Below are 82,918 nucleotides of genomic sequence, written 5' to 3'. Positions count from 1 at the left end.
TGGTCACCTGCATCAATTATATGAAGAGATGCGGGCTTTTTTCCCGAATAAACAACCCAACCAGATCGATACGCAGGAGATCCGCAATGTGAAAGGTTTCATTCGTAAGACCGAGGCGATCTCGGGTGCCCGTTACGCGGGTTTACCGGATGATCATATCCATTTTATGGCTTTGCCTTTTTACGAAACCGGTAAGACCAAGAAAAATGCCGTGGGCGAGGAAGATATCCTGCTGACCATTGAACTGTTACAAAAAGTAAAACCACAGCAGATCTTTGCTGCCGGTGATTTTGCTGATCCGAATGGTACGCATTTGGTTTGTTTTAACATTATCCTGGCTGCTTTGGATCGTCTGAAGGCGACTGAAGCCTGGGTTAAGGATTGCTGGTTATGGATGTACCGCGGCGCCTGGCATGAGTTTGAAACTTATGAAATTGAAATGGCCGTGCCTTTGTCACCCCAGGAGGTGATCCGCAAGCGGAATGCTATCTTTAAACATCAGTCCCAAAAAGACCGCCCCGTTTTCCCGGGTGATGATGCCCGTGAGTTCTGGGTTCGCGCTGAGGATCGTACACGTGACACCGCTCAGCGTTATGACCGCCTCGGATTGGCTGAATATGAAGCCATGGAAGCGTTTAAACGGTACAAGTTCTAAAAAACAACATGTCATTGTGAGCGTAGCGCGGCAATCTCCTCGCTTACATATTGACCGCGAGGAGATTGCTTCGTCGTTCCTCCTCGCAATGACATAGTTCTTATACATCCCAAGGGCTGTGTTTTCACAGTCGATTTATTTATCGATTGAAATGGCTGCCTGTGTGGACACAGACAACGGGAATAAAAAGGAAGCCTGGGAATTAAGAATAAAGTATAGCATACAACTCAAATGACCTCCACGCAAATCAAAACCCAACGACTTCTCTCTCTCGACGTTTTCCGCGGAGCAACCATTGCTGCCATGATCCTGGTAAACGATCCGGGCGACTGGGGGCATATTTATGCGCCGTTGGAACATTCCAAATGGGATGGCTGTACACCTACCGACCTGGTGTTTCCCTTCTTCCTGTTTATGGTGGGCGTGTCTGTGGTGTATGCCATGGAAAGCAAAAAGACGACGGTACCGCATGGTAAACTATTGCTAAGTGCATTACGCCGTACGGCTATCCTGATCGCTATTCCCTGGATCACGCAATTGATATTTCATCCTGATGGCGGATTAGCACATCTGCGCCTGCCGGGAGTGTTGCCGCGCATTGCGCTGGTTTATTTTATCTGTACTATTCTGTACCTGAAAACATCGCAAAAAACCCGCGACTGGATCTTTGCCTTCACGCTCATTGGTTATTTTATCATCATGACCTGCATACCGGTGCCCGGCGTGGGCTATGCCAACCTAAAACCCGAAACCAATATGGGTGCCTGGATAGACCGGCTGGTATTTACCACTAACCACCTCTGGCGCGAATCGCATACCTGGGATCCGGAAGGCTTGCTGGGCACTTTGCCTGCCATCGCTACAAGCTTGTTTGGCATTCGTGTGGGCAGTTGGTTAAAACGAAAGGATCGCGACGATAATGTTAAAGTAAGCTGGATGTTTACTTATGGCGTAATTGCCGTTGTGCTGGGATTGATTTGGGACCTGTTCTTTCCCATCAACAAAGCATTGTGGACAAGCTCATTTGTACTGTACACCGGCGGTTTGGCCACTATTGCCTTGGCCCTATGCTATTGGCTTATTGACGTGCAGGGACGTAAGCGGTTCACCTACTTTTTTGTGGTTTTTGGGGCTAATGCCATTACCGCTTATGTGCTGTCGGGTTATATCCCGCATTATATGGGTATGATCAAAATTGGCGGGGCATCCATTTATCAAACCTTATTTGCACCTTACTTTTCGCCCATCAATGCTTCGCTGGTCAGTGCTATATTTACAGTAGCTATATTGTGGCTGGTGATGTGGATATTCTATATCAAAAAAATCTTTATCAAAATATAAGTATGAAAATCAAACTTAACCTTATCACACTTATCTGTTTGTTTATTTTATCGGCAGGCAGCATCAAGGCACAAACAACCCAGCCCACATATACACAAGGGCAGCTGAAAGCAGCCGAACAATGTTTAATAGCAACCGGTATTGATAAACAATTCGGAGATCTCATCGATAAAACGATAAATACCGGCAGCACACAAATACCTGAAGAACACCGGGCGTCTTTTGTTAAAGTCATGAAAACTTTTATGGGTAAATACTTTACCTGGGATGCGTTGAAGGGTCCTATTGCAAAATTATATGCTGCTGAGTTTACGGAAAGTGAGCTCAATCAGCTAACTGCCTTTTACAACACCCCGCTGGGTAAAAAAGTAGGCGAAAAGCTACCCGAGCTCATGCAAAAAGGTATGCTACTGGGCCAACAATCCGTTGAAGCTCATCGCCCCGAGCTAGAGCAAATGATGAAGGACGCGTTTCAGGCGGACACAGTTCCGGCCCAAAAGAATAATTAACTTCGAGTAATTTGTAACTAAGAATTTCGTTTTGCATCTTAGCATTTATATATCCCATTAATTATATGAATTTAAACCTGAAGCTTTCCGCAGTTGCCCTGGCATTAGTCATTACCTCCGGAAGCGCCATAGCACAAGTAAAAAAGAAACCAGCCGTAGCAGCAAAAAATAAACCGGCTGCTGCACAAGTGGCTACCAAAGGTAATCTGCTGCCGGTTGACGATCAGGTAATCATAGGTAAGCTGCCCAATGGTTTAACTTATTACATCCGCAAGAACGTGGAGCCCAAGAACAAGGCCGAACTATACCTCGTGAATAAAGCCGGGTCAGTTCTGGAAACTGACGATCAGCAGGGTCTGGCTCACTTTACCGAGCACATGGCCTTTAACGGTACCCGCGATTTCCCGAAGAATCAAATGGTTGATTACCTTCAAAAATCAGGTGTGAAATTTGGCGCCGACCTGAATGCCTATACTTCCTTTAACGAAACCGTGTACCAGCTACCTATTCCGTCTGATACCGTTAAGATATTCGAGAACGGCTTTAAAATACTGGCCAACTGGGCCGGCTATGTAAGCTTTGACCCCAGCGAGATTGATAAAGAACGTGGTGTGGTTTTAGAGGAAGAACGCCTTCGTGGTAAAAACGCGCAGGAGCGCTTACAGCTGCAAACCTTACCTGTGCTGCTGAATAATTCGCGCTATGCCTTGCGTTTGCCTATAGGTAAAGAGGATATACTGAAAAATTTTAAACCGGAAACCATTAAAAGTTTTTACCACGATTGGTATCGTCCCGATCTACAGGCGGTGATAGCTGTGGGCGATTTTGATCCTAAACGGGTAGAAGAACTCATCAAACAAGATTTTTCGCAGCTGCAAAACCCTGCCGGCGAAAAACCACGTACCAAATATACCGTACCACCAACACCAGGTACCGCGGTTAAAATAGCTACTGATAAGGAGTTTCCGTACACGCTTGCCCAGATCGTTGTAAAACATCCTGGAGCGCCTACCAAAACTACTACCGACTACATGCAGCAAATACGCGAGCAATTGTTTAACCAGATGCTAAACGCCCGTTTAGGTGAATTGCTGCAAAAACCAAATCCACCGTTTTTATATGGCCGATCCAGCTATGGTGATTTTATTGGTGAGCAGGACGCGTTTACGTCTATCGCCGTATCCAAACCCGGCGAGTTGGAAGCTGCGGTTAAAGCCGTAGTTGCCGAAACCGAACGCGCCCGCAAATTTGGCTTTACCCTTACCGAACTGGAACGCGCCAAGCAAGACGCGCTGGTAGGCATTGGCAATGCTTATAAAGAGCGTGATAAAACCCGTTCGGTAAATTTTGTACGGGAGTATCAGCAAAACTTTTTAACCGGCGAAGCCATACCCGGGATTGAATTTGAATACAATTTTTATGTAAATAATATTGGTAAAATAACCCTTGCCGAAATGAACGCCCTTGCCGGTAAATTCATCAGTGATCAAAACCGCGTGGTGATTGTGGAAGGACCTGATAAGGATAAAGACAAACTGCCCGATGAAAAAACCATTTTACAATGGATCGCTTCGGCAGGGCAAAATATAACTGCCTATGTTGATAATGTATCGTCGGACCCACTGATGAGCAAACTTCCCGATGGTAGTGCTGTAACCAACGAGGTGAAGGATGAAGCCATCGGTACTACCACCCTTACCTTGGGCAACGGGGTAAAGGTTGTTTTAAAACCTACCGAATTCCGTAACGACCAGATCCTGATCAACGGCTATTCTTTTGGTGGTACATCACTGGCCAGTGACGATGATTTTACTTCGGCCAATTTAGCTGCCCCTATCGTAAGCAGCAGCGGTATTGCCCAGTTTAACCAGGGCCAGTTAGATAAAAAGCTTGCGGGCAAAAACGTAAACATATCACCATATATTAGTGACTATGCACAGGGTATCAACGGCAATTCGTCGCCGGCAGATTTTGAAACAGCTATGCAGCTTGTTTACTTGTATTTTACTCAGCCACGTAAGGATAAGGATATCTGGCAATCACAAATTGACCAAACCCGGTCGCTGCTGGCCAATCGCGGTCTTGACCCTGTAAACGTTTTCCAGGATACCGTATCGGCTGTTTTGAGCAATCATAATTTCAGGTCGATGGTAACCACGATCGACAGGTTAAACAAAGCCACATTAGATAAAGCTTACAGCTTTTATAAAAGCCGTTTCGCCAATGCCAGCGGATTTACCTTTACCCTGGTTGGTAATTTCAATGTAGAAACTATTAAACCATTCCTAATCCATTACCTGGGTGCCCTGCCATCAACCAACAGCAACGAGAATTATAAAAATCTCGAGATCCATCCGCCTGCCGGCATTATCAACACCACCGTAAATAAAGGTGTAGGCGAAAAAAGCAGTGTACAACTGGTTTTCAGTGGCGATTATGATTATAACGATGCCAACAACCTGCAAATGGATGCACTGGAAGAGGTATTAAACATTAAACTCATAGAGCGCCTGCGCGAGCAGGAAAGTGGCGTGTATGCTCCGGGTGTACGTGCTTCTTACCATAAAATTCCGGGTGGTCGTTATACTATTACCATTTATTTTGGTTGCGCACCCGAAAATGTGGATAAGCTGATCAATGCTACAATTGAAGAAATTGGCAAAATCAAACAGAACGGTGCCCAACCAACAGACATCCAGAAGTTTGTGGCTAAAGAAGCCCGTTCAACACAGGAACAGCTAAAAGAAAACTTCTTCTGGACAAGTTACCTGGCATCTTCCTTACAAAACAAAGAGAACCCCGACCAGATCCTGAGCCACGTGAGTAGCCTGGAGCAGGTAACTGTTCAAAGCACCAAAGATGCCGCCAACAAATACCTGAGTGGTAAAAATTACATCAAACTGGTACTGATGCCAGAGAAAACCGAAAAGAAATAGTTTTTCTCCCGGGATATTAAAACCCAAAACGCCCCGCCGGATAAATCCGGTGGGGCGTTTTTATTTTAGGGTGTCACCCTGAGCCCGTTGAAGGGTAGAGCGCAGAAGCCCGCCACCATGCTTCGACGGTGCTCAGCATGACATCCGTTGTAGGTTCGGTTACCCTCAATGCATATTTAAATAAGCAACAGCCGTATCATGTAGCTGATGCACCACCACACCGATGCATTTACCACTAGCATCTATCTCAAAAGAGATTCCTTTATCCAGATCAGTATAAATCTGTACTTTAACATCCTTATTTATATAGTCGCTGGTTGGTTTCAGGTTGTAGCTTTTTTTGATCTCATCGGCAGTGCTTCCCACCCCAATGCCTTCTGCGGTTTTATATTCCGGCGAATTAACTAATATCTTCTGTATCCTGCTGATGATCTCATCCTTATCGCCCATTTTACGGTGAGCAAATACACTGGTTCGGTAACCATTAGTTTTATGCCCAGCATACCATACCATTAAGGAGCTTCCCATAGCCGCGTCCGAACTATCGGGCCTGCCCAATAACTGGCTCACATTGGTTACATCTTCACTTAATACAATGTCACCAATGCTTCTGCCCGGAGTGATCAGTTTATTAGTTACAGCGGTTTTGGCTTTAGCAGTATAAGCAGCATTCGCTGTGGTATCAGCACTGTTTTGTTTTTGTCCTGGCTGTTTACAGGCAAACAGGGCCGCACAGCATAATAATAGCGCACTATTCTTCATCATATTTATCATAACGGTATTATATTTATTTTGTTGGGTGAAGTATTTAAAAGAAGAAATTCTTTCATTTTCCCAATTATTTTATTTATTTTGTATAAAAAAAGGCTATTCCTCCTTGAGGATAGCCTTTTCCGGACTCTAAGGTTTTCGCTTAAATTTGAAAACTTTAGATTTTTTTGGATACACCCTTTTTCCCTTAACAGTTATATATGGTGTGTAAATCCAATCGTCCTGAGGTTGATTTTTTTTCCTCATTACAATGAACAATTAGCCCAGTTGTTACAGCAACTGGGTTTATTTTTATATTGAGAAGTCAAATTTCTTTTTAATCTTTTTGATCATTGCTTCTAATATTATAAAATCCTCTTCTTCTCTTATTGCTATTCTTGAATTAATACCAGGACCGGTAATATGAAAAGTAAACTCATCTAAATCTGATAAACTAATAATAGTTGGTTCTACAGAGGCCTCCGAAATGTCTTTTTGATTAGCAATATCGTCAGTATTTGACTCTTCTACTTTAAATCCATTACCATTATCAAACAAAACGAGTTGGTTTTGTGCATTTAGCAACTCGGTAGTTTTAGCTCCTTCAATAAAATATTTCTTAATTCTACCAGCAGCATTCTCGTCTACTTCATATTCTTTAATCAACATTTTATCAAGCATTCCGATGGGCAATTCTTTACCTTTGAATCGCTCGTATAATCTTAAGAATACTGGTGGCGATAAAAAAGACCGCGCCAAGAGCAGCTTTCTTTCCTCCTCTGTATAAGCGAGTTTTATATCTCGATATAAAGGGGTCAAAGTTAATTGCCCAGACTTTTGGCTTACCAGATTAAATTTCTGAGCAGAGCTAACAATATAAAAAAAGCCCCCTCCTAGTTTATTACCCATTTTTTCCGCACACAATTCAGCGGAACAAGTCCCCCCTAATGAATCAACTGCACTAGCCAATTCTTGAGCAGACTTGAATGAAGCATTAGGATATTCTACGCGCTTTCCCATAACCAATTATTTTACTCCAAATTAAGTTATAAAAATTTGTAATTCCAAATTAATAACCAAATAAAAAAATGGAATTTTAAAATAAACTTTTAACAGTATCTTAGGTTATCTTTATATGACATCAAAAGGCCAACAGGTTATACAGCAGTGGTACAGGCAGAAAAACTGGCAGCAGTTCCCTTTTCAGCAGGAAATGGAGGCTGCCTATCTTTCGGGATATTCCGGTTTGCTCAACGCGCCTACCGGCAGTGGTAAAACCTTCGCGCTGTTCCTGCCATTTCTGGCCGGCTTCATCAATCAACATCCCGATACCTATACCACACAAAAAAACAATGGTTTACTCATGCTGTGGATAACGCCCTTGCGCGCACTTACCAACGACATCCGCAAAGCCATGCAAGAAGCCTGCGACGAGATTGGCTTACCCTGGCACATCGCCACCCGTACCGGCGATACCTCCGCTGCCGAGAAACAGGCCCTCAAGAAAAAACTACCCGAAGTACTGCTCACCACCCCCGAAAGCCTGCACCTGATGCTGGCTCAAAAGGAGTACCCCAAAATGTTCGCCGGCCTACAGGTAGTCGTGATCGACGAATGGCACGAACTCCTGGGTACCAAACGCGGCGTACAGGTAGAGTTGGGATTGTCTAAGTTGAAAGTTTTGGGTGCGGGGAGCGAGTTGCGGGGTTCGGGAAACAAGATAGGTGGTGCGGGAAATGAAAATAAAACAACGTCGAAAAACTCCCACTCAAGCCCCGAACCCGACTCCCCGTGCCCCGAACCTCGAGCCCAATTGCGCATCTGGGGTATCAGCGCTACCATTGGCAATCTGGAGCAGGCGGCCGAAGTTTTGCTGGGTAACGATTTCCCGCCGGAGCGTGTCAAAATGGTTCGGGCCAACCTGGATAAAAAGTTGGATATCCGGTCCATCATCCCCCAAAATGTCGAGAACTATTCCTGGGCCGGGCATATCGGACTAAAGCTGTTGCCCGAGGTAATGGAAATAGTAGCCCGCAGCAAAACCACGCTCATATTTACCAATACCCGTTCACAGTCCGAGATCTGGTATCATGCCATCCTGGATAATTACCCCGAATACGCGGGCATCATGGCCATGCACCACGGCTCGCTGGATAACGAATTACGCAACTGGGTGGAGCAGGCCCTGCACGCCGAGGCCCTAAAACTGGTGGTATGTACATCCAGTCTGGATCTTGGCGTCGATTTCCGACCGGTGGATACCGTGGTACAGGTGGGCAGTCCAAAAGGCGTGGCCCGTTTTATGCAGCGTGCCGGTCGAAGTGGGCACCATCCCGGCGCGGTATCCCGTGCTTATTTTGTGCCTACCCACTCGCTGGAACTGTTGGAAGGCGCCGCCCTGAAAGAGGCCATCAAAAAGGGCATCTTTGAAAGTCGCGACCCCATTCTGCTTACGATGGATGTGCTGATTCAATACATGGTTACACTGGCCGTATCCGATGGTTTCAGGGCCGAGGAATTATTTGATGAGATAAAAACCACTTACGCCTTTGCCGATTTGACCCGCAATGAGTTTGGTCAGCTGTTAGACTTTATCACCACCGGCGGCAAAACGTTGGCGCAATATGATGAGTTTTTAAAGGTAGAAGTAGAGAACGGCCTGTATAAAGTAAATAACCGCCGTGTGGCCATGCGCCACCGCCTCAGCATCGGCACCATTACCAGCGAACTCAGCGTACGTGTAAAATGGCTCAGCGGCGGCAGCCTGGGCACCATCGAAGAATCGTTTATATCCAGGCTAAAACCGGGCAACACTTTCTGGTTCGCGGGGCGCAGCCTCGAGTTTATCCGCGTAAAGGAGATGACAGCCTATGTCAAAAAATCAAACTCCACCAAGGGTATTATCCCCAGCTGGAACGGGGGGCGCATGCCCCTGTCGTCGCAACTGGCAGCGGTGTTCCGGGACAAGCTGGATGAGGTAGCGCATGGGGTAGAAAAGGACGAGGAAGTGATCGCGCTTAAACCTTTGTTTGATCTGCAAAAGCAGCTTTCGCACCTGCCCCAAAGCCATGAGTTTTTGATCGAGTCATTCAAATCGCGCGAGGGGCACCACCTGTTATTTTATCCTTTTGAAGGGCGACTGGTACATGAAGGCATGGCATCGTTGCTGGCCTTCCGCATCAGCAAAATAAAACCGGCCAGCTTTTCTATCGCCATGAACGATTATGGTTTTGAACTACTGACAGACGAGGATGTGCCCATTGAACAGGTACTGGAAGATGCCAGCTTTTTTTCCATCGATAACCTGTTAGACGATATACAGCACAGCCTCAACGCCAACGAAATGGCTCGCCGGCGTTTCCGGGATATCGCCCACATCGGCGGACTGGTATTTACTGGCTATCCTGGTCAGCCCGTAAAAAACCGCCACCTGCAAGCCTCCACTTCGTTGCTGTTCGAAGTATTTACCGAGTACGAGCCCGACAACCTGCTGGTACGCCAGGCCTATAACGAGGCGCTGGCTTTTCAGTTAGAAGAGTTCCGGCTGAGGGCGGCATTGCAACGTATCGCCACACAAACTATCATCCTCAAAACCATCGAACGTCCTACCCCATTCGCCTTCCCTATTATGGTTGACAGCCTGGGTCGAGAAAAGCTGACCACAGAAACCCTCGAAGAACGCATTGCCAAAATGGCTCGCAGCTACGGTGCCGAAGGTTTTGCAGAACCTGCTGAACGTAAACCCCGCAAACCGGGTATTACCCGGAAGAAAGGTTTTTAACTAATCACCTTTAACAACCACGTCATTGCTTCTTACCTCGCAATGACGTGTGGATTACTATTTCTTATTTGCACATCTATCCTCAAAAATCTGCACATCTATTTTTACCTTTGCTGCTATGGATACGATCACCTGGCATGATTTTGAGCAAGTAGAGCTCCGGATCGGGACCATCCTCGAAGCAACAGAATTTCCCGAAGCCCGTAAACCGGCTTTTAAAGTGAGGGTTGATTTTGGCGAATTTGGCATTAAATGGTCAAGCGCGCAGATCACTAAACATTATACTTTAGACGAACTACCAGGGCGCCAGATCATCGGGGTAATTAATTTCCCGAAAAAACAGATCGGCAAATTTATGTCGGAATTTTTAGTAACCGGCTTTGCCGACGAAAACGGGGATATTGTTTTAGCCGCTGTAGATAAACCTGTGCCCAACGGCAGCAAATTGATTTAAGATGAATGTAGCCAGTTGGATAATAGGACCGCAAATGGTTGGAGTGATTTTACTATTGCTGGGATGTATCTTTCACTACTATCCTCCCAAACACATTAATAAATGGTATGGTTATAAAATGCCATCAGCACTAAAAAACCAGAAAACCTGGGATGAAGCTAATCGCTATTCGGCTATTTATATGGTAAAAATCGGAATATTTTTAGTGATAGCAGGCTTGCTGGTTACCTTTATATTAAATGAAGTAAGTATTCCGGCACGATTGAAAGAAGGGTTAACTGCACTTTTTCTTATCGCCTCCGGACCGATCACAGGGGTATATATCATTGTATCAACAGAAAATCATTTAGAAAAAATCTTTCACAAGGAACAAAAATGAGATACTTCAGTTTTGAGGACGAACCCACGATATCGCCGGATGATTTTTTTATGGGCGAAGCTTTAAAAGAAGCCCAATATGCCCTGGAAGAAGATGAGATACCTATCGGCGCCATTGTGGTATCGGGTGGCAAGATCATCGGCAGGGGTCATAACCTTACCGAACGATTGAACGATGTATCAGCTCACGCCGAAATGCAGGCCCTTACCGCTGCAGCCAACTCCATGGGCGGCAAGTATTTGCAAGGCTGCACCTTATATGTAACCATGGAACCCTGCGTGATGTGCGCCGGAGCATCATACTGGTTCCAGGTAAGCAGGATAGTATTTGGCGCGTATGATACTAAACTGGGTTTCGGCAGGCTCAACCAAAAAATAACTCATCCCAAAACCGTGATCACCGGCGGCATCCGCGAAAACGAATGCTCAGAGTTGGTGAAGAGTTTTTTTAAATCGAAAAGGAGATAAGTCCATAGATCATGGTTGATGGTTCATAGATCATGGTTGATAGTCTATTTGCAAAATACTGACAACCAATCATGAACTAGTAAGCACAATCCATGATCTATGAACCATCAACCATGAACTAAGCACCCTTACACAATCCTGACAATTTTTTTAGAACAAAAACTCAGTTCATCTCTTATATTTGTTACGTCACAACATTAAACTTTTAAACTTAATAAATAACTATTATGGCATTTACACTACCGGCGTTATCCTACGCTACCGATGCATTGGAACCGCATATTGATAAACTGACTATGGAAATTCACCATGGCAAACATCACCAGGCTTACGTAACCAACTTAAATAAAGCTTTAGAAGGCAAGCCAGAGGCCGACAGCAATATTGACGATATCATCAAAAACATTTCTAAATTCCCGCCTGCTGTACGTAACAATGGCGGCGGTCATTATAACCACTCTTTATTCTGGACATTGCTTTCTCCAAGCGGAGGCGGCGAGCCTACAGGCGCTTTAGCTGACGCTATCAAAAGCACTTTCGGTTCATTTGCCGATTTCAAAACCAAAGTATCTGAAGCCGGTGCAACCCGTTTCGGATCTGGCTGGGCATGGTTAATTGTTACTGCCGATAAAAAACTGGCTGTAACTTCAACCCCTAACCAGGACAATCCATTAATGGACATCGCCGAAGTAAAAGGCACCCCAATTTTAGGTATCGACGTTTGGGAGCACGCTTACTACCTCAAATACCAGAACCGTCGCCCGGATTACCTGGCGGCTATCTGGAACGTGATCAACTGGAAACACGTTGCCGAGCTTTACGCAAAAGCAACCGCTTAATTTTTTTAAGCTAAGCATAAATTTAAAGCGGCCGGATCTGATGATTCTGCCGCTTTTTTATTTAATTTTATTTATAGTATTAAACCCGCTTGTAATCCTGAGCGCAGCGAAGGATCTATTCGACAACTGGTATGGCGAAGATCAGATTCTTCGCTACACTCAGAATGACAAAGGGAATTATCTGTTACTTTATTATCATCCTATGAAAGCCATCGTTTTAGAAGCCGCCGATAAACCACTGGTATGTAAAGAAGTTGAAAAACCAACTCTTGCCCCTGGCGAGGTCTTGGTACACATCAAAGCAGCGGCCCTCAACCGTCGCGACTATTGGATAACCGTAGGCAAATACGCGGGCATTAAATATCCTACCATATTAGGTTCAGACGGTGCCGGTGTAGTGGCCGAAGTGTGCAGCGAGGCCGACAAACATTGGATTGGTAAAGAAGTGATCATCAACCCCAGCAACAATTACGGTAAAAGCGACGATTACCAGGGTGCCGATTTTAAAATACTGGGCCTGCCAGATGATGGCACCTTTGCCGAATATGTAAAAACCAGGGTAGAATACCTGCACTCCAAGCCCAATCACCTTACCTGGGAGCAGGCTGCGGCTATTCCACTGGCTGGCTTAACTGCCTACCGGGCGCTATTTACCAAGGCTAAAGCAAAAAAAGGCGATAAGGTTTTAATATCAGGCGTGGGCGCGGGTACGGGCGCTTTTGCCCTGCAATGGGCGGTTGCCGCGGGTTGCCAGGTGTTCGTAACCTCGGGCAGTGGCGAAAAAATTGAAAGGGCAAAAAAACTGGGGGCGGCAGCCGGTGTAAACTACAAAGCTCAGGACTGGGCCGAACAGTTGAAACTGATGGCCCACGGTTTTGACATTATTATCGATAGTGCCCTGGGTGCAGGTTTTGCCAAATTCCCGGATCTTTGCAATCCCGGCGGTCGTATCGTAATTTTCGGCGGAACAGCGGGTAACATTCCCCCGCTCGACGGACGCAAGATATTCTGGAAACAACTGCAACTGTTAGGCACCACCATGGGTACCCATGATGATTTTACAGCAATGATGGCCTTTGTAAGTAAACATGAATTAGTTCCGGTAGTTGATGAGGTATATGATTTTAAAAACGCCCAAAAGGCCATCGACAAAATGGAAAAATCCTCACAGTTTGGTAAAATTGTGTTACAGAATTTATGGTGTTAATGCATAAATATTTAATTATCAAATAATTAATTACAAAAACACACTTATTTCATGCTTGCCTGTCATTAAATAAAATGATTGTAAAATAATCTACTAATTTTGTGGACTTTATTTTAGGCATGATCAAAAAACCCATCGACCTGCTGCTGCAAGAATCAGCAGAAGAAGGCGAACACTCCTTAAAACGCACACTAGGCCCGGTTAACCTTATCCTTATTGGGATAGGCATTATCATAGGGGCGGGCTTATTTTCACTAACAGGCATCGCTGCCGGACAGCATTCGGGACCAGCGGTAACCATATCGTTTTTAATAGCCGCTGTAGGTTGTGCCTTCGCGGCGCTTTGTTATGCCGAATTTTCGGCTATGATACCGGTAGCAGGCAGCGCTTATACCTACTCCTATGCCACTATGGGCGAGCTTTTTGCCTGGATCATTGGCTGGGACCTGGTGTTGGAATACTCCGTAGGTGCTGCAACGGTGGCCATCAGCTGGTCGCAGTACCTAACCAAGTTTTTATCCTGGTTTGATCTTTACCTGCCTCCACAATTGATCTTATCGCCTTTTGAAACTTCTAAGGCGGCCAATGGTGATATTGTTCGGGGAATTATTAACCTGCCTGCAGCATTGATCGTTATTGTAGTTACCAGTATCATTATCAGGGGTACAAAAGGATCAGCATTGGTTAATGCCATTATTGTGAGCTTAAAGGTGGGTGTGGTATTGGTATTTATAGCCGTGGGCTGGTCGTTCATCAATCCACAGAATTATCACCCTTATATACCTCAAAATACGGGCGTATGGGGCGATTACGGATGGTCGGGGATACTAAGAGGCGCCGGACTGGTGTTCTTTGTATTCATCGGTTTCGACGCGGTATCAACCGCGGCACAAGAGGCTAAAAACCCGCAGCGTAACATGCCTATAGGTATCATCGGTTCGCTGGTAGTGTGTACTATCCTGTTTGTAATCTTCGCCCATGTCATGACGGGTATGGCCAACTATAAAGAGTTCATCGGTTCGGGAGCACCGGTTGCCATCGCTATCGAAAAAACGCATTATCAGTGGCTGAGCAAGGCTATTGTGCTGGCTATATTGATAGGATATACATCGGTGATCCTGGTTGATCTGTTGGGGCAGTCTAGGGTATTTTTCTCTATGTCGAAAGATGGCCTGTTGCCCAAAGTATTTTCCGATGTACACCCCAAATTCCGCACACCCTGGAAATCTAATATCGTACTTTGTGCCTTTATAGCGTTGTTCGCGGCCTTTGTACCTATCCGTGTAGTGGGCGAAATGACCAGCATAGGCACCCTGCTGGCCTTTGTGATGGTATGCGCGGGTGTGCTTATTTTACGTAAACAGCAGCCCAATATTCACCGGCCGTTTAAAACACCATGGGTTCCTGTAGTGCCTATATTAGGCATATTGGTTTGCTTTGCCATGATGACCTTTTTACCCGGCGATACCTGGCTGCGATTAATAATTTGGTTGGCAATTGGTTTAGTTATATATTTCACCTACGGTAAAAAGAACAGCGTGATACGCAAAAGGCTTGCAGCAAAACATGGATAGCTTTCATGAATGAGGATATACTAAAACTAAAAATTGAACGGATAAAGTGGGAAACAAAGGATACAGCCACCTTTTATTTAAGTAATGTTTCGGGCAGGCCTATTCCATATAAGGCAGGGCAGTTTGTTACCCTGATATTTAATCATCGCAACGAGGAGATCAGGCGGTCGTACTCACTGGGTTCATCACCCGATGAGGAGCTTTTATCCATCACCGTAAAACGTATCACCAATGGCGAAATATCCCGTTTTATGCTCGCCAAAGAACATCCCGGCGATATTTTAACGGCACTGGCACCGGCCGGGAGATTCACCATCAATAAATTTGAACAGGAAAAAGATATTTTGCTGTTTGCAGGTGGCACGGGCATTACGCCTATATTTTCGCAGATCAAATATGTACTCAAACGTCCCGGAAAAAGCAAGCTTACCCTTATTTACAGCAGCCAGGACGCTGATTCTATTGCATTTAAAGATGAGCTGAATAAATTGGCTATACAACATCCCTACAGGTTTAAGATCATTTACCTGCTCAGCAGTGAAGCTAACCGCTTGAATAATGATAAGGTGGAAGCCCTTACCCGCCAGATAGTACAACATGATAGGGATAAAGCAGAGTTTTATCTGTGCGGCCCTTTTCCTTACATGCGCATGATCAGGTTTGCGCTGGTTTATATGGGCATCGACCCTAAACAGATTCGCCGGGAGAATTTTGTGATAGAGACCGTATCGGTTACCAGCAGCATCCTGAATTTTCCACCCCGAACTATCCGGATCAGATTTAAAAATGAGTTACATGATTTGGCCGTAGGCGAAAATCAATCCATACTGCAGGCCGCCCTGCAAAACAACGTACAGCTACCCTATAGTTGTCGAAACGGGGTATGCTCCACCTGTACTGCCAGGTGTACCAGTGGTAAAATTGAAATGGTAAAAAACGATGTTCTTACCGATGCAGATATCGCCGAAGGCTGGGTACTTACCTGTACAGGTCACCCGGTAAGTGATGATGTGGTGATAGACTATTCACCATCTAACTGAAAATCAATTAGTTACCACCATGAACTTATTTCAGGATCTCACAGGATAGGCCAGTGGCATGTCATTTGTGAATCGACGTTTAGCCAATAATATTTATACAAAAAACATGGTTTACACTTTTTCCTGGAAATAAAATACAAATAATTGATTATCAATAATTTACATCCATGTTAACCATAAAAAGTGTAAACCATGTAAACCCAACTTTTTGTCAATTGAGTCAACCCAACCAAAGGCTATACGTTAATTTGTGGTTGATATGCCAGAACCATATTGTACACCGCGCTTATGGGGTGCCGAAACAAGTTCGGCATGACCATGAATGTTATGCCAAATGCTGTTTATGTACCCTGCGATGCACTACTTCTTTTACCTTTTTTGATTTGGATTTTTTGCGTTTCCCCAGCCAGATAATAAATCCGGTTATGGGTAATGAAGCGCAGATTAAACTGACCAAAAACGCGATGATCTTGGTAGTTAGGCCACCTATTTGCCCAACATGTAGATCATAATTCATGTTGTTCATCTTCATGCCCGGGCTTTTTTTATCATGCGGGGTTTGTTTTAGGAGTTTGCCTGTATATTTTTCAAAAATAAACTCATCACTTTTATAATAATGCAGGGTTTGGGCATAGGCATTGATACCAATAGTTCCGGCTGCAGAAGCATCTTCATTAATAGAAAACATCTCCGCTTTGGGCGAACGTGCCTGTGCCATTGCAAATACCTGGTCAATGACCGGTTTACCGTTTACTTTGCTCTTCAAGAGCGAGTCGGACTTAAGTACTTCTTTTTCTGAAGGATAGGAGCGGCCCAGGTTAGCGGTAGTATAAATACCCTCCCTAACCGATTCAAACACCATGGATAAACCGGTTATCGATAATATAAGCGCTATAGAAGTGGCGTAAAAACCCAATACATTATGCAGATCATAATTTACCCTGCGCCAGCGTCCATTCCATTTGATATTGAAACTGCGTTTACGGTCGCTTTTACGCTTGGGCCACCATAGTATTAACCCGGTGATCATAATCACCATAAATATTATAACGGATATACCCACCACCAGGCTACCTATTTTGGGAGGCAGCAACAGGTAAAGGTGTATAAACTCCACCACTATAAAAAAGTTCTTCGCAGGATTCTCTATATGGGTTACTTTACCGGTATAGGGATTGAGGTAAACATACAGCATCCCGTTTTTGGGTACGTTGACCAATATACCTGCAGGACGGTCAACCCCATAATAATACATATAGGTAGCTGTGCCGCCTTTATGGCCTTTTAGCGCTTCAGCTTTTAAAACTGATGGATCAAGAAAGGGTTTATGCTGTACTTCAACTTTGCGATAACCGCAAAAGGCATCCTGTATCTCATCCTGAAAACAGAACAAGCACCCGGTAACACTCACTATAAACACCACCAGCCCGGATATAAATCCGAGCCAGCGGTGGCAAAACAGTATGATCTTTTTAAAGGTCATATTAAAATTTATAGGCAAATGTTAATGCGTAACTTCTTAATTTTTGCGGATTAACCGTTGTATAGCCTATCCAGTATTTCTCGTTGGTGAGGTTATCCATTTTAAACCCTACCCTGTATTGGCTTACATCATAAAATGCTGATGCATTTAACACCGTATAAGCCGGCAACGAAAATACACCAAGGGTTCGGCTGTTTATAATTTTGTTATCGCTGGCATAGTTACCTCCAAAACCGAAGCCCAGTCCTTTTACAAGGCCTTTTGAAATACGGTAGCTAGCCCAAAAGTTAGCGCTATATGGTGATCCGGCCGTAGTTGGACGCAAACCATCTACGGTAGCATCACCAGTCTTCTCTAATTTTGAATTGTTGTAAGCAAATCCTGCAATAATATTTAAGCCTGTTATGGGGTTTGCTATTACCTCAGCTTCAATACCTCGGCTATATTGAGTTCCGTCCTGAATATATACATTAGGATTAGGACCTCCGTAAGGACGGGCTTTATCCTTTACTTTAATATCATAGTAACTTACCGTACTACTCAATTTACCGTCAAACAGATCAATTTTAACACCGCCTTCCAGTTGGTTAGCCTCTTCTGGCTTTAATGGTTTGTTATCCTCTGTTAAGCCGGTGACGTTTGTAAAACCGTTCTGATAGTTGGCAAACAAAGCCACATGATCCTTAACCGGCTGATAGATCAAACCAAATTTGGGTGAAAAAGCAGTTTGTTTATAAGCCCCGGATGTGGTATTAGTTGTTGGGTTGTAGCTGCCTTTATTATCAAAACGATCAACACGCAATGCTGCCGAAGCTATTAACTGATCGGTAATATTAAATACGTCGGAAACATAAGCACTATAGGTATTGGTTTTGAAGATAGAAAGATACGGAGACGTTGTTCCATTGGCATAAACCGCGTCCATACTCATTCCATTAAAGTTGGAGTAATCTTGATTTCCTAATACGGAAACCCTGTCAAATGCCTTACTGAAAAAATACTGGTTGGAGTTTTCCCTGAAAAAATCAAGCCCGCCAACAAACCTGTTTCTGAACTTACCGATCTTGAAATCGCCGTTAAAATTTTGCTGTATCTCGATCATGTTATCCTTACTGTTCTTGGTCGACTGATCCTCACGGGAAATGGAATCCTTTGGAAGTAAATAGAAGTAAGGGCCAAAGCCATTTGAAAAACTATTGGTAGAGCTGATATTAGTAGTTGTATTCCATTGATCGGATATTTTATATTTTACTTGTCCGAAAAAGTTGGTGCTTCTTGAGGTTTGTGTCAGGTCATCGCCATGATAGGATTGTTTATAATCCAACTTTAACTGATCGGCACTGGTATATCCTAAAGCTGCTACCGTTTGTCCATAAGGCATAAAGAAGATAGATTTACCAACATTTTTACCATAAGATAATTCCGCATCTGCAGATATCGTTAGCCTGTCGGTAACCTTATAAAGCAAACTTGGTGCTACAGCCCATGAACGGTTAAAGATATTGTTTTGAAAACTTCCTTCATTATTAAATGCGGTATTTAGGCGGAACAATACCTTTTTCTTTACATCCAAAGGAGTATTTATATCAAGCGCCACACGGTGAAAGTCATAATTACCGTCGGCAAATGAAACTTCGCCACCAAACGAGTCATAAGGAGATTTGGTTACCCGATTAATTAAGCCTCCGTAAGAAGTTAAGGTACTTCCGAATAAAGTTGCGGATGGGCCTTTGATCACTTCTATTCTTTCCAGATTAACAGCATCGATACCGGAGGTTATGTTACCTGCTATGCCATTTCGCAGCTTGGCTTGTACAATAAACCCACGTGAGTTATAATAACTGCCACCATCGCCACCGCGGCCGGTCGCTTCCCACATTTTTTGAATGCCTGGTGCATTGCGCAAAGCATCATCAACCGAGAAAAGTTGCTGCTCTTGTATTAACTGGTTAGATATGGTGGTATAAACCTGTGCGTTTTCAAGGTTGCTTAAGGGCATCTTAGCAACATCGACGCTTTTTTTGGTTTTAAACTTATTTACCTTGCTGCCACTTACGCTTACTTCTTGTAAGTTATTAGCAGCTTTGCTAACAGTAAATTGTGGTAAAGTAAGGGTTTGGCCTGCTGCCAGATCAACAGCTGTTTCCTGGCTTTTGCTGCCTACCTGTGATATAACCAGGGTATACTTGCCCTGTGGTGCCCTTACAGTAAAATCACCATCTTCATTGGTAACAGTGCCATACTTTGTACCTTTTAAAGTAACTGAAACATTTTCGGCCGGGCCGTCATTCTGAATAACAACATGACCTTTGATGGTTCCTTTTGATTGCTGAGCAATTGCAGCTGAGTTTAATAACAATATAATTGCTAAAATTGAGAGAGAGAATAGTTTGTGAAAATTAAGTCGGGGTTGGATCATTTTATTTAGACTAATTATAAATAATTCGCCAAAAATAAGACACGAAGCCTTACAATCCAAATTATTTAGAACAATTACAAATAATAAAACTCCAGATCCCGAAAATAGCTAAACCCGTTTACAGGTTTAAAACTTAAATATCCATCACCTCTTTTTTCTTTTTACTCCTCATTCGTTTGGGTACAAATTCGAGTATTTCATTTTTTAAAGCTTCGATCATTCTACGTTTTAAAAAATTACGCTGTATCACTATGCTTACCTCGCGCGCAGGTTCGGGCGATTTAAAATAGCGAACCTTGTCCAGTTGTTTCTCAGTCAACTCGGATAAAGCCAGTTCAGGTAATATGGTAGCACCATTGTTTTGATCAACCATGCGTTTCAGCGTTTCCACACTGCCGGTATTATATTCAAAGTGCAGAAAACCTTTGGTTGATTTACGCCGCTGACAAATATTTAAAACCTGCTCACGCATACAATGCCCTTCGTTAAGCACCCAAATCTCTTCCATATCAATATCTTCAGGATTGATACTTTTCTTTTTGGAGAGTTTACTGTTCTTGGATACGTAAGCTACAAAGTTCTCATAAAATACAGGAATCTCTGTCAATGAACTCTCATGGAGCGGGGTTGACAGGATACCACAATCAATCTTACCCAATTTTAATTGCTGTATTATATCTTCAGTGGTTTGCTCCCAAACTATCAGTTTAACCTGTGGATACTTCTCAATAAAGCCCTTAATGATCTTGGGTAAGATATATGGTGATACTGTAGGAATAATACCAACTCTCAATTCGCCCGATAATTCTTTTTGCCTGTCGGTAATAATCTCTTTTATCTTTTCGCTTTCCGACAGCATGATACGAGCTTGTGTAATGATCTCGATCCCTATTTCGGTGGGTGTTACCGGCTGCTTGCTCCGATCAAATAACTTCACGCCCAGGGTATCTTCCAGTTTTTGTACCTGCATACTTAATGTAGGTTGCGTAACAAAGCATTTTTCGGCTGCAATTACAAAACTCCGGTAGGTGTCAACAGCTACAATATATTCAAGTTGGGTAATAGTCATATAGAGAGATTCTATTCAAATATAACAATTATTGATTTTTTCTATTGAAATATTATGGTGAAGTTTGAATAAGAAACCCCGATAACTATGGAAACTAATAAAAAGAAACTCACCACTGCCTCTGGCAGGCCATATGCGGAAAATGAAAATTCGCAAACTGCCGGTCCACGAGGACCAATATTGTTGCAGGACTATATTCTCCATGAAAAAATGGCTCATTTTAACCGCGAGCGCATTCCTGAGCGCGTGGTACATGCTAAAGGGTCAGGTGCTTATGGAACGCTAACCATAACCCATGATATTTCAAAATACACTCGTGCCAAAGTATTTAACCAAATAGGGAAACAAACAAAATTATTCTTACGTTTTTCGACTGTTGGTGGCGAAAAAGGTTCGGCTGATACCGAACGTGATCCACGTGGATTTGCTGTTAAATTTTACACAGAAGACGGTAACTGGGATCTTGTTGGTAACAATACGCCCGTATTTTTCATAAAAGACCCTAAGAAATTTGGCGATTTTATTCATACCCAAAAACGCGACCCATACACTAATTGCAAAAGCGCCACCATGATGTGGGATTTTTGGTCGTTAAATCCGGAAAGCCTGCACCAGGTAACTATCCTGATGAGCGACAGGGGTACTCCGTATGGCTATCGGCACATGGATGGGTTTGGCAGTCATACCTTCTCCTTCATCAATGCTAAAAATGAAAGATTCTGGATAAAATTCCACTTTAAAACGCAACAAGGTATTAAAAACTTTACAGATGCCGAAGCTGTAGAAATGAAGGGTAAAAACCCCGACTTTGCTCAACATGACCTGCTAAAAGCTATTGATAATGGCAATTTCCCAAAATGGGATATGAAAATACAAGTAATGCCAGAAGCTGACGCCGCCAAATATCATATCAACCCATTTGACTTAACCAAAGTATGGCCTCACGCCGACTATCCATTGATTGATGTGGGTGTAATGGAATTAAACGAAAACCCAGATAATTATTTTGCCCATGTTGAGCAGGCTGCTTTTGCTCCGGCACACTTAATTGATGGAGTTGGTTACTCGCCCGATAAAATGTTACAAGGCCGTATCCTTTCTTATCCAGATGCACACCGCTATCGCCTGGGCGGTAACTATGAACAGATCCCGGTTAACAAATGTCCGTTTATGGTAAACAATTATCAGCGGGATGGTCAAATGCGTGTTGATGGCAATGGAGGTTCAGGTCCTAACTATTTCCCAAACAGTTTTGATGAAATTGAAGCGGATCAAACGTACAAAGAACCGGCCTGGGATTTTGGCAACTCTGTAGGTGACTGGTATGATCGTAACGGAGAAGGGGAAAACGATCATTATACTCAGCCAGGTAATTTATATCGCTTAATGGATGCGCAGGCGAAACATGACCTGATCAATAACCTTGTAGGTTCTATGAGTGGCATTGACGGACCTAAAAAAGATCAAATCGTTAACCGCCAGCTGTGTCATTGGTTCAGGGCAGATATCAATTTAGGAATGGCTATTGCCAAAGGTCTTGAGCTTGATCTGGCCGAAACCATGAAACAAATGCCGGCTTAGGTATAGTTGGCAGTCAGCAGCTTGCAGAATTAAATACAAAAAAGCGATGGTATTAACCCATCGCTTTTTTTGATAAACTGCAAATTGTCCATCGCAGGCTGCAAACTGTACTACTCTACCGTAACAGACTTAGCCAGGTTACGAGGCTGATCAACATTACAGCCCCGCATTACAGCAATGTGGTAGGCCAATAGCTGTAGCGGTATAGTAGCTACCAGCGGCACAAATGCTTCATTGGTTTGTGGTATCTCAATTACATAATCGGCCATATTCCTCACCTCGGTATCTCCTTCGGTAACAATAGCTATAACGTGACCCTTACGGGCCTTTACTTCTTGAATGTTACTGATTACTTTTTCGTAAGATGAATGCTGGGTGGCAATAAACACCACAGGCATATCGTCATCAATTAAGGCAATTGGGCCGTGTTTCATTTCGGCAGCCGGATAACCTTCGGCATGTATATAAGATATTTCCTTAAGCTTTAAAGCACCTTCTAACGCTACGGGGAAGGAGCTCCCTCTGCCCAGGAACAGACAATTGGTTGAATCTTTGAATTTCGCAGCTATTTCCTTTACCCGTTCATTTGATTTTAATGCTTTTTCTACCAATTGCGGAACCTCGTTCAGTTCTGTTAGATATTCCACCAGCTTGCTTTGTGTTATGGTACCTCTTTGTTGTGCTATGTAAAATGCCATTAGCGTTAATACGCTTACCTGTGCAGTAAAAGCCTTTGTAGAAGCTACACCAATTTCGGGCCCGGCATGTGTGTAAACTCCAGCATGGGTAATACGCGGAATAGACGCGCCTACCACATTGCAAACACCAAATATGGTAGCACCTTTTTCCTTTGCTAGTTCTATAGCAGCCATGGTATCGGCTGTTTCACCCGATTGTGAAATCGCTATCACCAAATCTTTTTCCGTAATGATGGGGTTCCGATACCTGAACTCTGACGCATATTCCACCTCAACCGGAACACGGGCGTACTCCTCAATGAGATATTCACCTACCAACCCGGCATGCCAAGAAGTACCACAGGCTATTATAATGATACGATCGACGTTCTTCAGCTTCTCAGCATACTCCTTAATACCACCCAGTTGTACTTTACCCTGTTGTGGATAGATACGACCACGCAGACAATCACGAATAGACCGGGGTTGCTCATATATCTCTTTAAGCATGAAGTGATCATACCCTCCCTTTTCAAGCGTCTCCAGCTTCAGATCGAGTTCCTGTATATATGGTGTCTGAACTGAGTTATCAATATTTTTGATCAGCAGGTTTTCCCGATTGATGTAAGCTATTTCATTATCATTTAAATAGATCACATTTTTGGTGTATTCTACAATTGGTGTAGCATCTGAGGCTATAAAGTATTCGCCTTTACCTACGCCTATCACCATCGGGCTCCCTTTACGGGCGGCTATTAACTGATCTGGTTCATCGGCGCTCATGATCACAATAGCATAAGCCCCTATTACCTTGTTTAAAGCAACCCGCACGGCTTCTCGTAATTCAAGGCCACCCTGCAGCTGTATATCCTCTATCAAATGAATCAGTACTTCGGTGTCCGTATCGCTTTTAAAAGTATGCCCTTTGGCAAGCAAAGTTTCTTTTATAACACCATAGTTTTCGATAATGCCATTATGAATGATGGTTAATTTGCGATTTCCTGATGAATGGGGGTGTGAGTTACGGTCGTTTGGTTCACCATGCGTGGCCCAACGGGTATGCCCCATACCAATTGATCCTTTCAAATCAATATCTTTAACAAACTTTTCAAGGTCATCAACCTTTCCTGCCTTTTTGTAAACTTTCAGTTCCTGATCAAGTAAAGCAATACCGGCACTGTCATAACCCCGATATTCTAAACGATGAAGCCCTTTTATAATAATGGGATAAGCATCCCGGTAACCTATATAACCAACAATTCCGCACATAATAAATTTAATAAAGTGTAAATGGAGCAAAAATAATTAGCTATATAACATAAATGGCAGCTTATTATTTTGTTTTTTTCACAAATGGAAAGAGTTTTTCCCTACTTCAAAACAAATTTTAAAAAGTAGAAATAGCTTAAACAAAAAATCCCCTTAACGGGGATTCTTTTATTAATATGTGCTTTTATTTACTTCCGTATCCGGGTGTAAATAATGTTTAGCTTGATCTTATAAGGTGAGCTTTTATCACTACCAACCGCAACTGTACGGGCTGCAACTTGCACGCTCGGCGAAATACTGGTTGTTCCAACGCTGCTGCCACTTACAGTGGTAACCTCGGTGGTATCAATCGGGGCGATAAAAGTTCCATAGTCTACCGTCTTTTTACGTATCAGATCCTGAACATAGGCTGTCACTAAAAAATGATATTCCTTTTTAGTTTTATCATACCTGCCTCCAAATGCCGATATTTGATTACGTCCGTCGCTCGGTGAAGCATCCTGAATATACGTTCGCTGATGAGCTATATCTAACTGGTACATGGTTAACTTGGGCAATGGCGCATATGGTATACCTGAGTTAGGTTGAGGTGTAATTACCAACTCGGCCCGGTTCAACACAATAGAATCCGGATTAAATTTGTTAAGATCTGGAAAACTTACTTTAGCCCTTAGTCCCGCCAGTCCTTGCAAATAAACTGTGTTTTGTGAATTTACTTTATCTGCTAATAATGCCTGGATGGTTGTAGTATATGTATATGTTATCGCCGCGCTATGTGATACAAAAGGTAATGACACTGTGGCGGTGTCAATCGTTGTACCATTAACTGTTTTATAAAACACATCTAACCTAGAAGAGTCAAGTGCTAATTGTAAAATACCACCTACGTTATTCGCTTGTCCTTTATCCAATGTTATGTATAGCCCTTTTACCGCATTTTGGAAAAGCAATGTAGAAGCTAACTGCGAGCCGTTTGCATTAAATAGGTTATTATATATAAATGCTTTACTAAATGGGATACGCACCTGCGGACCTACCTTTTGTATGGTATCTACTTTACCCGTTCTGATATTGGCAATAGTTACGCTATCATGAGTACGTGCAGTAAACGTTTTTGTTCCCCACACAGTTCCCGTATTCACCTGCCAGCGTTTTGTATTATAATAAGTCTGGACACCTGCTTTTTCTGCTAACTGATAAACATTTGCTGTATAACGTGTAGCAACCGAATCGCCATAAAAACCATTAGCATATCTTAATACAAGCACAGCGGAATCTATAGTTAACGTACCTGCAGGTACTGTATATGCCGCATCGTTCGGTAACGATATACCAAGAGCCACATTTGAAACAGTGGTACCAAATGCAGGATCAGTAAAGTTACCAAGCGGTGTTTTTGCAAGTCCGGACGTAACTGCAGTAGAATCGAATTCTGTGCGGATAATGATATTGCTATCCACTACCAGGGCACCATTGATCTGGTTGGTTGGATCGATACCTAAACCAATTCCATCCTGCCGTTTACAACTATTAAAAATAAAAAGACTTATTAACAAGGTCAATAAGTCTAATCTTAAAAATTTCATATATAATATTAAAGATTAAGCAACATGCACCAATTCGTCGTTGGTAATTTCGTCGTAAAAATTGTAATAATTTTCGAAATCTGCGGTAGAATCAAATTCTAAAACCGATTTATTGCTGTTTTTAACATTATTTAACACATCTGCATCTATATTCTCACTGCCTAAAACAATTCCGTCAGAGTACTGAATGGCTCCTGCGTACAATGCAGAATTAGAGCCTTCTTTATAGGCTTCAACATGATGTTCGGTCATGTTACTCATTACCGCTTTCTGTGCGAAATCGGCGTCTAATTTCTCTTTAAAATCATTTTCGTAAATGGAGTAAATAATTTTAGAGTTTTTAAATGTCGGATCGTCTTTATAAGTGGTTTTCAAGTAAGCAGGAACCAATGCGCTTAACCAGCCGTGGCAATGGATAATATCCGGAGCCCAGCCCAGTTTTTTTACTGTTTCCAATGCACCTTTACAAAAGAAGATCATTCTTTCGTCGTTATCAGCGTAAAACTTACCGTCTTTATCACCAAACACATGTTTACGCTGAAAATATTCCTCATTATCTAAAAAATACACCTGCATACGCGCCGCCGGGATAGATGCTACTTTAATGATCAACGGGTTATCATTATCGTTGATAATGATGTTCATTCCCGATAAACGGATCACTTCATGAAGTCTATTCCTGCGCTCATTGATATTGCCAAAACGCGGCATAAGGATACGGATCTCGTAACCTTTCTCCTGCACAGCCTGCGGAAGTTGGCGTGTTATTTCAGCAATTTTTGTGAGTTCGAGAAAGGGAGACATTTCATGAGTTATAAACAAAAGCTTAGATTTACCCATCACTTAATCAGTATTAAATATGTAAAGAAGTCAAAAAATTTGAGTCTGCAAATATAAGCATTATTATATGAACTGTCAACGAATTACGCAAGTAACTTTTGGTATTTTTTAGACAAATGTACACCTTTACCAAAATTTGTAATAACTTTTCCATTGAAAATATTTACCACCAAAAATGAAATAGCTCAGTATTTTACCTCCAAACAGGGCAAAATAGTGGGTTTTGTTCCAACCATGGGCGCTCTACACCAAGGCCATATATCATTAATCAAACAAGCACAGCAAAATAGCGACGAAGTAGTTTGCAGCATCTTTGTAAACCCTACCCAGTTTAACGACCCAAAAGATCTTGAAAAATATCCTCGCCCCATAGCTGCAGATATAGCGATGCTTGAACAATCCGGCTGTGATGTTCTATTTAATCCAACCGTTAGTGAAATATATGATGATAATGAGAAATGGCATTTAGATATAGGCGATCTGGAGCATTTACTGGAGGGTAAGTTCAGACCAGGGCATTACCAGGGCGTTACTCAGGTGGTTTCTAAATTGTTTAATATTGTTAAACCCGATCTAGCCTTTTTCGGTCAGAAAGATTATCAGCAGTTCCTGGTTGTGAGTAAAATGGTTGATCTGTTGCATATGCCAGTCCAAATGGTGATGTGCCCTATTCAACGCGAAACTGATGGATTGGCCATGAGTTCAAGAAATATTCACTTAACCCCTTATGACCGTGAACACGCCCTTATATTATCAAAAACATTAAACTGGGTTAAAACTAATTTTGATGCGGGTACTATTCCGGCAATAAAACAACAGGCCGAAGCCATGATCAGTAATGAACCAGGGATTGAGTTGGAATACTTCGAGATAGTTAACGGAAAAACTCTATCTACCGCAACCGTAGACACTCAAAATATTGTTGCGCTTGTTGCCGTCCGTGCGGGCAAAACAAGATTGATAGACAACATGTTGATTGGGGGATAGTTGATTAGTTCACTGGTTTATTGGTTCATTAGTTTATCACCCCATATTACTGTAATTAAATATTGCAATGCCAAGACTAATGAACCAATAAACCAATGAACCAATAGACTAAATTATTCCTAACTTTGCGCTATGATTATTGAAATATTAAAGTCCAAACTTCACCGGGTTAAGGTAACGCAAGCCGAACTGAATTACGTGGGCAGTATTACAATTGACGAAGATTTGATCGAGGCCGCCAATATTATACCTAACGAAAAGGTGCAGATTGTAAATAATAATAACGGTGCACGCTTTGAAACTTACGTAATAAAGGGCGAACGCGGTAGCGGTACTGTTTGCCTAAACGGAGCTACTGCACGGTTGGCCCAGGTTGGCGATATTGTGATCATTATGTCATACGCTTACATGGAAGCCGAAGAGGCCCGCTCTTACGAACCTATATTGATATTCCCTGATTCCGATAATAAGCTTATCAAGTAACTCTAATATCTCAAAGATATTTTTCTTCTATACCTTACTGCTTAAAGCGGACGTGTGTATTATTACACATTTTTCCGCTTTTAAGACGCGCATCTTTTTCCAACTATAAACGTATGGGTAGATAGTGCTCGATATTACCTATTAATTAAATTTTATTAATGTAAACATGACATTAATAAAATTTAATTAATACCTTTATAAAGCAACCATGGCAATCCTTTGCTTTTGCTGCGAAAAGATCTGAAATTCTACTACTATAATGTTAGTCAGTAAATTCAAATCTTACCAATTTGAACCAATTAAACTTAAATCTTATACTATGAAACAGGTGTGTTTTATTCCCTCTGCTTTGCGGCAGAACCGGCGAAAGCTGCTCACTACATTATTCAGTATCCTATTACTCTTTACTACACAAGTTACATTTGCCCAAATTACCTGGACCGAAGCTGAATCGGGCACCATATCTAATGGTGCGGCGATACAAGCAAATAGCAGCAGCTCAGGCGGGCAGCAAGTGGGTAATCTCGGGGGGCCATCAAACGGAACGCTTGCTATTCCGGTTAATGTGACAACTGCAGGTCAATATACCTTATCCGTAAATTACCTGACCGCCGACCCTCGTAATTTATTTATAACCGTAAACAATGATTCCTCCGTAATAGTAGCCTGTAATTCGGGGAGCTGGAGCACTGTGGCAACCACTACCCTAGTTATTAATCTGCAGGCCGGCACTAATACTATAAAATTAAATAACAACTCGTTGCAATGGGCTCCAAATGTAGACCGGATAGGCATCGCTCCTATATTTTACGAAGCCGAAGCCGGCACGTTAGCAGGTGGGGCCAATATACAATCTTGCTCATCCTGTTCAGGCACGTCAATGGTGGGCAACCTGGGTACAGGCTCGGTAACCAACACGGTTAATGTAAGCACCGCTGGTAATTATATATTGACTGTTTACTACGCAACCCAGGATCCTCGCTCATTCTTTGTATCGGTAAATAACGCAGCGGCAACAGAGTTAGCCTGCGTTCCATCCGGCGGCTGGACTACCGTGGCAACAGCAACCCTAACCGTAGCGTTAAATGCTGGTAATAATACTATTACCTTAAACAATCCCGGATGGTATGCTCCTAATGCTGATAAATTAAGCTTAGCAACAATACCGGCGACTACAAAAAACATAAGCTTTGCGCCCAACAGCCGCATTGAATATGATCTAACCTCTGGTAAATACAATGTTTATTTTAATGGTACCAAGGTTATTACCGATGCTTATGCCACGGCGCAATCAAACAATCTGTATTCAAGCCTTAATTATAGCACTCGTACGTATAGCTCAACACCCGTTTCCGATGGCTTAGGTTCAGGAACCAAACATATTATCTCCTTATCTGGCAGCGGCCTGATACCCATGCAACAGGTATTTTATGTATATAATAACCGAAGTTATTTTTATACAGAGGTTTTACTGAATGGTACGGGTTCCAATTGTTATGGCATGACTCCCCTGGCATCCAACAATGTTGTTTTACCCGTAAGCGGAGACAATCGAGTATTAAATGTCCCGTTTGATAATGACACGTTCATTTCATACAATGCTGCATCTTTAAGCAGTTCGGTAAATACTACAAGTTCAGAAGTTAGCGCTCTATATGATAATAACAGCCGCAATGGCCTGGTATTAGGTTCCATTGAACACAAGGACTGGAAATCTGGAGTACAAATGGTAGGTTCAGGCAGCAACACCTTGTCGCAATTAAATCTTTTCGGAGGTTTTACCAATGTTAATATTACGCGTGACGCCAGAGGGCATGGCTGGGTGGGTGTCGGTGCAACTACCTGTAAATCGCCCAAAATGATGGTAGGCTTTTTTAGTGATTGGCGCGATGGCATGGAAGAATACGGAAAATCAAACCGGATAGCCGAGCCACCATACATTTTTAACTGGACCTTACCTACACCATTCGGCTGGAATAGCTGGGGAGCGATACAAAGCAATCTGAACCTCACTAATGCCAAAGGTGTGGTTGATTTTTTCGCCAACAACCTAACCGGTTTTCGTAATGGAAACACTGCTTATATTGACCTTGACTCCTACTGGGACAACCTGAACGATGGTGAACTGAAACAATTTGCAGATTATGCTAAAAGCAAAGGATTAACACCAGGTGTTTATTGGGCACCATTTGTTGATTGGGGTAAAACCAGTCGTACGGTGGAAGGCAGCACTTATAACTATACTGATATCTGGGCAAAGGAAAACGGCGCTTACCACGATCTGGATGGTACTCGAGCCTTAGATCCCACCCATCCCGGCACCAAACAACGCATCGCTTATATGATCGGTCGCTTTAAAACAGCGGGCTTTCAAATGATCAAAATTGATTTCCTGGGGCACGCAGCCATCGAGGCTGATAGTTATTATGACGGCAATGTACATACTGGTATGCAAGCCTATCGGCAGGGGATGGAGTATCTCATTGATCAGCTTGCCGGGCAGATGTTGGTATATGCGGCCATTTCGCCTAACCTGGCAACTGCACGTTATGCACACATGCGCAGGATAGCCTGCGACGCTTATTCGTCCATCAACGATGCAAAATATACGCTTAACAGCACCAACTACGGCTGGTGGCAAACCTATATGTACAATTACATTGATGCAGATCACGAGGTTTTAGCCACTGAAACGCTCGGAACCAATCATGTACGGGTAGCTTCTGGAGTCATTACAGGAACCGTAATTACCGGCGATAACTACTCAACAACCGGACAATGGACAGGCAGGGCGCAAACCTTTTTTCAGAACCAGGATGTATTGGATATTGCCCGCAATGGAGTTGCTTTCAGAGCTGTCGACGGCAACACCGGCACCGGGACAAGTGAGCTATTTGCCCGTGGTATTGGTAATTATTTATACCTGGCAGCATTTAATTATGGTACCAGCAGCAAATCATACACAGTAAACTTCAGTCGTATTGGCCTGCCCAATGGCACCTATGCTATGAAGGAATTATATGCCGGCACTACATCAAACATCAGCAACAATTCCATGAGCTTTACCCTTGGTGCTGCCGATGCCGCCATTTATCGTATTACCGTTGGTGCGGGGACTGTAGCGGATGTAAAAAACAATCAGGTTATCCCTGTTAAAGCTCAACCAACATCAAAGCTCACGTATTATCCAAACCCGACAACTTCTGTATTGCATTTGGATAATTCCATTGAAATATCGGCTCTGCAACTTACCGAATTTGGGACCGGGCATACAGTTAAAAAATTCTCAAATATTAATAATACACATTATGAGTTGGACCTTAACGGCTTATCGCCTGGTTATTATGTTATCAACATAACCGATAGCAAAGGCAAAACCAAAGGTTACAAAATTTATAAATATTAATCGTTCTAGGGGGCTTGCTTATAGGCAAGTTCCCTAGATAATCTTTTGTTTAATGATTTGGGCTGCCAGGTAGATTATAGGTTTTTCATTAGCCAATTAATTACGAGGATCAGCACCAATGCCGAGCGATAGTTTCAAGCTTACATCCACATCACCAGCTTTACGTAATTTGTAAACCATCCGGATACGCACATTGGGCTGCCTAACCAACTCATCAAGAAAATGTGAGTTATCAATATCCAGGACAATACTGTTACCTGAAGTAGCAGCAATATCCTTACGTATTGCTACCATCACCTCATCACTCCCATCGGCTTTGGCCATATATACCCGTAATGAAGCTATATTACCAATGTTATAATTTGCTGGGTCCTTTGATTCCAATTTAGCCGATACTATACGCACCTCGCTTATTTTGCCTGCATTATTACCATCCTTGGTAAAGTCCTGATCAAAGCTGTTAGCAGTGCTTATAGCCGTATGGGGCTCACCTACACTTGCTGACGCCGGGATTACCATATTGGCTGTATAGGGGAACGTACCTTTTACAACACGTTGCATCATAGCACAGCTGCTTAAAAATAAAATTGAAGCAAGCAAAATAAATGTAAGTTTCTTCATCATTTTAATTCAGATGGTTGACCGGTAAGCTACGGATAAAAGTCCGGTGATTCTCTTATGAGGATCTCGACTTAAAGTTCGGTATAATTTACCTTAAAAGCAGGTAAAAACACAATATATAAAGGTTTTGGACTGGTTTATCGCAACAATATTTAAAAATACATTTTTTGCATTTAAAAACACATTTTAGTGCACGAAAAGCAACGTAAAATCAGGTTATGGAAGCTTTCTGAAATTTTGTAAAAAAATAGCAAAAAAAGTTTAACAAAAGCATATCTTTGCACCCCGACACTGAGGTCGGGATTTCTCGCCTTCAGTGCATAGGAAAAATCGTTTACGGGCCTTAAAAGCCTTTAACTTTTGACTTAGAACTTTTGACTTAAAAAAAGCCCTATGCCCAAAGATAATTCCATCAAATCTGTTCTCATTATTGGCTCCGGCCCTATTATTATCGGCCAGGCCTGCGAATTTGATTACGCCGGCTCACAAGCCGCCCTTTCCCTGAAAGACGAAGGTATCACCGTATCCATCATCAACAGTAACCCTGCCACTATCATGACAGATAAGGTTATTGCCGATCATGTGTACCTGCTGCCGCTTGAACCTGAAAGTATTGAGAAAATACTACAGGAACAGCAGATTGACGCAGTACTGCCTACCATGGGTGGCCAAACCGCGCTTAACCTTTGTATTAGTGTTGCCGAGCTCGGAATTTGGGAAAAATATGGTGTTAAAATTGTTGGTGTTGACCTAGCCGCAATAGAAAAAACCGAAAATCGCGAAGCTTTTCGCCAATTGATGGTTGATATTGGTGTAGGTGTTGCTACTTCCAAAATTGCCAACTCTTTCCTGGAAGGTAAAGAAGCAGCTCAGGAGATCGGCTTCCCACTGGTTATTCGTCCAAGCTATACGTTGGGTGGGAAAGGCGCCGGTTTTGTACACAAAAAAGAAGACTTTGATGCCGCTTTAAGCCGTGGCCTACAGGCCTCACCATCGCACGAGGTTTTGGTGGAGCAGGCTGTTATAGGCTGGAAAGAATATGAGCTGGAGCTACTGCGTGATAACAACGATAACGTGATCATCATTTGCTCTATCGAAAATTTTGACCCGATGGGTATCCATACCGGCGACTCGATCACCGTGGCCCCGGCCATGACCCTGAGCGATCGCTGTTACCAGGATATGCGTAACCAGGCCATCCGCATGATGCGCGCCATTGGTAATTTTGCAGGCGGTTGTAACGTACAGTTTTCGGTTAACCCTGCCGATGAATCTATCATCGCCATTGAAATTAACCCGCGCGTTTCCCGCTCATCTGCCCTGGCATCAAAAGCAACCGGTTACCCGATTGCTAAAATTGCCGCCAAACTGGCCATAGGTTATAATCTTGACGAAATTGAAAATCAGATCACTAAAACCACCTCAGCTTATTTTGAGCCTACGCTGGATTATGTGATCGTTAAGATACCTCGCTGGAACTTTGATAAATTTAAAGGAGCCAACCGCGAGCTGGGCCTGCAAATGAAATCAGTAGGTGAAGTAATGGGCATTGGCCGCAGCTTTATTGAAGCCTTGCAGAAAGCCTGTCAGAGCTTAGAGATCGGTCGTGCCGGCTTAGGTGCTGATGGTCGTCAGAGCCGCAACCTGGAGGAGATCATGCACAGCCTGGAGCATCCAAGCTGGGACAGATTATTCCACGTATATGATGCGTTGAGTTTAGGTGTTCCGATTGAATCGGTTAGGAAAGTTACCAAAATTGATCGCTGGTTTCTGAATCAGATCATGGACGTGGTGAACCTGGAAAACGAATTGCGCCGCTATTCATTAACAAACATCCCTGAGGAATTCTTGTATACGCTGAAACAAAAAGGGTTCTCGGATACTCAAATTGCCTACATACTGGGCAATGTGACCGAAGAGGATGTTTACCAACGCCGCAAAGCCTTAGGCATTAACCGCGTTTACAAAATGGTTGATACCTGCGCTGCCGAGTTTCCGGCCAAAACACCTTACTACTACTCTACTTACGAAGGCGAGAACGAATCAATATCGTCTGACAAAAAGAAAATAATTGTTTTAGGATCGGGCCCTAACCGCATTGGCCAGGGTATCGAATTTGATTACAGCTGTGTGCACGGATTACTTGCAGCCAAAGAATCGGGTTTTGAAGCTATCATGGTAAACTGTAACCCTGAAACTGTTTCGACCGACTTTAACATGGCCGATAAGCTTTATTTTGAGCCGGTATACTGGGAGCATGTACGCGAGATCATCGAGCTGGAAAAACCTTATGGTGTAATTGTTCAGCTTGGCGGGCAAACCGCTTTAAAAATGGCCGAGAAAATGCACGAACACGGCATTAAGATCATCGGTACTTCTTTTAATGATATGGACATTGCCGAAGATCGCGGCCGCTTCTCAGACCTGCTGAAAGAACTTGAAATCCCTTACCCTAAATATGGTGTTGCCGAAAGTGCAGAAGAAGCCCTTGAAGTAGCCCACCATGTTGGTTACCCGGTGTTGGTGCGCCCAAGCTATGTATTAGGCGGCCAGGGAATGAGCATTGTGATCAACGATGAAGACCTGGAAAAAGCGGTTGTTAGCTTATTGAAGAACCTTCCTGGAAACCGTGTACTGATTGACCATTTCCTTGATCGTGCTGCCGAAGCCGAAACTGACTCGATCAGCGATGGTGACGATGTGCACATTATAGGTATGATGGAGCATATTGAGCCTGCGGGTATCCACTCTGGCGATTCATTCTCGGTATTACCACCGTTTGACCTGTCAGACAACGTGATCAGCTTGATGGAGGAATACACTATAAAAATAGCCAAGGCCTTAAACGTACGCGGCTTACTGAACATCCAGTTCGCGGTTAAGAACGATCAGGTATATGTGATTGAAGCTAACCCACGCGCCTCACGTACTGTACCATTCATTGCCAAAGCTTACGACGTACCTTACATTAATATAGCCGCCAAAGTAATGCTTGGTGTTAACAAGCTTAAAGATTTCACTATCGAACGCAAACTTTGGGGTTATGCTATCAAAGAACCGGTGTTCTCTTTCGATAAATTCCCTGAAGTAACCAAGGAACTGGGCCCCGAAATGAAATCAACCGGCGAGGCTATCCGTTTTATCCCTAACCTTCAGGATCCTTATTTCAGACATTTGTACAAAGAGAAATCAATGTACCTGAGCAAATAAAATAATTAAAACATTAGATTGCACTCGCAGTTTAATTACCGATAACATTTCCCTGTAGCCCCCTGGCTGCAGGGAAATTATTGTTGAACTAAGTTAGTATAGATTGAAAGTTAATTCGAATAGTACGCAGGCATTCAACCTTAATAATGTTGATCCTGAGGAGATAAGTGATGTTCTTGTAAAAATTGAAAGATCCTTTAATATCCGTTTAGACGACACATCATGTAAGGATGTAAAAACCTTCGGCAAACTTTGTGATATTGTTGTGGAGAAGGTAAAACAAACCAATAACGATAGCTGTACCACTCAGCATGCATTTTATAAAATACGCAATGCCATTAACTCCGCTATTTCGCCCCCAAAAGAGTTAATAAAACCGCAAACCAAACTAGCAGATATTTTCCCGAGGGATACCCGTTTACAGGTAATTGCCGAGATTGAACGCGAAATGGGTTTCAAGATTAATCTTTTACAACCTAAACAGGGCATTATAGGCACATTCGTATTTGTACTTTTGGCATCGGCAGTAGGTTTCTTTTATCAGCCGGTAATGGCTCTTATTGGAGTAATTGTTGCCATAACAGGCTTAATGCTAGCCGGCAAATTCGGAAAGGAACTTAAAGTAAAAACCCTGGGCGATCTGGCCGAGAAAGTGGCCCGCGAACATTATATCAAATGCCGTCGGGATGCCTCAACCGTTAATCGCAACGAGATATCGCAAAAAGTAAAAGAACTATTTACAGCCGATCTATATCTGGAACCATCGGTATTAACCCGCGACGCTAAGTTTTAATTAGCATCAAATAATCTCTTTAAAATAAAAGGGAATCCATGATGTATGGATTCCCTTTTATTTTAAGGGGCTATTCAAAATTCTCCTTTCAGAGGCTTATTTTGTTAAAAAGTGGGTTAACATGGTTTACACTTTTTCATGGTCAACATGCACATATCTAATTGGTAATTAATCATTTATATCATTTCACATGGCATATTAGACTTAAAAGTGTAAACCATCAATTGCCCCTAAATAAGGGTTTATGAAGTATTAAATATCGGGCACCGAATTCCGAATAATGATTTAGATATTGGAAATTCAAAATTCATTATTCGATATTATTTCTCTTAAATTCCCCCTTTAGGGGGTTAGGGGGTTATTTATCTACCTGCAATCCTTTTACTTCAAAGGTTAGTTTCCTTTTAGCATTGGTTTTCACCTGGTGCTGTTTCTTCCCGGTAACAGTATCTCCTGCCAGATGTTGAAGATCATCGGCTATGAATTGTTTTTGGGCTACGCCTTCAATGATCACCACACGTCCGGCCATATCTGCAGGAATGTTAACATTATAATTTTTAAAATGCGCAGCTATCACTTTACCTCCGCCTGCATCTAACTCAAACCAACCACCCTTTTCGTGAATCACTCTAATCACCCGGCCTTCAATAGTAGTGCTGATCCGTGTTTTTTTTCCCATGAAGCTTTCCAGCTTTGTGGCATTCATCATGGCCTGAGTATCTGGTTTTGCGCCATAAACCATACCGTGCGGTAAAGGTGTATGCTGCTGCGCTAAAACAGCAGATGAAAGTAAAAGGGCTAGTAGAAATATGGGGAATTTCATGGTTATTGTTTATTGTATTGTAACAATTATATAGGCAAAATGTTATTCGCCCTGATCATATTACCCTTCTTCATAGTATCCTCATCAGAAAATATCTATTTAGTGGGTGTAAAGGCCATTTTTAGACTATAAAAGAGGATTTTAATGCCATCTGTTAAGATATGTTAAAACCTCTGTAGCTAAATAATATGCTGCCACGTATAGAGTTAATAAAGTGCTTAATAACATACTTACTACTTAATCTATTAACACATGAACAAAACCTTAACTAAATCCATTCTTTTTGCTACAGGCCTGCTAGCTGTTTTTTTAATCGTTACCAGCTGTAACAAAAGCTCAGGTATATCGGGCACTCCACCAACTTTAGTAACATTGGATGTAACCTCTACAGCTACCGGTACGGGTGCATATAGCGGTGGATTAATTACAACAACCTTAACCCAAAGCCTATCAGGCCTTGGAGTATGTTGGAGTACGAGCAATCAAAACCCCACCACGGCCGACTCTAAAACTACCGACACGGCTACTGTATTGAGTTATGCCAGTAAGATAACCGGCTTAACTCCTAAAACCACCTATTATTTAAGGGCATACGCCATTAGCGCTTCAGGAACTGCTTATGGTAATACCATTCAATTTACTACCAGCGCAGATCTGTCGGCCCTGGGAGGTACGGTGAGCACGGTTGCAGGCAGTGCAACTACCGGATTTTCGGACGGGACTGGTTCAAATGCGGTATTTGATAGTCCGCAGGGACTAAGTATTGACGCCTCCGGTAATATTTACGTAGCGGATTCCTTTAATAGCGCTATTCGAAAAGTTACACCATCCGGAGTAGTAACAACCGTATCTGGTAACGGGAGTATAGGTTACGTTGACGGACCGGTTGCCAGTGCTAAATTCTATGCACCGCAAAGCCTGGTGGCCGATGCTGCCGGCAATATTTATGTAGCCGATTTTGGCAACAATATGATCCGTAAAATATCTGCAAATGGTACGGTAAGTACCCTTGCGGGAAGTGGAGACGCCGGTTATGCCGATGGCACTGGCAACAAAGCAACCTTTAACAGTCCGCGGGGATTGGCGCTGGATGGGCAGGGCAACTTATATGTAGCCGATCAGGGCAATAATCTTATCCGCAAAGTTACAGCAGCAGGTGTGGTAACTACTATCGCGGGTAAAACAACAGCCGGTTATGTAGACAATGCCACAGCAACAACCGCACAATTCAACCAGCCAAATGGCATTGCATTGGATGCTCAGGGTAATATTTACGTGGCCGATTTGCAAAATTATGCCATCCGCAAGATTACAGCTGCCGGTGTTGTAACAACTGTTGTTGGCGGTCTTAAATTATCAACCCTGATCAGTAACCCGGGCGCCCTTACTTTTGATACTAAAGGAAACTTATTTATAAGCGACCAAAACGGACGTATTTTAGAGTTAACCACCAACAAGGTTTTGCTTACATTAGCAGGAAAAACAGCAACAGCAGGTTTTGTCGATGGACAAGGTGCTAATGCCTTATTTAATGCGCCACAGGGCCTGGTAGCTGATGCCAGCGGAAATATCTGGATAGCGGATAGCAACAATAACAGTATACGTAAGCTTGTTCCGCCGACAGGAATTTAAAACTTTTGGATCATTGGACTTTGAGACTATTGGACAAGGGGATTATTGGACTTTTTGGCAAGGAAACTTGAACACAAAGATAGAAAGATAAGGAATCCATTCCTTACATATAAAGGACGAAAGAACAAGGATGATATAAAATCCTTTATTCTTTCGTCCTTTATCTTTTGTCTAATAGTCCAATAATCCAACAGTCCCATAGTCCAAAAGTTATCCAAAAAGCAGACTAAATACCTCTTCAATACTGCTCACTATTTTTATTTCAATATCGTAGCGCGACAGATCCATCCGCTTTTTATCCTGCCCTGCTGATGGGAGATTATATTTGGATATAAATATCTGATTAAAGCCGAGTTTTTGAGCTTCGGCAATGCGCTGCTCTACCCGGTTTACTGCTCTTATCTCACCTGATAATCCAAGCTCACCTGCAAAACAAGTTTTAAAAGGGATGGGCATATCCTCATGTGAAGATATAATGGCCGCTGCTAAACCAAGGTCAATGGCAGGATCCTCAACCCGGATTCCGCCGGTGATATTTAAAAACACGTCCTTGGCGCCCAGCCTGAATCCACAGCGTTTTTCCAAAACAGCCAACAGCATACTCATCCGTTTGGTATCAAAACCCGTAGCGGTACGTTGTGGTGTACCGTAAGCAGACGTACTTACCAATGCCTGTGTTTCTATTAACATCGGTCTCATACCCTCCAATGTGGCAGATATGGTGATACCGCTTAAAGGTTCATCGCGTTGCGATAATAATATTTCCGATGGGTTGGATACCTCTCTTAATCCCTCGCCCAGCATTTCGTAAATACCCAATTCCGATGCCGAGCCAAACCGGTTCTTTACCGTGCGTAATATGCGGTAAACATGATGCCTGTCGCCTTCAAATTGTAAAACGGTATCAACCATATGTTCCAGTATTTTTGGCCCTGCTATCATACCGTCTTTGGTGATATGTCCAATCAGGAATACGGGTGTTGATGTCTCCTTGGCAAAGCGAAGCATTTCTGCGGTACATTCCCGCACTTGTGATACACTGCCGGGGGTAGACTCAATATGCGAAGAATGAAGCGTCTGTATAGAGTCAATCACTACCAGATCAGGCTCCAGGGCTTCTATTTGTTTAAAGATGTTTTGGGTTGATGTTTCACAAAGTACATAACATGCCGCCCTGCCCCCTGAAGGTGGATTTTCATTATGCCCGGCGCTTATAACTCCCCCTTCAGGGGGCAGAGGGGCCAATCTTTCCGCCCGCATTTTGATCTGTCGTTCACTTTCCTCGCCTGATACATAAAGCACTTTCAGATTTGGCATATTGAGCGCCAGTTGCAGCATCAGGGTTGATTTACCAATACCAGGCTCGCCCCCAATAAGCACTAAGGAACCTGCTACTATGCCACCACCCAAAACCCGGTTAAACTCCTTATCGGGTGTTTGCATACGATGTTCTTCACTAAAAGTAATATCTGCCACCTGCACCGGTTTATTGGCGCGTTGCTGGGTGTTTGAAGTAACTTTCCAGGTAGGCACGGAGGCCGTATTGCCCTTGTCAATGATTTCCTCAACAAAAGTATTCCATTGCTGACATGAAGGGCACTTGCCCAGCCACTTAGCCGACTCAAAGCCACAGCTCTGACAGAAGTACGCAATTTTGGTTTTAGCCATATCTTAGATCTGCACAATACAGATGTACAAATATGCGCATTTATCTGTTAATCCAGGATGAATATACTAATATAATTAGCAATTATTCTTTAATCTGGCATACCTAAATTATAACTTTCGCAAAAATTAATTAATTACAGAAAAACTAAATTAATCGGGAAACATAAAACTATCTTTAACCGTATCAGGCTGTGTTCTGATGCTTAATAAAAGCATATAAAATTTGGAACGCAACCGTTCATCGTACTTTTAATTATTGTAACTGAACCTTATGAATAAATTTCTATCTGTTATTATTGGGTTTGCGCTATTCTGTTTTTCAGCAAAAGCGCAGGATACAGGAAATAGTATTGAAATAAGCGGCACCTCAGGTATCAAAATTTTTTCGCCAGAAAAAAATTACCTGAGCGGTCCCTTATTTGGTGGTGAGTTGGCCTACCATTTTAATATGGCGGATAATAAAAGTGACTACATCCGGATACTAAATATTAAAAGTATTGATGCCGTATTTTCGTATCGTAATATGAGCCGTGTAATACTAAATCATGACCAGGCAACCAAAGGCCTTATTGGCGATACCTACGCTGTACTGGGCCGATTAGAGATCGGTCTGTTTAAAATAAATCGTACTGAGTTATTGTTTACCCCGGGATTTGGCTTTTTGTATGCCACGGAAACCCATGCGACCAACAATCAGAACGTTATAGTAGGCAGTCACATTAATTTAGCCACTCAGGCCGGTCTGAAGATATTTACCCCAATTACTCAAACAACTGCTATACAAGCCGGAGTGGAGATTTTTCATTACTCTAATGGTGCCGCCAAGCTGCCCAACAATGGTATAAATGCATTTGCATACACACTGGGCCTTGTACAAAAAATTAATCAGGCCGGCCCAGTAAATGATAGTGAAAAGCAACCAGAGAATAAGCACTTTTTTGAGCTTGGCGTTAATGTGGGCAGCCGGGGTTCTATATATAACGACAGAAATTTTTATAAAGCAGGTTTTTATATGGGCTATAATTACAAATTTAGCCCGGCATTGAGCATTAAATTGGGAACAGATGCAGTTTACTATAACACCGTTTTTAGTAAAACTACCAAAGGGCCAACCTTTTTGAATGATTTTCAGTCTTATGCCACCTCTTATGACCGCTGGAGGGTTGGTATTGCCGTAGGCCCTGATTTATGGCTGGGTAAGCTGGCCTTAATGACCGGCTATGGTTATTATTTACACTACAACAGTTACTACCCCACAAAAACCTACTGGACAGCCGGTTTTAAATACTTTATAACTCCTTACCTGGCACTACAGGCCAAAGGATACGTCCACAACACCGAAGCAGATTATGTTGGTTACGGTTTACTATTCAGGATTCATTGATACTCTGGCGGGAGGTATTTCATAAACCCCTGTAAACAAAATATGCAGCTATTATTTAAAATAGCTGCATACTTTGAAATCTGCATAGCTGCAAATCAATCTCTTTACAATTTTATTTCTTCGTCCTTTGACGAGAAGAAACGGAATTCTGTGATCTGGTAAGCAGGATTGCTTTTAACCTTGATCCACTGGCCATATTTAACAAACCACTTCATCTGGCGGTTGTAAATACCTTTTTTAATGTAGGCTTCAATATATGGATGCACACATAGGGTAATGCCCTTTTCGTTTTGCTCATCCAATATATAATTGAAGTTATTTTCAATATCATCCATCAGCAAAATGGTTGGCCTAATGGTACCGGTACCATTACAGGTTGGGCACACTTCACTGGTAACAATATTCATTTCAGGCCTTACCCGCTGACGGGTAATTTGAACCAAACCAAATTTACTGGGTGGTAAAATGGTATGCTTTGCCCTATCGTACTGCATTTCGGCACGTAAATAGTCAAACAGCTCCTTGCGGTTTTGAGGTTTGTGCATATCAATAAAATCGATTACCACAATACCACCCATATCGCGCAGGCGTAACTGACGGGCAATTTCTTTAGCCGCTTCTTTATTTACCTGGTAGGCATTCTCTTCCTGGTTCTCTTTACTCGCTGTGCGGTTACCGCTGTTAACGTCGATAACGTGCAATGCTTCTGTATGTTCAATTACCAGGTAAGCGCCACCAGCAAGGTTAACGGTCTTTCCAAAAGCCCCTTTGATCTGTTTATCAACACCAAAATGTTCAAATATAGGCTCCTTATGCTTATGCATACGGACTATACTTTCCATATCTGGTGATATTTCATGGATGTATGACCGAATTTCTTCGAACATACCATTATCATTCACATAAATATGCTGAAAATCGGGGTTCAATATATCCCTGAGGATAGTTGAGGTGCGCCCAATTTCGCCTAAAACCTTTTTTGATGGTTCAACAGACGGTAGCTTAGTGATGAATAATTCCCATTTAGATATCAGGTCAAGCAGGTCCTTTTGTAATTCATCAACCCCTTTGCCTTCCGATACTGTACGGATAATAACGCCAAAATGCTTTGGCTTAATGCTTTCAACAACCTTCCGTAAACGATTTCGTTCTGTATTGCTCTTTATTTTTTTGGAAATAGAGATAGCCTCCGAAAATGGCACTAATACCACATAACGGCCGGCTATTGAAAGATCAGAACTTAAACGTGGTCCTTTGGTTGATATAGGTTCCTTAGCTATTTGTACCGGTATAAGTTGGTTTTTTGATAATATCTCCGAGATCTTTCCTCCTTTATTGATATCACCTTCCAGCTTAAAGCCGTCCAAAAGCTTCGATTGGTATCCCCCGCTACGTACTTGTTTGGTTAATTTAAGCAGGCTTTGTACCTGCGGACCAAGATCAAGATAATGCAAAAAGGCATCCTTCTCGTAGCCAACGTCTACAAAGGCTGCATTTAAACTGGGCATGATCTTTTTGATACGCCCAAGGTAAATATCACCAACAGTATAATTGTTGCTGACCTGCTCTTTATGAAGTTCTACGAGTTGTTTGTCCTGTAATAATGCAATGGTAGCCCCATTTGGGGATGAATCGATAATTAATTCTTTTATCAACTGCTACTCCATTTCTTAAAACGGTAAAAACCGCATGTTAATAAGTGGGTAAAAAACACTACTAAAGTTACCTGCTTCCTAAAAAAGCAGGTAAGCTGCTTTAAAAAAAGCAGCTTATTTCTTTTTATGTCTGTTTTTTCTTAAACGCTTTTTGCGTTTGTGGGTAGCCATTTTGTGTCTTTTACGTTTTTTACCGCTCGGCATAATAATAATTTTTAATGTGTGATTAATTCTTTAATTCCTTGATATATTCATCAATGCGTTGCCCAAATACAGGATCGGGCATCATTTCTTTACATTTTTGGTAAGCTTCAATAGCTTCCTTTTTCATGCCCAGTTGTTTGTAGCTTTCGGCCAAATAAAAAGTTGGCTCTAACTCCTGTTTCTGGGCAATTAATGTTTTAAACCTGCCTACCGCTTTTTCGTACTGGCCCGATTTCATGGCGAACATCCCTAAATTCAGGTTTGCATTCCAATTGTTCGGATCCTTTTTTACTACTTCAAGCAACAAGGCTATACCTTGCATAGGGCCGGCGCCGCCATTTACATAAGCAACACCTAATCCTGTTTTACCCTCAAGGCTTTCTGGCTTTAATTTCAGGGCACTTTGAAAAGCTTCTACCGCATTAGTTACAAATGCAGGTTGCAATAAAGTGTCCTGTGTAAGTTTGTAAGCATCGTTAAAACGATTACCTGCGTTTAACCAATCTTCCGGCTTATTTTCCTTACGGGCCAAAGCCTGGTAATAAAATGCTGCCGGGGCCGGCTGGTTAACATCATCCCACTGACTGGCTAATTGCTTCTGCAATTTTTGCTCGTCGGTACCTGATGCGTTTTTTAGTTGCCCTTCAAGGTCATTTATCTTTGCTGTTAACGCCGCCCCAATTGCGGTTTTAGCAGTAGCGGATACCATATCAACCGTTACAGCAGTAGCCGCTTTGCGGTTTCCTGTCATTACGTTTGTTTTATCTGGTTTAGCCTCTTTGGGTTTTATTAAACCTTTAACGGGTAAATAGTACAAATAGCCCATAATCACAACTACGGCTGCACTAATGGCTATTTGTTTCTTATTCATGCTTATAAATTATTTGCTGGTTTTGTTACCTGTTTTAACTTTTTCAACAAAAGTTTTAGCTGGTTTAAAGCTTGGTACAAAATGCTCTGGAATAATGATGGCAGTATTTTTTGAAATATTACGAGCTGTTTTTTTCGCTCTTTTCTTTACAACAAAACTTCCGAATCCTCTTACATAAACGTTCTCGCCGCCAACCATTGAGCTTTTAACTACTTTAAAAAACGCCTCAACTGTTTCCTGCACGTCTACTTTCTCTATACCTGTCTTAGATGAGATTTCAGTTATAATTTCTGCCTTAGTCATATCTGATTTACTTTTATTTAATATATAAATACTTAACTGTTTTGGGGTTGCAAAAGTATCGCTTTATATTTTAAGAGCGAAATATTTAACAGTTTTTTTTTCGTAAGTAAGTAAAACGTACATTTCCGTTACAAATTGTAAGCTAAATCGTTAAAAATGAAAGCCAAAAGAGCGATGATCGAAAGGCTCAATACAGGGTTATATGATTAGCAATAATGCGATTTTCATTATCCCGTTTTCACATCCGGCATCCCTTTTGATCGCCGATATTTAAAACCGCCAGCCATTCGCCAATTATCTTTCACCTGCTTACTTTTACAGCCATGAATTTTACTGATGAACTGGTACAATGGTATCTTCAAAATAAACGCGACCTTCCCTGGCGTAATACTACCGATGCTTATGTAATATGGCTTTCGGAGATCATACTACAGCAAACACGGGTAGAACAGGGCTTGCCATACTTTTATCGATTTGTAGAAAGATATCCAAACGTAAGCAGTTTTGCCGCTGCCGGAGAGGACGAGGTACTTAAACTATGGCAGGGCCTGGGCTATTACTCACGTGGCCGTAACATGCTTAAAACAGCCAAATTAGTACAGGAACAATATCACGGTAAATTCCCTCAGCGCTATGATGACCTCATTAAACTAAAAGGCATAGGTGAATACACCGCTGCCGCCATTTCCTCATTCTCGGCCAATGAAGCCAAAGCCGTTGTTGATGGCAATGTTTACCGGGTACTTGCCCGTTATTTTGGCATTGATGAACCCATCAATTCAACCGGTGGTAAAAAAACATTCCAGGAGCTTGCCAATAATTTAATTAATAAGAAAACCCCTGGTTTACATAATCAGGCTATGATGGAGTTTGGCGCGATGTTATGCAAGCCTAAAAATCCGGCTTGCGGTATCTGCCCGGTACATATGAATTGCTTTGCTTTTATAAATAATGCTACCAGTATACTCCCGATTAAATTAAAGACAGTAAAAGTGCGCGAACGCTTCTTTAATTATTTTTTAGTAACCGATGGAGACTCCGTATTAATGAATAAAAGGGGCGATAAAGACATCTGGGCCAACTTATACGACCTGCCGATGGTGGAAACAGCTTCTCTTTTACCACTTCCTGAACTGATGGATAATCCCACGGTAAAGGAGATTTTCGGCAACGACATCAGGATATCAGTGGATAACCTACCTGTACAAAAGCATATTCTCACTCACCAGCGCCTTTATATCAGGTTGATCAAAATACAATCAAAGCCCATTAAATTAGACTCCAACTGGTTTTATACTACGGTTGAAAACCTGCGAAATCTGGCTTTTCCAAAACCTATAGTTATATTAATAAAAAATATTTTTAATTTATAAAAGAATTTTTCGTTATTTTATGGCATGTCTGGAATTAATAAAGTAATACTTGTAGGTCATTTAGGTAAAGATCCCGAAGTGCGCATTTTAGAAGGAGGAGTGTCTGTAACCAGTTTCCCTTTAGCTACTTCTGAAACCTTTAATAAAGATGGCCGCAAAGTTGAACAAACCGAATGGCATAATATTGTAATGTGGCGTGGTTTGGCCGATATGGCGGCTAAATTTTTACAAAAAGGTAAACTTGTTTACATAGAAGGCAAACTACGCACCCGCTCCTTTGAGGACAAAGAAGGTATTAAAAAATACACTACCGAAGTAGTTGCCGAAAACTTTACCATGCTTGGCCGTAAAAGTGATTTTGATGGCGATGTACGGTCAACGGTGAAACATGAGGATCAACTTGACTACTCAGACGGCGAAGCTAACGGTCAGCCTTATTGATATCCTATCTGTTTATCTTTAAACATAGCCTCAGACAACAATTCTGAGGCTATGTTTGCCCAACACTATTGTTTATTATAAACTATAGGAGAAGGAACACAATCGGCATTTAAAAAACAGGGAAAGCTGGTCTTTTTTGTCATTAAAAGAGAACCGAAAACCCGACTTGTCAGCACCATTAATTAATCTTCTGCAGCTTATCCTCCGTTGTAAAACTACCATCCGGGGTTGAATAACTTACCATGGCATACAACTTCAACGAATCGTTTATAATACTGTACTTGCCTTCTGTTTTAGAGCCGTATCCTAAAACTTTCTTAGTGACTGAGTCGGTGGCCAGCGTATAATACTTAAAAGTAAGGTCGCTTTTAAATTCATAATTATTCGCTGCCTTAAACTGGCCTTGTGCCCATTTTCCGACAATATTAACGTTTTTGGGTACTGTATCCTTTTTACAAGCAGAAACAACTGTTAGCAAAACAATAGTTAAAAGACCAACAGTTGAAATAAGGTTAATTGTTTTTTTCATCATGCAAGAGATTTAAGTGATTAACACTGAACATTACGCCTAAACCTATACATGTGATACAATCACTATCAAAAACTCCGTATTACCGAAAAAAGCCGGTAATACGGAGTTAAATTAACCTTTTCTATCTGCCACCAGGCGCACAATGTTCCTTTAAATACCTTGTGAACAAGGTTCTTAAATGAAGGCCTGTACCCTCACCTTCAGAAATACTGTGTGTACGGTTAGGATACGACATCAGCTCAAACTGACGGTTATATTTTACCAGTTCATTGATCAGTTCCTCGGCGTTTTTATAGTGCACGTTATCGTCGCCGGTACCATGTATGTATAGCAGGTTACCCCGCAGATTTTTAGCGTAAGTAATCGGCGATCCTTTAATAAATGCCGCACGACCTTCATCATCAACCGGTACACCCATGTAACGTTCCTGGTAAATATTATCGTAGGTCAGCTGATCACCAACGGCGGCAACAGCTATGCCCGTTTTGTAAATATCCGGGTACTGAAACATCAGGTTAAGGGTTGACGAACCGCCACCGCTCCAGCCATGAACAGCTATACGGGTTGAATCAACAAACGGCCACTTTAGTATCTCTTTGGCGGCCATAGCCTGGTCGCGGATATTGATGATACCAATATTTTTATAAATGGCCTTGCGCCAGGCTGTACCTTTCGGGGCCGGTGCGCCGCGTCCTTCAACCGACATGTAGATGTAGCCATCATCGGCCATGTTACCTACGTACAGCCTGTTCATTCCTGCCCCCCAGGTATCGGTAACCGTTTGTGCGGCAGGTTCGCCATAAACCATAAATACCACCGGATATTTTTTATGCGGATCAAAATTGGTGGGCTTTTTCATCCAGCCATCAATTTCAATGCCGTCAACCGTTTTAACCTTAAAAAACTCGGTCTTGTTTTTAGCGTTTTTGTCTATTGTAATAACGTTACCACCGATGTGTTTATGCTCAGGCAAACTCACTACCTCACTTGCCGGAGGGGTATAGCTGTTAGAGAAATTATGCAGTGCAACCTTACCATTTGGCGATATATCATAGCTATGTGTGCCCGGTTCATCAGCTGGTGAAACACGCTCCGGTTTGGCAGCGCCGGCAATTTTAATGCGATACAGGTACTTTTGCGTAGCATTATCAGGCGAAGCCATAAAGTAAATATACCCTGATGCTTCATCAATCAGGTTTATGCTGATCACATCATAATCACCTTTAGTTACCAGTGTCTCTTTACCCTCCCGGGTTACACGGGAAATGTGTTTCCAGCCATCTTTTTCGCTCACCCATAAAAACTCTTTGCCATTATTCACCCATTCCCAGCCAGCAGGATCGCCATTATTCCAGCGTTCTTTACCATCAATCCAGGCATTGCTTTTTTCCTCACGGATCAGGCTGGTGGTGCCGTTTGATACATTGCCGATAAACACCCGGCTTTCGGTTTGAGCCCTGTTCAATTGCTCCAGGATAATTTCGTTGGAATTCAATGTCCATTCCATGCGTGGTATATAGTGCTGCACAGCATCTCCGGGGGTATTTATCCAGTTGGTTTTACCTGTGGAGATATCCACAACGCCCACTTTACATGAGCTGGGATCCTGCCCGGCAACCGGGTATTCAACAGGTACCACATAAGGATAAATAGAGTCGGTAGTATTCAGCATCAGGTAGCTTTTTATTTTACTGGCATCTATTTGCCAATAGGCTATTGACTTGCTATCGGGCGACCAGCGGAAACCATCGCGGCAGCCAAATTCTTCTTCATAAGCCCAGTCAAAAGTTCCGTTGATCAGCCTGGTGCTGCCATCGGTAGTTAATTGCTTAACCGAAGCATCTGCCAGGTTTTCCACATAAATATTATGCCCGCTCACATAGGCTACCTTATTGCCATCGGGCGAAAATTTGGCAAACATCAGCGACGACTCCGGCAGGTTTTTACCCAATTGCCATAGCTTTTTAGTATTGGTATCATACACCCAGTAATCGCCCCGGGTATCATAGCGCCACACTTTTTTGGTATTGGTATTGATGAGCAATTTTTGCCCATCGGCCGATACCGAAAACCTTTTTACATTGAGTGGTGCACCTGCCTGTGGGGTAAGCATATCTTTACTTATCCACAAGGTTTTTTTGCTGGTATCGCGGGTATCCAGTATCCTGATACCATCGTCGGTGATTTTGTAATACTGGTAACCATCCTTTGTCCAATGGGTTGGCAACCGTTGTGCTTTTGCTGCGTATCCGCCCAAAATGAGCAATACAGCGGTAAGGAATAATGATCCCGAACGGAAAAATTTCATATACTGCGTGTTTTAATGAAGATTGTGGCGTTAATTTACAATTAAGTAAAGCCGTTGTAAATTTTGCATTAAATTAGCACAAATGATGTACGTAAATTATCCAGTATAATGAAAAAAATATTGCTGCCTTTTATTATTTGTATTTCTCTTTTTACAACAGCCCAGGCGCAGCATGCCGACCGCTCTAAGTTTATCAGGGACAGTCTTGACCTGTATATCAGCAAAGCTTTAACCAATTGGCGCATTCCCGGAATTGCCGTTTTCATTGTAAAAGACAATAAAATAGTACTGGTAAAAGGTTATGGTATCAAAGAACTGGGGCTGCCAAATACGGTAGATATCAACACCCTTTTTATGATCGGTAGTAACACCAAAGCCTTTACCGCCACCGCCCTGGCCATGCTGCAGGCCAATAACAAACTATCGCTTGATGATAAAGTAACCAAATATATCCCCGAGTTTAAACTGGAGAATAAATTTGCCGGCCAGGAAGCTACCGTACGCGATCTGCTATGCCATCGTCTTGGCTTCCAGACTTTTCAGGGTGACTTTACTTTTTACAATACTAACCTTACCCGTGCCCAGGTAATCGAAAAATTGGGCGAGCTTAAGGCTGTATACCCCTTCCGTACCAAGTGGGGCTATACCAATGCCGCCTTTTTAACTGCCGGCGAGATCATTCCACGGGTAACTAATAAGCCATGGGAAGTATACCTTAAAGAGGCCATTTTTGCGCCCCTGGGCATGACTAACACCCTGGCATTAACCAAAGATCTACCCAAATCACTTAACCGCACGGTAGCACATACACTGACCGACGGCCGTCTTGCACCTATACCTTATTGCCAGATAGACGGACTTGCTCCTGCCGGCGCCATCAGTTCATCGGCAAGCGACATGGGCAAATGGGTAATGGCCTTGCTCAACAACGGTAAGGTAGGCAATCGCCAGGTTATACCCCAGGCAGCTATTATGGCCACCCGCGAACCGCAGGATATTGTGGGCAGCCAATATCACTTGAACGGCGAAAATAATTTTGAGCTGTATGGCCTGGGCTGGTTTATCCAGGACTATTTTAACCACCGCCTGATTATGCATGATGGTGGCGTAAGTGGCTATTTATCTTCAGTTACCCTATCGCCGCAGGACAACCTGGGTATTGTGATACTAACCAATACCGATCAAAACCAGCTTTTTGAAGCCCTGCGCTGGGAACTATTGGATGCTTTTTTTGGCAAACCATACCATGATTACAGCGATGCCTACCTGAAAAACTATAAGACCCGTACCACCGCCGATCAGCAAACCGAACGCAAACTGCGTGATACCGTGGCTCTTGCTTTAAAACCTGCATTATCCCCAAGCTTCTACCTGGGTAAGTATACCAACAGTTTTTATGGCAGCATGACCGTAACCCAGGGCGAAAACAATGACCTGGAAATGCGTTTTGAACACCACCCAACCATGTTTGCCAAATTACAACCGCTGGGCGGCAACCGTTTTTTTGTAACTTTTTCTGATCCGGTTATGGGCAAAGCTATTTTCCCTTTTATAGTACAAAATGGTAAAGTTACCGGTGTAAAAGTTAAGGTGGCCGACTTTGTAGAACGAGGCGCTTACGATTTTAAAAAGGAGTAACAAAAATTGGGAGAAGCATCCCTTTAAAAAACTTTTTAAACCTTAAATTTTAACAATTTTTTAGTCGAAAACAGGGCAAAAACGCATCACTTTTACCCTGTTTAACTAAATTTTAACGCCATTTTAACACTTTTTAACAAATTCCTGGTGGGTTTTGAAAGGTTTAAAAAGTATTAAATAATTGATTGTCAAATAACTAAATACAAAACAATCGATTTTTGGCCTTCTATTTCCTTAACCAAAACGGCCCGGTTCTCTTTTTTACAGAAAACCGGGCCGTTTGATATATACAAATATACGCATTTAAGTCGAGAGTCTTGAGTCCCGGCTTTTGAAGTAAAATCTATTACTTTCGGCCTTTCTTTACTTAACGCTTACTTCAACATTATAAGCCGTCCCTTTATGTCTGTAGGCAACGCTGAATGTAGTATCTGTGAAACTTGCCAACTGGAATATGCTATTATTATTTTCGCCCTTTAATTGAGCGGTTATTAAAACAATACCATTTTCAACAGAAACATTTGATACAGTAAAAGGCACCTCAAGGCCATCTTGTGATACATCTGTATCGCTAGCTCCCAACTCGTATTTTCTAACTGTGGTAAACTCTGTTTTAGTACCTACCAGCTGTTTAAACTTATCATAATCAGGCAAAATATTGGAATAGCCTATACCTGTCAGGTTTGTTTCGGCCGATGAACCGCTTTGAAAATAGCCACCGTATTTGTTGCCCTCGGTACGCTGATTGGTCAGGTAAACGATATTGGCGCCAAACATGGCTGCCTGGATCTTCAGTTTACGATAGGCTCTGTCTTTTACCCGCTCCTGGCTCGAAAAAACGGTGGTCCCTTTAGCCTTGGAGCTTACATCGGTTAATTTGTACAAGCCCTTAACCTCACCTTCTACAACAGTAACAGTCACTTTGTCAAAATCCATTACGCCATTGATGGCTTTGTATGAAGTTGCTTCGGCAAAAGTCTGGACACGGCCACTTTTGAAAATTATTTTTTGTACAGTGGTTTTGTAAACCGAGTTCAGCAAATCCTCATTGGGATAGGTGTATTTAACCGCATCAGGGGTTATTTCCTTAACAACACAGGCTATTTTAGTGTTGTTGGAAACAATAGTGTCAACCTGCGCCCGGCACACTAAAGAGAATACCGCGAAAAAAATGGTTAGGGTTAATGGTTTAAACGAAGATAAAGAATGGAGCATACCGCCAGCTCTGTTGTTTAAGGTTGGGTTCATTGTGTTTAAGGTTATTTAAGTGTCTAAAAGTACATAACTATTATAAAGGGAATGTAAACAAGTGGAATAAAAATTAAGCCACAGACTTGCAGTCCATAGCATATCTGCTTTAGCGTTTGACTGCGCCCAAGCCGAAGGGTTTAACCATGCCTCTCAAGAAATAAATTACGCGAATATCCGGGAGTAGAAGGCACAAAATACCCACTCCCGATATAGGATAGGTTTAAATTGTTAAATAAGATGGTAAAAGTTTTGTATGGCTGTTAAAACTTCAAATTGGCTTTAAGCCATTGTTGTACATCTTCCTGTAGTGTAATATTAGGAGGTAGCTGATCATGTATCAGTTTTTCCATTTTATTACCGGTATTGGCAAAGCGGTAATCCCAAAGTATCATCAATTTATTGATCAGGTAAACTACCTCATTGCCCTCATCCTTTGTAAACGGCGTGGTGTCCGGCTTACCGTTTACCCGCGGATCGTTTTGGTTATATACGCTCCATTTGTAATCGGTATAATGTAAATTTCTTCTTGAAAAAAGGATCATGAGCTCAGTAATTTCTTTAAATATACATATAATAGTTCAGAAGAGGTTTAAATTGACTCCGGAAGACTCTCCCAGCCCTCGCTTCGCCCGGCAACCTTCGCTCTGCCTTCGGCGCAAAGAGGGATTAAAAAAACCTAATATCCATTGTCATCCTGAGGCACGAAGAATCTATTGACAAACTATGCATATCTGTGAATAGATGCTTCACTTCGTTCAGCATGACAAAATTTCCACGATCTTACACTTCATCCCGGGCTGAATATAATTCCCCCCTCAGCTAACAAATTCAAGCCCCGTTTTTCCCCGATTAATTTGTAATTTCAGCCCTGTATAAGCCCGTTTACATGAAAAAAATATTTCTAATTACCGTTGCAGCTTTATTAAGCACTGCCGCCATAGCGCAGGATAAACAAAAGCCTATTTATTATTCCATATCCTTTCCCAACGCTGGACATCATGAGGCCGAAATTGTGATGACCGTACCCCAGGCTCCTACGAGTTTACATTTCCGGATGAGCCGCTCGTCGGCAGGGCGCTATGCCACACATGAGTTTGGCAAAAACATCTATAATATTAAAGTAACCACGATTGATGGTACAGAAATTCCTTTTACACAAATAGAAGGCGACTTGTATGAAGTAGGTCAGCACCCCGATAATATCAAAATAAGCTATACCCTGTTTGGTAACTGGACCGACGGCACCTATGCCAGCATTGACCCTAGTCATGCCCACTTGAATATGCCCGCTGCTTTTATCTGGGTATTGGGTCAGGACAAAAGACCTGTAAAGTTTGAGTTTAACGATTTGGATAAATATGGCTGGAAGGTATCCACACAATTAAAACCCGAAGGAGCCAACGTATACAGCGCACCCAACCTGCAATATATGATGGATAGCCCTACTGAGCTGGCCAATTACAAGCTAACCAGTTGGGATGTAATCAATACCGACGGCAAAAAACAAAAAATAAATGTCACCATCCACTCAGATGACGACCAGGCCACAGTAGATAACTTTGGTAAAATGGTACAAAAACTGGTGCTGGAAGAAAAAGCCGTTTTTGGCGAATTACCAACTTACGATTATGGCGAATATACATTCATAACCGATGTATACCCAACAGACTCTGGCGATGGGATGGAACACCGCAATTCTACTTGTATTGTTGACCCGCTGGATAAAGTTGCCGGCAACGAAAACAACGTATTGGATATCTTCGCGCACGAATACTTCCACAGCTGGAATGTAAAACGTATCCGTCCGAAATCATTAGAGCCTTTTAATTTTGAGCATGCCAACATGAGCAGCGAACTTTGGTTTGCCGAAGGTTTCACCCAGTATTATGGCGATCTGCTGCTCACCCGCGCTGGTTTTACTCCGCTTGATGATTACACCCGTACACTTGCGGGCCTGGTTAACCAGGTGCTGAACACACCCGGCGCTGCCAAATATCCGGCCACACAGATGAGCCGCTACTCGGTATTTGCCGATAACGGGGTATCTATCGACCCGAATAATAATGCTAACGATTTTACCAGCTATTATACCTACGGTGGCGCTATAGCGCTGGCACTGGATATGCGCCTGCGCGGTGAGTTTAATTTGACGCTTGATGATTATATGCGCCAGGTTTGGTTAAACCGGGGCAAAGTGATGAAGCCATATACCATTCCAGATCTGCAGGCCGATTTGGCCAAGGTAACTAACAACCCTAAGTTTGCCGCCGATTTCTTTAAACGTTACATTTACGGTACCGACAAAAATAATTATGAGGAGCTGTTGAACAAAGCCGGACTGGTACTGCGCAAAATACAGCCAGGCAAGGCATGGGCAGGCTCGCTGGCAACAAATGCGGGTCGTGGTCGTTCAGGTCAGCAGCGTGCCGCCGGGGCCGAGGGTTTGCCTATCCTGTCGAGCACTATTATAGGAACGCCGGTTTATAAAGCAGGCTTAGATGCTGGTGATATTATCCTGAAAGCCGATGGACAAACCATTACCGATCCAAAATCGTTTTCTGATGTACTGGCCGCTAAAAAACCGGGCGACAAAATAACCGTGGACTATAAAAACCGTACGGGCGCCCATGAAACTACCATTGCGCTGGAAGAAAGTCCATATTTTGAAGTAGTTACTTATGAAAAAGCCGGAAAACAGCTAAGTAAAGAACAGGAAGCTTTCCGTAACAATTGGTTACAATCAAAAGTTAAATAAAATATTGAATTTATAAATCAATTGTCATCTCGAACGAGGTACGAGGAGAGATCTTATACAATTTGCAAAACTAAAAAGCATGTCGCAAAAGATTTCTCCTCGTACCTCGTTCGAAATGACAAAAGGGAGAAAACCTTAATAAACATGAAAAAAATCGCAGTAATAACCGCCCTTTTAGCCGTATCAACCTACAGCTTCGGGCAAGATGTAAATAAATTGATTGATCAGGATGATGTAACCCGAATCATCAAAACCTTGAGTGCCGATGACATGCAGGGCCGGGGAACATTTACCCCCGGCATTGAAAAGGCGGCTCAATTTATTGAGGGTGAATATAAACAAGCGGGCTTAAAACCACTGCCCGGCAATACCGGCTACCGTCAGAATTTTACCATGATACGCTCAACACCGGTAAAAATAACCGCCGCCATTAATGGTAAAGCCATGGTGTCCGACAGCGTTTTTGCTTCGGGCAGTGAGTCATTTACCTGGGCCAGCGACAAGGATGTACAGGTGGTGAATGTTACTGCTGATAAGAATTTCAGGCAGGAATACATGAGCGCTCAAAAAAGCGGCAAAAAAACACTCCTGATTGTTGATCCAAAATTCCTGAGCCTATTTAAACGTATCCGCGATTATACTTTAAGAGGTAATGTAAGTTTTAAAGGTAAAACTGCCTCATCCATGGCATTTGTATTGGGTAAGTTTGATAACATCAGTTCCTTTGATATCAGCTATGAAAGCAAAAATGAAGAACTGCCTTTGTTCAACGTGGCCGCCATCATCCCCGGTAAAACCAAACCCGATGAGTTTGTAGTGTTCTCGGGCCATTATGACCATTTAGGTATCATCAAAGCTATGGAAGGTGACAGCATTGCCAACGGCGCCGATGACGATGCATCTGGCACTACAGCAGTGATATCTTTAGCCAAATACTACAAAAAATTAAACAACAATGCCCGTACGCTCATCTTTGTAGCCTTTACCGCCGAAGAAATTGGCGAATACGGTTCACAGTATTTTGCCACCCAGGTTGATCCGGATAAAGTAGTGGCCATGTTTAATATCGAAATGATTGGCAAGGCTTCTAAATTTGGCCAAAACTCGGCCTTTATTACCGGGTTTGATCGTTCTAACTTTGGCACTATCTTGCAAAATAATCTGAAGGGAACCAAATTTGAGTTCCACCCCGATCCGTATCCGGATCAGGACCTGTTTTACCGCAGCGACAACGCGTCCCTGGCCGAAAAAGGCGTACCGGCACATACCATATCAACCGACCAGATAGATATTGATAAACTGTACCATACCGTGAAAGATGAGTTTAGCACGCTGGATGTTAATAACATTACCTCTACCATCAGGGCCATAGCACTGAGCTCGCGCACTATAGTTTCGGGTCAGGATACGCCTACAAGGGTGCCGAAATTGGAAAGATAAAATAAGCATTATACTCCCACACGTCATTGCGAGGCACGAAGCAATGACGTAATTTACTAATATTTTAAATCCCTTCTTTCCGCCGCAGGCGAAGAGAGGGGGACCAAGCGCAGCGACGATCGGGTGAGTCGATTCGCTGAAATAACAACATCTCCACATGAAACACATTCCCAAAATAGCGGTAGTCGGGCCTGAATCAACGGGAAAATCAACCATGTCTGATTATCTGGCCGCTCATTATCATACTATCGCCGTACCCGAGTATTCCCGGGAGTATTGCGCGGCGCTTACCGAACCTTGCACCTGGCAGGACGAAATCAATATGTTTCAGGGACAGCTGGCATTGGAGGCCTCTTTATTACCCAAAGCCAACCATGTCCTGATATGCGATACCACCTTTTTAACCGTAAAAATATGGAGCGAGCATATGTTTGGCCAGGCGCCGCAGGAAGTGCTGGATGAATTGCCCAAACACCCCTACGACTTTTATTTACTATTAGATATCGACCTGCCCTGGCAGGACGATCCTCTGCGTAATTTTCCCGAACTACGTGAGCATTTTATGGCGGTATGGCACAAAGAACTTACTGCCTTACAGGCCCGCTACGTGGTAATATCCGGTATAGATACCAATCGTTACGAAAACGCCGTGAAAGTTATTGATGATTTTTTGACCGCTGATTGATTTGATTTCATTGATTGCGCTGATTTTTTGATCTTATTGCGGGTGGCTTACCAAATGTAAATGATTCTTTAAATCATAGTTTGGGCGAATCAACGAAATCAGCGCTATCAGATAAAATCAACGGTCATAAACGGCTATTTGAAAAAAAAATTATTACTTCATGAAATTATTTTTCATTGTGATGCAACGTTGCTAAAAATGATGCGTCATTTAATCTGAAACCTGATCAGAAATTTGGAAGCCATATATGTAGATAAGCATTATAACCTGGTGGTTGAGTGCAAACAGGGAAGCAAGAAGGCCAGTTACGAGTTGTACCGGTTGTATTCTAAAGCGATGTTGAACGTCGCCTTTAGGATCGTGGGCAATATTGCCGAAGCTGAAGATGTTTTGCAGGAAGCTTTTCTGGATGCTTTTAACAAGTTGAAGGATTTCAGACAGGACACCACGTTTGGTTTATGGTTGAAACAAATAGTGGTAAACCGCTCTATAAACCTGTTGCGCAAGCGCAGGCTGGAGCTGATTGAACTGGAGGGCGACCATCTGGAAAATATACCAGACGAAGAGCCTGAAGATGATGACGATGTTCAGTACCAGGTGGCTTTGGTAAAAGAAGGCATGAAACAACTGCCCGATGGTTACCGCGTGGTGCTGTCGCTTTATCTGCTGGAAGGTTATGATCATGAAGAAATAGGACAAATATTGAATATATCAGAAAACACCTCAAGAACACAGTTTTTGAGAGCTAAAAGAAAATTAATGGAAATTTTAAAAAGGAAAGGACCAGAATTATGAGCAAGCGATTTGAAGATTTCATTAAAAACAACAAGGAAGAGTTTGACGAGATCGAACCATCGGCCGATTTGTGGAGCAAAATTGAGCAAAGCCTCAACATGCCGGAGGAGCTGCCAAAAAAGCTGGAAACAAAAACCTTTTCGCTTGCTTTCGTACTTCGGGTCGCCGCATCGGTAATCGTTGTCATGGGCATCGGTTTCGGAATATACCTCCAAAGCCAAAAAGCCGCAAAAACCGTGGACCTGGCCGCCATAAACCCTGAGTATGCCAAACAACAAATGCATTACGCATCGCTTGTTGAAACTAAACTTACCGAGCTAAAATCGGTTTCAAAAGCCGATCCGCAACTGTATAAAGAGTTTAGCGCAGAAATAGCCAAAATGGATTCTACCTATAAAAGGCTTAATGCCGATTTAGCCACCAGCCCTAACCAGGAGCGTGTTTTACGTGCCATGATCCGGAACTTGCAGGTACAAACCGAGGTGCTTAATCAGCAATTGAGTGTAATAGAGCAGTACAATCAAATGAAAAAAGACCAAAAAGATGAAATCAAAAATATTTAAACGGTCGATACTTGCACTAATGGCCCTGTTAGCCATTAATACGATCAGTTTTGCACAGCAAACTCCTGCGCCTCCGGTTCCTGTTCCCGTGCTTCCGCCTATACCTCCGGTTGCTCCCTTAAATCAAATGACGGCGCCGGACAGTAAGGACTTTCAGTTAAAGATGAATGATCTGCACATTAAAATGAAGGATCTGCAAAAGCAAATAAGTCATATTAAACTGCAGCAGCTTAAACAAATGAACCTGAAAATGAAGGGCTTTGACAAGCAATTTAAACATCTCGATCAAAACTTCAACTACCAGCTGAATGATAGCACCAGGAACCTTGCCTGTGATCTCAGTAATAATATAGCGCCGCAGATTGCTTTAGGCTTTAAAGATTTTGATACCAATTTTAGCTATAACACCGATAATGATTCACAACATGATGATGGTGTTGAAAAAGTAAAAAACTACAGCAAAAGCTATTCCATAGATGGTAACGATGTGATCAACCTGGATAACCGTTTCGGCAAAATAACCGTGAATACCTGGAATAAAAGTGAGGTAAAGGTTGATGTACAAATAAAAGTAGGCGCCAATGATGACGACATGGCCCAAAAACTGCTGGATAATGTAACCATCAGGGATAGTAAAGATGGCTCGGGCGTTTATTTTAAAACCAATATCAACAGTGATGACAATGGCAGTTCATGGTCGTTATTTGGTGGCCGACGTAACAATGTGCGCAAAATTGAGGTGAATTACACCGTATATATGCCATCCAGAAACCCATTGAACGTAAGTAATAAATATGGCGCTACCAGCTTACCCGATCTGGATGGGAAACTGGTTATCAATAACTCTTACGGCAGCCTGGTAGCCAAGGTATTAAGTAACCCCGGCAACCAGATCACGGTTAAATATGGCAGCGCCACCATTGGCTCCCTTAACGGCAGCGACCTGGATGTAGCCTATGGCAGCCTAAACCTGGGCGAGTGTAATAAACTAAATGCCGACATCAGCTACAGCTCGGCCAAAATTGGGCGGCTCACTACATCGGGCAACATCAACGTAAAATTCAGCGGCAATCTGAATATTAATGAGGTTGATAAAAACGTGAAAAATTTAGCTGTAAACTCCTCCTACTCCAGTGTAAAATTGGGTATCAGCAACGAGCAAAATGCCGACTTTGATGTAACCGTACGCTATGGCAGTTTTAATTATGGAGGTCATGATATCAATATTACCAGCAAAAGCCCTGCTGATAACGACCGCGGCTATAACCCTACTAAAAACTATAAAGGCCATTTAGGTAAAGGCTCCAACGATAAAACCATAACTATTAACACCAGCTACGGCAGCGTAAGCTTTGATTAACGCCTTATATTTTAACATTGATCGCAAACCTCTGCCACTTTCGGCAGGGGTTTTGTTATTTTAGGGGCAAACAATTTACCCTGCTATGGAAATATTCGCTCACGCCGAATCCTGGATATCGCTCATTACCCTTACGTTATTAGAGATTGTTCTGGGGATAGATAATGTGATATTCATCTCCATTTTATCAGATAAGCTCCCGGCAAACCAGCAGGCCAAAGGTCGCAGGATCGGTTTAGGCATGGCCATGATCACCCGGGTGTTGCTTTTGCTGTCCATTAGCTGGGTCATGACACTTACCGCCCCATTGTTTAACCTGGCTCACGTTTTTAATATAACCGATGCCGACTGGGCGGAAAAGCTGGCCATATCGGGCCGCGATTTAATCCTGATCATTGGCGGTTTATTCCTGATTTATAAAAGTACCGCCGAGATACACCATAAAATTGAAGGCGAGGAAGAAAATACGGAAAATGTAAAACGGCACAGCTTCTGGGGTACCATTATTCAGATCATGCTGCTGGATATTGTTTTCTCGCTCGATTCTGTGATTACCGCGGTAGGTATGGCCAGCCACGTAGAGATCATGATACTGGCGGTTGTGATAGCCGTAGGTATTATGATGTGGGCGTCAAACGGGGTAGCCGGCTTTGTTAACAAGCACCCTACGGTAAAAATGCTGGCGCTATCGTTCCTGTTACTGATAGGTGTTTCGCTTCTGGCCGAGGCCTTTGAACAACATATTCCTAAGGGCTATATCTACTTCGCCATGGCCTTTTCGGTATTGGTAGAAATGTTGAATTTAAAAATGAAAGCAAAAGCTGTTAAGAGAGTCCAGAAATAAGAGTCAGGAATCAAGAAGCTACACTAATTATGTCATTGCGGGGAGTTATGACGAAGCAATCTCCTCGCGTTCTCACTAATAAGAATAACTACGCGATTGCTTCGTGCCTCGCAATGACATATCTATTATTACTACTTATCCAATCTTGCTTCTTGGCTCTTGATTCTTGACTTTAAATCAAAATACCCTGCACAACAACCCTTTCAGATACTCTCCTTCGGGGAAGGAGGCTCTTACCGGGTGATCTTCGGGCTGATGGAACTGGTAAATGAATTGCACTTGCTTACCAGCGTCGAGCGCGGCCCAGGCAATTACCTGTTTAAAGCTTTCCATATCCATAGCACCAGAGCAGGAATAGGTAGCCAATAGTCCACCTTCGTTCAAAAGCAGCATACCTAAACGGTTCAGATCTTTATAAGCCCTGGAAGCACGGGTTAGCGCTGAGCGCGATGGAGCGTATTTAGGTGGATCGAGTACAATAACATCAAACTTTTCGCCATCATCCCTGAATTTACGCAGCTGCACATTCACATCTGATTTTATGGCCGTATGTTTATCCGCATCTAATTTGTTCAGCAGGATATTTTCTTTCAAAGTTTCAATGGCCAATGCCGAACTATCCACACTGGTTACCGATGCGGCACCATTTTTTAAGCTATTGAGCGTAAAGCCCCCGGTATAGCAAAAACAATCCAGCACTTTTTTCCCTTTGGCATAATTGGCTACTATATGACGGTTATCGCGCTGGTCGCAATAAAAGCCGGATTTTTGGCCTTCGGTGATATTGATGCCGTAAACAATATTATTTTCCAGCACTTCTACAATCTCTGGCGGTGGGTTACCAAAAAGCACTTTATTTTCTGCCTCGGCCAAACCTTCGTGAGCCCGTGAGGAGTTATCACTTTTGTCTGATATACTTTCGGGGTTCAGCAGCTTTTGCAACTCATCAATAATAACCGGCATTACCCGCTCCATACCCGAAGTAAGCACCTGAACGGCCAGGTGACCGGCATACTTATCAACAATTAAACCGGGCAAATAATCAGCCTCGCTAAAAACCAGGCGACAGGTATTGGTTCCGTTAGCTAATACATGAGTACGGCTTTTAATGGCAGTGGCCAATTTGCGGCGAAACCACTCGTCATTAATTTCAATGGCTTCTTCCCATTCCAAAAGGCGCAGGGCAACCCTCGATTGATCGTTATAAAAACCATAGGCCATAAAATCGCCTTTTGCATTAAGCAGCCGTACCACATCGCCATTGGCAGGTTTACCTTTTACTTTTTCAACAGCTCCAGAAAATACCCAGGGATGCTTTTGTAAAACAGCTTTCTCTTTACCCTTGTTTAATAACACATCAATCATAACCGCAAAGGTAATACAAATGGGGAGATAGTGAATGGTGAGTGGGGAGTAGTGAATAATAGTAGGAGACCCTATCATAAGTGTACTTTCTGACCACTCACCATTCCCCCTCTATTAACTCCTCACTATTCACCACTCACTACTTCACTCCCCATATTAAACTTTCATAAAATTTATTACTCCAATACAATATTTACCGATTCAAAACATTTGGTATCTTAGTATCGAAAACATAACATGAGAAAGACTTACTTATTTTTAGCTACCATGCTATTGGCATGCCTCTGCTATAAAAGCAATGCACAAGGAATACCCCGCATTCCTGAGAACAGCACAACGCAAACCATTACTCAGGATTTTGGCCTGGGTAAAATCATTATTACTTATTCGAGACCAAATGTTAAGGGACGCAGAATGTTTGGTGGTATAAACCCTTTTGGTGAAGTATGGCGAACAGGCGCTAATTCCGCCACTACCATTACTTTTACAGAAAACGTTATTATTGAAGGCAATCCGGTACCGGCTGGTACTTATTCGCTTTTCAGTATTCCGGACAGAACCGATTGGACCATTATACTTAACAAAACGGTTAAACAATGGGGGGCTTATAGCTATAAACAAGCCGATGACCTTTTACGGTTCACCGTTAAACCTAAAAGGGTAACTGAAAAGCGGGAAACCTTTACCATAGCTTTTTCTAACTCAACAACCCGGTCAACAGATTTGTATCTGGTTTGGGACCATACCGCAGTTATGGCACATATAGAAGCAACAGACGATGCCAAGATCATGGCAAATATTGATGAGTTGATGAAGGGCGACCGCAAGCCTTACTATCTTAATGCCATCCAGTGGTATTATGAAAACGGTAAAGATATTGACAAAGCTTTAGGCTGGGTAGCCGAGGCAGAGAAATCATCTCCTAAAAGCCCTTGGTTTAAATTGTGGGAATCGCACCTGTTGTTAAAAAAAGGCGATAAACCGGGCGCCATAGCTGCCGCTGAGGCCGGCATTGAGCTTTCCAAACAAAGTAATGATGATGAATACCTGCGCTTAAACCTGGAAGCGCTTAATCACGCCAAAGAGTAAATATCAGGCAACAAAGCATAAAAACATTACAGGCCCGGTTCAATTGCCGGGCTTTTTTGTGGTATAAATTTATTGATCGAGTAAGCTATAATCATCACTAAAAAGCATCCGATAGGATTAAGCCACAAATAAGCAACCGTTTTGCTCAGGCCTAAATATAATATGATGCCCTCACTAATAATGGCGGCAATAAACACCGGAGTCCCGCTTATTCGTTTCATGTAAAAAGCAACTACAAACACGCCTAATACGGTTCCGTATATATAAGAACCCAGCTGATTTACGGCCTCCAATAAATTACCCAGCTTGCCGGCATACAAAGCCATAATTACACATACTACTCCCCAAAACACGGTTGCCATACGGGATACCAGCAAATAGTTTTCATCAGATGCATCCTTATTAATGGTGCGTTTGTAAATATCAATCACGGTGGTTGAAGCCAATGAATTAAGGGCGCTTGCTGTTGAGCCCATGGAGGCCAAAAATATAATGGCTATCAGCAGCCCCACCAGTCCCTGAGGTAAGTACTGCTTAACAAAGGTCAGAAATACATAATTAGTATCATTTTCATCGGCGCTTGCATTGTTCTTTTTCATGAGCGCGATAGCATCCTGCCTGATGATGTGCGATTGAACATCCGCTACTTTTAAAGCGTCTTTTGCATGATCTATCTGATCCTCATTTTTGCTGTCAAGGGCTTTTATCAGGTCATTGGCTTTTGCTTTCCGTTGTTCAAAAGCCTGGGTGTATTGCTGATCGAGGTAATTGTATTGGGTAGCATAACTACTTTGCTTTACTTTAGCTACCTCGTAATTATTAAAGAACATGGGCGGCCTGTTAAATTGGTAAAAGCTAAAAACCAGTATGCCAATCAGCAGGATGAGGAACTGCATGGGTATTTTGATGAGGCCATTCATAATAAGGCCCAACCTGCTTTGCCCTATCGAACTGCCCGTTAAATAACGCCCAACCTGGCTTTGATCTGTACCGAAATAGGATAACTGCAAAAAGAAGCCCCCTATGAGGCCGCTCCACACGGTGTATCGGTTACTCCAGTCAAACTTCCAGTCTATCACATTCATGTGGCCAAGCTTACCCGCCATTTTCAAGGCGTGTGTAAACCCCACGCCGGATGGCAATAGATTAACCACCAATATGCCAGCCAGGAACATGCCGGCAAATATGATACTCATTTGCAGCAACTGTGTGTATGATACTGCTTTACTGCCGCCATAAACGGTGTAAAATATCACCAATCCACCTATAAACAGGGTGGTATAAACCGTATTGATATTGAGTATGGTTGATAAAATAATGGCCGGCGCATAAATGGCTACCCCGGTTGACAGGCTGCGTAACACCAGAAAAAGAAATGAGGTGAGCGCGCGGGTTTTCAGATCAAAGCGTTGCTCCAGGAATTCGTAGGCGGTGTAAACTTTAAGGCGATGAAATATAGGCACAAAAGTTACGCAGAGCACAATCATGGCCAGTGGCAGTCCGAAATAAAACTGTACAAAGCGCATCCCATCGGAATAGGCCTGTCCGGGTGCCGAAAGAAAAGTAATGGCACTGGCTTGAGTAGCCATAACCGAAAACCCGACGTGATACCAGGGCAACGAGCGGTTGCCCATTAAAAACTGATCGATATTTTTATTGCTGCCGCTTTTCCACACGCCATAAAGCACTATGGCAAAAAGTGTTAAGCCTAAAACTATCCAATCGGGTAAACTCATTCAAAAGACTTTGTAATGAGCCAAAATACTAAAATTAAAAAAACCAGCCATGCGACTACAATGCCGTAAAACTGGTTCCAATTTTTTAGAAATGAGGGCAGATCAGGATCAGGCCTTTTCACCACGGCCTTTAACCAATACAGTTACAAAGAAACCGGCGGTTAATAAGCCTAAAACACCACCAACGGCTATCCAGGTAAATCCTTTATCAATTATTGCTCCTATAAAAAGCCCAGAAACTAAGCCAACAAGATAAAATACAAAATCAAGGCTTTTTTCTTCTTCTTCGTGATGTTTCATATTACTGTTAATTATAACGTTTGCAAAAATAGATGATTAATTGATTTTTACCAATATTTTATTTCAGTATAAAAGGTTTAGCAGGTTTTACCCCCCATCTCCTAAAAAAGAGCAAGCTGTCATGCTGAGCTTGTCGAAACATGGTGGGCAGGCCTCTCCGCGCGCCCTTCGACGAGCTCAGGGTGACATCCCTTTTCCTTTACAACGATTGCCCTTTAGGTTTACTTAACAAGTTCACAAACAAGCGATAAGCACCCGGCACACCGGCAGGTAATTCCCTGAAGAATGCCAGTGAAGTATATACGAAACGCCCTTTACCGTAATCGCCAACTATTAACGATCCGTTATTGGGTTGTTCGCCTTTATCGTTCATTTGTAAAACGGCCTTGTATTGCGGGTCAATGTCGCTTACAAAATATAAGCCCCGTTCCTGTATCCAGCCTTTAAAATCGTTCTGCGTAATTTTATTTGGATAGTTAAGCACTGGGTTTTGCTTGTCCAGTATGGTTACTTCTGCATCCTCGTCGGTAACCCTTTGGTTTACTACCCGGAAAGGGTAAGGACCTATCTGTTTCACAACCAGGCCCGCGTTGTTATTGTATTGTACCAATAAATTACCCCCATTTTTAACATAATCCATCAGGCGGCTTTGCTCATAGGCCAGGCGGTCGTTCACATTATAGGCACGTACCCCGGTAATGATGGCATCGTATACAGAAAGATCGGTGTTCATGATCTCGCTCTCCGAAATCAGGTGAACATCATAGCCCACCTGGCGTAATGCTTCGGGCATCAAATCACCCGCTCCGGCAATATAAGCTAATTTTTTACCGGCGATTTTCAAGTCGAGATTCACTAGTTTGGTTTCAGCTTGCGGAAAAAGCGTAATGGCTGGCACATGATCATACCGGATACGGCGTAAGGCCAGCGAAAAGGTTTTTCCGTTTACCGTTACGACAGCCTCTAAATTATTGATCCGGGGTCTATTATCAGTTGGTGCAACAGTAAAAGACACAGTCCACTCGTCATTCTTATTTTTCCCAGCAAACTCAATTTTTTTGGGGTCGATCTTCCAGCCGGCAATAGGTTTTAAACTGATGTCGCCGGTGGCGGCAGTAAAGCTTTTTAATTTTACTTGCACCACCTGTTCCTGCAGCGAATTAAAAATATAGTCCTGATTTTCGATATTGGCGGTAACCGGCGGCGTAATTTCCAGCGGCTGATATACCTCGCCCCTCACCGGGTCTACATATTTATACAACAGCCTGCGTTCAAAGTGAACCGGCTTGCCTTCAATAATAAATTCAAAATCAACTTTGGGCAGGTCGGGATTTTCGGGATTGCCGGCCAGGGTTTCATCTGGTAAATTATAGGCGCCTATACTGTGCTGGGTTTCCAGCCAGTAAGGTTGCGTGAGTTTATCGGCAATACCGGTTTGCTCAAACGATTGCTGTTGATTGGCCGGAATCACCTGGCTGTTCAGATTGGATACATTATTTTGAAAAGTGATGCTATTGATTTTTACCCTGGCGCTATAGCGGTCAACCACCTGGGCCCGTACCTGTATCTTATCGCCAAGGGCATAAGTTGGCTCTGTGGCATAAGCCTCAAACCACAAGCCCGAACAGGCGGCTATCAGCTCGCTCAGTTCTTTTGTTTTTTGGGTGCGCCAGTACATATCTGATATCTTTTCAACCTTGCCCAGCAATTGCACTAAAGCGGGAACTGATTTTTCCGGGGCTTCCGGATTAAAATCACGGTTAACAATGCCTATACCCGCGCCGATGGATTCACCGTCTTTTACCCTTTTCCAGGTAGTATTAACACCATCCATCAGGTCGTTTTGCGGAGCATCGCCTAAAATGGTCTTAAAATATTCGTAAAACTCGCCACGTTGTTTAGCCGAGCCGAAGCCTTGCGTTTTATGGTTGCTACGGCTTTCGGCAGCAATTTCGCCGTAACCTTTTCCTAAAATCGGGTTATAAACACCTACATTAATTTTAAACTGATCGGCCGCGGTAGTATTTACACTGCCAAAACTAAAGGTGTTCCATAACAGGCGTTTGGCCTGCCAGGGTTGTACATACTTTAACTGTTCGGGATAACGTTTAGGATCGGCTGCTGCTGTAAATGCTTCCTGTGCCAGTATGGCCGATGCGGTGTGGTGACCATGGCCGCCTTCGCCGGTGGTAGGGAAGCGGCAGATCATTACATCGGGCCTGAATTTGCGGATCACCCAAACCATATCGCCCAGTACTTTTTCCTTGTCCCATATTCTCAGGGTTTCTTCGGGACCCTTTGAAAACCCAAAATCATTGGCACGGGTAAAAAACTGTTCGGCGCCATCAATACGGCGGGCAGCCAGCAATTCCTGCGTGCGTATCAATCCCAAAAGTTCACTTTGTTCATTTCCAATGAGATTTTGCCCGCCATCACCCCTTGTACAGGAAAGATAACCGGTACGGTAATGTTTTTCCTGCGCCAGGTAAGCCAGCAAACGGGTGTTCTCATCATCGGGATGAGCGGCTATATACAGCACGCTGCCCAGTGTATTGAGCTTTTTAAAATTTTGCTGTATAGCGCCCAGATCGGCCGGTGGCGAAGTTTGTGCCGACACGATGGAGGAAAGGTATAAAAAGATGGCTATGAGGTTTATCCGCTTCATGCTGGCAAATATATTTGAAAGATGGAAATTTATTATCTTTATGTCAATAATATAACATTGCATCAATATGGAATGCCCTATATTTCAAAAGAATAACAGACAACCATAATGGCTGCAATAACCTAAAATTTCAGCTGATTAGTAAAACAAATCTGTCATTCATGAGTAATCTTAATCAGTTGATTAGCTTTTTGCCCTGGATCGCTATGCTTTAATCAATCGTTTGATTAATTTTGTACCGTTAAAAGAAATGGACAAAGATAAGATAGATAAAAAAGACCATATCCTGGACGTCGCCGAGCGCGTGTTTTCAGAGATGGGTTTTGACGGCGCTTCCACCCGCATGATCTCGGGCGAAGCCGGTGTGAACATGGCCATGCTCAATTATTATTTCGGTTCAAAAGAAGGCTTATTCCTTGCAGTTATTGAACGTAAGATCACCTATTTTCAAAACATACTGCAAATTTTAGGCAACGACGAAAGCATCAGCTCCTGGGGAAAAATAGAATCATATATCGAGATTTATGGCGACCGGGTAGTAAACAACAACTGTTTTCAGAAATTGCTTTATCAGGAATTGACCATGAACCGCCGCACAGAGCTTGCCGAAAAGATACGCAACATACTGATGAAAAGCGTATCCGAGTTGTTCCGAATAATGCAGGAAGGAATTGACAATGGAGAATTTCGTAAAGATACCGACATGCAAATGGTAGTGGCTACGCTTTATGGAACCAAAAACTTCATTATGAATACCCCGCTGATGTCATCAACCATGTTGGGTATTGATATACAGGACGAAAAAGTGTTGGAGGAACAATTTAAGCCCCGTATCAAAACATATTTAAAAAACCTTTTAAAAGCGTATTTAGTTAATGAAACCATCATGAGCTAAAGCTCACCAACTGAATGTATAAAACGGCTCATGATAGCTTCATTACCTTTAAAAACAAATTGCTCTAATGAAAATGACAACTCTAAATAAAAAACCCAAACACCTATCACTGTTTAATGCAGTGCATCCCTTCTGCCTGTATGCTATTACGTTTGTAATAACGGCTTCGCTATTTGTGGGAACCGCAAATGCGCAGGACAGAACCATTACCCTGGATGAGGCTATAAAACTTGGTCTGGATAACAGCAAGACTCTAAAGCTTTCGCAATCAAAAATTGACCAGGCTATTTCTGAATACAACCAGGCTAAAGACCAATCATTACCAACCGGTAAAATAAGCTATGGCTATACCCATGCCGAAATTCCGGCTAACAGGCTGGCTTTAGGTCCGGAAAGCTTTAGTTTACCCAACCGGGCTGATGCGTACCTGGGTATATTGACCTTAAATCAAACTATTTTTGAAGGTGGCAAGCTTAAGTACGCCCGTCAATCAACCGACCTGTTGACCCAGGTTGCCCGTTTGGATGTGGTGAATGATAAAGATCAGATCACTTATGACATTATCACCGCATACTACAGTTTGTACAAAGTATTACAAAGCAAAAAGGTAGTTGCTCAAAACTTAACCACCGTTGATGCACAAATCAAACAAGCACAACGTTTTTTTGACCAGGGGCTGGTAACTAAAAATGATGTGCTGCGTTTCCAATTACAAAGATCAAATATTGAGTTGAACGGCATCGATCTGGAAACCAATCGCCGCATTGTTAACTACAGCTTGAATGTATTGTTAGGATTACCCGAAGGAACCCAGCTTAACATTGCTCAGATCACTGAAGCCGACAGGCAGATTGCTCCATTAGGCAACTACCTGGATACAGCCATGACCAACAGGGCTGAACTACAGCAATTTGACCTGCGTACCAAAGTATCTGAAACAAACATTAAAAGTATCAGAGCTAATACTTTGCCTACATTGGCAGCATCAGTTGCAGGTTATTACGTAGATGCCAATATCAACCCTATCCCTAAAAGCGGCAACTATATTACACCGCTAACAGGTGGCTTAACCCTGTCATGGAACTTTAGCTCATTATGGAGTAACAAAAACAAGGTTACCGAAGCTAAGATAGAGCGCGAACAAACTGTTATTAATAAAAGTATTTCGGTTGACCGTATTAAAAACGAAGTGAACCAGGATTACCAAAACTATACTTCGGCTTTGGATAAGATCAAGCTTTTACAGGTAGCCATTGAGCAGGCCGGTGAAAACAATAAAATATTGGAATCGAAATATAAGAGCAATATATCATCAGCCACAGACCGTGCCGATGCCGAAACATTGCTTTATCAGGCCCAGATCAACCTGGAACTGGCTAAAGCCGATGCAGGTTTGGCTTACTATACCCTATTAAAATCAACTGGAAAAATTAACAAACAATAATACTAAACCAATCAATACTATATACAATGGCAAAGGAACACGAAACACAGGAACAAACACCAAAAAAGAAACCGAATAAAGTTATCCCTATCATATTAGGTGTATTACTTATTGGCGGTATCATTTTCGGTATCAAAGAATATATATATTTCGGTAAACACATTGATACCGATGACGCGCAGATCGATGGCGATATCAGCCCGGTTGTTGCCCGCGTTGGTGGTTATGTTGACTCTATCTATTTTGAAGAAAATACCCACGTAAACGCCAATCAGGTACTGGTTAAGATAGATGATCGCGACTATAAAGTTAAAGTGGAGCAGGCACAGGCTGCACAAGTAGGTGCAAGCGCCGGTATTAATGTAAATCAATCACAGATCTACGCTAACGAAGCCAACTCATCAAGCGCAAGGGCTCAGGTTGCATCAAATGTTGCCCGTTTAGATAAAGTTCAAAAGGATTACAACCGTTATGCCAACCTGGTAAAAGATGGTTCTGTAACCCAACAACAATTTGATCAGGCTAAATCTGATCTGGATGTAGCTAAAGCTAACTTACGTGCTTCACAAGATCAATTCAAAGCAGCCGAAGAGCAAATTGGCACTACACGCAGCCAATTAAAGGTTACCAATACAGGTGTAACTCAGAAACAAGTTGATATTGATTTTGCAAAATTGCAATTAACGTATACTACTATTAAAGCGCCTGCAGGTGGTTTGGTATCTAAAAAAAGTATCCAATTGGGTCAGTTAGTACAGGCCGGACAAACACTGTTCTCAATCATTAACGATAACAGCTTATACATTACTGCTAACTTTAAAGAAACACAGTTAAACGATATGAAAAGCGGTCAGAAAGTTGACATCGAAGTTGACGCTTACCCTGATCTGAAACTGGAAGGCGAAGTTTACAATTTTTCACCTGCTACAGGTGCCAAGTTCTCTTTACTGCCACCAGATAACGCAACCGGTAACTTTGTAAAAGTTGTACAACGGGTACCTGTTAAAATAAAATTAAAAGGAGATAAAGCAACCCTTGAAAGATTACGCCCGGGAATGAGCGTAAAAGTATCTGTAATTAAAGGATAACTCTATTTCGGAATTCGGATGTTCGATTTCGGATTTATTATTCCGTTAATTCTTTAATTCTGAAAACAGCTTAGCCCTCAATGGAGTTAATTCTGATTCAGACAAGTTTTAGGATTTAGAATTTAATACTTAGAGTTTAATATTAGGATTTAGAATTTAATACAATATGGCTGAAACAGGCTTTAAAAAATGGATCATCACTATCACGGTTATCATAGCTTCATTACTGGAGCTTATTGATACCACGATCGTGAACGTATCGCTGCCCGATATACAGGGTAACCTTGGTGCTACACTGGAGGATGTTGCCTGGGTAGTTACCGGTTATGCTGTAGCAAACGTAATTGTGCTCCCTATGTCAGGTTGGCTGGGAAGTCGTTTCGGGCGCAAAAATTACTTTATAACCTCCATAGTGGTATTTACCATAGCCTCGTTTTTATGTGGTAATGCTACCAATTTAAATGAGCTGGTCATGTTCAGGATCATACAAGGTATAGCCGGGGGCGGTTTAATATCAACCTCACAGGCTATATTGATCGAAACCTGGCCTCGTGAGCAAATAGGTACAGCTACCGCGTTGTTTGGTTTAGGCGCGGTGGTTGGACCTACTGTAGGACCTACCATTGGTGGTTATATTACCGACCACTCATCATGGCGCTGGATATTTTATGTAAATATTCCTGTAGGCGCACTGGCTGCATTTTTTGCTTACACCTTTGTGCGAGAAACACCTAAGGACCAGAAAGGAAAACCTGTAGATTGGTGGGGCATTCTCTTCCTGGCCATATCAGTTGGTAGCTTACAAACCATCCTGGAAAAGGGTGAAACTGAAGATTGGTTTGCTACAACTTATATAACAGTGCTTACCATCTCGGCTGCATTAGGCCTGATCTTGTTTATATGGCGCGAAATGAGTATCGACTACCCAATAGTGAACTTTGCCATATTAAGGCATCGAAGTTTTGCTGTGGGTATGTTCACCTCCTTTATACTCGGTTTCGGGTTATACGGGTCGGTGTTCGTATTCCCGGTATTTTGCCAGAATCTCCTGGGCTTTACGGCGCAGCAAACGGGCGAGATCCTGTTTCCGGGTGGGTTATGTACCATTATCATGATGCCATTTATAGGTAAAATGCTCAATAAGGGTATCCCTGCACAGTTTATGGCTACGGCTGGCATGTTCCTGTTCTTTGTGTTTACCACCATGCTCAGCAATTCAACGCTGGCGGTAGGTACCGGCAACTTTTTTATACCGTTGGTAATACGCGGTGTAGGTATGGCTTTATTATTCGTACCATTAACCACGCTGGCTATTGCCGATTTAAAGGGGCCCGAAGTTGGGCAGGGAACCGGCTTAAACAACATGATGCGCCAATTAGGCGGTTCATTTGGTATTGCCACCCTTACAACCATTATTCACGTTCGCCAGGGGGTACACCGTAATAATCTTTTAACAAATATTACATCAACCAATCCAGCCTTTGTTGATCGTTTTAATGCATATCTGCATGGCTTTATGGCAAAAGGTCACTCATTAATAGATGCTACCCAAATGGCTTACGCAGCTATTGAAGGTGCTGTTACGAGGCAGGTATTACTGTTAACCTATGATGATGCCTACTGGATATCTGGTTTGGTGATGTTGTTCTCGATACCGTTACTATATTTACAGCCATTTAAAAAGGCTGTTAAAATGCCGGTAGACGCACACTAATAAAAACGATAAAAGCCGTTCCTCTATTACCAGGAACGGCTTTCCCCAAAAAAAATTAACAATTAAAATTTAAGTACTGCCTCCCGTAAATACTTTGCTTTATGAAAAGATTTCGTAGATCCAGGGGGCGTTTAATCTTAGGTATAAATTTAGAAGTTTTTAATTAAGAAACGCAAATTAAATTAAGCATTTAAGCATAATTTATGAAAAAGACATGAAATTTATAAATCTCATGTCTTTTTTTTATGAAAATGCTATTCAATAATTTAAAAAATCAGCTTCCCGGCTGATGTTATTAGCGATGCGATACGTACCGCGTCAAAAATACGCTCTTCGGTAGTGGATAATTTTATCAATGAATCTTCATGAGCGTTCACACACATCTCGCAACCATTAACGGCTGATATAGCCAGGCTCATTAATTCAAAAAATTCCTTACCGGTTACCGGCTTCATCATTAGCTGCATGCGGATACGGGCCGGGATCTGGGTATATTTTTCTTTCTGTGTAAAATGCCTGAATCTGTAGAAAACGTTGTTCGAGGCCAGTAAAGAGGCGCAACCAACGGCTTCGGCTATTTCAGCGGCATCAGCACCCTGCTCCTGGGCATATTTGGTAAAAAATACGGTTAGTGGTGTGTTATTATTATTAACAGCGGTGCTTAAACCCAGCAAGGCACACTCTTTAGCGGTAAGGTGGGCAGATGTTAGGGTGCTTGTAAAATTCAGCTTCAGATCGCGCAGGTAACGTGATTCGCCTTTTTCAAGCAAGGTAAGTGCTTCTGTTCTGTAGTTTTTTTCTATTCCAATACTTTCCAGTAGTTCCTGGATCACTTCGGTACTTTCGTTCATGTTTTTGTGCTTAAAGCTAAAAGCCGAAGGCTTAAAGCGGGTTATTTTTAAAGCTTTTGGTTTTCAGCTGATATTCAGCCTAAAAAAAATCCCCGCACAAGTTTTCTGCACGGGGACATATAATATAGTAGGATTATTAAACAGTAAGGGTTTCTTGTCCTTTTTCCCAGTTGCAAGGGCAAAGCTCGTCTGTTTGTAAACCATCCAGTACACGTAAAACTTCTTTAACGTTACGGCCAACGCTTAAATCGTTAACTGATACCCAACGGATGATACCGGTAGGGTCAACAATGAAAGTAGCACGGTAGGCAATTTTTTCGGTTGGCTCTAATATACCCAGGTCTTCTGCTAATGATTTTGAAGTATCGGCAAGCATCGGGAATTTCAAATCGCGCAGATCATCATGATCGCGTCTCCAGGCAGCGTGCACAAATTCAGAATCTGTAGAAGCGCCAATTAAACGGGTTTCACGATCGCGGAATTCGCCAAAGTTTTTGTTGAATTCAGCAATTTCTGTTGGGCACACAAAAGTAAAATCTTTTGGCCACCAGAACATTACAGTCCAAACGTTATCGTCATTCACCAGGTACTCAGAAGTTAGTGTTTCAAACTCTTTACCTTTTTCAAGACTTACTACAGCGGTTTTAGAAAATTGAGGGAATTTTTGTCCTATCGTTAACATATTCGGTATTTTATTATTATTTATGCAACAAATATACATTTTTTAAGGAAGGCTATTAATTCTAAAAATCTATACCGTATCAATTTTATCTATACATAATCTATCGCACATAAGCCTTTTCTATCCACCTGACCCTCACCTGTTTTTAATGAATTTTTCTATTGAAAAAAATATTTTACCTTGGTTGTATGAAAACTAAACCTATAATTATAGTAGCAGCTGCCGTGGTGATTTTGGTGGGCGGCTTTTTATTTATTCGCAGTAAGTACTTAAGCAAACCAGAAAAGGGTGAGATAACCCAGTTTTTAAATGCCTTTAACGCGCAGGTACAGGCAGGCAATATTGATTCGGCGAGCCTTTATTTTGAAGCAGATCAAAAAAGTGGCCGGCTGGTAAAAACGCTATTAAAAGTACTCACTAATAAAACCAACACCGGCGGTAAAGAAAAACCCCTCTTTAAAGTAAGCTTAAATACCGAAGACGCTATTGTCACCTTTATAAACCCCGAACTGGCTACCGCCAATGTTACCGCAACCTTTAATCACCAGGCTCTGCCTGCCGGGAAAGCGGTATTGCTATTCACTATTCATAAAACTGGTAATCACCAGTACAAAATAAGCCAGGTAAATGCGACTGATTTTGTAAAGGGTTACGCTGCATTCCAAAACAGGGTGATCAATAAAACCATCCCCGAAAAAGATATTTACGCCCCCATTACCCTGGCGGCTTTTAAAACAGCAGAACAATTAAAAACCCGTTACGACAGTGTGCTTTGGTTTGACCACATCAATAACAAAACATTTTATTATGTGATCAAAGGCAAAGCCGACAAATTCTTTTATTCAACAGATGAGGAGAAAAAGGAGCATGTAGTAACAGAATACAAAATGGGCCTGGTAAATCCTGACCTTAAAGAGATCATCCCGGTTGAATATGACATGATACATAATGTAGGCGGCACCATTGAGGGACTGATAGAAGTTGAAAAAAATCATAAAAGAGGCTTTTATAACACTAACGGGAAACTGGTAGTACCCGCCGATTATAGCCAGGTATTCCCCCTCAAGAATGATGAGAACCTGGCGCTGCTTAAAAACGGCGACGATTACTTTTACTTAAAAGCAGATTCAACCATATCAGACAAGATCAGTGATTTTAAAATAGCGGATGTTTTACCAAAAATTAAAACTTACGGCGACTCTTACGTCTTAACTGATAAAAGTTCCAAAAACATTATGGAGTATAATTCCCGTGACTGGTATAACTCTCTTATTATACCTCCATCATATCTGACCGACTGGCAGCTGCTTCCCAAATTCATCCGCTTACAAAACCCCCTAAGACACCTGAGCGCAGACGAAATAGGCGATGGAGATGGAAGCAGTTCATTAGCCGTTAAATTTTCCGGCGACAAAAACGAAACTAACAGTAGTTGGTTCCAGGGAGTTTATTATTCTGTTGTGGATAACTACCTGGGTGGCAGGTCGGGTTTATACACCACCAAAAATGTATTGCTGGTTGATAAAAAGCAAAACCGCATACTGGGCTTTAATGCTGACAGTTATTTTGGTGATGGTGAAGGCGGAGGGGAACTATCCGGTTCATGTAATGAGAATTATTTAAGAGCCATTAATGATTCGCTGTTTGAATTTAAAACTACATCTCAGTTGGAGCAACCATTATTAAATGACAATCAATATGTAGACGAGGGGCCTTACTACCATTATCTGCAAGTTAAGGATGGGAAGCTCGTCGCCCTAAAAAGTGCCAGGGTATTCCCAACCCAATATATCAAACTAGATGACTCTTATCTGCAAGGATGTTATGAGATCAGCACTTATCAAAACAAAGAAACAACTACTGAAACAATTGATCATATAACCCCGGCCATCCTGCAGCTGATGAAAAATGAGATCTATGCATCGTACCAGTATAAGTTTAAAAACGAGCGCTGGAACGAGATATTTAGGGGCCGTTTTGACAGGTACGATAAAGGCAACCTGGCTAACGTTGATGATTCCCTGACCGTTATTGATAAATACAACATCAGTTTTATCAACAGCAAACTAAACGCGCAAAAGGGCAATACGTTAGCTGCCAAATGAGCATTACGGCACGTTTATTAAGGTATTTCGCATTCTTTTGGATCGCGATACTGAGCCTGGGCACTTTTGTTCAATATTTGAGCTTTAAGCAAAATACCGTTTTCCTGGGCTTTAAGCAGGCTGCCATTAAAACAGGTTGGTACATGCCGGCCTTTTACTGTCATATTTTTGGCAGCAGTATTATTTTGCTAGCCGGTTTTTTTCAGTTTTCCAAAAAGGTATATGGTAACCGCCCATTACATAAGGCACTGGGTAAACTGTATGTTTTCGGTGTCTTGTTTTTTGCAGCGCCGGGTGCTTATGTCATGACGCTGTTCATCAACCGGGGCAAGGGTGTGTTCGCCTCTTTTTTAATACAAAACACCTTGTGGGTAGCTTTTACCTTATCTGCTTTCCTGTTGGTGAGGAACGGTAAAATTGATGAACATGTTAAAATGATGCGCCGCAGTTATGCACTGGCCTTTGCTGCCGTAACGCTACGCTTTTATATATGGCTGTTTACCGTTTTAGGCAACGGCGTAAATTTTGAGAACAATTATCTCATCATCGCTTTTTTAAGCTGGGTGCCCAATTTGATATTGGTTGAGCTGATAAACTGGTATGCGAAAAGCCCCCTACCCCCCTAAAGGGGGAACAATAGTGCATATCGCTCCCCCTTCAGGGGGCCGGGGGGCTCTACAATATAAATTTAGTGCTCAGGAAATTGGAATCGCTGCCGTTCACAATTTCGTTGATAATTTGTTTATTGGTCTCGTTCAGTTTGGTAGCAACCAATGAGCGGATTGAGAATGCCCGCAGCGCGTCAAATACCGAAAGGGTGCCTTCGGCACTATCTTTACGGCCTGTAAACGGAAATACATCAGGTCCGCGCTGGCACTGGCAGTTGATATTCACCCGGCTTACCAGGTTCACAAAAGGATCAATCAATGAGGAGATCTCCTGGGCATCGTTACTGAAGATGCTCACCTGCATACCATGCGGCGAATCGATCTGGTATTCGATCGGTTCCTCTATCGACTCAAATGGGATCACCGGAATAACCGGACCGAACTGCTCTTCGCGATACAGCTTCATTTTTTCGTTTACCGGGTAAACTATAGCCGGGTAAAAGAATGAGGCCACGCTTTCGCCACCGTTTTCATTGATAATTTTTGCACCATGAGCTATAGCGTCATCCACCATTTCTGTTAATGATTCGGCCTTGTTTGGCTCGGGCATCGGGGTTAGTTTTACATCCTTATCCCATGGCAGGCCAAATTTCAGTTTGGATACTGCTTCACTTAATAATTTTAAAAACTCGTCCGCAATATCTTTATGTACAAATATCACTTTGATGGCTGTACAACGCTGCCCGTTAAACGAAAGTGCACCTAAAACGCATTCGCTCACGGCCAATTGCAGATCGACATTTTTGGTAACAATAGCCGCGTTCTTAGCATCCAGGCTTAACACCGCCCGTAAACGATTTATTTTAGGGTGACGCTTTTTCAAATCGTTAGCCACTTTACTGGAGCCGATAAAGGCCAGCACATTCACTTTGCCGGTTTGCATTAAGCCGGGGGTAACTACGGCGCCACGACCATAAACCGTATTCACTACACCTTTGGGGAACGATTCCTGGAAGGCCCTCAACAACGGGTAATGCAACAGCGTACCATGCTTTGGTGGTTTAAATAAAATGGTATTGCCCATAATAAGGGCAGGTATCAGCGTAGTAAAAGTTTCGTTAAGGGGATAGTTGAAGGGCCCCATGCACAGCACCACACCTAGTGGCGAGCGGCGGATCTGGGCGATTAACCCTTCGGCCATTTCAAAGCGGGATGATTTACGATCTAGCGCTTTTAAAGCATCAATAGTAGCGTTGATGTATTCGATGGTACGGTCGAACTCTTTTGCCGAGTCGCCGTATGATTTGCCTATCTCCCACATCAGGAGCTTTACTACCAGCGTGCGCTGCTCAATCATCTTATAAATGAACCGCTCCATACATTTAATGCGGCCATCAATACTCATGGTAGGCCATTCGCCGCGGCCATTGTCGTAGGCAGTAATAGCCGCTTCGAGCGCGTCATTAGCCTCTGTTTCGGTGCAAATAGGGTAAGTGCCTATCAGCTTACGTTTAAATCCATCCGGGCCGGGGAAACAAACAGGCGAATACACTTCGGTCACAGGCCCATTCCAGGGCTTCATCTCGCCATCACACAGGTATTCGCGCTGATGCACTTCTGTTATTTGGAATTCGGCCGGTATCTGGCTTTCCTCCACAAATATCGAACTGATCTGATCTTGAAAACTCATATATTATTTGGTGTTTGATTTTCATAAAGGTAAAAAAAGCCAGCTTTCATTAGCAAGCCTTTTTATTGATGATACACATTATTACCAATTTCATAATTTAAGCCTCAACAACGGTGTACCAATCTATCTTTTTATCAAAAGCGATGGACGTAAAAAGTTAATCCATCAGTAAAACCCGAAAAATCATTTTTTAACTGCCGCGAAACAACCTTTACAGAATCATGATATCGTTCAACCTCCAGATAATGAAACATGGGTTTATAGCTAACTGAAATGTCAGGAGTCACCGCCTTAGAGAGCAGTGGCTGGTGAGGGCCTCCTCCACCGCCAATGACCAGAAAATCTTTACCCTGTTGGTTAAACCGTTCAAAATTATGGGAGTGCCCAGAGAGAAAAAGTATCCCCTTTTTTGAATTTACGAAAGCCGGAACAAATTTTTGACGTACCGCTATCGATGGTGCAACTACTTTACTATTGGTATAAGGAGAATGATGACAACTAACAATCACCCATTTTACCGCTTTATCCTCATCTAAATGATGCATGGTATCGTTGTACCAATTATCCTGCTTTTTGATCAGGAAATCGGGCATTTTACTAAAATTGGAATTCAGTAAAACCACCGCTACCGAATCAACTACCTCTACGTAACCGGCAGGATCATGCATGGGGAACCTCGACTGAAATTGCGCGGCTCCTTTGCGTGCGTTGAACATGAGCTCATGGTTCCCCAACAAGGCGTAAACGAGTATGTGATGCTGCTTACACTCCTCGAGATAAGTGTCTATCTTTTGCCATTTGCTGTTTTGGTAACCTAATGATACCACATCGCCTAGTATAAACAGGCTTGAAGGATGGCTATTGATAATGTCCTGAAAGATGAGTGCTGTTGCTTTGGTATTGTGGTGCAATTTGCGGATGACATGTTCCACCAACAGGGGCGCCTGTGTATCACTGACAAAAGCTATAACAGGCTTTTTATCCTGGGCCCGAACTGGGACCACAACCCCCATCCATAAAATATATACGCAGAAGCTACGCCATTTAATCATGCTACTTAGCTGTATTTTAACAGGATACCTTTTGTGAAGATACCATATTAAATACAATTACTTAGCCTAATGGCAAGCCCGGCTATGCCGGGCCTTTAAGCCGATTCTTTATACAATACCATACCGGCATGGTAAAATACATTACCTTCAAAATCACCGTCGGCAGTAAAGCCTGTGTCATCCAAATATTCGATATGTTTACCCCTGATGCTGTAAAAACCGGTATAGGCCATCTTTCTATTACCCCGGCCCTCAACATAGCGGCCGTTTGGTAATAACTCATGGCGTATGTAACCATCACTTGTTACCCAAACGCCTATATGTTGATCCTTTTCCATATTTATGCTATTGCTGTGGAGGTTGTTAATTCTTTCCAGGTTTCTAATTCCTGTTGAACCGAAGCTATTTTATTGTTTGCGCCATTGTAGGCATCTTCACCCAGGAACAAATTGACTGGCGGGTTTTCGGCCTGTACAATGGCTATCATAGCTGCTGCCGCTTTATCCGGATCTCCGGCCTGTTGCTGATCCATGCTGTTTTGATGGAAATCCTGCGTATTCCGTACATTTTGATAGGCATCTATCTGATGTTTCGGCACTACCAATGAGCCTTCTGACAGGAAATTGGTACGGAAATAACCCGGCTGTACAATGGTTACTTTGATGCCGAACGGTCTTACTTCTTCGGCTAATGATTCCGACAGACCATTCACCGCGAACTTGGTAGCGCAATAGATACCGAAACCCGGAAAACTGCCTCTAAAGCCACCGATAGATGATATATTTAAAATATGACCCGATTGCTGCGCGCGCAGGTAAGGCAATGCTTTACGGATCACGTTTAAGGAACCGAACACGTTTACATCAAAATTATCACGTGCCTCCTGGTCGGTTAATTCTTCCAGACCACCAACCAAACCGTAACCGGCATTATTAACCACTACATCAATTTTACCAAAAGTGCTTATGGTTAACTGAATGGCTTCCTGTACGCTTTCTTCATTTTTGATATTTACGGCCAGTGGCAAAAACTGGTCACTATGAGTTCCTACTGCCTTATTCAGGTCGCTCAGGTTTCTGGAAGTAGCGGCTACCCGGTAGCCTTCGTTTAATAATCTTTTTACCAAGGCAAGTCCCAGGCCTTTGGAGGCACCAGTTACAAACCAAACTTTTTTATTGCTCATTTTCTTGTTTTCTAAATGTTTTAATAGGGAGGTATAGAGTTGGGACGAGGCTTTTAATTAACCTTCAAATCGTGTTCAAGATCAGTTGAACAGGTAAGTTCTTCCCATTCGTGGATCTCTTTGTACAGCGAATCCAATTTGGTTAAAGCCCGGTTGTAAGCGTCGCCACCTAACAGCAAATGCAGTGGTGGATTTTTCAAAGCGGCAACTTTAATGATAGATGCGGCAGCTTTTTCTGGGTCACCCGCCTGCTCGCCATCCATTTTCAGGTATTTGGCATGAGTTTCCCTTATATCCACATAATCAGCTATCGGATTTTCGGTCATGCTTAGTGAATCAGGATTCAGGAAACTAGTCCTGAACGCGCCCGGCGCAACCACTGTAACTTTAATACCCAAGGCTTTTACATCGGCAGCCAATACTTCCGACAGACCGATTACCGCGTATTTGGCAGCGCCATAAATAGCCCAACCAGTTCCCGGGGCAATTCCGGCTATAGATGATATGTTAATGATATGACCCGAGTGTTGCTTGCGCAAATAAGGCATTACAAACCTGATTACGTTAAGGGTGGCAAATACATTTACATCAAATGCCTGACGGCTTTCTTTATCAGTCAACTCCTCAATAGCGCCGCCCATGCCATAACCGGCATTGTTGATCACTACGTCTATCCTGCCAAAAGTTTCATAGGCATGCTGCAGGGCCAATGATACACTGGCTTCGTTCACCAGATCAACCTGTAGTGGTAAAAAATTATTATTGTTTGGGGCGTTAACTGCTTTTATTAACTCCTCTTGATTTCTGGAAGTGGCGGCAACAAGCTGACCAGCATCCAATAATTGTTTTACTAAACTGAGTCCAAATCCTTTGGAAGCACCAGTAATAAACCATACTTTTTTGTTGTTGTCCATTTTTGTTCTAATTGATAGAACAAAGGTAGGTTACCCAACAGGCCTCTGCCTTACGCTAATCAAACCAATGGTTACAAAATTCAAACAATTTTGACTTTGACCTTGTGTTTTGTTTTTGTTGTGGGGAAGGATATATAGCGTGATTATAACAAATATAACGAATTGCGTTCACGAAAACAAATGGATTACAGCAATTCGAAACCATATATCGCAGGCGACTCACCCCGCCTGCACTTCGAAGCAAGAGGGTAAAAAAAATTGTCATGCTGAACGGAGTGAAGCATCTGTTAGGCGACCAGTATGGCGAAGAAGATTCTTCGCTATCGCTACCCATGACAGAATGAATCATGCAGGGGCTAAAGTCATGTTTAGTTCCAGGGCAAGTTTCTGTAACCGTTTCTTTTTCTGTTGATTGACGATTAACTCATACGCAGCTAAGCCTTTCTCAACAAATTCGGTTCCTTTAACGATTAGTCGCCAATATTGGGCTGCCAGTTTTCTGGCTGTAGCTTTAATGGCTATTGCCGGGCCTTTTCGGCCTCTCAATCGTCTGGCGAATGCACCCCAGCCAATGTGTTTACTGTTCAATAAACCGTGAGCCATTTGTTTAAAGATTTGTCCAACTATTGGCCTGCCCTTACTTTTACTTTTTTTGG

General features: G+C 42.6%; 65 protein-coding genes and 2 pseudogenes. 37 read left to right on the top strand and 30 right to left on the bottom strand.

Going from position 1 to position 82,918, the window contains the following annotated elements:
* The 4 genes and pseudogenes from BW976_RS27065 to BW976_RS27050 all read left to right on the top strand — a co-directional run.
* A pseudogene (locus BW976_RS27065) lies at positions 1–655 on the top strand (glucosamine-6-phosphate deaminase); the annotation flags it as partial.
* Positions 656–886: 231 nt separating this feature from the next.
* On the top strand, positions 887–1,996 hold the full coding sequence (locus BW976_RS27060) for an acyltransferase family protein (RefSeq protein ID WP_076378500.1): 1,110 nt from the start codon (positions 887–889) through the stop codon (positions 1,994–1,996).
* Positions 1,997–1,998: 2 nt separating this feature from the next.
* The gene (locus tag BW976_RS27055) at positions 1,999–2,505 is read left to right on the top strand and encodes a DUF2059 domain-containing protein (RefSeq protein WP_076378498.1); all 507 of its coding nucleotides are present in this window, start codon (positions 1,999–2,001) and stop codon (positions 2,503–2,505) included.
* Positions 2,506–2,570: 65 nt separating this feature from the next.
* Positions 2,571–5,441 (top strand): M16 family metallopeptidase, encoded by a 2,871-nt coding sequence (locus BW976_RS27050; protein WP_076378496.1) that lies wholly within the window; start codon positions 2,571–2,573, stop codon positions 5,439–5,441.
* Between the two features lie 165 nt (positions 5,442–5,606).
* Here BW976_RS27050 and BW976_RS27045 read toward each other — a convergent pair whose 3' ends face one another.
* Together BW976_RS27045 and BW976_RS27040 are read right to left on the bottom strand one after the other, a co-directional pair.
* The gene (locus BW976_RS27045) at positions 5,607–6,206 is read right to left on the bottom strand and encodes a hypothetical protein (RefSeq protein ID WP_139332441.1); all 600 of its coding nucleotides are present in this window, start codon (positions 6,204–6,206) and stop codon (positions 5,607–5,609) included.
* Between the two features lie 297 nt (positions 6,207–6,503).
* Positions 6,504–7,211 carry a hypothetical protein gene (locus tag BW976_RS27040; protein ID WP_076378492.1) on the bottom strand — a complete coding sequence of 236 codons (708 nt, stop codon included), beginning with the start codon at positions 7,209–7,211 and terminating at the stop codon, positions 6,504–6,506.
* A 115-nt stretch (positions 7,212–7,326) separates the two neighbouring features.
* Between BW976_RS27040 and BW976_RS27035 the strand changes: the two genes are divergently transcribed.
* The 8 genes from BW976_RS27035 to BW976_RS27000 all read left to right on the top strand — a co-directional run bounded on the left by BW976_RS27035 (position 7,327) and on the right by BW976_RS27000 (position 15,932).
* On the top strand, positions 7,327–9,972 hold the full coding sequence (locus BW976_RS27035) for a ligase-associated DNA damage response DEXH box helicase (protein WP_076378490.1): 2,646 nt from the start codon (positions 7,327–7,329) through the stop codon (positions 9,970–9,972).
* A gap of 118 nt (positions 9,973–10,090) precedes the next feature.
* Positions 10,091–10,426 carry a tRNA-binding protein gene (locus tag BW976_RS27030; protein WP_076378488.1) on the top strand — a complete coding sequence of 112 codons (336 nt, stop codon included), beginning with the start codon at positions 10,091–10,093 and terminating at the stop codon, positions 10,424–10,426.
* A 1-nt stretch (position 10,427) separates the two neighbouring features.
* Entirely contained in the window at positions 10,428–10,805 is a 378-nt protein-coding gene (locus BW976_RS27025) for an SdpI family protein (protein WP_076378486.1), read from the top strand.
* On the top strand, positions 10,802–11,272 hold the full coding sequence (locus tag BW976_RS27020) for a nucleoside deaminase (protein ID WP_076378484.1): 471 nt from the start codon (positions 10,802–10,804) through the stop codon (positions 11,270–11,272). Before BW976_RS27025 ends, BW976_RS27020 begins: the two co-directional genes overlap by 4 nt.
* A 227-nt stretch (positions 11,273–11,499) precedes the next feature.
* Positions 11,500–12,111 carry a superoxide dismutase gene (locus tag BW976_RS27015; protein WP_076378482.1) on the top strand — a complete coding sequence of 204 codons (612 nt, stop codon included), beginning with the start codon at positions 11,500–11,502 and terminating at the stop codon, positions 12,109–12,111.
* Between the two features lie 40 nt (positions 12,112–12,151).
* Entirely contained in the window at positions 12,152–13,318 is a 1,167-nt protein-coding gene (locus BW976_RS27010) for a zinc-binding dehydrogenase (RefSeq protein ID WP_245834794.1), read from the top strand.
* 119 nt (positions 13,319–13,437) lie between these two features.
* Positions 13,438–14,892, top strand: a complete 1,455-nt coding sequence (locus BW976_RS27005) for an amino acid permease (RefSeq protein ID WP_076378480.1) — start codon at positions 13,438–13,440, stop codon at positions 14,890–14,892.
* A gap of 5 nt (positions 14,893–14,897) precedes the next feature.
* Positions 14,898–15,932, top strand: a complete 1,035-nt coding sequence (locus BW976_RS27000; RefSeq protein ID WP_076378478.1) for a ferredoxin--NADP reductase — start codon at positions 14,898–14,900, stop codon at positions 15,930–15,932.
* Positions 15,933–16,257: 325 nt separating this feature from the next.
* Here the strand turns inward: BW976_RS27000 and BW976_RS26995 are convergent, their stop codons facing one another.
* From BW976_RS26995 to BW976_RS26985, 3 genes are all read right to left on the bottom strand, one after another.
* Entirely contained in the window at positions 16,258–17,415 is a 1,158-nt protein-coding gene (locus BW976_RS26995; RefSeq protein ID WP_076378477.1) for a PepSY-associated TM helix domain-containing protein, read from the bottom strand.
* A gap of 1 nt (position 17,416) precedes the next feature.
* Positions 17,417–19,774, bottom strand: coding sequence for a TonB-dependent receptor (locus BW976_RS26990; protein WP_245834793.1), 2,358 nt, complete (start codon positions 19,772–19,774; stop codon positions 17,417–17,419).
* A gap of 193 nt (positions 19,775–19,967) precedes the next feature.
* Positions 19,968–20,903, bottom strand: coding sequence for a hydrogen peroxide-inducible genes activator (locus BW976_RS26985; protein ID WP_076378473.1), 936 nt, complete (start codon positions 20,901–20,903; stop codon positions 19,968–19,970).
* A gap of 87 nt (positions 20,904–20,990) precedes the next feature.
* Here BW976_RS26985 and BW976_RS26980 point away from each other — a divergent pair, with 87 nt between their 5' ends.
* The gene (locus tag BW976_RS26980) at positions 20,991–22,484 is read left to right on the top strand and encodes a catalase (protein WP_076378471.1); all 1,494 of its coding nucleotides are present in this window, start codon (positions 20,991–20,993) and stop codon (positions 22,482–22,484) included.
* Between the two features lie 110 nt (positions 22,485–22,594).
* Here BW976_RS26980 and glmS read toward each other — a convergent pair whose 3' ends face one another.
* The 3 genes from glmS to BW976_RS26965 all read right to left on the bottom strand — a co-directional run bounded on the left by glmS (position 22,595) and on the right by BW976_RS26965 (position 26,856).
* Complete coding sequence (gene glmS, locus BW976_RS26975; protein ID WP_076378469.1) at positions 22,595–24,430, bottom strand: glutamine--fructose-6-phosphate transaminase (isomerizing); 1,836 nt, start codon at positions 24,428–24,430, stop codon at positions 22,595–22,597.
* 188 nt (positions 24,431–24,618) lie between these two features.
* The gene (locus BW976_RS26970) at positions 24,619–26,016 is read right to left on the bottom strand and encodes a DUF4270 family protein (protein ID WP_076378467.1); all 1,398 of its coding nucleotides are present in this window, start codon (positions 26,014–26,016) and stop codon (positions 24,619–24,621) included.
* 15 nt (positions 26,017–26,031) lie between these two features.
* Positions 26,032–26,856, bottom strand: coding sequence for a glycogen/starch synthase (locus BW976_RS26965; protein ID WP_076378465.1), 825 nt, complete (start codon positions 26,854–26,856; stop codon positions 26,032–26,034).
* A 153-nt stretch (positions 26,857–27,009) separates the two neighbouring features.
* Here BW976_RS26965 and panC point away from each other — a divergent pair, with 153 nt between their 5' ends.
* The 3 genes from panC to BW976_RS26950 all read left to right on the top strand — a co-directional run bounded on the left by panC (position 27,010) and on the right by BW976_RS26950 (position 31,732).
* A complete protein-coding gene (gene panC / locus BW976_RS26960) occupies positions 27,010–27,843 on the top strand; it encodes a pantoate--beta-alanine ligase (RefSeq protein WP_076378463.1) in 834 nt (277 codons plus the stop codon).
* A 132-nt stretch (positions 27,844–27,975) separates the two neighbouring features.
* Positions 27,976–28,326, top strand: a complete 351-nt coding sequence (panD, locus tag BW976_RS26955) for an aspartate 1-decarboxylase (protein ID WP_076378461.1) — start codon at positions 27,976–27,978, stop codon at positions 28,324–28,326.
* Positions 28,327–28,645: 319 nt separating this feature from the next.
* Entirely contained in the window at positions 28,646–31,732 is a 3,087-nt protein-coding gene (locus BW976_RS26950) for a CBM35 domain-containing protein (RefSeq protein WP_175614189.1), read from the top strand.
* Between the two features lie 96 nt (positions 31,733–31,828).
* Here BW976_RS26950 and BW976_RS26945 read toward each other — a convergent pair whose 3' ends face one another.
* Entirely contained in the window at positions 31,829–32,356 is a 528-nt protein-coding gene (locus tag BW976_RS26945; protein ID WP_175614188.1) for a hypothetical protein, read from the bottom strand.
* A gap of 390 nt (positions 32,357–32,746) precedes the next feature.
* Here BW976_RS26945 and carB point away from each other — a divergent pair, with 390 nt between their 5' ends.
* Positions 32,747–35,563, top strand: a complete 2,817-nt coding sequence (carB, locus tag BW976_RS26940) for a carbamoyl-phosphate synthase large subunit (protein ID WP_076378455.1) — start codon at positions 32,747–32,749, stop codon at positions 35,561–35,563.
* 103 nt (positions 35,564–35,666) lie between these two features.
* Positions 35,667–36,356 (top strand): hypothetical protein, encoded by a 690-nt coding sequence (locus BW976_RS26935; protein WP_076378453.1) that lies wholly within the window; start codon positions 35,667–35,669, stop codon positions 36,354–36,356.
* Between the two features lie 358 nt (positions 36,357–36,714).
* Here BW976_RS26935 and BW976_RS26930 read toward each other — a convergent pair whose 3' ends face one another.
* Positions 36,715–37,179 carry a DUF4920 domain-containing protein gene (locus BW976_RS26930; protein WP_076378451.1) on the bottom strand — a complete coding sequence of 155 codons (465 nt, stop codon included), beginning with the start codon at positions 37,177–37,179 and terminating at the stop codon, positions 36,715–36,717.
* A gap of 252 nt (positions 37,180–37,431) precedes the next feature.
* Here BW976_RS26930 and BW976_RS26925 point away from each other — a divergent pair, with 252 nt between their 5' ends.
* Complete coding sequence (locus BW976_RS26925) at positions 37,432–38,811, top strand: NHL repeat-containing protein (RefSeq protein WP_076378449.1); 1,380 nt, start codon at positions 37,432–37,434, stop codon at positions 38,809–38,811.
* A gap of 210 nt (positions 38,812–39,021) precedes the next feature.
* Here the strand turns inward: BW976_RS26925 and radA are convergent, their stop codons facing one another.
* Positions 39,022–40,479, bottom strand: a complete 1,458-nt coding sequence (gene radA, locus BW976_RS26920) for a DNA repair protein RadA (RefSeq protein ID WP_076378447.1) — start codon at positions 40,477–40,479, stop codon at positions 39,022–39,024.
* Between the two features lie 271 nt (positions 40,480–40,750).
* On the opposite strand from radA, the gene BW976_RS26915 reads away from it, so the two are divergent.
* Entirely contained in the window at positions 40,751–41,863 is a 1,113-nt protein-coding gene (locus tag BW976_RS26915; protein WP_076378445.1) for an acyloxyacyl hydrolase, read from the top strand.
* A 104-nt stretch (positions 41,864–41,967) separates the two neighbouring features.
* On the opposite strand, the gene BW976_RS26910 is transcribed toward BW976_RS26915, so the two are convergent.
* The 3 genes from BW976_RS26910 to BW976_RS26900 all read right to left on the bottom strand — a co-directional run bounded on the left by BW976_RS26910 (position 41,968) and on the right by BW976_RS26900 (position 44,926).
* Positions 41,968–43,518: an Rne/Rng family ribonuclease gene (locus BW976_RS26910; protein ID WP_076378443.1), complete on the bottom strand. Its 1,551-nt coding sequence runs from the start codon at positions 43,516–43,518 to the stop codon at positions 41,968–41,970.
* A gap of 226 nt (positions 43,519–43,744) precedes the next feature.
* Positions 43,745–44,593 carry a tetratricopeptide repeat protein gene (locus BW976_RS26905; RefSeq protein WP_076378441.1) on the bottom strand — a complete coding sequence of 283 codons (849 nt, stop codon included), beginning with the start codon at positions 44,591–44,593 and terminating at the stop codon, positions 43,745–43,747.
* A gap of 9 nt (positions 44,594–44,602) precedes the next feature.
* Positions 44,603–44,926 (bottom strand): HU family DNA-binding protein, encoded by a 324-nt coding sequence (locus tag BW976_RS26900; RefSeq protein ID WP_429399879.1) that lies wholly within the window; start codon positions 44,924–44,926, stop codon positions 44,603–44,605.
* 293 nt (positions 44,927–45,219) lie between these two features.
* On the opposite strand from BW976_RS26900, the gene mutY reads away from it, so the two are divergent.
* Together mutY and BW976_RS26890 are read left to right on the top strand one after the other, a co-directional pair.
* Positions 45,220–46,269 (top strand): A/G-specific adenine glycosylase, encoded by a 1,050-nt coding sequence (mutY, locus tag BW976_RS26895; protein ID WP_076378437.1) that lies wholly within the window; start codon positions 45,220–45,222, stop codon positions 46,267–46,269.
* Positions 46,270–46,293: 24 nt separating this feature from the next.
* Positions 46,294–46,710: a single-stranded DNA-binding protein gene (locus BW976_RS26890; RefSeq protein WP_076378435.1), complete on the top strand. Its 417-nt coding sequence runs from the start codon at positions 46,294–46,296 to the stop codon at positions 46,708–46,710.
* Positions 46,711–46,888: 178 nt separating this feature from the next.
* Here the strand turns inward: BW976_RS26890 and BW976_RS26885 are convergent, their stop codons facing one another.
* Both BW976_RS26885 and BW976_RS26880 read right to left on the bottom strand, forming a co-directional pair.
* Complete coding sequence (locus BW976_RS26885) at positions 46,889–47,242, bottom strand: hypothetical protein (RefSeq protein WP_139332439.1); 354 nt, start codon at positions 47,240–47,242, stop codon at positions 46,889–46,891.
* Between the two features lie 121 nt (positions 47,243–47,363).
* A complete protein-coding gene (locus BW976_RS26880) occupies positions 47,364–49,550 on the bottom strand; it encodes a S9 family peptidase (protein WP_076378431.1) in 2,187 nt (728 codons plus the stop codon).
* Positions 49,551–49,658: 108 nt separating this feature from the next.
* Between BW976_RS26880 and BW976_RS26875 the strand changes: the two genes are divergently transcribed.
* Positions 49,659–51,188, top strand: a complete 1,530-nt coding sequence (locus tag BW976_RS26875) for a serine hydrolase (protein ID WP_076378429.1) — start codon at positions 49,659–49,661, stop codon at positions 51,186–51,188.
* 363 nt (positions 51,189–51,551) lie between these two features.
* Here the strand turns inward: BW976_RS26875 and BW976_RS26870 are convergent, their stop codons facing one another.
* Positions 51,552–52,436, bottom strand: coding sequence for a hypothetical protein (locus BW976_RS26870; protein ID WP_221283458.1), 885 nt, complete (start codon positions 52,434–52,436; stop codon positions 51,552–51,554).
* 263 nt (positions 52,437–52,699) lie between these two features.
* Complete coding sequence (locus tag BW976_RS26865) at positions 52,700–52,981, bottom strand: hypothetical protein (protein WP_076378426.1); 282 nt, start codon at positions 52,979–52,981, stop codon at positions 52,700–52,702.
* Between the two features lie 344 nt (positions 52,982–53,325).
* Between BW976_RS26865 and BW976_RS26860 the strand changes: the two genes are divergently transcribed.
* The 7 genes from BW976_RS26860 (at position 53,326) to BW976_RS26830 (ending at position 60,881) form a co-directional block, all read left to right on the top strand.
* On the top strand, positions 53,326–55,194 hold the full coding sequence (locus tag BW976_RS26860; protein ID WP_076378424.1) for a M61 family metallopeptidase: 1,869 nt from the start codon (positions 53,326–53,328) through the stop codon (positions 55,192–55,194).
* A gap of 144 nt (positions 55,195–55,338) precedes the next feature.
* Positions 55,339–56,634, top strand: coding sequence for a M20/M25/M40 family metallo-hydrolase (locus tag BW976_RS26855; RefSeq protein WP_076378422.1), 1,296 nt, complete (start codon positions 55,339–55,341; stop codon positions 56,632–56,634).
* Positions 56,635–56,791: 157 nt separating this feature from the next.
* Positions 56,792–57,319, top strand: coding sequence for an AAA family ATPase (locus BW976_RS26850; protein ID WP_076378420.1), 528 nt, complete (start codon positions 56,792–56,794; stop codon positions 57,317–57,319).
* A gap of 234 nt (positions 57,320–57,553) precedes the next feature.
* The gene (locus tag BW976_RS26845) at positions 57,554–58,114 is read left to right on the top strand and encodes an RNA polymerase sigma factor (protein WP_076378418.1); all 561 of its coding nucleotides are present in this window, start codon (positions 57,554–57,556) and stop codon (positions 58,112–58,114) included.
* Positions 58,111–58,677, top strand: coding sequence for a hypothetical protein (locus BW976_RS26840; protein WP_076378416.1), 567 nt, complete (start codon positions 58,111–58,113; stop codon positions 58,675–58,677). Before BW976_RS26845 ends, BW976_RS26840 begins: the two co-directional genes overlap by 4 nt.
* Complete coding sequence (locus tag BW976_RS26835) at positions 58,658–60,037, top strand: DUF4097 family beta strand repeat-containing protein (protein ID WP_139332438.1); 1,380 nt, start codon at positions 58,658–58,660, stop codon at positions 60,035–60,037. The genes BW976_RS26840 and BW976_RS26835 overlap by 20 nt, the downstream gene beginning before the upstream one ends.
* Before the next feature lie 85 nt (positions 60,038–60,122).
* Positions 60,123–60,881, top strand: coding sequence for a TerC family protein (locus tag BW976_RS26830; RefSeq protein ID WP_076378412.1), 759 nt, complete (start codon positions 60,123–60,125; stop codon positions 60,879–60,881).
* Positions 60,882–61,058: 177 nt separating this feature from the next.
* On the opposite strand, the gene BW976_RS26825 is transcribed toward BW976_RS26830, so the two are convergent.
* Entirely contained in the window at positions 61,059–62,246 is a 1,188-nt protein-coding gene (locus tag BW976_RS26825; protein WP_076378410.1) for a class I SAM-dependent rRNA methyltransferase, read from the bottom strand.
* A 237-nt stretch (positions 62,247–62,483) separates the two neighbouring features.
* Here BW976_RS26825 and BW976_RS26820 point away from each other — a divergent pair, with 237 nt between their 5' ends.
* A complete protein-coding gene (locus BW976_RS26820; RefSeq protein WP_076378408.1) occupies positions 62,484–63,335 on the top strand; it encodes a DUF2911 domain-containing protein in 852 nt (283 codons plus the stop codon).
* A 26-nt stretch (positions 63,336–63,361) separates the two neighbouring features.
* Here the strand turns inward: BW976_RS26820 and BW976_RS26815 are convergent, their stop codons facing one another.
* The 3 genes from BW976_RS26815 to BW976_RS26805 all read right to left on the bottom strand — a co-directional run bounded on the left by BW976_RS26815 (position 63,362) and on the right by BW976_RS26805 (position 68,036).
* Positions 63,362–65,071, bottom strand: coding sequence for a sodium:solute symporter family protein (locus BW976_RS26815; protein ID WP_076378406.1), 1,710 nt, complete (start codon positions 65,069–65,071; stop codon positions 63,362–63,364).
* Between the two features lie 108 nt (positions 65,072–65,179).
* On the bottom strand, positions 65,180–65,371 hold the full coding sequence (locus BW976_RS26810; protein ID WP_076378404.1) for a hypothetical protein: 192 nt from the start codon (positions 65,369–65,371) through the stop codon (positions 65,180–65,182).
* 199 nt (positions 65,372–65,570) lie between these two features.
* Positions 65,571–68,036, bottom strand: a complete 2,466-nt coding sequence (locus tag BW976_RS26805; RefSeq protein WP_076378504.1) for a PIG-L family deacetylase — start codon at positions 68,034–68,036, stop codon at positions 65,571–65,573.
* A gap of 250 nt (positions 68,037–68,286) precedes the next feature.
* Between BW976_RS26805 and BW976_RS26800 the strand changes: the two genes are divergently transcribed.
* The 4 genes from BW976_RS26800 (at position 68,287) to BW976_RS26785 (ending at position 73,177) form a co-directional block, all read left to right on the top strand.
* Positions 68,287–68,931 (top strand): TetR/AcrR family transcriptional regulator, encoded by a 645-nt coding sequence (locus BW976_RS26800; protein ID WP_076378402.1) that lies wholly within the window; start codon positions 68,287–68,289, stop codon positions 68,929–68,931.
* Between the two features lie 73 nt (positions 68,932–69,004).
* Entirely contained in the window at positions 69,005–70,375 is a 1,371-nt protein-coding gene (locus BW976_RS26795) for a TolC family protein (protein WP_084192369.1), read from the top strand.
* A 26-nt stretch (positions 70,376–70,401) separates the two neighbouring features.
* Positions 70,402–71,463 (top strand): HlyD family secretion protein, encoded by a 1,062-nt coding sequence (locus BW976_RS26790; protein ID WP_076378400.1) that lies wholly within the window; start codon positions 70,402–70,404, stop codon positions 71,461–71,463.
* Positions 71,464–71,629: 166 nt separating this feature from the next.
* Positions 71,630–73,177: a DHA2 family efflux MFS transporter permease subunit gene (locus BW976_RS26785; protein ID WP_076378398.1), complete on the top strand. Its 1,548-nt coding sequence runs from the start codon at positions 71,630–71,632 to the stop codon at positions 73,175–73,177.
* 266 nt (positions 73,178–73,443) lie between these two features.
* Here the strand turns inward: BW976_RS26785 and BW976_RS26780 are convergent, their stop codons facing one another.
* The gene (locus tag BW976_RS26780; protein WP_076378396.1) at positions 73,444–74,028 is read right to left on the bottom strand and encodes a carboxymuconolactone decarboxylase family protein; all 585 of its coding nucleotides are present in this window, start codon (positions 74,026–74,028) and stop codon (positions 73,444–73,446) included.
* A 136-nt stretch (positions 74,029–74,164) separates the two neighbouring features.
* Entirely contained in the window at positions 74,165–74,710 is a 546-nt protein-coding gene (locus tag BW976_RS26775) for a peroxiredoxin (protein WP_221276100.1), read from the bottom strand.
* Positions 74,711–74,898: 188 nt separating this feature from the next.
* Between BW976_RS26775 and BW976_RS26770 the strand changes: the two genes are divergently transcribed.
* Both BW976_RS26770 and BW976_RS26765 read left to right on the top strand, forming a co-directional pair.
* The gene (locus BW976_RS26770; RefSeq protein ID WP_076378392.1) at positions 74,899–76,815 is read left to right on the top strand and encodes a WG repeat-containing protein; all 1,917 of its coding nucleotides are present in this window, start codon (positions 74,899–74,901) and stop codon (positions 76,813–76,815) included.
* Positions 76,812–77,441 (top strand): DUF2306 domain-containing protein, encoded by a 630-nt coding sequence (locus BW976_RS26765; RefSeq protein ID WP_076378390.1) that lies wholly within the window; start codon positions 76,812–76,814, stop codon positions 77,439–77,441. Before BW976_RS26770 ends, BW976_RS26765 begins: the two co-directional genes overlap by 4 nt.
* A gap of 49 nt (positions 77,442–77,490) precedes the next feature.
* Here the strand turns inward: BW976_RS26765 and BW976_RS26760 are convergent, their stop codons facing one another.
* The 6 genes and pseudogenes from BW976_RS26760 to BW976_RS26735 form a co-directional block, all read right to left on the bottom strand.
* Positions 77,491–79,113: an NADP-dependent glyceraldehyde-3-phosphate dehydrogenase gene (locus BW976_RS26760; RefSeq protein WP_076378388.1), complete on the bottom strand. Its 1,623-nt coding sequence runs from the start codon at positions 79,111–79,113 to the stop codon at positions 77,491–77,493.
* A 134-nt stretch (positions 79,114–79,247) separates the two neighbouring features.
* A complete protein-coding gene (locus BW976_RS26755; RefSeq protein WP_217696300.1) occupies positions 79,248–80,165 on the bottom strand; it encodes a metallophosphoesterase family protein in 918 nt (305 codons plus the stop codon).
* A 95-nt stretch (positions 80,166–80,260) separates the two neighbouring features.
* Positions 80,261–80,503, bottom strand: a complete 243-nt coding sequence (locus BW976_RS26750; protein WP_076378384.1) for an Atu4866 domain-containing protein — start codon at positions 80,501–80,503, stop codon at positions 80,261–80,263.
* 2 nt (positions 80,504–80,505) lie between these two features.
* Positions 80,506–81,348, bottom strand: coding sequence for an oxidoreductase (locus tag BW976_RS26745; RefSeq protein ID WP_076378382.1), 843 nt, complete (start codon positions 81,346–81,348; stop codon positions 80,506–80,508).
* Between the two features lie 53 nt (positions 81,349–81,401).
* Entirely contained in the window at positions 81,402–82,262 is an 861-nt protein-coding gene (locus tag BW976_RS26740) for an SDR family NAD(P)-dependent oxidoreductase (protein WP_076378380.1), read from the bottom strand.
* Positions 82,263–82,607: 345 nt separating this feature from the next.
* Positions 82,608–82,918 (bottom strand): annotated as a pseudogene (locus BW976_RS26735) (hypothetical protein); the annotation flags it as partial.

The sequence above is a fragment of the Mucilaginibacter lappiensis genome (assembly GCF_900155965.1).
GTDB classification, from domain to species: domain Bacteria; phylum Bacteroidota; class Bacteroidia; order Sphingobacteriales; family Sphingobacteriaceae; genus Mucilaginibacter; species Mucilaginibacter lappiensis.
The sequence above is the reverse complement of the archived record's forward strand: the minus strand, read 5'-3'. Positions and strand labels throughout refer to the sequence as shown.

Excerpts from the sequence above, each read along its gene's own strand:
- BW976_RS26890 (WP_076378435.1), top strand. The coding sequence starts at position 46,294 with ATGTCTGGAATTAATAAAGTAATACTTGTAGGTCATTTAGGTAAAGAT.
- radA (WP_076378447.1), bottom strand. The coding sequence starts at position 40,479 with ATGGCTAAAACCAAAATTGCGTACTTCTGTCAGAGCTGTGGCTTTGAG.
- BW976_RS26835 (WP_139332438.1), top strand. The coding sequence starts at position 58,658 with ATGAAATCAAAAATATTTAAACGGTCGATACTTGCACTAATGGCCCTG.
- BW976_RS27020 (WP_076378484.1), top strand. The coding sequence starts at position 10,802 with ATGAGATACTTCAGTTTTGAGGACGAACCCACGATATCGCCGGATGAT.
- BW976_RS26925 (WP_076378449.1), top strand. The coding sequence starts at position 37,432 with ATGAACAAAACCTTAACTAAATCCATTCTTTTTGCTACAGGCCTGCTA.
- BW976_RS26815 (WP_076378406.1), bottom strand. The coding sequence starts at position 65,071 with ATGAGTTTACCCGATTGGATAGTTTTAGGCTTAACACTTTTTGCCATA.
- BW976_RS26850 (WP_076378420.1), top strand. The coding sequence starts at position 56,792 with ATGAAACACATTCCCAAAATAGCGGTAGTCGGGCCTGAATCAACGGGA.
- BW976_RS26820 (WP_076378408.1), top strand. The coding sequence starts at position 62,484 with ATGAGAAAGACTTACTTATTTTTAGCTACCATGCTATTGGCATGCCTC.
- BW976_RS26985 (WP_076378473.1), bottom strand. The coding sequence starts at position 20,903 with ATGACTATTACCCAACTTGAATATATTGTAGCTGTTGACACCTACCGG.
- mutY (WP_076378437.1), top strand. The coding sequence starts at position 45,220 with ATGAATTTTACTGATGAACTGGTACAATGGTATCTTCAAAATAAACGC.
- BW976_RS27010 (WP_245834794.1), top strand. The coding sequence starts at position 12,152 with ATGATTCTGCCGCTTTTTTATTTAATTTTATTTATAGTATTAAACCCG.
- BW976_RS26810 (WP_076378404.1), bottom strand. The coding sequence starts at position 65,371 with ATGAAACATCACGAAGAAGAAGAAAAAAGCCTTGATTTTGTATTTTAT.
- BW976_RS26980 (WP_076378471.1), top strand. The coding sequence starts at position 20,991 with ATGGAAACTAATAAAAAGAAACTCACCACTGCCTCTGGCAGGCCATAT.
- BW976_RS27045 (WP_139332441.1), bottom strand. The coding sequence starts at position 6,206 with ATGATGAAGAATAGTGCGCTATTATTATGCTGTGCGGCCCTGTTTGCC.
- BW976_RS26865 (WP_076378426.1), bottom strand. The coding sequence starts at position 52,981 with ATGATCCTTTTTTCAAGAAGAAATTTACATTATACCGATTACAAATGG.
- BW976_RS27035 (WP_076378490.1), top strand. The coding sequence starts at position 7,327 with ATGACATCAAAAGGCCAACAGGTTATACAGCAGTGGTACAGGCAGAAA.
- BW976_RS26915 (WP_076378445.1), top strand. The coding sequence starts at position 40,751 with ATGAATAAATTTCTATCTGTTATTATTGGGTTTGCGCTATTCTGTTTT.
- BW976_RS26780 (WP_076378396.1), bottom strand. The coding sequence starts at position 74,028 with ATGAACGAAAGTACCGAAGTGATCCAGGAACTACTGGAAAGTATTGGA.
- BW976_RS26965 (WP_076378465.1), bottom strand. The coding sequence starts at position 26,856 with ATGGGTAAATCTAAGCTTTTGTTTATAACTCATGAAATGTCTCCCTTT.
- BW976_RS27060 (WP_076378500.1), top strand. The coding sequence starts at position 887 with ATGACCTCCACGCAAATCAAAACCCAACGACTTCTCTCTCTCGACGTT.
- BW976_RS26775 (WP_221276100.1), bottom strand. The coding sequence starts at position 74,710 with ATGTTAACGATAGGACAAAAATTCCCTCAATTTTCTAAAACCGCTGTA.
- BW976_RS26840 (WP_076378416.1), top strand. The coding sequence starts at position 58,111 with ATGAGCAAGCGATTTGAAGATTTCATTAAAAACAACAAGGAAGAGTTT.
- BW976_RS26760 (WP_076378388.1), bottom strand. The coding sequence starts at position 79,113 with ATGAGTTTTCAAGATCAGATCAGTTCGATATTTGTGGAGGAAAGCCAG.
- BW976_RS26855 (WP_076378422.1), top strand. The coding sequence starts at position 55,339 with ATGAAAAAAATCGCAGTAATAACCGCCCTTTTAGCCGTATCAACCTAC.
- BW976_RS27040 (WP_076378492.1), bottom strand. The coding sequence starts at position 7,211 with ATGGGAAAGCGCGTAGAATATCCTAATGCTTCATTCAAGTCTGCTCAA.
- BW976_RS26830 (WP_076378412.1), top strand. The coding sequence starts at position 60,123 with ATGGAAATATTCGCTCACGCCGAATCCTGGATATCGCTCATTACCCTT.
- BW976_RS26995 (WP_076378477.1), bottom strand. The coding sequence starts at position 17,415 with ATGACCTTTAAAAAGATCATACTGTTTTGCCACCGCTGGCTCGGATTT.
- BW976_RS26905 (WP_076378441.1), bottom strand. The coding sequence starts at position 44,593 with ATGAATAAGAAACAAATAGCCATTAGTGCAGCCGTAGTTGTGATTATG.
- BW976_RS26805 (WP_076378504.1), bottom strand. The coding sequence starts at position 68,036 with ATGAAGCGGATAAACCTCATAGCCATCTTTTTATACCTTTCCTCCATC.
- BW976_RS26870 (WP_221283458.1), bottom strand. The coding sequence starts at position 52,436 with ATGAACCCAACCTTAAACAACAGAGCTGGCGGTATGCTCCATTCTTTA.
- BW976_RS26930 (WP_076378451.1), bottom strand. The coding sequence starts at position 37,179 with ATGAAATTCCCCATATTTCTACTAGCCCTTTTACTTTCATCTGCTGTT.
- BW976_RS26785 (WP_076378398.1), top strand. The coding sequence starts at position 71,630 with ATGGCTGAAACAGGCTTTAAAAAATGGATCATCACTATCACGGTTATC.
- BW976_RS27025 (WP_076378486.1), top strand. The coding sequence starts at position 10,428 with ATGAATGTAGCCAGTTGGATAATAGGACCGCAAATGGTTGGAGTGATT.
- BW976_RS26795 (WP_084192369.1), top strand. The coding sequence starts at position 69,005 with ATGACAACTCTAAATAAAAAACCCAAACACCTATCACTGTTTAATGCA.
- BW976_RS26885 (WP_139332439.1), bottom strand. The coding sequence starts at position 47,242 with ATGATGAAAAAAACAATTAACCTTATTTCAACTGTTGGTCTTTTAACT.
- BW976_RS26755 (WP_217696300.1), bottom strand. The coding sequence starts at position 80,165 with ATGATTAAATGGCGTAGCTTCTGCGTATATATTTTATGGATGGGGGTT.
- BW976_RS26740 (WP_076378380.1), bottom strand. The coding sequence starts at position 82,262 with ATGGACAACAACAAAAAAGTATGGTTTATTACTGGTGCTTCCAAAGGA.
- BW976_RS27055 (WP_076378498.1), top strand. The coding sequence starts at position 1,999 with ATGAAAATCAAACTTAACCTTATCACACTTATCTGTTTGTTTATTTTA.
- BW976_RS26880 (WP_076378431.1), bottom strand. The coding sequence starts at position 49,550 with ATGAAATTTTTCCGTTCGGGATCATTATTCCTTACCGCTGTATTGCTC.
- BW976_RS27030 (WP_076378488.1), top strand. The coding sequence starts at position 10,091 with ATGGATACGATCACCTGGCATGATTTTGAGCAAGTAGAGCTCCGGATC.
- BW976_RS26765 (WP_076378390.1), top strand. The coding sequence starts at position 76,812 with ATGAGCATTACGGCACGTTTATTAAGGTATTTCGCATTCTTTTGGATC.
- panD (WP_076378461.1), top strand. The coding sequence starts at position 27,976 with ATGATTATTGAAATATTAAAGTCCAAACTTCACCGGGTTAAGGTAACG.
- glmS (WP_076378469.1), bottom strand. The coding sequence starts at position 24,430 with ATGTGCGGAATTGTTGGTTATATAGGTTACCGGGATGCTTATCCCATT.
- BW976_RS26970 (WP_076378467.1), bottom strand. The coding sequence starts at position 26,016 with ATGAAATTTTTAAGATTAGACTTATTGACCTTGTTAATAAGTCTTTTT.
- BW976_RS27050 (WP_076378496.1), top strand. The coding sequence starts at position 2,571 with ATGAATTTAAACCTGAAGCTTTCCGCAGTTGCCCTGGCATTAGTCATT.
- BW976_RS26800 (WP_076378402.1), top strand. The coding sequence starts at position 68,287 with ATGGACAAAGATAAGATAGATAAAAAAGACCATATCCTGGACGTCGCC.
- BW976_RS26770 (WP_076378392.1), top strand. The coding sequence starts at position 74,899 with ATGAAAACTAAACCTATAATTATAGTAGCAGCTGCCGTGGTGATTTTG.
- BW976_RS26950 (WP_175614189.1), top strand. The coding sequence starts at position 28,646 with ATGAAACAGGTGTGTTTTATTCCCTCTGCTTTGCGGCAGAACCGGCGA.
- BW976_RS26750 (WP_076378384.1), bottom strand. The coding sequence starts at position 80,503 with ATGGAAAAGGATCAACATATAGGCGTTTGGGTAACAAGTGATGGTTAC.
- BW976_RS27015 (WP_076378482.1), top strand. The coding sequence starts at position 11,500 with ATGGCATTTACACTACCGGCGTTATCCTACGCTACCGATGCATTGGAA.
- BW976_RS26825 (WP_076378410.1), bottom strand. The coding sequence starts at position 62,246 with ATGATTGATGTGTTATTAAACAAGGGTAAAGAGAAAGCTGTTTTACAA.
- BW976_RS26945 (WP_175614188.1), bottom strand. The coding sequence starts at position 32,356 with ATGATGAAGAAACTTACATTTATTTTGCTTGCTTCAATTTTATTTTTA.
- BW976_RS27000 (WP_076378478.1), top strand. The coding sequence starts at position 14,898 with ATGAATGAGGATATACTAAAACTAAAAATTGAACGGATAAAGTGGGAA.
- carB (WP_076378455.1), top strand. The coding sequence starts at position 32,747 with ATGCCCAAAGATAATTCCATCAAATCTGTTCTCATTATTGGCTCCGGC.
- BW976_RS26860 (WP_076378424.1), top strand. The coding sequence starts at position 53,326 with ATGAAAAAAATATTTCTAATTACCGTTGCAGCTTTATTAAGCACTGCC.
- BW976_RS26745 (WP_076378382.1), bottom strand. The coding sequence starts at position 81,348 with ATGAGCAATAAAAAAGTTTGGTTTGTAACTGGTGCCTCCAAAGGCCTG.
- BW976_RS27005 (WP_076378480.1), top strand. The coding sequence starts at position 13,438 with ATGATCAAAAAACCCATCGACCTGCTGCTGCAAGAATCAGCAGAAGAA.
- BW976_RS26790 (WP_076378400.1), top strand. The coding sequence starts at position 70,402 with ATGGCAAAGGAACACGAAACACAGGAACAAACACCAAAAAAGAAACCG.
- BW976_RS26875 (WP_076378429.1), top strand. The coding sequence starts at position 49,659 with ATGAAAAAAATATTGCTGCCTTTTATTATTTGTATTTCTCTTTTTACA.